Raw genomic sequence first — 115,343 nt, forward strand, 5'->3', positions numbered from 1 at the left:
GGAATTCACCATGACGATGATCTTCGGGGTTCCTTTCGCCCTGGTCGTCGCGGTGCTGTACTTCGTGATGCGCAAGCGCATGGTCCCGGCCGATGGTGTTGAAGAGGTCGACGCATCGGAGGCCACCGAGTCGCTTCCCGCGGGCGACCGGGCGTAGCGACTCGGCAGGCTCCTGACCGGTTGGATCCGGCGATGCCCGGTGTCGGGAAAGTCCTTGAACGGGCTTCCCGGCACCGGGCATTTCCGTGCCCGCAGGCGTTTGCCGGGAAACCTGCCCGGGCGCCAGCGCATAGAATCGTGCACGATGCCCAACACGAAAGGAACGATGTGGCGAAGCTGTATTTCCGCTATGGTGCAATGAATTCGGGCAAGTCGACCGGCTTGTTGCAGACCGCGTTCAACTACGAGGAGCGCGGCCAGCGGGTGCTGCTGGCCAAGCCTGGCATCGACACCAAGGGCGACTCCGGCATCGTTTCGCGTCTGGGCATGGACAGGGACGTCGATTTCCTGATCCCGCCGGAGGCCGATGCCCGGGAGCTTTTCGCCGCCCACGCAGCGGGCGACGATCCCGATGCGATCCTGCAACACGTCGACGCCCCGCCGGTGGCCTGTCTGCTTGTCGACGAGGCGCAGTTCCTGACGGCAAGCCAGGTCGATGACCTGTTCCGCATCGCGGTGCTCGACAACGTCCCGGTGCTTGCCTACGGCATCCGCTCCGACTTCCGCACCCACGCGTTCCCCGGATCGCGGCGCCTGCTGGAAATCGCTCACTCGCTCGAGGAGCTCAAGACCATTTGCCGTTGTGGTCGCAAGGCGGTGTTCAACACGCGCCGAGTCGGCGACAAGATCATCTTCGACGGCGACCAGGTCGCGATCGACGGAGACGACGTTTGGTACGAGTCGCTGTGCGGGGCCTGCTACCTGGAAGCGTCAGGGGGGCGTCTGGGCGACTAGGTCCCGACTGCCGCGTGCTCGAGGGAAAGCCCCTGTAGGATCACGCGGACGCCGTATTCGAAGGCCTCCTGGCCCAATTCCGCGGTGTTTCCCTCCGCTTCCGGCATGCCGGCCAGCGCTTGGGCTTCCTGGTGCGCGGCAATGGATCCGAGCAGGTGGTTGAGCAGCAGGTGCCTGGCGAAGGGCGCCTGTTCCCGGGGGATCCCGGCCAACTGCAGGAATTCCAGCAGCCAACCCAGCGGGGCCAGCGCATCCGGGCGCATGGACTGCGCCAACTGGATGACCTCGGCGGAGTCCGGAACCGTGATCAACGCGGTGCGCAATTGCTGCAGCAACGACGCGATGGCCATCGGCGCCGTCGCCGGCGCCGGGGTCGCCGGCCGCGGCACGGAACCGAGCAATTTTGCCGCCACATCCACCAGCAGCTCCTGCTTGGATTTCACGTGCCAGTACAGGGCCCCGACCTGCACCTCGAGTTCCCGTGCGAGCCTGCGCATCGAGAGGTCGGCCAGGCCGAATTTCGAAAGCACGTCCACTGCGGTGTCGATGAGTTGTTCACGGGTCAGGGCCATGGGATCCAGTCTAGGGCGGCATCGGAAATAACTTGTCCCTGTGCTACTGCCCCATGTCACAGCGCTGGCCGTACACTCATTTCCATGATTCGTTTCCTGATTCGACTGGCCATTTTCGTAGTCTCGTCGGCCTTGGGCCTGCTGGTGACGAGCTGGATCCTGGACGGCTTCACCATTCATGCTTCCGGGTTCATTGTTGCGGTCCTGGTTTTCACGGTGGTGCAGTCGGTCATTGCGCCCTTCGTGGCGACCATGGCCAGACGCTACGCCTCGGCATTCCTGGGCGGGGTCGGGCTGATCGCCACGGCATTGGCGCTGTTCATCGCCCAGCTTTTCCCGGGAGGCCTGACCCTGTCGGGCGTGAGCACGTGGGTGCTGGGCACGCTGCTGGTTTGGCTGATCAGCGCCCTTGGAACGTTCCTGCTGCCGTTTTGGTGGCTGCGGGAGAAACGCAGGTCGCGCACTGCCTCACCCGAAGCGTAGGGAAAACCACTGGCAAAACACCGTCGAGGAAAAGACCCGGTCTTGATCCCTCGACGAAACGACCAAAGCGGGGTTTGATGGGGTCATGAGTATGCAATTTCCAACACCCGAGGCCATGGCCGAGTACCAGCGGATTGGCCGCACCCTGCTCGGCGAAGGGGTGACGCCGGGAAAGATGTTCGGCAAGGAAGCCCTGAAGTTCGAGTCCAAGGCCATTGCATGCCTGCTTGAGGACCGGATGGCGTTCAAGGTCGGCCGCGACAGCAAAGCCATGTCACAGGGGATGGAGTGCCCCGGGGCGGAGCTTTTCGACCCCTCGGGCCAGGGCCGGCCGTTCCGTGATTGGGTGGCGGTTCCCGAAAGTTCGATGGAAAGATGGGAGCAGCTGGCCCAGGCCGCATTATCTGCGGCGATCGAGCCGGAAACCGACTCCTAGGCGCCATAAATCCACTCGACGTTCGTTCTTCGGGTAAACTCGTGACGTAAGAGCCCCTTACTGTTCTTCCTGATCCATGCGTGGACAGTGGAAGAGCGAGGGGCATTTCTGCGCCCGGCACCGCCGGGACCCGGCATTATGTGCCGGCCGCGCTGAATCGAGCAAGGGGGAGGATCCCATGCCAGCAATCGTGATCGTCGGAGCCCAGTGGGGCGACGAGGGCAAGGGTAAAGCCACAGACCTTTTGGGTGGCCAGGTTGACTACGTTGTGAAGCCAAACGGTGGCAACAACGCCGGCCATACGGTCGTCGTCGGCGGTGAAAAGTATGAGCTCAAGCTCCTGCCCGCCGGCATTCTTTCGCCAAACGCCATCCCGATTATCGGAAACGGCTGTGTTGTAAACCTCGAAGCGCTCTTCGAGGAGATCGAGGGACTGCAGGCCCGCGGGGCCGACACCTCGAAGCTGCGTGTTTCCGCAAACGCACACCTGGTGGCCCCGTACCACCAGACCATGGACAAGGTCACCGAACGCTTCCTGGGCAAGCGTGCCATCGGCACCACCGGTCGCGGCATCGGCCCGGCCTACATGGACAAGATCGGACGCCTGGGCATCCGCGTGCAGGACGTCTTCGACGAGTCCATCCTGCGCCAGAAGGTCGAGGGGTCGCTGCTTCAGAAGAACCAGCTGCTGGTCAAGGTCTACAACCGCCGCGGCGTCGAGGTCGACGAAATCGTCGAGTACTTCCTGTCCTTCGCCGAGCGCCTGCGCCCGATGGTCATCGACGCCACGCTTGAACTGAACAACGCCCTGGACGCCGGCAAGGTGGTCCTCATGGAGGGCGGCCAGGCCACGTTCCTGGACGTCGACCACGGCACCTACCCGTTCGTCACCTCGTCGAACCCGACCGCCGGCGGCGCGTCGGTGGGCTCGGGCATCGGCCCGACCCGCATCACGCGTTCGGTGGGCATCATCAAGGCCTACACCACCCGCGTGGGCGCAGGTCCGTTCCCGACCGAGCTCTTTGACGAGATGGGCATGTACCTGCAGAAGACCGGCGGCGAATTCGGTGTCAACACCGGCCGTCCGCGCCGCTGCGGCTGGTACGACGCGGTCCTGGCCCGCCACGCCTCGCGCGTGAACGGCTTCACCGACTACTTCGTCACCAAGCTCGACGTGCTCACCAACATCGAGAAGATCCCGGTGTGCGTGGCCTACGAGGTCGACGGCGTGCGCCACGACGAAATGCCGATGACGCAGACCGACTTCCACCACGCGAAGCCGATCTTCGAGTACTTCGACGGCTGGACCGAGGACATCTCCACGGCACGCACCATGGAGGACCTTCCGGAAAATGCTCGCAACTACGTGCTGGCGCTTGAAGGCATGAGCGGGACCCGTTTCTCCGCCATTGGCGTTGGACCGGATCGCGAGCAGACCATCGTCCGCCACGATCTGATCAACGACTAACAGTCGAACCATCACGCAAGGGCGTGGCACGGGAATGGATGAAGACCATGAATGAACAACTTCTGACCAGCCTGCGCCACGCCCTTGCGGCGTCTCCGGGTGACAGCGCGCTGCGCCTGCACGTGGCCGAGATGCTGCATGCCGCGGGGCGCAACCCCGAGGCGCTTGCCGAGGTCAACACCGTGATCCAGGCCGAGCCGTCCAACGTGGCGGCCCTGGGCCTGCTGGGGAAGATCGTCAGCGGGCTTTCGGCCCCGGCGGCGCCACCTGCCGCCGAGCCCGTTGCCGTGCCGGTTGCCGTGCCCCCGGCGGCACCCGAGGCCGTGGCTTCGGCGCCGGACCCGGAACGCGCACCGTCAGACGACGGTTTTGACTGGGACAAGGCCAGCCGCGAACTCGGCGAGCAGCTGCCCGCACCGTTCGCCATCGGCATGGACCCGGAGGAATCGGGGATCGCCCCGATCGAACCCGAAGCCCCGGCCATTACGCTGGCCGATGTCGGAGGGTTGGAAAGCGTCAAGGCGCGGCTGAACGAATCGTTCCTGGCGCCCATGCGCCACAGCGAGATCGCCAAGGCCTTCGGGAAATCCCTGCGCGGCGGCCTGCTGCTGTACGGGCCCCCGGGCTGTGGCAAGACTTTCCTCGCCCGCGCGGTGGCCGGCGAGCTCGGCGCACGGTTCATGTCCGTGGTCATGACGGATGTGCTCTCCTCCTACATGGGGCAAACCGAGAAGAACCTCAAGGCGGTCTTTGACTCCGCGCGTGCCGAAACCCCCACGGTGCTCTTCCTCGACGAGGTCGACGCCCTGGGCATGCGCCGCGGATCGCTCACCGGATCCGCCTCCTGGCTGCGCCAGATGGTCAACCAGCTGCTGCTGGAAATGGACTCGATGGCAGGGGACAACGACGGCCTCTACATCCTGGCCGCGACGAACCACCCCTGGGACCTGGACGAGGCACTGTTGCGCCCCGGCCGGCTGGACCGCACGGTGCTTGTCACTCCGCCGGATGCGGCGGCGCGCACGGCGATCCTGCACTACCACCTGAAGAAGCGGCCGATCGCCGGAATCGACCTGCACGCGCTGACCCGCCGCACCGAAAATCTTTCCGGGGCGGACCTGGAACACCTGTGTGTCACGGCGGCGGAGAAGGCCATGATCGAATCCATTGCGGCCAACGAGATCATCCCGCTGAACATGGGGCACATGGAACTTGCCCTGGCCGAGGTCAAGGCCTCGACCCTGCCGTGGCTCGAATCGGCGCGCAACGTGGTGCGTTTCAGCAACGACCACGGGCGCTACGACGAGCTCGCCAGCTACCTGCGCTCGCGCAAGATGCTCTGACGGCGCCGTCATCCATGCCCAACCCCATTGACGTCGATCTTCTGCAGGCCAGAGCCCAAGCACTGGCGGCATCGAAGCGGTTGGACGAGGCGCTGAAGCTGGTCTCCGGTCAGCTGGAACACCACGGCGAGGACCCGCGTTTTTGGGTGCTCTACGGCATGGTGCTGCTCGCCAACGACCGGCAGGAACCGGCCGAGGCCGCGGGGCACCGTGCCCTGGAACTGGAGCACGACTCCCTGGGGGCGCTGGACCTGCTGATCATGTGCGCCCACCAAGCGGGGCAGCGCCAGAAGGCGCTGGCCCTGGCCCGGGTCATGGTCCAGGGTGCGCCGAACCTGGCCAAGGGACACTTCTGGGTCGGCTTGCTGCTGGTCGGCACCTCGACAAACCGCACCGAACTCGACGAGGCGTCGGCGGCCATGGACCGGGCGCTGGAGATCGATCCCGAGGACCCCGACCACTTCCGGGTGGCCGCGCTCATCGCCGACCTGGGCGGGAACACCCCCAGGGCGCTGGAATACCTTCGCGCCGGGCTGAACGTCGCCCCCAACGACCACGGCCTGCTGCTCGCCTCCGGCGTCATCGACGGCGCGGGCGCCGTGGTGGGCGATCGCGGCACGCTGCTGCGTGGAATGCTCGCGGTCAACCCGCTCGATGACACGGTCCAGGCGGACTTTGCCCAGCTTTTCCTGGAGAGGCTGCGGCCGCTGGGCAGGCTGCCCTGGGTACATGGCATGCTGGGGGCGCTGATCGTCCAACGGGGGAGCGGGCTGCCCGGGATCCTTGCCGCGGTGCTGCTGCTCGGCCTGCTGGCCGGGGCCGGTTGGTTGCGGTATCGGCGGGCCGCCAAGCCGCTGCCCGCCGGGTACGTGGAAGACATCTTTGGCAGGTTCCCCTCTGCACGTACCGGCATGCGGCTGCTCGCGGCCGCCGGGGCGACGGGCCTGGCCGGAGCCGTGCTGGGAATCCTCGCCCCCGACCAACGCCCGGGGTTGCTTCTGGTGGGAGCCGGAGCAGTGCTGGGTTTCATCGGCGGAACGCTGCTGGACAAGGCATCCTGCGCACCGCCGGAAGCCGGGGCGGAGCGCCCGGCGCTCATTGCCCATTGGCACCGGCGGATCGGGGCGCTGCTCGAGGCCCACTGGGCCCGCTTCCGCTGGGGATGCCTAGGCGTGCTCGCCGTCGTGCTCACCTTGCCGGAGCTGGGTCCCGCGGCAGGCATGATCGTGCTGGTCGGTGCCGGATGGCTGCTGGCGGTCGGAGCGCAGCTGGCGATCCTCGTCGCGCGGCTGGGACCGGGCGAGAACCCGTGGGTGAAGGGCCAGAGGCTGCGCTCAAGCGCCAGGCGCGCGGGGCTTGCCGGGGTCGGCGGCCGGATGCAGTCGGTCTTCTACATCGGCTACCACCTGTTCCTGCCGCTGATGTTCCTGTCCCTTGGAATCGGCCTGTTTGCCGGGGCAACAAGACCGACCGGCGGCACCGGGGCCCCTGCCGGGGAAGACGGGAACAAGCCGCCGGCCATCTCGCCCTACCTGGTGCCGACCCCGATTCCGGCGCCCTCGATCACCATTGAGGTGCCGAGCTTTACCCCGGTTCAGATCCCGGACTTCCCCCTGGAAACGGGGCGGGACTAGCCCCGTTCGGCCTCCGGTTCCGGAGTGAGCACCTGCGCGTCGTCCGGGACCGAGACGGCCCGGGCCGCGCGGCTGACCTGCAGCGAGCCGACCCAGCCGATGGCCAGGCAGACCACGGCGGCAACCATGGCCGCCTGGACGCCTCTGGTGAAGGCGTCGCCCATCACCCCGGCGACCTGCGCCGCATGTTCGCCGAAGGCCGCCCCCGCGTTGCCGTGCAACACCTGCGGGATGAGGCCTCCAGCCGAATCGCTGAGCCGCTGGGCCCAGGCCGCCGCGTCGAGCCCCGGAATCTCCAGCGCGGCCAGGGAAACGGCGGCCGCGTGGGTTGTCGCCACGGCCAGCACGCTGCCAGCGATGGCCGTGCCGAACCCGGATCCCAGCTGGCGCAGGGTGCTTTGCGTTGCCGAGCCCTGGCCGGAGGCCTCCGGGGGGATATCGCGCAGGACCGTGCTGGTCAGCTGCGCCGAGGCCAGTCCAAGACCCAGCCCGTAGAGAACCAGCAGCAGGACCAGCGGAAACAGCGGGGCGCCGGCACCGATGACCCAGACCAGGGCCGCTACGCCAGCGACCTCCAGCCCCAGGCCCAGGACCACCACCCGGTCCGCGCCCATGGATGCGGCCAGGTGCCTGGCCATGGCCCCGGACAGGAACGCGCCGGCCGCCATCGCCGTCAGGATGAGCCCGGCGCCCATGGCGTCGGTGGCCAGGACGTTGATCAGGTACAGCGGCAGCACCAGGAGCAGCCCGAACTCGCCCATGGCCACCATCGTGGCGGTGGCGTTGCCCCAGGAAAACGTTGCGTGGGAGAAGAGCGAGACATCCAGCAGCGTGCTCTTGAGTTGCCGTCCCCGCCGCAGCTCCCACCGGATGAAGGCGATCAGCGCGCCCACGGAGATCGCCCCGAGGATCGGTATCGGCGAGACCGGTGCATCCGCGTCCCACGTCAGCGGCCCCAGCTCGACGGCCGTCTTCGGGGCCAGCCAGCCCCAGCTGGGGCCCTCGATCAGGACGAAGACCAGCAGGCCGAATCCGAGCGCGCTGAGCAGGACGCCGACGATGTCCGCGCCGTGCTCCCGGTGTTCGACGGTGGTTTCGGGGACAAGGCGCCAGATCCCGACGAGCACCAATAGTCCCAGCGGCAGGTTGACCCAGAAGATCCACCGCCAGTCCAGGTACGTGGTGAAGGCGCCGCCCAACAGCGGGCCCAGAGCCGCGGCGCCGGACATGACGGCTCCCCAAATGCCGAAGGCGGCGGCGCGCTCCTTGCCCCGGAAGATGGAATTGACGCTGGACAGCGTCGAGGGCAGGACCGCGGCCCCGCCGACACCCTGGAGGGCGCGCGCCGCGATGAGCGCGGTCGCGTCGGTGGCGAGCGCCGCGGCGAGGCTGCCGAGCACGAAGATTCCCACGCCGATGGCCAGGAGTCTGCGCCGTCCGACCCTGTCGCCGAGTCGCCCCGCGGTCATCAGCAGTGCGGCAAGCACCACCGAGTAGAGCGAATTGACCCATTGCGCGGAGGTCAGGTCCATGTCGAGGGACTGGATCATGCTGGGCAGCGAGACCCCGACGATCGTGCCGTCGAGCACGATCATGGCCAACGCGCCGGCCAATACGAGCAGCGCCAACCACTTGTTCTCGCGTTTTGTCGTCATATTCCATACCGTACGGCTGACAAGGCCGATCCGGAATCCACCAAACGGACGATCGTCGCTAGGCTGGATTCCGGAACGTTGGCAATGAAGGGAATCGTCATGAAGGTCAGTGTTGGACAGTTTGCTCCCACGGGGTCGATCACCGAGAATTTGGGGACCATGGCGCGGCTTGCCGCGCGGGCCAAGGGCGAGGGCGCGAGCCTGGTCCTTTTCCCCGAGGAAGCGATGCTTGCCGTGTCCAAGGTCGAGGGTGGCTTGGCCGAGGCCATCGCCGGACACTGGACCGCGTTCGTGCAGCAGCTGTCCTTCATCGCTGCAGAGCACAAGATTGCCATCGTGGCCGGCGGGTACGAGGAAAGCGGCGATGCGCGCCCCTTCAACACCCTTGCCGCGGTCGCCGAGGACGGGTCGATCCTTGGCACCTACCGCAAGATCCACCTTTACGACGCCTTCTCCTACCAGGAATCCACCGCCATCACCGCGGGCCCGGTCGATGTGCTGCCGATCTTTGAGATTGGCGGGCTCAAGGTCGGGATGCTGACCTGCTACGACCTCCGCTTCCCGGAATTGTCCCGCCGCCTGGCCGTCAACGGCGTCGACGTCTTGCTGGTCGCGGCCGCCTGGTTCAAGGGCGACCACAAGATCGAGCATTGGGAAACCCTGCTCAAGGCCCGTGCCATCGAAAACACCGTGTGGGTCGCCGCAGCGGGTACCAGCTCAAGCCACACGATCGGGCACTCGGCGATCCTGGATCCGATGGGCGTGCCCGTCGTTTTCCTGGATGACGACGTCGAGGGATTGGTAACGACCGAGGTCACCCGCCGCCGCATCGACGAGGTGCGTGAGTTCCTTCCGGTGTTGGCCAACCGCCGCCTGTAGGAAGCCAAGATTCCAGGGTCGGTCGTCGGGGGTGTGTCCCGGCGGCCGGCCCTTGTCGTCTCCCGGGGGGGAACCGGGTGCGCCCGGTCCAAATTCACATCCGTGGGAGATGTACGGTTTGGGCAGTTCACCATATTATTGATGCGCGAAGAGTCGTCAAACAGGCAAGGTAGAGAAGTGGGCAATTCCGAAACGCAAATGAGCGAAGAGATCATCGAAGAATGGGCAGAGGTGACCAGTCGCGCGTACAACGACGCGCTCACCGGGCTGGAGCTGTCCCGGGTTCCTGCAGTTGTTGAGGCCTTTATTGACCTGTACGAGCAGAGCAAGGACTTGACGTTCAACGCCGATTACTCGCCGGCCGACTACTTCGAGGAGCATCCGGCCAGGGCCATCGCCAGCATCCTGGACTCGAGCGATGCGCTGGAGCTCCTGGACGATGACCACGAGGAAGCGCTCGAGGACATCCTCGAATTCACCGAGGCCTGGGCCCAGTTCGACGGGAACCAGCAGCCCGATCTTGGCGTTTCCGAAGCCGACGACGATGACGATGAGCCCGTTTGGTAGGCCGTTCCGTTCGATCCAGCTAGACGGACGAAGTCTGCTTGTAGGCCGCTGCGCGTGCCGCCCACCCCTCGGGGCCGGGGAGTGTGCGCAGCGGCTTGTTTGCAAGTGCAATGATCCCCGCCAGTGCCGCGATGGCCGCGCAGAATGACAGCAGCCCGGTCCAGCCCAGGCGCGGGAAACCGAATCCCGCGATCAGCGGGGCCAACGGCAGGGCTGCCATGCCCATCAGGGCAGAGGCGCTGGTGGCCCGGCCCAAAAGCCCGCTGGGAACGGCCGTCATGAAATAGCCGCCAATGCCGGCGTTGATTGCCGGCGCCCCGAAAAGTGCAACGGCCAGGATCACGCAAAGTGCCGCGACCTGTTCAACGAACGGCAAGACCCAGAGAGCTGCAATCGCCAGGAGCAGCCCGCCGCAGGTGAGAACACCGCTGGGAACCCGCTTGATCAGTGCGGGTGCGGTCATGCTGCCCAGGAGCATGCCGGCACCGATCGCCGCCGACACCAGGCCGATGGTCGCGGCCGATTCTCCGCGGCGTTGAAGCGCGAAAATGACCGACGTGATGGAGGCGTTGGTTCCAAGATTGATGATGACGGAAACCAGAAGGACCACACGCAGGTCCTTGCGCCGCCACAACCACTTGAGGCCTTCGCCGCTCTCCTTGGCGAAGCCGCGCACCCATCCGGTGCGGCCGGCCGGTTCCTGCCGCTTTGCTGCGGCCGCATCCGCTTCCCGGCCGGGTGCCGGCAGGACCATGAATTTGGCGAGAAGCGTTGCCGCTGCGTGAATCGCTGCGACGGCGGCCAGGGCCACGGTGTGCGAGACCGCGAGCAGAATGCCGCCGAGCGGTCCACCTGCCAAGGAAACCACTGCATCGCGCCCCTGGTTTGCGGCAAGGGCCGAACCGAGCTGCGTTTCCGGCAGCAGGTCCTTGAGCACCGCATCCGAGGCTGAGCCGAACAGTCCGTTGCGCACGGACATCAGCAGGTGAAGGGCGAGCAGGCTCCAAAAGGTCAGGTTTCCGGTGGCCGCGGCGGCAACAAGACCGAGACCGATCACCGTGCCGGACATGCCGCCGATCATCATGAGCCGGCGGCGGTTGTGCCGGTCCGCCAGGACGCCGCCGGGCAACGTGGCGAGCATCCGTCCGAGCATCCCGGCTGCGCCGATGATGCCGGCCTGTGCCGGGGAATCGGTTGCGACCAAGGCGATGAGGGGGACCGCGAAGGAATGCAAGGCGATTCCGAGGGCCGAACCGGTGTCCGAGCCGAGCCAGAGCAGGTAGTTCCGGTTGCGCCACAGCGCTGGGGTCGGGGTAGCGGCCTTCGCGCTGGTTTCAGCACTGGTTTTGGTCGTCATGCACCCCAGATTAGACCCGCACATATTATTGCGCAATAGAGTTTGCGCAACTATATTTGTGGAATCGCTACACTGGTGACATGGCTCCAAAGGAACGGAATTCCCCGGACGACGCAACCATCACCATGACCTCCTCAATGCTCAAGGCCATGGCAAATCCGCTGCGCCGCCGCATTGTCTCGATGCTCTCGGCGATGGACTCCGCCCGCGCCACCGACTTGGCCGAACGACTGGATGTCCCGGCCAATTCACTGAGTTTCCACCTCCGGGTGCTGGCTTCGGCGGGAATCGTCGAAGAGGCTCCCGAGCTGGCGCGGGATCGGCGGGATCGGGTCTGGCGGGCGGTGCATGGGCGGTTCAGTGTTGGAACCCCGGAGGCCCCCAGCGCGGCCGATGACGCCCTCGTATTGAAGTCGTACCTGGGGCAGCAGGGCCAGGAGCTGGTGCGCCAACTTCAGGCTGTCCTGGACTGGGGCAATGGGTATGCAACCGGGAACGAGCCGGACATGCGGGGCGTGCTCGACCTTTCCAACCTGATGCTCAATGCCGACGAGGTGAAGCTCCTCGAAAACCGGATCATCGACGTCGTCGGCGAAATCAAGCGGGAAAGCCTTCGCAACTCCAACGACGGCAGCGACCGCAAGCTGTGGCACCTCACCACGATGATGGCCCGCGAGGACCTTCCGGGGCTGACCGAGACATAAAAAACCCTCGGGTGTTCACCGCGAACGGTGAACGCCCGAGGGCAAAGCCAAGTAGGCCTAGGCGAGAAGCTGGCGCTTGGAGGAAATGACTCCGGTGTTGAAGCCGGCCAGGCGCAGGCCGCCGTGGAAGCGGGCGTGCTCGATCTTCACGCAGCGGTCCATGACAACCTCCAAGCCGTTGGCCTCGGCCTTGGCCGCGACCTCCTCGTGCCAGGAGCCGAGCTGCAGCCACAGGGTCTTCGCGCCGACGGCGATCGACTCGTCAAGCACGGATGGCAGGTCGTCGTGCTTGCGGAAGACCTCGACCATGTCCGGGGTCTCCGGCAGGTCGGCGAGCGACTTGTACACCGGCTGGCCCAGGATCTCGTCGAGCACCGGGTTCACGAAGTAGACCTTGTACTTGGAGGAGGACAGCAGGTAGGTCGCCACGAAGTAGGAGGCGCGCGACGGCTTGTTGGAGGCTCCGACCAGCGCAATCGACTTGGTGTTCCGCAGGATCTCCAGGCGTTCGGCGGCGTTCGGGCCGACCCAGGTGCGGGTTTCGGTGGCGCTCATTACTTGGCTCCCGTCGTGGCGGCGGCGCGTGCCGCGTCGATGGAGCAGGCGGCCCCGTCGTAGACTTCCTCGGCCGGCGCGGCAAGCACCTGCTGCGAGGCGGTCAGGGCCTGGTCCAGGTCCCAGAGGATGTCTTCGAGGTCCTCGAGTCCCACGGAGAAACGGATCAGGTCCTCCGGGACGCCGGCCGCGACCAGCTGGTCGGCGGTGAGCTGCTGGTGGGTGGTGGAGGCCGGGTGCAGCACCAGGGTGCGCACGTCGCCGATGTTGGCCAGGTGGCTGGCCAGCTGCAGCGCCTCGATGAAGGCGGTGCCGGCGGCGCGGCCGCCGTTGATGCCGAAGCTGAAGACCGAACCGACGCCCAGCGGGAGCAGTTCCTTGGCGCGCTCGTGGTGCGGGTGGGACGGCAGGCCGGCGTAGTTCACGTAGGAGATGCGCGGGTCGGCTTCCAGCCATTCGGCCACGGCCTTGGCGTTGGAAAGGTGCGAATCCATGCGCTGCGGCAGGGTCTCGACGCCCTGCAGGAGCTGGAACGCGGACTGGGCCGGAAGCGCCGGTCCGATGTCGCGCAGCTGCTCGCTGCGCAGCTTGGTCAGGAAGCCGTACTCACCGAAGTTGTCCCACCAGGAAACGTTGCCGTAGGAGGCCACGGGCTCGGTCATGGACGGGAACTTGCCGTTGCCCCAGTTGAAGGTGCCGGCCTCCACGACGACGCCGCCGAGGGTGGTGCCGTGCCCGCCGAGGAACTTGGTGGCCGAGTGGATCACGATGTCGGCGCCGTGCTCGATGGGGCGCAACAGGTACGGGGGAGTCAGCGTGGAGTCAACGACCAGCGGCAGGCCGGCGGCGTGCGCCACCTCGGCCAGGCCCTTGAGGTCGGCGATGTCGCCGGACGGGTTCGCGACGACCTCGGTGTAGACGGCCTTGGTGTTCTCGCGGATGGCCGCGGCGAATTCGGCCGGATCGGTGGAATCGACAAACGTGGTCTCAACGCCGAAGCGGCGCAGGGTCACGTCGAGCTGGGTGATGGTTCCGCCGTAGAGCTTGGAGGAGGCAACAATGTGGTCGCCCGCGCCGGCCAGGGCCGCGAAGGTGATGAACTCGGCCGCCATGCCGGAGCCGGTGGCCACGGCGCCGATGCCGCCCTCGAGCGAGGCGATGCGTTCCTCGAAGGCCGCAACCGTCGGGTTGCCGATGCGCGAGTAGATGTTTCCGTACTTCTGCAGCGCGAAGAGGTTCGCGGCATCGTCGGAGTCCTTGAAGACAAACGAGGTGGTCTGGTAGATCGGGACGGCGCGTGAACCGTGCTCGGCATCCGGGGTGCCGCCGGCATGCAGTGCGCGCGTGCGGAATCCAAATTGATGTTCGGCCATGAGGGTGGCTGACTCCTTGCGTATGTGGCAACGGCCATCCGGGGTGCGGACGGCCCTCGCCTGTGGGGCTGGGGGGTGCTTCTCCCGGGTCAATGCGGTGCCGACTCGCCCCGGAGGGGCCGCTAGGGGTCCCGCAGGGGTTCGGCACCGAAGATTGCTTACGCGCTCTCCATCGTTTCTGGCGGTAGCACCTTGTTCACCGGAGTGTGAAAGGTTGCTGCGGCGTCATGGAACCAGATCTCTCGGCCGCTCGGGATGGGGTGTTGATCCATTGTGGCAAGAAATCGACCGACAGCCAAAGATTGTGAGCTTAGGTTGCGAATGCTGAGACGAAAATCGAAGAATCTGCGCCCCCTGCATGGCCGGAATTTTGCCGGGCTAGGCTTGTGGGTATGAGTGCAACGTTGGTTTTGGTCCGTCACGGTGAAACAGCCTGGAATGCCGAGGGCCGTCTCCAGGGTCAAACGGATATCCCGTTGAACGATGTTGGCCGCGAGCAGGCCTATGTCGCAGGGCAGGAACTGGCGGGCTCGCGCTGGGACGTCCTGGCGTCGTCGACGCTGGGTCGCGCCGTCGAAACCGCGGAACTCATCGGGCAGAACCTGGGCCTGGTCCTGACCGAAAAAATCGGCGGGCTCCAGGAGCGCCACTACGGAAACGCCGAGGGCCGCGTGGCCTCCGGCCTGCCGCGCGAGGAAATCGACGTGCTGCTGCGATCGGCCGAACCCGAGGAAGCCGTGGCCGCGCGCGGCATCAGGTCGCTCTGCGAACTGCTGGAGCGCCACGAGGGCAAGCGCATCGTCGTCGTTGCCCATGGAACGCTGATCAGGCTGACCGTCGATGCGCTGGTTCCGGGTCGCAAGACGCCGATCATGCGCAACGGGCAGATGCTCGAAGTCGACATTGCCTCGCTGCGGCGCCATGCCGGCGCCCCCACGCACTAGCGAGGCCACCGCACCCGGACGCACGATGGTGGGGTGAGCGAAAACTTCTTTGGCGACCGCGGTTTCTATGCGCGCCGGGCGCGGGCCTACGACGCAATGCTGGGTTCCCCGACCTACAACAGGATCTGCTGGGGAACCCGCCCCGACCAGTACGCGGCCTTCGCGGCGCGGGCCATCGGCTCGGGCGACGGACCGCTGCTCGAGGTGGCCGTGGGGACGGCCAGAGCCACGGCGCTGCTGCATGTTGCCGGCCGCCGCCCCACGACGCTGGTGGACCTGAGCGCGCCGATGCTTGAGGTGGCCCGCGAATCGATTCGCCGGGCCGCCGGCGGGGAAGTGCCGGGGCGCATCGCCCTCGAATGCCGGGACATGCTTTCGCCGCCCGACGGACGACGCTACGAAACCATTTTGGGCCTGGGTCTGCTCCACCTGGTCCCGGACGTGGGGGCCGTGATTTCCGGGCTGGGCGACCAGCTCCAGGAACACGGGTCGCTGCGCCTGGCCTCGCTCGTTCGGGGCTCGGCCCGGTCCAACGCCTACCTGAAGCTGCTCAAGGCACACGGCGACATCGCCGGCATCCGCACGGCCGCGGAGCTCCGCGACCTGGCGGTGGCGGCAGGCGTCGGAAACGTCTCCGTGGATCGCGAAGGCGCCATGGCCTACGTGACCATTTCGCGCTAGGAATCCCCGCGCTTCAGGTCGATTGCGACGCGCTTGCTTTCGCGCTCGAAGCGGTCCAGGAGGCGCAGCAGGTCGCTGCGGTCCTCGGTACTCCACTGCCCGATCAGCTCGGTGACCAGCGATGTCCCCGAACGGGTCAGGGCCTCCGCCATGTCCCTTCCGGCGGCGGTGAGCTCGACGAGCGAAGCCCTGGAGTCCCGGGGGTCGGCCAGCTTCTGGATGGCTCCCGCTTCCTGCAGCCGGGCGACGATCTTGGAGATGTTCGAGGCCCCCGTGACCATGCGGGCGGCCAGGGCCGAAGGGCGCTGGGGCCCGGCGGAACCCAGGATCGTCACCATCGTGATCGCACCGGGGTCCAGGTGCACGCCCTCGCGTGCTGCCACGGCGGTTATGAATTCGGGGGAGGTCCATTGGGCCAGGATGCCGTTCAGGGCGTGGACGAGTGCCGGGTTCCCGGATTCCGGATGCATGGATCTAGGCCTCGGTTCCGCCGTCGACCGGCAGCACGACGCCGGTGATGAAGCTGGCCTGGTCCGAGAGCAGGAATGCTGTGGCGTTGGCGATCTCCGCGGGCCGGCCCAGACGCTTCATGGGGATTTCCGCGGCGTACCCGGCCTTGGCGTCGGCCGGCAACGAGGCCAGGGCCGCGGTTTCGATCGCTCCGGGGGCCACGGCGTTGATGCGGATCCCCAGGGCGGCGTTTTCCTTCGCGACGCTGCGGGTGAGCGAGACGACGCCGTGCTTGGCCGCGCCGTATGGCGTGAGCTGCGGGGTGGCGCTGATGCCCGCGAGCGAGGCGATGTTGACGATCGACCCGCTGCCCTGGGCCGTGAAGTGCGAAAGCTGCGACTGCAGGGCCAGGAAGGTGCCGCGCAGGGTCACGTCGATGACGCGGTCCCATTCGGCATGGGTGATGTCCTGGATCGGCTTGGGCATGGCGCCGACGCCGGCGTTGTTGACCGCCATGTCCAGGCGGCCGAACGACTCGACGGCGAAGGGAACCAGTTCCCCGACCTCGGCCGCGTCGGCGACGTTGGCGTGCTTGTAGGCGGCGCGCCCGCCGGCCGCCTCGATGAGGGCTACGGTGTGCGCGCCGGCCTCGTCGTTGACGTCGGAGACGACGACGGCGGCACCGTCGGCCGCGAGGCGCAGGGCGATGGCGCGGCCGATTCCCGCGCCGGCGGCCGTCACGAGCGCGACCTGGTTCTCAAAAGTCATGGCTGTCCTCCCTGGAAGCAATATGCTGTCGTTTGGACAGTATATGCGCGCGGGGCCGGAAAGAGCCAGAGGCCGGGCGGGGTGCCGGGGGCGGTGCGCCCCCGGTACCGGGAGGTCAGCCCTCGCAGATCTCCTTGATCTGCGCGATGCACGGTTCGTTCTGCAGGCTGGTGGTGTCCCCGAGCGTGCTTCCCTCGAAGAGCTGGGTCAGGAGCCGCCGCATGATCTTGCCCGATCGGGTCTTGGGCACGTCGGGCACGAAGACGATGTCGCGCGGCTTGGCGATCGGGCCGATCTGCCGGGCAACGTGGTTGCGCAGCTCTGCCAGGAGCGACTGCTGCCGGGCCAGCGCCTCGTAGGACAACGAGGTCCCCACGAGGCTCTTGTCGAAGGGCACCACGAAGGCGGTGGCCGCGTGCCCGGTCTTGGCGTCGGCGGTCGGGCAGACCCCGGCCTCGACGACGGCCGGGTGGGTGACAAGCGCGGACTCGATCTCGATGGTGGAGAGCCGGTGCCCGGAAATGTTGATCACGTCGTCGGTGCGCCCGAGGATCCAGATGTCCCCGTCGTCGTCGAAGCGTGCTCCGTCCCCGGCGAGGAACCAGCCCTGCTCCGCGTACTTTTCCCAGTAGGACGTGTAGTAGCGCTCCGGGTTGCCCCAGACGGTGCGGGCCATCGACGGGCCGGTCTTGGTCAGCACGATGTTGCCCTGCACGTTCGGCTCCACCTCGGTGCCTTGCTCGTCGACGATGTCCACGGAAACCCCGGGCAGCGCGCGGGTGCCGCAACCGGGCTTGAACGCGGTGTCGTCCTGCCGAGGGGAAAGGATCGTCGAGCCGGTTTCGGACTGCCACCAGGTGTCGACCATCGGGATGCCGGCGGGGGTGTCGCGGCCGACCTGGCCGCGCAGCCAGCGCCAGGCCTCCGGGTTCACGGCCTCGCCCACGGTTCCGGCCAGCCGGATGGAGGAGAGGTCGTAGTCGGCGGGGATGCCGTCCGGGAACCAGCCCATCAGCGAGCGCACCAGCGTGGGCGCCGTGTAGTAGCTGGTGACCCCGTAGCGCTGGATGATCTCGAAGTGGCGCCCGGGGTGCGGGGCGTTGGGCACGCCCTCGTAGATCACTTGGGTGACGCCGTTGGACAGCGGCCCGTAGATCTCGTAGGTGTGCGCGGTGACCCAGGCCAGGTCCGCGGTGCACCAGTGGACGTCGGAGTCGCGCTGCTTCGGGTCCGGGTGGGAGAAAAGGAATTCGTGGCTCCAGGAGGCCTGGGCCAGGTATCCGCCGGTGGTGTGGACCAGGCCCTTGGGCTGTCCGGTGGTGCCGGAGGTGTACATGATGAACAGCGGGGTTTCGGCATCGAAGGCCTCGGGGGAGTGCTCGGTGCTCGCGGTGTCGACGGTCTCGTGCCACCACACGTCCCGGCCCTCCGTCCAGGCGATCCCGGACCCCGTGCGGCGCAGCACCAGCACGTGCTCGATGCTGTCCACCCCGGCCACCGCGGCGTCGGCATTGCCCTTCACTGGAACCGCCTTGCCGCGGCGGAACTGCCCGTCGGTGGTGACCAGCAGCTTCGCGCCGGTGTCCTCCACCCGGAACCGCAACGCCTCGGAGGAGAACCCGCCGAAGACCAGGGAGTGCACGGCGCCGATGCGGGCGCAGGCCAGGGTGATGACGACGGTCTCGACCAGGACCGGCAGGTAGATGACCACGCGGTCGCCCTTGCCGATGCCCAGCGCGACCAGCGCGTTGGCCGCCTGCGAGACCCGGTCCTGCAGGTCCTTGTAGGTGATTGTCGCGGTGTCGCCCGGCTCGCCCTCGAAATGCAGGGCCACCTTGTCGCCGCGCCCGGCCTCTACGTGGCGGTCCACGCAGTTGTAGGCCGCGTTGAGCCTGCCGCCGTCGAACCACCGGAGCTTGGGGCCGCGCCGGGCGTCCCTGTCAACACCGGTGCTGCTGTGGACGGTGTGCCATTCCTCGGTCCAGGTCAGGCGCCGGGCCGCGGCGTCCCAGAAGGCCAGGCGCTCGTCTTCGGTCCACCCGTTTTCGCCGGGCAGGTCGGGATCGAGCAGGTCGGTGGTTGCGTGGGAAAGCGTTGCAGTCATTTTCTTCTCCATTGATTCTGGCTGTAGCACCGGCCCCGCAGGGGGTGGTTGCTGCGGCGTCACGGAGCCAGGTCTCTCGGCCGCTCGAAATGGGTGGGTGGTTTGTGCGGGAACCGGCGGCTGCCTAGGCTGCGTGCTGGGGAGCGCGCTTGGCCTTCGGCTGCCCCGCGGCTGTTTCCGGGTCGGTGGCGTCCGAGCCAATGGCGTCGGACTCGGTGGTGTCCGGGGCAGGATCGCGGGATTCGGTGCCGAAGAACACGGTCAGTGCGGAGCACAGGACGACGATGAACAGGGCCATGCCAATGAGTCCGTAGCCTGCCAGCCAGCCGGCGCCGAGCGCGAGGGCCGCAAGCGCCGCAAGTGCGCCGAGGCCGAACTTGACCGCCCGGCGCAGCCGCACCGGGTCGGTGCTCATGCGCCAACGCGAGGTCGCCAGGGTGACCAGGACCAGGGTCGTCACGTTCACGAGCATGCCCACCCATACCGGGTGCGTGCCGAGGAAGAACGCCGTGTGGGACCAGCCGGCCAGCTGGTTCCACACGATGCCCGCGCCGAATCCGGCGACCATCGAGGAGTACGCCGCGGAGCGGGTTGCCAGCGGCCAGAAGAAGACGGCGAGGACCGGGGCCAAGGTTGCGCCGTTGCGCAGCGTCCAGGCGAGGATGTTCCACCAGGCGGACTGCTCGGTGCGCAGGATGCTGAAGAGGATCATCAATCCGGTCAACGCGACCAGCGACCACTGGGTGTAGCGGACCAATTGCGTCTCGGTCGCCTTGGGGTTGATGGCGCTGCCGACGTCGCGGCCCAGGGACGTGGAGCCGGAGAACTGGCACGGACCGGCCCAGCCCATGGCGCATGCCCAGACGCCCAGGAAGAAGACGCCGACCAGCGGGGCCGGAAGGACCTGCTCGATGTAGTGCGGGATCGCGACCAGGGCCAGCTTCTGCGACGGCACGACAACCGCGGCGGAGGTGCCGATCAGGGCGCCGATGATGATGAACGGAATGCCGAAGGCGGCCGCCGTGTAGAGACCCTTCTGCCCGTCCGCGGGGGTGCGGCAGGACATGGTCATCTGGAATGCGGCTTGGGCCAGCGGGACATTGACGATGAAGGTGCCGAACCAGGCGACGATCAGCGAGATCCCGGCATTTCCCGGGTCGAACATCTGCGGGTTCGTCTCGGCGAAGTTCTGCAGCCCGGAGAGCCCCGGCTTGGCCAGGACCGCGTAGGCCCCCACCGCCAGCATGCCGACGAAAACGATGCAGTTCATGGTCTGGTTGAAGGCAACCGATCGCATGCCGCCGCTCCACAGGAAGACGAGCAGCAGCAACGCCGTGACGATGACCGCCAGGTGCAGGCTCAGCCCGGTGAAGGCGGTGAGCGCCGAGGCGAAGGCGATCGTCGTGGCCACCGACCACATCGGGAAGGTGAACGCCGTGATGACGCCGGCGATGCCCTTGGCAAGGCGGCCGAACCTGTCGCCGATGATGCCGGTGACCGTCACGACCAGCTTCTCGCGCAGCGGCTTGACCAGCAGCAGTGCGATGAGCAGGACTTGCACGGTTTCCGCAACGCCGTACCAGAGCGCCGAAATGCCGGTGCGGTAGCTCAGCTCCATGATGGCGATGTAGGAGGAGCCGGAGAACAGCCCGGTAATGCAGAAGGCAACGGTCCACGGGCTGAAGGTGCGCCCGCCGACAAAGAAGCCGCTGGTCTTGCCCACGGCGCTGCGCCGTTGGGACAGGCGTCCTCCGACGATCAGCAGAACCGTGTAGGACAAGGCGAGTCCGACGGTCCAGTATCCTGCGGCGCTCATGCGGAGACTCCTTCAAATGTCCTGGTGGTGGACGTGCGCGGGGTGTACCCCAGCGCGATGTTGCAGGCGTTTTCGGCGGCATCGGGAGAAACCAGGCTCGAGAAGACCCAGTTGATGTCGAGGTTTACTCCGGCCGCCTGGACCAGGTTGATGGCCGGGCAGCGGCGGTGGACCTGGGCGGTCAGCTCCTCTTGCCTGGCCGTGTCGTCCAGCGCCGTTTCGACGTGGATCTCCAGTCGGTAGGAGTGGAAGAAGGGGGAAACGTCGGCGGTGCCCGCGAAGCCGCGGGTGTCCTGGGTGGCGATCGAGTAGGTCTCCAGGGCGGTGAACTCGATGCCCAGTTCCTTGGCGACCTGCTCGACGACCACGCTCACGCAGCCGTTGACCGCACCGGCCACGAATTCCATGGGGGTGGGTGCGGTGTCGGTGCCGCCGATGCGGACCGGTTCGTCGATGTCGAATGAGAATTCGCGGATATCGACGGTGGTGCGCATGCTTCCTTGCCAGGATCCCTTGGCGCGAATTCGTTTGTCGTGTGTCCCGTTGTTTTCGGGCACGGTTGTTAAGGCGGGGATTGACGTCATGATCTCTCCATCGGTCCTGGCGGTAGCACCGGGCCTCAACGAGGTGGTTGCTGCGGCGTCATGGAGCCAGATCTCTCAGCCGCTCGGGATGGTTACTGATTCAATGAAAGACGATCGGATGTCACATGGCCAAACCGGGCGTAACGTGACGGAATGTTCGAAGTAACCTGCCAAGTGGGAGGCTGGGTCGAATAATCTTCGTCAAGTTGTCGATTTTCGTGCAATGCTCAAGGGCGCCAGCGGGACAGCGCAGGCGCCCTTGAGCATCCGTGGAACGGACGGACCGGTTTACTTGTTTTCGGCCCTGGGTGCTCCCATCCCCGGGTTGATCTGGTGCGGGCCGCTCGCGGACGGCCGGATGTCGAAGTCGAACATTGCCGTGGGCAGGTAGACCGTCGAGCAGGAGTTCGGGATGTCAACGACGCCCGAGAGCCGGCCCTCGATAGGGGCCGCACCCAGGAGCAGGTAGGCCTGTTCGCGGGAGTACCCGAACTTCGTGAGGTAGTCGATCGCGTGGAGGCACGCGCGCTGGTAGGACAGGTGCGAATCCAGGTAGCGCTGCTCTCCCTCGAGGGTTACCGAGGTGCCGGAGAACGCGATCCATTCGCTGAACTGCGGATCGACGCGGCCCGGCATGAAGATGGCGTTCTCCGAAACCCCGTAGGTGTCCATGCCGCCGCGGATGATGTCCACCCGCAGGTCGATGAAGCCGCCCATTTCGATCGCACCGCAGAACGTGATTTCGCCGTCGCCCTGGGAGAAGTGCAGGTCGCCCAGGGACAGGTTCGCGCCGTCGACGAACACCGGATAGAAGATCCGCGAACCCTTGGAGAGGTTCTTGATGTCCTGGTTTCCGCCGTTCTCGCGCGGCGGTGCGGTGCGTGCCGCCTCTGAGCCGACCCGTCCCCACTCGCTGGCCGGAACCCCGCCCAGCACGGCGTGCTCGGCCTCCGGCGGAAGTGCCAGCGGCGGGACGCGGAGGGGATCGGTGGCAATGAGGTCGCCCTCCCGCTTGTTCCACTTGGCCAACAGCGCGGCCGACGGGGCGGTGCCCATCAGGCCCGGGTGGATCAGGCCCTCGAAGGACACTTCCGGTACGTGCCGGGACGTGGCGACCTGGCCCGTGAAGTCCCAAATTGCCTTGTAGGCGTCGGGGAACTGGTCGGTCAGGAAGCCGCCGCCGTTGTTCTTGGAGAAGATGCCGGTGTATCCCCAACCTTGGCCGGCCAGCGGCCCGCTGTCCTCCTGCGGAATCGGGCCCACGTCAAGGATGTCGACGATCAGGAGGTCGCCCGGCTTGGCACCCTCCACGGCGAACGGACCGGAAAGCTTGTGGACGGTCAGCAGCGGTGCATCGAGGATGTCCTGGGCCGAGTCGTCGTTCTTGATGGCTCCGTCGAACCATTCGCGGCAATCGACGCGGAAAACGTCGCCGGCCTTGACCGTGGCCACCGGCGGAATTTCCGGGTGCCAACGGTTGTGGCCGAGTTTTTCCTGATCCTCGAACTTCTTGGTCGAATCGAGCGGAAATATCACTTCTGGCATGGTGCTTCTCCTTAAACGATGTCGTACTTGGGCGGGGATCCGGCGTCCGGTCAGGGGCGCGGAAGCTTTTGGTGCAGGGGGTTGTGGGTGTATCGGGTTGCCTGTTTTGTTGCACCGGTGCGGCCCGTGACCACTTCCGGTACGTGGGCGCTGCGTTTCGCTGAATCAATGAGCTTGAACTCGGTGGTGTTGGCGATTGAAAGGCGAGGCGAACTCATCTGGCGCCGGGCCTGCTGCCGGCACTCGGGACAGGTTGTGGAATCCGGCACCGTTGCCATGGGGAACGCCGATTCAAAGACTGTTCCCTCGGGGCATCGGAAGTCGTACAGCGGCATGTAATGTCCTCTCGATTGGGGCTGAAAACCGGATGTTTTGGGTTGTTCCTGAGAAGGCGGATCCCGCGTGGACGGCAACGGATGTGCGACAGAAAGGCGCGTGGACGGCAACGGAGCACGCAAGGCGGGAACGTCGGCCCGATCTCTCGCCGGAAAGGCCAGGGATCGGGCCGGCGAGGCGGACCGGCGAGGCCGAAGTGGGCGTCGGGGATTCAGTCGAAACCGCCCGATCGTCGCTTCTGGAGGACAATCGGCTGTGGGAAACGCGCGCAGTATGGCCCTGGCCAAGAAAATCATGATTGCGGCCGTCTGGCGGGTGGATTTTCACGCAGGCACGGAGGCCCTGTATGACGAGAGCTGCAGCAACGTGGAGTAACCAACAAGACCGACCGGGTGTCCTTTCGGCGCTGATGAAGCGTGACGGATCAGGATTGCCAACCGGACAAGATTAGGCGTTCTCACCTGCCCGTTTCGCTCAGGCTAGCTTTGAATCCCGGTCGGTACAAGGGGTTCAATGGGGTGATCGCAAGTACAAATGTGACGCCGATCATTTGCGCGGTGCCACGTAACCTTGTAGAAATATGAACAACAACCATCCAGAGCGGCCGAGAGATCTGGCTCAATGACGCCGCAGCAACCCCTCCCCTTAATTGGGCGGTAGGTGCTCACGCCAGACTCGATGGAGAACCAATCATGGCCGCTGAGTCCCCCCTTCACACCTTCGATGTCGAAACCGACCCCAATATTTTTGGGTCCGTCTCGTTGGAGGCGCTGGCAAGCAATGCGCCGGCTCGACACCTGCTCAAGCTGACTCCGGGTGTTCCGAACAACGGGCACTACGACGAACTTGCCGCGATTTTCCGACCGGTGTTTGCCCGGATTGCGGAAGGTGCCAGCGAGCGCGATGCCAATCGGACGCTCCCTTACGAGCAGGTCGGCTGGCTCAACCGCGAGCGCTTCGGCGCCCTGCGGATCCCGGTCAGCGAGGGCGGGTACGGTGCAAGCCTGAGCGACCTCTTCCGCCTCCTCATTGAACTTGCCGAGGCGGACTCGCAGGTGGCGCACCTGTGGCGTGCACACATCGCCTTCGTCGAATCGGCGCTCACGCTGCGGGACCCGGCCGTGCGCAGCCGCTGGACCGAACGAATCGCCGCCGGCCAGATCGTCGGCAACGCCTACACCGAACGCGGCGGAAACACCCTTGGCTCTCTCAACACCACCCTGGAGCAGCGCGGGGAACACTGGTTCGTGACCGGCGAAAAATACTATTGCACCGGCACCATCTACGCGGACTGGGTTGCCGTGGCAGCCTCCCACCCGAAGCTTCCCGGCCGCCAGATCGCCGTGGTCTCCACGCAGCGCTCCGGCGTCAAGATCTACGACGACTGGGATGGCTTCGGCCAACAGCTCACCGGGACGGGGTCCACGACGTTCCAGGATGTTCCGGTCGACACCCTGTTGCCGGAGGAACAGCAAACCAACGACCCGGAATCCGCGATCTTCCAGCTGGTGCTGCTTGCCGTGCAGGCAGGGATCACCCGCGCGTCGCTGAACGACGTGCGCTCGGCGGTGCAGGCCCGAACCCGCACCTTCAGCACCGGAACGGGTGTCCCGATCCGAAACGAGCCCCAGGTCCTGCAGCTGGTCGGTGAAATTTCGGCCACCGCCTTCGCCACGGATTCCATTGTGTTGTCCGCTGTCGCAGAGGTAGAAGTCGCACTTGCCGATGATTCGCTCAGCCCGGCCGAACGCTTTGCGGTGTGTGAACTCGCCGCAGACCGGGCGCAAACGATCGTCCAGCCGCTGGTTCTTTCGGCCGCGACCAAGCTCTTTGACGGGCTGGGGGCCTCGGCAACAGCCAAGGGCTGCAACTTGGACAGGCACTGGCGCAACGCGCGTACCGTCGCCACCCACAATCCCGCAATATACAAGGCCCGCATCGTCGGCGACTACGAGGTAAACGGAACCGCTCCCAAACGCCTCAACGCCGTCGGCGACCTCGGCTCAACCACCGGAACAGCCGGCTACTAAGGCCTTTCGGTACAGACAACTTTCCCTGACAGGGTTTGCTTCTGCGACCCGCGATTTCCCATACCCCCGCAAAGGAACATCATGAGCACGACTCCCGCACAACGCCAGATCCGTTTCAATGCCTTCGACATGAACTGCGTTGGTCACCAGTCGCCTGGACTGTGGAAGCACCCGAAGGACCAGTCCGCACGTTACAAGGACCTGTCCTACTGGACCGACCTTGCCAAGACCCTTGAAAAGGGAAAGTTCGACGGCATCTTCATCGCCGACGTGCTGGGCACCTACGACGTTTTCGGCGGCTCCAACGAGGTGCCGTTGCGCGCCGGAACCCAGGTTCCCGTCAACGATCCGATGATGCTCGTCTCCGCCATGGCCGCAGTGACCGAACACCTGGGATTCGGCGTCACGGCCGGCACCGCCTACGAGCACCCCTACCCGTTTGCCCGTCGTCTGGCCACTCTCGACCACCTGACCAAGGGACGCGTCGGATGGAACGTGGTGACCGGGTACCTGCCCTCCGCGGCACGCAACATGGGCCAGGAAGACCAGCTGGAACACGACGAGCGCTACAACCACGCCGACGAGTACATGGAAGTCGTCTACAAGCTTCTCGAGGGCTCGTGGGAAGAGGACGCGGTGGTGCGCGATGTCGAACGCGGCATTTTCACCGACCCGACCAAGGTCCACGAGATCAAGCACGAGGGCAAGTACTTCAAGGTTCCCGGCATCGCGATCACCGAGCCGAGCCCGCAGCGCACTCCCGTGGTCTTCCAGGCGGGCGCCTCTCCGCGCGGCCTGAAATTCGCCTCGGAAAACGCCGAAGCCGTGTTCGTGACCTCGCCGACCAAGGAAATCCTCAAGGAAACCGTCACCAAGATCCGCGATGCCGCGGAGGCCGCTGGCCGTGACCGCTACGACGTGCGCATCTACGCCATGCAGACCATCGTCACCGGCCCCGACACTGCCAGCGCCGAGGCAAAGTTCGAGGACTACAAGTCCTACGCCGACATTGACGGCGCCCTGGCGCTGATTTCCGGCTGGATGGGCGTCGACCTGTCCACGTACGGTCCGGACGACGTCATCGGCGACAACGTGAAGTCGAACGCCATCCAGTCCTCCGTCGCCACGTTCCAGAAGGCCAGCGGCGATGACGGCAACCCCTGGACGATTCGCCAGCTTGCCGAATGGGTCGGCGTTGGCGGCTTCGGCCCGATCACCGTCGGTTCCGGGGCCGAGGTCGCGGAAAAGCTCATCGACTGGGTTGCGGAAACCGACGTCGACGGCTTCAACCTCGCCTATGCCATCACTCCCGGCACGTTCGAAGACATCGTCGAGTTCGTGGTTCCGGAGCTGCAGGCCCGCGGCGCATACCAAAGCGAGTACGTCGAGGGCACGCTGCGCAACAAGCTCTTCGGCAAGGGCGACCGCGTGCAGGATTCGCACAAGGCAGCAAACTACCGGCTTTCCGACGCAAAAGTAGGCTAAGGGGCCCCTGCCGGTTGGCCGAGGCCGGGAGTGCTCCCGCGACCAACTGCTTTCCCGACGGGGATCCCGGCGTTGCCGGGGTCCCCGTCCCTCCAACCCAATCCGGGACTTGCCATGCCTGGACGTCCGGCCTTGGCACTGGTCAGGGGGCCAGACTGACGACCAAGTTGATGGTGGTGGCCAGGATTCCCGTGCCAAACACAAACGCCAGCAGGCTGTGGCGCAGCGCCGTCGAACGCATCTCACGTGTGGTGATGTTTGTGTCCGACACCTGATAGGTCATGCCCATGCTGAACGCCATGTAGGCGAAATCGGTGTACTGCGGCGGTTCCTCCTGGTTGAAGTCGATGCCGCCGGGGGACCTGTCGTAATAGATCACCGCATAGCGCAGCGTGAACAACGTGTGTACGAGTAGCCACGACATTCCCGTGCAGGTCAACGCCAGTAATGCCAGCAGGAACCGCGAGCTTCCTTCGACTTCCTTGCTGCCCAGCATTACCAGGGCGACCGCGACCAACGACCCCACCGCGGCCAAAAGGATAAGCAGATCCGAGGTGCTGCGGCCGGGGTCCTCTTCCTGGGCGTGGGCGGCGGTGCGGGCATGGTCCATGGGGGCGATGGTCGACCAAACCGTGAGGTTGTAGACCAGCGCGGCGACTCCCCATCCCACTGCCGGCGCATACAGCCAAGCGCCAAGAAGCCCTGTCAGCACGGCTGCGAGGCCACCGCCGAGAACCATGCCGATGATGCGCAGCTGGCGGTGCCGTGTGCGTCGTGTGCGTGTGGTCTCCATGTGGCGATCATGCCACGGTCCGCCATTGCGACGCAGCAGGTTCGAACGAAACGTTGCCCCTTGTCAGCGTCCCCTTCGAGGCCGAATTCTTGCCCGACGGGTTTTCGGCGGATTGTCAACATGACGCGAGCAAGACGCAAGACGGCGTGAAGCGCCGGCGTCACAATCGGATTTATGACTTTTCTTGAAGGGAAAACGGGTCAAGGTCGGGGTTTTTGGGCCATTCATTTCATGAGGTGGTCATATTTGTTGGTGGTGTCGAAGAATCTGCGACACACTTGAGTAGTTCCTTCCTGGTGAAATGCCTGGAACGGTACGACACCATCCAGAGCGGCTGAGAGACCTGGCTCGTTGACGCCGCAGCAACCACCCCTATGCGTAGAGGCCGGTGCTACCGCCAGGACCGATGGAGATAGCCAAACTCTGTTCCGGTCCACCGGTCGACCCTTAACGGGCGGCTGGCCGATCGGTCGTGCTGTTGGCGTCCCTCGGGTAAACCGAGAGGAGTTGGACATGATCAACATCAAGAACGTGTCAACAGTTTTCCCGTCAGCGGGCAAGCCCTTTACTGCCGTGGACAACGTTTCGCTGGAGATCCCGCGAGGCTCAATCCAGGGAATCATTGGTTTTTCCGGTGCAGGCAAGTCGACCCTGCTGCGCAACATCAACCTGCTTGAGCGTCCGACCAGCGGGCAAATCATTGTCGACGGCACGGATCTCACCGCGCTCAACGACGAGGAATTGCGCCAGGCGCGCCACCACATCGGCATGATCTTCCAGCACTTCAACCTCTTGAACAACCGCAATGCCGTTGAGAATGTCGAACTCAGCCTCAAGTTTGCCGGCGTCCCCAAGAAGAACCGGCGGCGCAGGGCATTGGAAGCCCTGGCGATCGTTGACCTGGCAGACAAGACGACCGCCTACCCGGGCCAGCTTTCCGGAGGCCAAAAGCAGCGCGTCGCGATTGCCCGAGCACTGGCCACCGAGCCGAAGGTGTTGCTGTGCGACGAGCCGACTTCCGCCGTCGACCCGCGGACCACTGCCTCGGTGCTCCAGTACCTCTCTGACATCAACGCCCAATTGGGTATCACCACGGTCATCGTGACCCATGAAATGAATGTCGTAAAGGCCATTGCGGACAACGTCGCCGTCATGGAAGACGGGGCAGTCGTGGAGCAATTCGACATTGCCTCGCTGAAGAATCCCGCATTCACCCCCGCGACGGCCATCGGACGCTACCTGATCTCCGACGACATCTCACTGGATCGCAAGCGACAGGCCCACGCCGAGCCTGCTTCGGCCGAAGCAATTGCCTTGAAGGAGACATCCCTTGTCTAGCATTCCATCCGCCGTCAACATCCTGGCGGCCGCCACCAATGGCAGCGGTGCCGCGGCCTTCGACCTCAACCGCATCATTGAACTGTGGCCGGAAATAGCCCTGGCCATCGGCCAGACCCTGGCCATGCTCCTGGTATCGATTCCGATCGCCATCCTCCTTGGAACCCCGCTGGGCATCTGGCTTTACTCGATGTCGCCAAACGGCCTGCGTCCGCGTCCGCGCGTTCACCGGATCGTCGACGGGCTGGTGAACACCATGCGTTCGTTCCCGTTCCTGATCCTGTTGATTGCCATCATTCCGTTCACGCGGTTCGTTGTGGGAACGACCATCGGCACGGCCGCGGTGATCGTCCCGCTGACGATCAATGCCATCCCCTACTTCGCCCGATTCGTTGAGCAGAACCTGACCCAGCTGGGCAGCGGCGTGGTCGAGGCCGCCCGCGCCATGGGCGCCACCCGCGGACAAATCGTCAGGGACGTGCTGCTGGTCGAGGGACGGCCGGCGCTCATCGGGTCGATCACCATCATGACGGTGAGCTTCATCAGCTACTCGGCCATGGCCGGGTTGGTCGGTGGCGGCGGAATCGGCGACTTCGCCATCCGCTATGGCTACTACAGGTACGAAACGGGAATGATGATCGTCGCCATCGTCCTGATGATCCTGATGGTTCAACTGGTCCAGATCTCCGGCACCCGGCTTGCCGCTCGCCTGGACAAGCGCCACTAGTCCTTCCCACCCCGGATACCCACTGGAGCCCCTCATGAGCAATTCCAAACGTCCGCGCCTGCTGTTGAGCGCCTTCCTGATGAACACCACGAGCCACATCCTTGGCGGGCAATGGCGTCATCCCGAGGCCCAGCAGCACCGCTTCAACGAGCTCAAGCTCTGGACCGACCTGGCCAAGGAGCTTGAAGCAGCACGCTTCGACACGATCTTCCTGGCCGATGTCGTGGGACTCTACGGGGACCACAACGGGGGATGGGCATCGCACATCAAGCGCGGCCTGCAGGTTCCGTCGAACGACCCTCTGGTGCTTGCCTCGGCGCTCGCCGCGGTGACCGAGGAGATCGGGCTGGCGTTCACCTCCTCGGTGATCCAGTCCGACCCGTTCCAGCTGGCACGCCAGCTCTCCACGCTCGACCACCTGAGCAACGGGCGCGTGGCCTGGAACATCGTCACCAGCATCCTGGAAAATTCGCACCGCAACTTCGGCGCCTCCGGGCTGGCCGCGCACGGCGACCGCTATGACTGGGCCGAGGAATACGTCGAGGCGGCGTTCAAGCTCTGGGAGGGTTCCTGGGAAGACGGGGCCCTGCTGGCCGACAAGATCCGCGGCATCCATGCCGATCCGGCGCTGGTGAACAAGATCTACCACCGCGGGGAACGCTACTCGATCGACGGTCCGCACCTGTCTTCGCCCAGCCCGCAACGCACGCCGTTCCTCTTCCAGGCCGGAAGCTCCCCGCGGGGCAAGGCGTTTGCCGCTGCCAACGCGGAAGCCACCTTCCTGTTTGCTCCCAACCCGGAAAACGTCCGGAAGAACTCGGGCATCATCCGGCAGCTGGCCGTGGATGCCGGTCGCGAGGCCGGCGACGTGAAGATCTTTGCAGGGCTTTCCTTCGTGGTGGGCAGCACCGAGGCCGAGGTCGCCCGCAAGCAGGCCGAGTACGACGAGTACCTCGACCTGGATGCCGTGGTCGCGCACATCGGCGGCGGGCTGGGAATCGACCTGGGCGGGGTACCGCTGGACACCAAGCTGGGCGACGTCGACACCGAGGGCGGCAAGGGAGTCCTCGAGGCGATCCGGGCCTCGGTCCCGGGCGGCGATCCGACCATCGGCGACCTGGCCCGCTACCGCGCCAAGTCGATGCAAATCGCCGGAACCCCGGAACAGATCGTTGACCAGCTTGAGCTCTGGCAAGACGCCGGAACCGACGGCATCAACATCATCAACCAGATCCTTCCGGGCTCCTACACCGACTTCATCCAGGGCGTGATTCCCGAGCTGCGGGCCCGCGGCCTCGCCCAGAGCGAGTACGCCCCGGGGACGCTGCGCGAAAAGGTCTTCGGTCGTTCGGCGACCCTGGAACCGTCGCACCCCGCGGCTGCCTTCCGCGGGGCCTTCGCCGAGTACTCGGCCGCCAACGAAAACCGCTCAGTCATCTCCACGCTTTCCTGAAAGACAAGAACCATGACGCTGATCCAAGACACTCCCTCGACGGTTGCCGCCGACTACGCGAGCCAGCGCGAGCGCTTCGCCGAAATCTTCGCACGCATCGCGGAGGGCTCCCGTGAACGCGATTTCTCCAGGATTCTCCCCTTCGAACAGGTTGCCTGGCTCAACGAGGCAGGGTTCAGTGCCCTGCGCGTTCCGGTGGCGTTTGGCGGCGCGGGCGTCAGCGTCGAGACCTTCACCCGGTTGCTCATCGACCTGGCGGCGGCGGATTCCAACGTAGCCCACCTGTACCGCTCCCACTTCGGGTTCATCGAATCCCTCCAGTGGCAGGAAGAGCCGGTCGCCCTGCGCTGGTATGAGCTTGCGGCCGCGGGAAAGACCGTCGGAAACGCCTCGACCGAACGCGGGGGCAACGCCCTGGGCCGGCTGAACACTGTCCTGGCCAGGAACGGCGAGGGCTGGGTGCTCAACGGCGAAAAGTACTACACCACCGGCACCATCTTCTCCGACTACACCCGCGTTTCGGCTGGCCTGGCCGGCGAGGACGGACGCTTCTTTGCCGTCGTTGACACCAAGGCCGCGGGAGTGAGCATCGTCGATGACTGGGACGGGTTCGGGCAGCGCCTGACCGGCACCGGGACCACCACCTTCGAGAACGTGCGCGTCTCCAACGAGGACATCTTCGACCGCGTCGCCGGCGGGGCCGAGGCCACCCACGAGGCTGCCTTCTTCCAGCTGGTGCTGCTCTCCGTGCTGGCAGGCATCGCGCGGGCCGCCCGCGACGACGCGGCGCAGTCCGTGGCCAAGCGTGCGCGCACCTTCAACACGGGTTCCGGCCTGCCGTTCCGCGAGGATCCGCTGATCCAGGAAACCGTCGGCCGGATCGCGACCAAGGCATTTTCCGCCGAGGCGATCGTCCTTGCCGCGGCCCGTGCGTTGGATCTCGCCCTTGACGTGAGCCTGGCGCAGGAACCCGATGAAGCCGGGAACCGCGCGACCACGCTTGAAGGCCACCTGGCCGAACTCGCAGTGGAGCAGGCCCAGGTGGCCGTGCCGGAACTGGCCATCGGTGCGGCGCAACAGCTGTTTGAAACCGGCGGAGCTTCGGCCACGAGCACAGCCAAGGGGCTCGACCGCCACTGGCGCAACGCACAAACGGTAGCCACCCACAACCCCATTTCGTTCCGTGCGCGGTCCATCGGCGACTACTTCATCAACGGCACGCTTCCCGAAGGATTGAACGCCATCGGGAACGCCACCGCAACGTCGCCAACCCGCTAACCGACATCCGGCGGTCTCCAAGACCGCTGCCCCGATTTACTACGCCATGCCCGGCGCACCGTTTTTGCGCCCTTTTCCAGGAGAACAACATGCAACGCCGCACCTTCCTTGCCGGAGCCCTTGGCCTCGGAACCCTTGCCTCGCTAACCGCCTGCGGTCTCACCGGCGGAGCCTCAAACGCCGGCGGTGCGAACGACAAGACAATCAAGCTGATCGTCACGGAGTCGGCGCCGACGCAGGAACCCACCAAGATCGCACAGAAGATTCTTGAATCCCAGGGCTGGAAAGTCGAAGCAAAGTACGTCACCGACATCGTGCAGCCGAACTTTGCCGTTGCAAACGGTGAATTCGACGCCAACTACTTCCAGCACGCCGCGTACCTTGAGCAGTTCACCACCGACAAGAACCTGGACGTCGAGGCGGCGTTCTACATGTACGGTTCGCCGGCAGGCGTCTACTCCGCGAAGTACAAGAACATCAGCGAACTTCCGGATGGCGCGAAGATCGCGATTCCCGTGGATCCTTCCAACAACGGGCGCGCCTTGGCACTTCTGCAGACGGCAGGGCTCCTGAAGCTCACCGAAGGCAAGAGCCTGATCCACTTGTCGCAGGCCGACATCCTGGAGAACCCGAAGAAGTTCAGCTTTGTCGAGGTCGACCAGCAGTCGCTGTCCAAGACGCTCCCGGACGTTGACGCGGGATTCCTGTTCATCCGCCTCGGTGCCGAAATCGGTTTGAAGCCGTCCGACGCACTGCTTTTCGAGAAGGAAGAAGATGCGCTGCCCTTCATCAACCTCGTTGCCGCCAAGCCGGGATTTGCCGCAACCGAGAAGGGCAAGGCACTCGAGGCCGCTTACCACTCCGACGAGGTGCGGACTTGGTTCAAGGGATACCTCGACGGCGCCTTGCCGACGCCGTGGGACCGCGACCCGGCCGCGGATCTGAAGGCCTGGAACATCTGAGTCGCTGCGCTCAACTTCAACACACCACAATAGGGGCGTACTCGGTCCCGACTTAACTAGGGAGAACAAGTATGGAACGTCGCGCATTTCTCAAGGGTTCGCTGGGGCTTGGTGCGGTGGCCGGTTTGGCTGCGTTGACAGGTTGCGGCCTCACCGGCAACGGGGCCGCCAGCGGTGACGACAAGACCATCAAGCTCATCGTCACCGAATCGGCCCCCTACCAGGAGCCGACAAAGCTCGCGCAGAAAGCCCTGGAAGCCGACGGCTGGAAGGTTGAGGTCAAGTACGTCACCGACATCGTGCAGCCAAACTTTGCCGTGGCCAACGGTGAGTTCGACGCCAACTACTTCCAGCACGCATCCTACCTGGCCCAGTTCACCAAGGACAAGAACCTTGCCGTCGAGCCGGCCTTCTACATGTACGGTTCCCCGGGTGGCGTCTACTCGCAGAAGCACAAGTCCATCGGTGATTTGCCGACGGGTGCCAAGATCGCGATTCCGGTCGACCCGTCAAACAACGGACGGGCCTTGGCAATGCTGGCCAAAGCGGGTGTTTTGAAGGTCGCGGAGGGCAAGAGCGTTATCCACCTTTCGCAAAACGACATCTTGGAGAACCCCAAGAAGCTCACCTTCGTTGAGGTCGACCAGCAGTCGTTGTCCAAGACGCTGCCCGATGTCGATGCCGGATTCCTCTTCGCGCGTCTGGGAGCCGAGCTTGGGCTGACGCCTGAAGACGCCCTGCTTTTTGAAAAAGACGCAGAAGCGCTGCCGTTCATCTGCCTGGTGGCCGCCAAGCCTGGCTTCAGCGAAACCGAGAAGGGGAAGGCGCTGGAGAAGGCCTACCATTCGGACGAGGTAAGCGACTGGTTCAAGAACTACATCGGAGGCGTGCTGCCGACACCATGGGACCGCGATCCCGCCGCCGACCGCAAGGTCTGGGATATCTAGGCCCCGTTGCCGCCGAAATTGATTTCCAGCTGTCCGAGGCGAGTCCTGTACTCGTCTCGGACAGCTGTTTAAGCTGTCAGGCGGTTTCGCGGCCTAGCCCAAGATCGCAGTTGTAAGGTATCCGGTATGGGCAGTATCAACAGTGAACGGCATAAGAACGACCCCGATGTAATCCGTCGGCTGTTGACCACGCCTGCACGCTGGGCCGTGGTCGGTTTGAGTAACAATCCGTTGCGTGTGGCGCCGCGAGTTGCGCACTTCCTGCAAGCACGACTCGGCATGGAAATCGTCCCGGTTTCACTGCGTGGAGAAAACGTTTTGGGGGCAACCGGGTACAAAACCTTGGGGGAAATTCCGGGCCACATTGACGTGGTGGATTGCTTCGTGAATTCCCAGAAAGTCGGGGCCGTTGTCGACCAGGCCATTGCTATTGGTGCGTCGGCGGTTTGGCTGCAGTTGGGTGTTATCGATGAGAAAGCTCTGGCCAGAGCCAAAACGGCAGGACTGGACGTCGTCATGGACACTTGTCCCATCATTGAATACCAAAACTTTTAGGCGCGCACTTAAACCCGGGTTCACAAAAGCATTTCAGTGCGCTGGAATCAATTTTTTCCGGTTATGCTGTCCTCTGCACATGCAACATTAATTGGGTGCTGGGGACCAAATGAATACTGGGGGACGTCCGGACTTGGGGTTTGGACGAAACTATGCGGGCTGGATGGGACCGGTCCGCCTAAAACGGTGCTTGTTGAGTGTTTGCCGCGCCCCTTGGGGTAATTGGGGTATAAATCGTGTTCGCCAAATCTGGGGATCAAGCCACACGTAAGCAAAGAGACCGCCGTGTTTCGCTCTTGGGCACCATGTGGAGGAACGGCTTCGTCCGTTCAACCGTGGGAGCCACCGCAACGACTGCGCTCGTTGCGACCATGATGTTCGGCGGCGGTGGATTCAATCCCGCTGTCGCGGCCACGGTCGACAACCAGGACTCCGGCGTTGAGCAGCAGCTGCGCGATGCCGTCGAGGAATCGGACGTGACCGCAGGAACCGGCGAGGCAAAGAAAGACGCCAAAACCGAAACCCCGGCCGAAAGCATGAAGCAGGCTCCCGAGGCGAAGCCTGTGGAAGAACCTGCTGCGACTCCTGAATTGGAAGCGCCGGCGGAAGCACCGAAGCCAACCCCGTCAGTTTCGAAAAAGGCTGCAGAGCCGTCCGAAGCTCCGAAGCCTGCCGACAAGCAGGCAACTTCTTCGCCCGCTGCAGCAGCTCCGAAGAGCTCGGAAGCGTCTGCTGCCCCCGTCGAAGAGAAGAATGCAAAGACTGTAGCTCGTACCGCTGACAAGCCTGACGCAAGCGAAGCTCCCGCGGCAGGCGACCGAGGGGTCTGCAAGGCCAAAGCCGGAACATTCGCGCAGGGCACCGATGGGGTGAACTACAACCCTGGCCAGCTAACTGTTAATGCGGGCTCCAATGTATATCAGCGTGTGCCATTGAGCGGCTTGAAGATTGGCAAAAACGATTTCGCATTCAGCTACACGGCTCGTGTTGGTGGGGTTGACGCCATTGAATCTATCGGCAGTTACAGCTTGTCCGGTGGAACCGTCGCCGTAAGCAGTATCTCTTCTGTCGGCCAAACGTCCACAGTCAAGCTGACCTTGACTGCCGCTTCCACCGATGCAACGCTCTCGTTTATCGCACGAATTTCCCTCGAAGCTGGAAAGATCGCTGCATCCAACAACGGTGTGGACATCCAAGTGCAGCTGTCGTCCTTGGGTTGCAATACAGATCTCGGCAACAAAACCCTCAACATCAAGGTCCAGGCTTCAACCGTGGAGCCACCCAAGACCACTTCTGTGAAGATCCAGAAGATCCTCAACGGAGAGTCCAAAGTCGTTGACCGTGGCCGCAAGTACTCCGGAACGGTGACGTGCTCCTACGACGGAAAAAACATCACCGGCACGTGGGAAAAGCAGGCCGGAGAAGCCGCAACCGAGGTTGCCTTTGCCGATGGCGCCAAGGTCACGGTTGGTAGCGATTGCAAGGCAACCGAAAACGAATTGGCCGCTCCGTCGACCGACCCGTCCTACGTCTTCGAGACGCCGGTTATCACCGAGCTCAAGAACATAGGTGAAAAAGGCGGAACGATTGTTGTAACCAACGCGATCAAGCGAAACCTTGGCAACCTTAAGGTCACCAAGACCGTGATCGACCCACACAACGGATTCTTCGACTGGGGCTTCCGTGAATTTGAAGTCAATTACGTCTGCAGCAATCCGTCGGATGCCAAGGCCCAGACGGTTGACGGTAGTTCCTGGCTCTCCGCCGGCGAAACTCGGACGATTCGGGAGATTCCGTTCGGTTGGACCTGCGAATTCAACGAGACCGCTCCCCGCCAGTACCTCCTGTGGAATAGCTCCTTCGCATGGGGCACCCCGGCGATCGATCGACCCAAAGTTACGATGGGCGCGGATACCAATGGTTCCAACGTCACCGTGACCAACACGGTTGGCCGCGGAGCCGGTTCGCTGGAAATCAGCAAGAGCATTGCGGGCGAGCTCGCCGGGGCTGCAGATGAGGGAATCACCTTCACCGGCACCTGGGCCTGCACCTACGGCGAGGCAACTCGGACCGGTCAGTGGGCCCTGAAAGCCGGCGGATCCAAGACTGTTGCTACCGGCCTGTTGTCCGGAAGCGATTGCACGGTGGCGGAAAACGCGACCGAGCAGGGCCCGAACGCCAAGGATGCTTCCTACGGATGGCTGCCTGCGTCCTTCACGGGAAACCACGCAACGATTACTGCCAACAAGACTGCAAAGGTCGGAGTGGTCAACTCGATCGAGCGCAAGCTGGGCACACTGAACGTCACCAAGACGCTCAGCGGTGAAACCGCCGGCTTCACCGGCGGCGAGAAGGAAGCATTCACCGTCAGCTACACCTGCGTGAACCCGTTGGATGAAAAGGCAACGTCGATTTCCGGCAGCGTTCTGCTTGCCGCAAACGGCACCAAGACCGTTGGGCCGGTTCCGTTTGGTTGGGATTGCGAGTTCTCCGAGACTGCCCCCGGTGTGGACCTCTTGAAGGATGGTTCCTTCGGTTGGAACGCTCCGGAGATTGATCGTGCCAAGGTTTCGATGGGCGCGGGCACCAACGGTTCCACCGTCACCGTGATCAACACGATCGGCCGAGAATACGGCGGTCTGGAAATCGGCAAGAGCATTGCGGGCGATCTCGCGGGGAATGTTGATGAGGGAATCACCTTCACCGGCACTTGGACCTGCACCTACGGCGAGACAACCCAGGGCGGCAACTGGTCCCTGGGAGCAGACGAATTTGAGGTTGTCGCTAGCGACCTGTTGGCCGGAAGCAAATGCACGGTGGCGGAAAACGCGACCGAGCAGGCGCCGAATACCAAGGACGCTTCCTACAAGTGGATGCCTGCGGCTTTCGAGGGAAACAACGCAACGATTGATGCCAATTCGACTGCACACGTCGACGTGGTCAACTCGGTCGAACGCAAGCTGGGCTCTCTGGAGATCACCAAGAAGCTCAGCGGTGAAATCGCCGGGTTCGCCGGTAGCGACAGTGAATCCTTCAAAGTCAGCTACACCTGCGTGAATCCGTTGGATGAAAAGGCAATGTCGATTTCCGACAGCGTTCTGCTTGCCGCGGGCGGTGCCAAGACCGTTGGATCGGTTCCGTTCGGTTGGGATTGCGAGTTCTCCGAGACCGCCCCGAGCGCGAACCTCTTGAAGGATGCTTCCTTCGTTTGGGGCGCACCGGTGATCGACCGTGCCAAGGTTTCAATGGGTGCGGAAACGAACGGTTCCACCGTCACGGTCACCAACGCGATTGGCCGAGGATACGGCGCTCTGGAAATCAGCAAGCGCATCGTGGGCGCTCACGCAGAGGCTGCCGATGAGGGAATCGCCTTCACCGGAACTTGGACCTGTATTTACGACGGGGCAACGAGCCGCGGCGAGTGGTCCATGGAGGCTGGCGAGTCCAAGACCGTAGCTGCTGACCTGTTGGTCGGAAGCGATTGCACGGTGGCGGAAAACACGACCGAGCAGGCGCCGAACACCAACGACCGTTCCTACGTTTGGCTGCCTGCGGCCTTCGAGGGAAACAACGCAACGATCACTGCCAACAAGACGGCACACGTCGGCGTGGTCAACTCGATCGAACGCAAGCTGGGCACCCTGAACGTCGCCAAGACGCTCAGCGGTGAAACCGCCGGCTTCACCGGCGGCGAGAAGGAAGGGTTCGAGGTCACCTACACCTGCCTAAACCCGTTGGAAATTGAGCCGAAGTCCGTAAAGGCGAGCTCGGTTTCCGGCAGCGTTCTGCTTGCCGCAGACGGCACCAAGACCGTTGGGTCGGTTCCGTTCGGTTGGGATTGCGAATTCAACGAGACCGCACCCGGTGCGGACCTTCTGGAGGACGCTTCCTTCGTCTGGGGCACCCCGGTGATCGATCGTGCCGAGGTTTCGATGGGCGAGGATACCAACGGTTCCATCGTCATCGTGACCAACCCGATTGAGCGCAATCTGGGTGCAGTCGATGTCGACAAGTCCGTTCGCGCAACCGATTACCTCGGTGGCGGCAAGTGGAAGATCACCTACGACATCACGGTGAAAAACCCGTTGGATTCCCAGAGCATCTACACGCTGAATGACACGCTCACCTTCGGCGAAGGCATGGTCGTGGACTCGGCCCGTTACCAGGAGTTGGGTGGAGAGTGGACCGCTTGGGAACGGACCGACCAGGAAGCAGTGCTCGCCACCGATCGAAAGATCGAGCGTAGCCAGGGCGAACAGGTTGCCCAACACACCTACCAGGTTGAGGTCACGGCTTCGGTTCCGGCCGAAATCATCGGTTCGGATGCGGCAACCTGCGATGTAGAGAACGAATCCGCCGGTGGCGGTTTCCTCAATACCGTCACGGTAACCGCAGGCGAGCACTCTGCCTCGGATACTGCTTGTGCAACCCCGATGCCGACCGCGCGCAGCTACTCGATGGAGAAGGCCTCCGATCCGGCCAGCGGCAAGACCGTGTGGCCGGGCGAGGAGATCGCCTACGCCGTCACGGTGAAGAACACCGGCGAGTTCGTCTACACCGGCGCAATCGTCACCGATGAGATGTCCGGCTGGCAGGAGACGGCGACCCTCAACGAGGGGAGCCTGAAGGCCTCCGGCGGCGAAATCGCCACCGAGGGCAGCAAGCTGGTGTGGACCGTGGGCGACCTGGCCGTGGGCGAGAGCAAGACCCTCACCTACACCGTCACCGTCAACGCCGAGATGTGGGACCGGATCCTGGTTAACGTGGCCAGCGGCAACGGAGACGTGCCGCCGTCGACCACCACGCACCCGACCCCGGAGTACCACAAGCTGCCGGAACCGCCGGTAGTCGAGCCTCCCGTAGTCGAACCGCCGGTCGTCGAGAAGCCGACCCCGGAACTGCCGGGCAAGGAAACCGAAGTTCCGCTGCCGCCGGCCGTAGTAGAGCCGCCGGCGGATGAGGATCCGGTAGCTGAAGAGCCGGCCCCGGAACTGCCGGGTAAGGAAACCCAGCTCCCGACAACTCCGAAGCATGAAGAGGTCGCACCGAAGTTGCAGGGCAAGGAAACGCAGGTTTCGGCTCCCGAACAGAAAGCGCCGCTTGCGGCCACCGGTGCATCCGAAGGCGCACTGTGGGTTGTTGGAAGCGCTGCACTGATCATGCTTCTCGGTGCAGGACTCGTGGTTGCTTCCCGTCGCCGCAAGGGCAGCGAGAGCTAACCACAGCCGTAACCACCCGAGGCCGGCGCGCCCCAAATCGCCGGCCCCGGCCTAGCGCCAACCGGCCGGGAATTCTCGATTACCCCTCGAGGAATCCCGGCCGGTTGCTGCGTTAATCCGACGATTCGACGGCTTGGAATGGTGCGTTTGAGAGTCCAAAATGGTGACCATCGGCGACAGCGACATTGCCTTTGGAATGTCGACAGTGGTTCTTTCCAGATCGCCAAAATAGAAATTGCAGGTTCATATTGTTTCGGGCCCTGCCGCTGGAAGTAACGCATTGAAAGGTATTCGGATTTCCCAGTTATGCTGTTAGCTGCACATGCAATATTGATTGGGTGCTGGGGACCAAATGAATACTGGGGGACGTCCGGACTTGGGGTTTGGGCGAAACTATGCGGGCTGGATGGGACCGGTCCGCCTAAAACGGTGCTTGTTGAGTGTTTGCCGCGCCCCTTGGGGTAATTGGGGTTTAATTCGTGTTCGCCAAATCTGGGGATCAAGCCACACGTAAGCAAAGAGACCGCCGCGTTTCGCAGCGCGTTTCGTTCTTGGGCACCATGTGGAGGAACGGCTTCGTCCGTTCAACCGTGGGAGCCACCGCAACGACTGCGCTTGTTGCGACCATGATGTTCGGCGGCGGTGGATTCAATCCCGCTGTCGCGGCCACGGTCGACAAGCAGGACTCCGGCGTTGAGCAGCAGCTGCGCGATGCCGTCGAGGAATCCGACGTGACCCCAGGAACCGGCGAGGCCAAGAAGGACGCCAGGACGGTTGAACCGGAATCGAAGCCCGCAAAAGCACCGAAGCAGAACGTGTCCAAGTCCGCCGACGGTCCGGTCACATTGGCTGTTCCCACGGCGACCGGCGAAACCGCTGTCATCAACGTAAAGGTTCGAGCTGTACGAGGCGCAAATGGCACACCAGTAAAGCCGGCAGCCAACAGCGTCAAGCTTGAATTGCGCAACGGTACAAGCGCCTCCACGGATAGCCCCGGTACCCCAGTGAGTGCACCTTGGGCCACCTGTACCGTCGATGCCGATGGCGACTGCTCTTTCACAGTTCCGAAAGATGGATTGACCAAAAGTTATTGGGTAGTTCCTGGTTGGACGACTGACGACTACTACATCAATGACACGTTGATTACAGGCAACAACACCAATTCGGGAAGCGACGGATTCGCCCAAACTCCCTATGCGTTCCGCACTCCCCAGCTAAAGAAGAACCAGACATACCAGTTGCCTTCAAAAGACGGGCTGCCTGCAAACTCCAATGTAGGCAACCCGACCATGAGCAACGCCGTGAACCGATCTACAACCAATCGTTGGGCGACGAACGGCTTCTTCCCCGTATCAATCAAGAACCAGCGCTTCGCGCCGACCTGTAGACCGGGACTATCCGTGGCCCTGGTGATCGACCTTTCAACCTCGATGACGACTTCCGGGTCTGCCGGACTCAACGGCGCCAAGAATGCCGCCAACGCGATGTTCAAGGCTTTGGCCAATTCCGGATCCAACGCGAACGTCAACCTCTTCACTTTCGGCAACGATGCTCCTGCAACTGGGCAAGGCTCCCCAAAAACGAACTCGTTCGTAGCAACGCCTGGCAACATCAAGGCGTTTGAAAACAGGGTCAAGGCTCTTGCGGTGAGCGGGACGCAATACACGAACTGGGATGCCGGCCTCGACTACGTAGCCAAGAATGCAGTAGGAGCGGATGTTGCCATCGTTTTGACCGATGGAAACCCCACGCGCAGCCGTTCAGGCAGCAACAGTGCCTGGACGTATTTCGGCCAGTTGGAAGAAGCGATGTTCTCCGCCAACGCGATCAAGGGCAACGGCACACAGATTCTTGCCTTCGGTGTCGGCAACGGTATTTCTGACACCGTTGGCGGTGACAACCTGGCTGCCGTTTCGGGACAGAAGCAGTGGACCGGCAAGGGCAAGATTGGCGATTCCGACTACGCGATCACCAGCGATTGGGATCTGGTTTCCCAACAGCTGGCCGCCATGGCCAACGGGTTGGGCTGCGCCGCGTCGATCACCGTGGAAAAGACTGAAATCGACGCCGATGGAAACCAGAGCGTAGGCAACGGCTGGGAGTTCCGTGCCACCAAGAGCACGTCCGCTGGAACACTGGCGCCCACCGAAAAGCAGTCGACCGTCAACGGCAAGGCCACCTGGAAGGTTTCCTTCGCCGAACCCGGGAACGACGCGAACATCACCATCAAGGAGACCGCCAAGCCCGACTGGAACATGAAGAGCGCAAGCTGCACCATCAACAATGTCCCGATGAACGCCGGGGTCGACCTGGCCACCGGTCAACTCGAGCTCTCCGGCATCGGCATCGGCGACGATGTGCTCTGCAAGGTCGTCAACCGGATCGAGCCCACTTCGTTGACCCTGGTCAAGAAGGTCGACAACAAGGGCGGCAACGGCGCCAACGCCTCCGACTGGAAGCTTTCCGCCATCAAGGCCGGCGGAACCACCAACCTGGAGAACGTAGCGACCGGAACATCCAAGTCGGTTGTTTCGGGCACCTACAATCTCTCCGAGTCCGCGGGTCCGGCCGGTTATGACCTGACCAACCTCACCTGTGTCAACGGCTCGACCCCGGTTCCCGGAGTTGACCTGAACAACCCGAGCATCGGGTTGAAGCTTGGCGACAACGTCACTTGCACGTTCACCAACACCAAGACCGCATACCAGGACCTGTCGGTCTCCAAGACCGTGGATGCCACGTTCGACCGAGACTACAACTGGACCATCGACAAGACCGTTGATCCAGCACGGAAAACGGTTAATTCCGCGACCGGCAACGTCGAGTTCAACTACGGCGTGGAGGTCAAGGCAGGGAAGCCCGTTGACAGCAAATTCAAGGTCTCCGGTTCCATCACGGTAGAGAACCCAAACACGATTGCCATCAACGGCGTAACGCTTTCCGACAACCTGCCGGGTGCAGTGTGTGCCATCAAGACCGCTGGCGGTTCGGCAGTTACAGGCCCGGTCACGATTCCTTCCGGCGCGACGACGTTCAACTACACGTGTGTCATGCCTTCGACGACCACGGCCGCCACAGCGGGAACCAACACCGCAACCGCTACCTGGACGCCGGCAAACTACTTCGGCACCACGGGCAAGGCCACTGGTTCCAAGGCGTTCGACTTCGCCAAGGTTTCGCCGAAGGTGACCGACGGGTCGGTAACCGTCACCGACGATCACTTCGACCTGGCCGGCATTGAGGGCGGAAACGTCGTCACCGCCGATCAGGCGCCGAAGAAGTTCGAATACACCAAGACCTGGCCTGGCGAAGCAGGAAAGTGCACCGACTACGCGAACACTGCGCAGTTCACCTCCACCCATGGCGAAACCGGTCGGGACAGCGAAACCGTCGCGCTTTGTGTCGAGAAGCCGCTGACCCTCGACCTGGACGCCAAGGCTGCCTTCGACAGGGACTACGACTGGTCGATCGAAAAGGAAGCCGACAAGTCTTCCTTCAACGTCGACGGTGAAGGCAAGGTCGCCGCAGGTTACAAGGTGATCGCCACCCAGGCCGGACACACCGATTCCAACTGGAAGCTCGGTGGAAAGATCACCGTGGCCAACCCCAACGAGTTCGGCGTGATCCATGCAACCGTCGGCAAGGCGCTGAGCCTTGAAGGCGTGGCCTGCACGATCGCGGGAACGGACTCCGACGAGGCTGAAGGCTTCCAAGTCCTGATTCCGGCCGGTACGAGCAAGGTCCTTGCCTACGAGTGCGATGTGGCATCGGGTGTTGCCGAGGCCGACTACAACGACCAGACCAACATGGCGAGCGCCACGTGGGGCAACGGGCGCACAGCAAACAGCGACGTGAAGTCGTTTGACTTCGCGCTGGCCGCCGAGACCGACACCGAGATCACGGTGGCCGATGACAAGTACACGGACAACAACCACGTACTTGGCACCGTGACCCTGGACGAATCGCCAAAGACCTTCACCTATGACGTTGGGTGGGCGGGTGTCGCAGGAAAATGCACCACTTTCACCAACACGGCAACGATCGACGGGGACAAGAACCAGGTCGAGGGCAACGAATCCTCGGCCGACATCGAGGTTTGCGTCGAAAAGGGCCTGACCGTGGTCAAGACCGTCGACGCACAGTTCACCCGCGACTACGACTGGAAGGTTGCCAAGGAAGCCGACAAGACTTCCTTCACCGTTGACGAAAACGGCAAGGCCCTTGCCGGCTACGCGGTGACCGCCACCCAGGAAAGCCACAAGGACCAGGACTGGACCATGTCCGGCTCGATCGACGTGTTCAACCCGAACCAGCAGGGCGGCATGAAGGTCGACGTTGCAGACGTTGCCGATCTCACCGGCGCCGTGTGCACCGTGGCCGGCGGCGGAGAGGACGTTCTCGTTCCGGCAGCCACTGTGGTCGACGGCAACGTCGTTCCTGGCAAGTCCACGGTCGCCTACGACTGCGAACTGCCGGAGGGTGTCGACGCCGCCGATTACGAAGGCAGGAAGAACACCGCCACCATCACGTGGACCGGCGTGGACGGCAAGAACCGCACCGCGGACTTCGCAGCCGACATCGAGTTCAAGCAGGCCAAGAGCATCGATGGCACCGTAACGGTCGTCGATGACAAGACGGTTCCGGGCACCGAAAAGGTACTCGGCACCGCGACCGTGGGCGAATCCGCAAAGAAGTTCACCTACCAGGCAGAGCTTTCGGGCGTCGCCGGCAAGTGCACCACCTTCACCAACACCGCGGTGCTTAACGAAGAGGCCGGCGCCGATGACAACAACACGGCCACGGCCGACGTAGAGGTCTGCGCCAAGACGGGTCTGGGCATCGTCAAGACCGCCAACGCATCCTTCGACCGCGAATACCTGTGGAAGCTGGACAAGAAGGCCAACGATCCCACAAAGGTCGACATCGACCTGGCCGGTGAAGCCACCTTCGACTACGCGGTTGCCGCGACCCCCGACGGCTACGAGGACTCCAACCACTCGTTGACCGGCGGCATCACGCTGACCAACCCGAACGAGTTCGCCGCCGGCGACATCACCGCGACCGTCGCTGACGATGTCGACATCAAGGGGCTGGCCTGCGAAATCGACGCCAAGGATGTCGACCCTGACACCAAGGGCCTGCAGGTCCTGGTTCCGGCCGGCTCCGTCGGCGAAAATGCAGTCGTCCTGCCCTACGTCTGTGCCGGAATCCCGGAGAACGAGGACTACGAAGGCCTGAACACGGCGACCGCCAGCTGGAAGAACATCGCCGGCACCAAGGTCGACGCCGTGGCAACCGCCGCAGTCACCTACGAACAGACGGGTTCGAAGAACCACGACGTCCAGGTCCTTGACGACAAGGCCGGAACGGTTGGGGAACCCGAGCTGTTGGGTGCCGCGGTCTGGAACGCGGAGGGCACTGCCACCGAGTTCACTTATTCGTTGGCGTTCAAGAACGACGACGAGTTGGCGGAGAACGGAACCTGCAACACGTACACCAACACCGCGACGATCCCGGATGCCGGCAAGTCGGCCTCCGAAGCCGTCAAGGCCTGCATCCAGGTCGGTGCCCCCACGGTTGAAAAGACCGTGACGGGAACCTCCCAGGACGCCGACGGCAACTGGAACGTCACCTACAACGTCGTCGTGACGGGCGATGCCTCGCTGCTGGGCCGCTACTCCCTGGAAGACACCCTGCGCTTCGGCGAAGGGATCACGGTCAACTCCGCCTCATGGACCGGTCCGGCCGACGCCGCCGGGGGTGCATGGGATCTTGAAACCCCGAGCCTCACCGAGGAACTGGCTGCCGACAGGCTGATCGGTGCCAAGGCCGTCGACACCTACACGGTGAACGTCAATGCGACCGTTGCCACGGATGTCCCCGGCTCGGAAGCCGGCGACTGCAAGCTGGCCGAGGGCGAGGAAGGCACCGGGTTCCTGAACTCGGCACGCATCACCGCCAACGGCGAGAAGGCCTCCGACAAGGCCTGCGCAACCCCGGTTGCGCCGACCTTCGACAAGCAGGCCAAGGAATTGGTCCAGCACAACGCCGCCGACGGAACCTGGGACGGCACCTGGGATGCAAGCTACGATCTGGTCGTAACCAACCCGGGCACCGAGGGCCAGGTCGTGAACTACTCGCTGACGGACGCCCTGCAGTTCGCCGACGGTGTGACGGTCAACGACCGCGTCGTCACCTCCGAAACCGGAACGGCCAACACCGGCTGGAACGGCAAGGATCAGGAGACCGACCGGGTCGCCAACCAGGTCGCACTCGCAGCCGGGGCAACCCACACCTACACGGTGATTCTCAACGTGTCCCTCGGCGCCGACATCGCCCAAGACGAGCGCACGTGCTCGGCCGAAGGCGCCGAAGGCGGCCAGGGACTGTTGAACTCGGGCACGCTGACCAGCGGCAACGAATCCAGCACCGATGAGGACTGCCTGGACATCCCTGTGCCCGAGGCCAACGTGGTCAAGACGGCGACCGGCGCCACTGAGAACCCGGACGGCACCTGGGCCGTTGGATACACCGTCGTGGTGAACAACGACTCGGACGTGGCAACCCGCTACGACCTCACCGACACCCTGCGCTTCGGCAAGGGCCTGAACGTCACGGAGGCTTCCTGGGAGCTGAAGGACACCGACGTGAATGGCACCTGGGAAACCCCGGGCAGCGAGAAGTCCGAGGCCATGGCCGAAGCGCGCGTCCTCGAGGCACGCTCCAGCGAGACCTACTCGGTCACCGTGAAGGTCGCACCGGAGGACGGCGCCATCGGCTCGGCCGCAGCCACCTGCGAGTCCGAGGAAACCCCGCACGACCGCGGGTTCCTCAACGAGGCGACGCTGAGGCACCACGGTTCGACCACCGCGTCGCGCGACTGCACGACCCCGGTGAAGAACCCGCGCAGCTACTCGATGGTGAAGACCTCCGATCCGGCCAGCGGCGAGACCGTGTGGCCGGGCGAGGAGATCGCCTACGCCGTCACGGTGAAGAACACCGGCGAGTTCGTCTACACCGGCGCAATCGTCACCGATGAGATGTCCGGCTGGCAGGAGGCGGCGACCCTCAACGAGGGGAGCCTGAAGGCCTCCGGCGGCGAAATCGCCACCGAGGGCAGCAAGCTGGTGTGGACCGTGGGCGACCTGGCCGTGGGCGAGAGCAAGACCCTCACCTACACCGTCACCATCAACGCCGAGATGTGGGACCGGATCCTGGTTAACGTGGCCAGCGGCAACGGAGACGTGCCGCCGTCGGTCACCACGCACCCGACCCCGGAGTACCACAAGCTGCCGGAACCGCCGGTTGTCATTGAACCTCCAGTGGTCGACCCTCCGGTGGTTGTACCTCCGGGCCAGGAACTGCCGGGCACGGAAACCGAGAACCCGGAGAACCCGGAGAACCCGGGCACTGCGAACGAGGATCCGAAGCTTCCGGGCACGGAGACGCAGATTCCGCCACGCAAGGCGGCGGTTCCGCTGGCCACGACCGGTGCCTCCAACGCCACGCTGTGGATTGTCGGAAGCGGTTCGCTGGTCATGCTCCTCGGTGCGGGCCTCATGGTTGTGGCCCGTCGACGCAAGGGCGAAGGGAACTAGCCGCCAACAAAGCCCGTCCGCGGCCGGCACCCCCCCATAAAAGTCCGGCCGCGGACTTCCACCCAACCGGCATGTGCCTCACCCCCCTCGAGGCTCATACCGGTTGTCGGTTTAACGCCCGGGTTCGGTGCCAACGGCCCGGTCGCGTGGCTAGGATGGAAACGTGGAATACGAACTGTGGCGCACCCTGTGCCTGGACATGCCCGGCGCCTACGAGGACTTCCCCTTCGGCGAGGAAGCGGCGGTCTACAAGGTCGCGGGCAGGGACCGTTCCAAGGCCAAGATGTTTGGACTGCTCATGCTTCGCTCGGGTGTCGTGTCGTTGAACCTCAAATGCGATCCGGCGTTGGCCGAGCAGTTGCGCGCAGCAAACCCGCAGATCACCCCGGGTTACCATATGAACAAAAAGCACTGGAACACCATCACCCCCGGACTGGACGCGGAGATGATGCGCGACTTGATCGAGGACTCCTACGACCTGGTGGTCGCCTCGCTGCCGCGCAGCGAACGTGAGGTTCTTAACTGGAAAGGCCTGATCGAGCGCGGGTAATACGCCGTGTGGGTAGGGTGGAAGACATGTACTTCATCGTCGTAAAATTCAAGACCAAGCCTGAATACACGGAGCGGTTCATCGAGCTGACCACCCCGTTCACCCAAGCCACCCGCGCCGAGGCCGGCAATCTCTGGTTCGACTGGTCCCGCAGCGTCGAGGACCCCAGCGAGTTCGTCCTCGTCGAGGCGTTCCTGGACGACGAGGCCGCCGGAACCCACGTGAACTCCGACCACTTCAAGGCCGGACTGGAAGCCATGCGCCCCGCACTCGTGTCCACCCCGAAGATCGTCTCCCGCAAGGTCGACGGCGATTCCTGGGGCGACATGGGCGAATTGCAGATCGACTAGTACCGGCATGTTCGAGCCACTCCGGCACAGGCTGCACCAGACCTTTTCCGCGCAGGAAACCTACGATCCCGCCTGGGAACGTGAGCTCGACCGCGGGGACGACGCGGGCTACTTTGCCCATGATTCGGCGGTCTGGGTGGTCCACGGCGGCATGAGCCCCATGGCCGCGGGCATCCGCGCCCTGCTGACCCAGGCGCTACACCCCGGGGCGCTGGCCGGAGTGGCCGAACACTCGAACTACCAACGCGATCCGCTGGCCAGGCTGGCCGGCACCATCCGCTGGATCTTCACGCTCACCTACGGCGACACCCAGGCCGCCCGGGCCGCCTGCCGATGGGTGCAGCGGCGCCACGTCCCAGTGGCCGGCAGGTACACCACCGGTGCCGGCGAGGAGAAGGCCTATTCGGCCAACGACGCCGACCTCGCCGCCTGGGTCCACATCGCCTTCGCCGACGCCTTCCTGCGCAGCCACGAGGCGTTTTCCGGGCCGGTGCCGCAGGGCGCCGATGCGTACGTGCGCGAGTGGGCGATCGCCGGCGAACTCATGGGCGTGAAAAACCCTCCGCGGAGCGAGGCCGAACTCAAGGCGGCCATTGCCGGGTACGAGGCGCGCGGCGAGCTTGCCGGCGGACCCCGGGTGGCCGAGGTCGTCTCGTTCCTGAAAAACCCGCCGCTGGACCCGGTGATCCTGCCCGGATACAAACTGCTTTTTGCCGCGGTCGCCGACACCCTGCCGGAAAACCACCGCAGGATGCTGGGGCTCGAACGCGCAGCGATCGGCCCCGTCCCGCTGCCCAGCCGGCTGGGCGGCAAGGCGGCCCTGGGCCTGGCTGGATTCGCGCTGGCCAAGAAGGGCCCCGCCGAGCTTGCCGCACGGCGCCGCCTGTTCAGGCTGGGCGTGCTGAGCGACCTGAGCTATCCCGAGGTCGGCATGACCGAGCGCGACGAGTTTCCCGAGGGCTACAGCCACCTGCACCTGCGCGAACGTGTGGGGGAGGGACAGGATGCCTTCGACGCGCTGGCCGAGGGCATCCTGACCTGGCAACTGCAGGGGCGCTCGGGCCTGCGCACGCGTCCCGACACCCCGCGCGTCCAGCTCGGGAGCCGCGTCGAGCTGGGCTTCGGGTTGGGTCCGGCACGCATCACCGCGCCCTGCCGCGTGGTTCGGCTGATCGACGAGGCCACCCGGTCCGGGTTTGCCTACGGAACCCTGGCCGGGCACCCCGAAACGGGGGAGGAGTCCTTTGCGGCCGTGCTGAACGAGGACGGGTCCGTGTACCTGGAAATCAAGGCAGCCTCCAAGCACGCCAACAGGTTCTATCGGCTGGTCTCCCCGGTCGCGGAAGCCGCCCAACGGTTCGCCACCAACAGGTACGTGGCCGCCGCGCGCGAGCTGGCCCGTTCATAGGGGCAGGAGCCTTTCCCTTGAGCACGGTTCCGGGGTCGGGTAGCTTTGCCGCAGGACGCGGCAACCCCACGAGGAAGAGCAGACACCCATGAAGCTGACATTGACGGAGTTCGTGAGCCTTGACGGCGTATCGCAGGGCCCAGGATCCCCGGAGGAGGACACCAGCGACGGTTTCACCCAGGGCGGCTGGCTGGTTCCGCACATGGACGAGGCCTTCATTGACCAGGCCGCACAGTGGCTGAGGCAGGCCGACGGGCTGCTGCTCGGCCGCCGCACCTACGAGGCCTTCGCGCGGGACTGGCCGCAGATCACCGATGCCGACGATCCCTTCACCGCGCTGATGAACAGCCTTCCGAAGTACGTCGCCTCGCACACGCTGGAGGAGGGCAGCTGGAATCCGACGACCATCCTCTCCGGGGACGTTGCCGCGCAAGTCGCCGAACTCAAGGCGATGCCCGGCCGGGAACTCCAGATCCACGGGAGTGCAAGGCTCGCCGGTTCGTTGCTGGCCGCCGGGCTGATCGACGAAATGCGGCTCGTGGTCGCGCTCGTCGTGTTGGGCCACGGCCGCAGGCTCTTCCCGGAGGGCGGATCAGCCGCCGGGCTGCGGCTGACGGGCAGCACCACCACCCCGGGCGGACTGGCCCTGCTGATCTATGAGCGGACCGGGGACGCCAGCTACGCCACCTACACGGGCGTCTCCGACGTCCGCTGAACCGGTTGCGCACGTTGGCCATGTCGTTGAAACGAACCTTTTCGGAATGCGAGGCTTCGAGGAAGTGCCGGTCGGCTGGACTTTGCGTATTTACTGTCCCGGCTCGGTGATCAGCGGTACCGATGTGCTCGAGATTGAATGGGTCTAGCTGCTTGGTCTGGCGAAATTGGTGTTGGTTCGCCGAACTCCAAATTTGCTCCAAATCCAAATTTGGACTTGGAGCAAATTTGGAGTTCGCAAAGCAGGGGATCGTCGATGGAGTGGCCAACGGACGTATCGATGCTTAACGAAAAGCGGGGCGCCGGAGGAAAACCTCCGACGCCCCGCTTCTTCAGGCTGACTTAGCCGAAGTACTTCGGCAGGGTTGCCTCGTGCGCTTCGCGCAGCTCGGCGAGGTCCAGGTCGAACTGACCCTGGATTTCCAACGAGGTGGACGAGGCATCAACGACACCGAGGCGGACCACGGGGAAGTTGCGTGCGGTGGCCATGTCGTTGAAGCGAACCTCTTCGGAGCGCGGAACCGCGACGATGGCGCGGGCCTGCGACTCGGAGAACATGGCGGTGAAGGCGTCGAGGCCGTCACGTGCGCACAGGTCGTCCAGGGCCACACGGGCGCCGACGTTGTAGCGCAGTGCCATTTCGGCCAGTGCCGCGCCGATGCCACCCTCGGAGACGTCGTGGGCGGAGTCGATCATGCCGTCGCGCGAGGCGTTGATCAGGATCGCACCCAGGGTCTTCTCGGCTGCGAGGTCGACCTTCGGCGGCAGGCCGCCGAGGTGTCCGCGGATGTTCGCGAATTCCGAACCGTCGAGCTCGTCGAACGTGGTGCCCAGCAGGTAGATGGCCTGGCCGTCGGCATCCGCGCGCCATCCCGAAGGGGTGCGGCGGGCGACGTCGTCCAGCTTGCCGAGCATCGCGACCACGGGGGTCGGGTGGATCGGGGTGTCGCCGGTCTGGTTGTACAGGGACACGTTGCCGCCGGTGACCGGGACGCCGAGTTCCATGCAGGCGTCGGAGAGGCCGCGAATGGACTCCGCCAGCTGCCACATGACGTCGGAATCCTCGGGGGAACCGAAGTTCAGGCAGTCGGAGACGGCCATCGGCACGGCGCCGGAGGTTGCCACGTTGCGGTAGGCCTCGGAGAGTGCCAGCTGCGCGCCGTGGTACGGATCCAGGAAGGTGTAGCGGCCGTTGGCGTCGGTGGCCAGGGCAACGCCCAGGCCGGTCTTCTCGTCCACGCGGATCACGCCGGCGTCGTCCGGGGCGGCCAGCGCGGTGTTGCCGCCGACGTAGCGGTCGTACTGGTTGGTGATCCAGGACTTGTCGCACATGTTCGGGGAAGCCATCAGCTCAACCAGGGCGGCCTTCAGCTCGTCGCCGGTGGTCGGCAGGTTGGCGCCGGCCTCCGAGGACTTGAAGGTGTCGGCCTGCAGGGCGTCCTGCCATTCCGGGCGGGCGTACGGACGGTCGTAGAGCGGTCCGTCGTGTGCCACGGTGCGCGGGTCGACGTCGACGATGACTTCGCCGTCCCACTTGATGATCAGGCGGCCGGTGTCGGTGACCTCGCCGAGCCAGGAGTACTCTACGGCCCACTTGTCCATGACGGCCTCGAAGGCTTCGATGTTCTCCGGGGAGACAACGGCCATCATGCGTTCCTGCGACTCGGACATCAGGATTTCGCCCGGGGTCAGCGAGGGGTCGCGCAGCAGGACGGAGGTCAGTTCGACTTCCATGCCGCCGTCGCCGTTGGAGGCAAGCTCCGAGGTGGCGCAGGAGATGCCGGCGGCACCGAGGTCCTGGATGCCCTCGACGAGGGAACCCTTGAACAGCTCGAGGCAGCACTCGATGAGCACCTTTTCCGCGAACGGGTCGCCCACCTGGACGGCCGGGCGCTTGGAAGGCTTGGTGTCGTCGAAGGTCTCCGAGGAAAGGATGGAGGCGCCGCCGATGCCGTCGCCGCCGGTGCGTGCGCCGAAGAGCACGACCTTGTTGCCCTTGCCCGACGCGTTGGCCAGGCGGATGTCCTCGTGGCGCATGACGCCCACGGCCAGTGCGTTCACCAGCGGGTTGCCCTGGTAGACGGAATCGAAGACCATTTCGCCGCCGATGTTCGGCAGGCCCAGCGAGTTGCCGTAGCCGCCGATGCCGGCAACGGCACCGTGGATGACGCGTGCGGTGTCCGGGTGGTCGATCGCGCCGAAGCGCAACGGGTCCATCACGGCGACCGGGCGTGCGCCCATGGAGATGATGTCACGCACGATGCCGCCGATGCCGGTGGCCGCACCCTGGTAGGGCTCGATCATCGTGGGGGAGTTGTGCGATTCGATCTTGAAGGTGACGGCCCAGCCGTCGCCCAGGTTGGTCACGCCGGCGTTTTCGCCGATGCCAACGAGCATGTCCTTCTTCATTTCCTCGGTCACCTTGTCGCCGAACTGGCGCAGGTGGTTCTTCGAGGACTTGTAGGAGCAGTGCTCGGACCACATGACCGAGTACATCGCCAATTCGGCCGCGGTCGGGCGGCGGCCCAGGACCTTGACGACCTCTTCGAACTCGTTCTGCTTCAGGCCGAGCTCGGCCCACGGAAGTTCGGTGTCAGGGGTCGCGGCGGCGTTGGCCACGGTGTCCATGTTGAACTTCTTCTGCTCTTCGACGCTCACTTCTGGCCTCCAACAAGGTGGGTCAGGACGGAGGTGAAGAACCCAAGTCCGTCGGTTCCGGTGTGGTCGGGGCCGAATCCGGCCTCCACTGCGTGCTCCGGGTGCGGCATGAGGCCCACCACGTTGCCCGCGGCATTGGTGATGCCGGCGATGTTGCGGCGGGACCCGTTCGGGTTCCAGCCGACGTAGCTGAAGGCCACGCGGCCCTCGGCCTCGAGGGCGTCGAGGGTCTTCTCGTCGGCGACGTACTGGCCGTCCTGGTTCTTCAGCACGATGGTGATTTCCTCACCCCTGGCGTACTGGTTGGTCCAGGCGGTGGTGTTGTTTTCCACGCGCAGGACCTGGTCGCGGCAGAGGAACTTCAGGTGGTCGTTCTTCACCATGGAGCCTGGCAGCAAGTGCGATTCGGTCAGGATCTGGAAGCCGTTGCAAATGCCCAGAACGGGCAGCTTGGCATCGGAGTTCGCGGCGTCGATGATGTTGCTCATCATCGGTGCGAAGCGTGCGATGGCGCCGGCGCGCAGGTAGTCCCCGTAGGAGAAGCCACCCGGAATGACGACGGCGTCGACGTTCTGCAGGTCGTGGTCGGCGTGCCACAGTGACACGGCCTCGGCCCCGGTCAACCGGATGGCGCGAGCTGCGTCGCGGTCATCAAGGGTTCCGGGGAACGTGATGACGCCGATGCGGGCGCCGTTCAGCTCGGTGCTCGGCGTCGAGTAGTCGCCGATCAAGGGGAGTTCGGTTGCACTCATTAGTCTGCGACAACCTCGACGTTGACAACGTCTTCGATGACCGGGTTCGAGAGAAGGGTTTCGGCGGCCGTGCGGGCCTGGGCCAAGATTTCCTCGGTCACCTCGCCGTCGACGGTCAGTTCGAACCGCTTGCCCTGACGTACTTCGCTAAAGGCGGTGAAACCAAGACGGGGCAGTGCTCCGACGATGGCCTTGCCCTGCGGGTCAAGAATCTCGGGCTTGGGCATAACATCAACAACGATCCGGGGCATCCGGGTTCTCCTGTGCGCGAAGGGTGGTTATACGCTTGCGGAGGTGCCGTCTCACGCCAAGGTGTCGGCGCTCCGCGAGCTTGCTCACTAAGTCTACCGGCAAGCCTTGGGTCCGCTGATTCGGGCAGTTGGCGGCGTGATGTTTCCCCGTGATAGCTACCGGCGGGTATCTGCGGATCGGTGTGCGCTTAAGCTGTTTAAATGGATAAAGATGAACGCTGCCCATGCAATACGGGAGAAATCTACGGTTCCTGCTGTGGCCGATATCACCTTGGCTATTCGGATCCGCAGGCGCCGGCGTGGCCCGCAACCGCAGTTGAGCTGATGCGTTCGCGCTACAGCGCCTTCGCCCTGATGCTCCCGGACTACCTGCTTGCCACTTGGCATCCGAGCACCCGCCCCGCAGAGCTGGATCTTGACGAGGCGATCGTGTGGAAGAACCTGGAAATCGTGCGCACCGAGGCCGGAGGCCCCTTCGACCAGACTGGCGTCGTGGAGTTCGTTGCCCGCTACGGGCTGCTTGGCCAGCGCGAATACCAGCACGAGGTCAGCGACTTCGTGCGCGAGGGCGGCTGCTGGTACTACCTGGACGCTGTGGAGTAGGGCACATTCGCGAATAAATCGGGTTCTGTACTGGTTGGTACAAATGAAGCAGGCGCTGCTTCGCCCAAAACTTCCGCCCCGAAAGAGGTCGCCACGATGAGTGAACAGACGATGAAAGCCATGGCCTACGCGAGCTATGGAGGTCTCGACAAGCTGGAACAGCTCGAGCTTCCCCGCCCCAAGGTAGGACCCGGCAGCGTGCTGATCCGCGTCAAGGCCGCGGGCGTGAACCCGGTCGACTGGAAGGTCATGGGTGGTTATCTCGATGCGATCATGGACGTCACCTTCCCGGTCATTCCCGGATGGGACGTTGCGGGCGTCGTCGAGGCCGTCGGCTTCGACACTCCCGAGTTCAAGGTCGGCGACGAGGTCTACGCCTACGGTCGACGCGACAGTGTGCACTTCGGCTCGTTCGCCGAATACATGGTGCTTCCCGCTTCGACCGTGGCGCACAAGCCCGCCGCTTTGTCCTGGGAAGAGGCCGCGGCACTTCCGCTGACCGGAGGCACCGCCCAGCGCGCCCTGGATGCCTTGGACCTCAAGCCGGGCCAGACCCTGCTGATCCACAACGGCTCCGGCGGCGTGGGCCAAACGGCCATCCAGCTTGCCGTGGTGGCAGGGGTTCGCGTCCTGGCCACCGGTTCCGAGAAGAACCACGAGATCCTGGCCGCCCTCGGCGCCGAGCCGGTGACCTACGGCGAGGGAGTGGTCGAGCGTGTTCGTGCACTGGCGCCCGAGGGCGTCGACGCCGTCGCGGACTTCCACGGCGGAGCGCTCGAAGCCACCCTCGCGGTGCTCAAGGAATCAGGTTCCCACGCCTCCATCGCCGATGGCTCGGTCATGGGCCACGGCGGGCACTTCATTTGGGTGCGCCCCGACGGCAAGGAACTTGACCGCCTCGGCGCGCTGGTGAATGACGGCAAGCTCAAGATCAACGTCGTCTCCACGTACCCGATGCAGGAAGCCGCCGCGGCATTCGGCGAAAGCATGGCGGGACATGCCGGCGGCAAGATCGTGCTGACGGAGTTCACCAACTAGTCTCCGGTGTTGGGTTTGCCTGCTTCGTAATTGACGAGCGCAGGACAATACAGATTGGTTCGGCGCAAGGCCCGCGACGGTGTGCGGGCCCTGGGTCGAACTTTTCTTTGCCGGTTGTTCGGCAATTCGTGTTGTTTCCAGGGGTTGAACCTGCCCTCTGGCCGGTTGGGCCGGCTTTCGAGGTCGGGACCCCGTGAGAGCATGCGGTCGCTTAGTGCGGGCAGGACTGCTCACCGGCGATCGGCTGACCAGTTCTCCCTATCTGATGATGGACGCATCACCTGGAGGGCGTCGATCTTGACCAATGCCCGGTATGTGGCCCCGATGAGCAAGATTATTCCTACGATGCCAAGCAATCCTCCGAGGATGCCTATGCCCATGAACAATACGGTTAGATCAGTGGAGGGATTGCTGATGGCGGCTCTAGTGCCGAACGTCATTGCAATGAAAACAATTAACGGGCTAGCGAGAGTAAAGCTAATGCCGCCTACGTAAAGACCTGCTGCGTTTTTGTACTTCATGTTTCCCCCTTGAATGAAACTAATAATTGAAGATTACATGGCGATGTGGGCCGCTCGAACTGTCGTCAGAGGAACCGTCGTGTGGATTTCAGCTATTGCTTCGAAGCTTGTAGCTATCTGCTGTTGAGGCCCCCAAAGCTGACGAGCCAGTGCGCGAACATAACCAATACGTAGTTCCCGCCACGCAACAAATCCTGCTATTTCTCAACCGCGGTACCTTGGCGAAGAAAGAGTCCCAGGCCTTTTCTCGGCACTGCGCGGATCCGCCGTTCAGTTTGATCATCAAATCACTTAGGGAACGTTCATTTAGCGATTTTTGGACATAAAGATGACTGTTGCATACGTAATTGTTGGTGCAATCGCTCACCGGATCCGATTACACCCCGAAGTCGAAGTCTTGACATTAAATGCACTCCCGCTTTGATAGCATTCCTTGTTTCAGGCTGCGACGGAGTGCGCCGGTGAGTCTCTTTAGGTCATCCAGCTTGTCCATACCGGTGGTGCATATTTTCTTCTAGAAGATGTCCGAGGAAATGTTGGCCTCGGCGCAGACACACACCGGACATCTGTCCTACGGTGGTTGGATGCGAGGCACGCTACGCAATGGCCCGGGTCGTCTGGCAACATTCGACCGCTTCCTTGTCCGCGCTGTCTCGCGGCAGCCGTCCGGTCCGCAGGATATGTTTTTCAGCGACCTCTCCGCGGCGGCCACGAAGGGCAAGCTCTGGTTCGCCATCGCAGGGGGCTTCGCACTGGTTCCCGGCAATCCGCGCCGGGCAGCCGTGCACGGGCTCCTGGCGCTAGGAACCGCCTCGGCCGTCACCAATCTGGTCTTCAAGACCCTGCTCCCACGGGCCCGACCCCTGCCCGAGGATCTCCCGATCTTCCGTTTCGTGCATCCACAGCCCACCAGTTCGTCCCTGCCCTCGGGGCATTCGGCCTCCGCCGTGGCGTTCACCCTGGGTGTCGGGTTGGTGTCGCCGGCACTGGGTGTCGTTCTTGCCCCGGTTGCAGCGGGAGTCGCCTACTCCAGGATCCATACGGGGGCCCATTGGCCCTCGGACGTATTGTTCGGCTCCGTGATCGGAGTCGGGGCGGCCATACTGACGCGGAACTGGTGGCCGGAGCGGCAGACGGCCCCATCCAATGGCCGTACGCCGGCCGAGGCGCCCGCCATCGACGACGGCGAGGGACTGAGTATCGCGGTCAACGTGCGGGGCGGCTCCTACTCGCCGGATACGGTTGTGCTGCTTCGGGAGACATTTCCCCAGGCGCACATCCACGAACTCGAGGAGGGCGGGGACGTTGCTGCCGCCATCCAAGCGGCCGCCGCCCGGCCCGGGACCAGGGCCCTGGGCGTGTGGGGCGGCGACGGCACAGTGGGGTCCGCTGCCGCTGCCGCCGTCGGGCACTCCCTGCCACTGCTGGTCCTGCCCGGTGGCACGTTGAACCACTTTGCCCGCGACGCCGGTGTGGCCACCCTCGCGCAGGCAGCGGCGGCAGCCGCGGCGGGGACAGCCGTCTCTTCGGATTTCGGGCTGGTGACGGTGGGGCGCGGCATCGAGGGTGCCGACGAAACACTCGAGCTGACCATGCTCAACACGGCGAGCATCGGGGTCTACCCCAACCTGGTCCGGCGCCGCGAACGGCTCCAGTCGGCGCTGGGGAAACCACTGGCCGGGCTCGTGGCTGGCCTGCGCACCTTCGCCCTGGAATCGCCCACCACCCTGAAAATCGACGGAGTGCGGCACAAACTGTGGATCCTCTATCTGGGCCGGGGCCGATACTACCCGCGGGACGTGGCGCCCTTGGCGCGGCCGGTGCTCGATGACGGCGTGCTGGACATCCGCATGGTCACCGCCGACGGTTCTTTCGCACGGCTCCGCCTGCTCTGGGCCGTGCTCACCGGGACGGTTGCCTCCACCAAAGTCACGCACCTGAGCGAGGCGTCCCGGCTAAGCATCGAAGCGGTCGGCGAGCCGCTGGTCCTGGCCGTGGATGGCGAACCGCTGCCGGGCGTCCGGACGGCGGAATTCACCGTGCAGCGCGGGCAGCTGCGCGTGTACTCGCCGTTGGGCGGCGGGAAGAACCAGTGAGTGTCCCCTGAGGGAACCGACCCGTTGCCACCCCGGTTCAGGGCACCGGCCTGGGCGGGAGAGCCACGACGGCTGGTCCTTGGATGACGCTGCCGTCGGTGGCGAAGCGGGAACCGTGGCAGGGGCAGTCCCAGGTGGTGTCGGCGGGGTTGAAATCCACGATGCAGCCCAGGTGCGTGCAGACGGCCGAGACGGCGTGGACGTTTCCTTCGATGTCCTTGTAGACGGCGGTGCTCTCGCCACCTACCTCAAAGACCGTCCCCTCGTCGGGGGCCAGTTCCGTGCGCTTGGTGGTGGCCGTCGCGGCCTCGGGATTCTCTGCTGCCGACGGTTTCACGCTGTCCGCCGGGGCGGCGCGGTTGCTGTCGAACACCGCGGCCCACGGGTTTTCCCTGCCGGTGAGGGTGTCGGCAAGGATCAAGGCGGCGGCGGTTCCGTTGGTCAACCCCCATTTGCGCAGGCCGGTGATCACGTACACGTGCTTGGCCGTGGGGGACATGAGCCCGACGTAGGGCAGGCCGTCGAGAGGGATGCCGTCCTGCGTCGACCACCGGTACGCGACCTCAGTGATGCCGAGGTGGTCGCGGGCGAAGGCGGCCAGCCTGCGGTACCGAACGGCGGTGTCGCCGGCCTCGGAAGCGGGGTGGCCTTCGCCGCCGGCGAGAATGTAGCTCTTTCCGTCAATTCCGACTGTCAGGATGGAGCGCATCGGTTCATCGACACTGATGAACGTTGCGTCCAGCGGAGGGTTGTCCACCAGGCCCGCGACGAGGTAGGAACGGTGCGCACGGGACCGGGCGTCGTACCGGCCGTGGTCGCCGAACGGCACGTTCGTGGCGACGATGACATCGCGCGCCCGGACGCTGCCGTTCTCGAGAGTGACAACGCAGGGGGAGCCCTCCCGGATGCCCAGTGCACGCGCCCCCTCGAAGACGAAGCTGCCCTGACCGTCGACAGCCAGGGCAAGACCCTGGAGATACTTCACGGCATGCACCTGCGCCTGGTCGTCGAACCGGACCGCGCCCTTGACCGGGAACGGCAGCGGCACCTCGGTGGTGAACGTGGCCGGAAGGCCGAGGTCCGCGGCAAGGTCCGCTTCGGCGCGCACACGCGCAAGGGCCTCGTCGGTTTCGGCGTAGGTGTAGTTCGCGACGCGGCGGAAGTCGCAGTCGATGCCTTCGGTGGCCACCATGTCCGCGATGTGGCCGAGCGCGGCCTCGTTGGCCTGCCCATAGGCGCGGGCGGTGTCGATGCCGTGGCTGTCGCGGAGTTCCGTGTAGGCGAGCCGCTGCAGGGAGGTGACCTTGCCGGTGGTGTGGCCGGTGACGCCGGTTCCCACGTGGGCGGTTTCGATCACCGCGACGGTCCGGCCGGCGCGCTTCAGCGCCAACGCGGCGGTCAGCCCGGCGATGCCGCCGCCGATCACCGCGACATCCACCTCCACCTCCCCACGCAGGCCGGGGTATTCGGTGGTTCCGCCGGTGGCAACCCAGAGGGACATCGGTTCGCCCTCGAGCCTTTCATTGTTGGATGCGGCACTCATTGCTTCTCCTCCGGATTGCCCAGCGCTTTACGAAACTTTTCTGGCTGCGCCGGGAACCGCCGGCTGCGGTGACTAGCCAGGGCTCGAGCGTGACCATGTCTCGATCATGGCGTTTCGTTCGGGGTATATCAATGGGCGTCCGGTTCAGGCTGCGTAGATGGTGACGGCGGTGGCCTTGACCACGAAGTATGCCTTGGTGCCCGGTTCGAGTGCGAGGTCGGCCATAGCCGCCGGCGTGATGTCGGCGGACAGCTCGCCGGCCCGGACACGGATGTGGCCGCCGTGCGGTTCGAGGTCGGTGATGGTTGCCTCGAAGGTGTTTCGGGGGCTGCCGTGCGGGGCAGAGAGGAACACGGAGACCGCCGACGGCGGGAACGCGGCGGTTGCCGTTGCCCCGCGGACAAGTGGCACCTCGCTGGTGCCAGAGACATCTCCGTAGGGAGTGCTGATTCCCTCAGCGGTGACGGATCCCGTGACCAGGTTCAACCCGGCGAGCCCGGCGGCAAACCGGCTGCGGGGCCGGTTGAGGACTTCCCTGGTGGGACCAGCCTCGGTGACCCGGCCATTTTCCATGATGGCAACATGGTCGGCGAGCATGAGGGCGTCCAGGATGTCGTGGGTGATGATGATGGCGTTGCGGCCATCCAGCACGTGCTTGAGCAGTCGGCGCATCTGCGGTGCTGCGTGGATGTCCAAGGCCGCCATGGGCTCGTCCAACAGCAGCAGATCCGGTCCCGCGGCAAGGGCCCTCGCGACGGCAACCCGCTGCGCCTGTCCGCCGGAGAGCTCGCCGGGACGCCGCTTCGCGAGGGAATCGGTGTTTGTCGCAGCCAGCCAGATGGATGCCGTTCTTCTGGATTTCGCGGGCGATTCGCCCTTGCTGCGCGGGCCGAAGGCCACGTTGTCGAGGACGCTCAGGTGCGGAAACAAGAGGGGTTCCTGTGCCAGAAGCGCGGTTCCCCGGGAATGCGGTGGTTCCCAATGCGGCTTGTGCGCGGTGAGATCGAACAGGGTCCGGTCCCCGATGGCCGCCCTTCCGGAGTCCGGGCGGAGCAGGCCGGCAATGATGGACAGGAGCGTCGACTTGCCGGCGCCGTTGGGCCCCAAGACCGCCAGGGTCTCCCCGGGACCGAGCGCCAGCGAGACCTTGAAGTTTCGGGCCTCGAGCGTGGCTTCGAAGTGGAAAGTCACTGTGCCGCCTGCATCAATGCCACGTTCTTTCGCGGGCTCCGGTAGGCAAGGCCGACGACCGCGGCCGCCACCGCAACCAGGACCAGGGACAGTGCCACGGCGGCGTCGGCATCGGTCTCGCGCTGAAGGTAGATTTCCAGCGGCAGGGTCCGGGTGACTCCCTGCAGGCTGCCCGCGAAGGTCAGCGTCGCCCCGAATTCGCCCAGGCTGCGGGCGAAGGAGAGCACCGCGCCGGAGGCAAGCCCGGGGAGGACCAGCGGGAGCGTCACCCGGCGCAGGACCGTCGTGGGTCGTGCGCCCAACGTGGCGGCAACGGCCTCGTATTGGCTGCCCGCGGTGCGCAGGGCGCCTTCGAGGCTTACGACAAGAAAGGGCAGGGCGACGAAGGTCTGGGCCATGATCACGGCAGTTGTGGAAAAGGCGATCTGTATTCCGGCCAGTTCAAGGCTTTTGCCGAGCAGCCCCTGGCGACCGAAGGTGTAAAGCAGCGCGATGCCGCCTACCACGGGCGGCAGGACCAGTGGAAGCAGGATGAAGGCGCGCAGCAACCGCTGGCCCGGGAAGTTCCCGCGGGCAAGCACCAGGGCCAAAGGAACACCGAGGATGATGCACAGGGCGGTGCTGGCCGTCGATGTGCGCAGGCTCAGCCCGAGTGCCGTCAGCGACGACTCCGAGGTGATCAACGGGATGAACTGGGACCAATTGACCTTGGCCACCATCGCGACGAGCGGGAGCATGACAAACACGGCCCCCGCCGTCGCGATGGCATAGACCCATGGCGGTACCGCGGTGTATCCGGTGCCGCCGCGTCGGTGGGTAAGGCCCTTACGGAGTGCCGAATCCGGCATTGGTCAGGACCTTCTTTCCTTCGCTGCCCGTCACCGTGTCGATGAAGGCCGCGGCGAGTTCCTTGTTCTTGCTGGTCTCAACGGTGGCGATCGGGTATGTGTTCACGGCCTTGGCCGATTCCGGGAACGTGATTCCCTTGACCTTGTCCCCGGCGCCCTTGACGTCGGTGACGTAGACGAGGCCGGCATCGGCCTCGCCGGAAGTCACCTTGCCCAGCACATCGGTGACGGACGCTTCCTCGCTGACCGGCTTCAACGTCGTGCCGGAGGCTTCCTCGACGGTTTTTGTCGCCGCACCGCAGGGAACCTGCGGGGCGCAGATGACGACCTTGATGCCCGGCTTGGCCAGGTCGGCGAAGGCGGCGATCGAGGCGGGGTTGGATGGAGGAACCGCGATCTCGAGGACGTTGGTCGCGAAGTCGACCGGGGTGCCGCCGACCAGTTTCGCGTCGGCGAGCTTGGCCATGTTCTTCGTGTCTGCCGAGGCAAAGACGTCGGCCGGGGCGCCCTGGGTGATTTGGGTGACCAGATCCGAGGACCCGGCGAAGCTCAGGGTGATCTTGGTGCCCGGGTGCTTGGCTTCGAAGTCGGTGGCCAACTCGGTGAACGTCGACTTCAGTGAAGCCGCCGCGAACACCGTGATCGATCCGGACAAGCCGGTGGACGCGATTGCTCCCGAGCTGCTGGGCGAGGGACTTCCCGCGCTGGTCGTTGAGCAGCCCGCGAGCCCGGCAGCCAAGGAGCCCGCAACGAAGACGGCCGCGATGTTCTTGCGAAGATTTCTCACACGATGCTCTTTCCCTGAGGGGTTTCGATGATCACGGTGGTTGCCTTCACGACGGCCGTGGCGATGGATCCGAGTTCAAGACCCAGCTCCCTGACGGCTTCGCTGCTCATCAGCGAAACGACCCGGAACGGGCCGCACTGAAGCTCCACCTGGGCCATGACGGTGTCTGCGGTGATGCCCGTGACCAGGCCGACGAAGCGGTTGCGCGCCGACGAGACCACCTGGGCAGGGTCGTCCGGGTGCTGGGCTTGCTTGCGTGCAAGGTGCGCCAGCTCCAACCCGTCAACGGCAAGCCGGCCGGAGCTGTCTTTGTGGGGTTCAAGGGTTCCGTTCTCCGTCCAACGACGGACGGTGTCGTCACTGACACCCAGGAAGCGTGCTGCTTCGGAAACTCGAATTTTCGGCATAGCCCCATACTCTCCTAAATGCGGAGTTTTCTGGTATCAAATTCCGCAAATCGGGACGAATGTTTCTTTCGTCAGTGCACCTACGAGCGCTCGCGGGCCTCCGGACCGTGGAGTTCCAACGCACGGAAAAGCTGTCCGGACCGAAGGGGGGTGCCCCTATCTTTGAAATGCTCCCCGGAACTTGGACTGAATAATTCGTTGGCTTTTGTCTCGGTGAGGGCGTTCTCGGCGTTGACCCGTGAGTCGACTGCCTGGGCAATGTCGTTTGCGGCCTGCATGCGCAGATCGTTTTGCGCTTGAAGCTGTTCAAGGATTCGGGTTGCTGCGTCGCTCATATGATCATCTCCGGTGGTGTCGGAAGCCAGCGGCGTGAAGTGCGGCCGGCTGCAATGTTGTTTCAATTGGCGTTGCACTGGTCGGAGGTGTCGCCCTCGGAAATTTCTGCTCATGGCCGCCCCGACGTCTGACTGGCACTGTCCGAATCGCTCCGCCTTCGGGCTACCCTTCGTCGTCGAAGCCTACGTGTGCCAGACGGTGCAGCATGAGCGCGACATCAAGCCGGGTGCGGCCGGCCGAGGTGGACGGGTCGTAGCCCAGGGCCGCGGGCAGCTTCTGCAATCGGGCACCCATCGTCGAATGGTGCACCCCGGCCTCGGCCGCAAGGGCGCGTTGGCTGGCGCCGTCGACGAGGGCGCGCAGCATCCTCCCGGTCCACGGGCCGGTGGTCAGCTCGTCGATCGCCCGGGCATCGGGGTGTGCCGTGGCCCGCTGGTCCTCCGTCTCGGCGAGGGACAAAAGTGCGCCGAGGTCGGCTGCCCGCACGACGGGGCGTTCACCATCGGTGAGCCGCAACGCGATGAGCGCGGAACGCCACGACTCGCGCAGGTCGCCGGCGGACCGGGCCGCGATGCCGATGCCGGCCCGCGAGGCTGGGGCACCGTCATTCGGTGCGAGTACGGCGCGGACTATCCCGAACCGCGTCCCGATCGTCGCATGCGGGAGTGCTCGGCCCAGGGGGACCGCGGCGGGAACCGCGATGGCGTGGGTGGTTGCGTGGGCGCCGAGGGACAGGCGGGCGGCTGCCTCGGCACGCTGTTCGTCGGTGGCATCGCCGGCCAGCAGCACTTCGATCGCGCGCCGAGTGGGAGCCAAGGTGTCGAGCCGCCGCGAGAGGATCGACAGCGCAATCGCGACCCGCTCGAGCACCATCGCGTCGTTCGCGTGCGGCGCGTCCATGCGTTCAAGCCACACCACGGATCCCTCGCCGGCCGGGGCGGAAGGCCAAGTCTCGGGCGACCCGGCAGGCAGCTCGGTGCCGTCCGCGGCGAAGCGCCGGCCCGACTGCTGGCCGTCCCCGCGATGGCCGATCGGCGCCCCGCAGAGCACTGCGGCTCCGCGCAGCATGCCCTCGGCCCCGACGCGGCCGTCGATGAGTTTGTCGAAGTAGGTGATGACCTTGAGCGACTCGCTCGCCTCCGGGTCCAGGGCGTTGAGCCTGCCCGAAAGTTCCTTCATCGCCCATTCCCCTTGCGTCGCCGGTGCACCCCATCCTATGTGGACGGGGTGCACCTGATGGTGATTCGGGGAGTGTGTCAGGCCTCGAGCATGCGCGTGAGCCAGCGGTTGCGGGTGTCGACCATCGCGATCGACACCTGGGCCTGCGGAGCGAGGCCGTCGAACCCGTGGAACCCGCCGGGCCAGACGTGCAATTCAGCGGTGCCTCCCGCCGCCCAGATCTGCGAGGCGTACGCGACGCACTCGTCGCGGAACACCTCCGCGCTGCCCACGTCGATGAAGGTCGGGGGCAACCCGGAAAGGTCCTCGGCACGCGCCGGGGCGGCGTAGACCGACACGTCGTTCGTGCCACGGCGGTCGCCGAGGAGCGCGTTCCACCCGGTGAAGTTGCTGGTGCGGTCCCAGACGCCGATGCCCTGGAACTGGTGGGAGGAGACGGTTTCGTTGCGGTCGTCGAGCATCGGGTAGATGAGCAGCGAGGCGCGCAGGGCCGGCCCCTGCCGGTCGCGGGCCAGCAGGGTGACGCCCGCGGACAGGCCGCCTCCGGCGGAGGCGCCTCCGACGATGATCCGGGCCGGATCGATGCCCAGCCCCGCGGCGTTCTCCGCGGTCCAGACGAGTCCCGCGTAGCAGTCCTCGACCGGTACTGGGTCGGGGAACTCGGGGGCGAGCCGGTACTCGACGCTCACGATCACTGCGCCGTGGCTGGCGACGAAGGGGAGGAAGGACTGCACGCCTGCGAACCGGTTGCCGATCACCATGCCGCCTCCGTGGATGTGGTAGATCCCGGGGCCCATGGTGTCCTGGCCGGGGCGGCGGTAGATCGAGACGACGATCTCGTCGCCGTCACAGCCGGGGATCGTGCGCTCCTCGTGGACGGCCCCGACGCTGGCGACCAGCTCGTCGAACGCGGGGTCGGAGGGCATCTGCCGCATGAGCGGGATCATTTCCGGGGTGAAGGTGGGAGGGATGACCCCGGCGACGAGGCCGAGTGCGGCGTCGAGCTCGGGGTCGAACGGCGGGGCGGTGTAGCTGGGCATGGCGGACCTCCAGGGGTAGGGTCGCCGCGACGGTGCGGCCTTGTTTGACGATGGTTCAATGCTCGCAAAGGCGGCAGGCTGCCGCGACCGCCATCCGCGGCCGATTGCGGCCCCGGCGCCCGCCACGTGGCGGGTCGCTGCGTCGGGGGAAGGTGGAGACGACCGGTCGTGCGCCGCAAGTGATCGAATGTGGGCTGTCTTTCATGGCTCGCGCGGGAGAACCGACGTACCGGTTAAATTCCCAACCGAAATCGTCCACCGAAATCCCAGAGCGTCATCCTGGGAGTCTTCACCGGTTCCTGCCATCGACAGAAGGACTTGGAATACAAGCGATGCTTGTATTCCAAGTCCTTCTTAACGAATCTTTCCAACTATGGCCGATCCTCTTCGCAACTGATCGGAGATGACGTCCTAGATTGCTGAAACGATCCAGATCACCAAGGCAATTGCCACAAGAACGCCCACGATCGTCCATACAAGGTTGCTTCCACGCATGTCACTTACTTCCGTTCTCTTCGTAGTTACTTTTCATCATCGGCTTACTGGACCTGCACTACAAGACAAACTGCGCCTATCCAGGGGGCCGATCTGTACGGGCCAGCGGGGGGACGGCTCATTGAACCAAGATTTGCAACGCCCGAAGTGACTATTCGTAGACTCTTTGAACCGAAGGCCAGCGGTCTTCGACTTCCAAGGAAGTAGACGTTCAGGCCTTCTTGCCCGATGCGGTTGCCGGACACATGCGTGAATCCTGATCCCCGGAATACGCTTAGCTATGGACGCGCAACGGAAGACATTGCACGCCGAACACAAGGCCTCACTTACCAAGGGCCAGCGGGCGGCAGACTACATGCGCAATAGCATGGGCAGCTGGCCGTTCGTGGTGGGATTCCTCGTTTTCATACTTGTCTGGGCCGCTACCAACACCTGGGTGCTGGCGTCCCGCTCATGGGATCCGTCCCGTACATCCTGCTCAACCTTTTCTTGTCCACGCTGGCGGGCCTGCAGGGGGCCATCCTGCTGACCGCGGCCAAGCGCCAGGACGCGATCGCGGCTGCCATGGCGCAGCATGACGACGGCACGAACTTGGAGGCCAAGGCCGAGATCGAGCAGCTGATGGCCATCAACGATCAGCAGCTGAAAATCCTGAGGGAGTTGCAGGCACTGACTTCGACGGGACGAACCGGCGTCACGGCCACGGAAGGGATGTGAGGCTGAGAGACACCTTCGTGCGGTCAGCGGGATAGGCTGCAGCGCCCCAGGAATCCCCGGCTACCCGGCGAGCACCCGGTCAAGCGCGTCGACCACGAAGTCGGCGCTTTCACGCGTCAGGCACAGAGGCGGCTTGATCTTCAGGACGTTGCGCCGTTCGGAGGTGGGCTGCGTGATGATGCCCAGGCCGAGCAGTTGCTCGCAGACCAGTTGTGTTTCCTCGACCGCGGGCTCGCTGGCGGTTCCCGGCTTGATCAGTTCGACGCCGAGGAACAACCCGGTGCCGTGCACGTGGCCGATGACCGGGTGGCGCGTTGCCAGCTCGGTGAACCTTTGGAGCAGGTAGTCGCCCAGCTCGGCCGCGTTTTCCATGAGTTTTTCGTCGCGCATCACGTCAAGCACGGCGAGGCCCGCCCGGCACGCCACGGGGGAGCCGCCGGTGGAGGAGAAGAACTGCCCCTCGTTCACCAGGGATTCGGCGATCTTCCGTGTGGTGAGCACTCCGCCGATCGGGAACCCGTTGCCCATGGGCTTGGCGATGGTGACGATGTCCGGAACCACGCCCTGCAACTCGAACGCCCACTGCCGTCCCATGCGGCCGAACCCGACCTGCACCTCGTCGGCGATGCAAACCCCGCCGGCCGCGCGCACGGCGCGGTAAACTCCGGCCAGGTAGGCCCCGGGTAGCAGCACGCCGCCTGCGTTGCCCAGTACCGGTTCGGCGATGAACGCCCCGACGGGGGTGCCGTTCGCGCCAAGTTCGGCGATGCGTTCAGCGGCATCGGCCGCGTACGCGGGGCCGGCACCGGTTCCTGTGTGGCTGCCGCGCAGCGGGTGCGGGACCTCCAGCAGCTCGACCCAGTCGGGGCGGCTGTCGCCGGCGTGCGGGTTGTCGAACGCGCTGGTGGTCACCGCATCCGCGGCCATGGACCAGCCGTGGTAGGCCTCGCGCAGCGCGACAACCGTGTTTCGGCCCGTGGCGGCGCGGGCAAGTTTCAGCCCGAGCTCCACGGCCTCCGAGCCGCTGTTGACCAGCAGCACCGTGTCCAGCCCGGAGCCCGCGGGGGCCAGGTCGACCAGCCGCTGCGAGTAGTCGGCCAGGGCCCGGTAGAGGAAGCGCGAGTTGGTGTTCAGCAGCCGCAGTTGGGCGGACGCGGCATCGGCAACCGCGGGGTGCCCGTGACCGATGGAGGTGACGTTGTTGACCAGGTCCACGTAGGAGCGGCCCATGGTGTCCACCAGGTGGTGGCGCCAGCCGCGCTCGAACTGCGGCGGGTCGTCGAAGAAGCGCTCCTGGGCGGGGGAGAGCAGGGCGTTGCGGCGGTCCTGTTCGGCGTGCGGACCAGCGGCGGAGTTTTCCGTTTCCAGCCCGAGCAGCGCCGACGGGTCAAGGGCCAGCCGCAGCCATGCGCCGGCCAGCTCCGGGGTCGTGAAGAGGGGAACTTCGGCCGGTGCCCCGGCGCCGACCCGTTGGAGGGACAGCGGGGCGGGCAGTTCCCGCGAATCGAACGACTCCGCAGGAACCCGGGCAATGAACTCGCCGCGGGCCACTGCCCGGGATTCGCCCTCCAGCAGTGCCCCGGTGAGGATCACGCGCTCGCCGGAGTCCGAAACCACTTCCACCCGGTCGGTGCCGGCCAATAATTGGCCTTCCCAGGGTGCTGTGAACCCGAGCGGTTCGCGCGTGTAAAGCTGGACGGCCAGCGGGATGGTTGCCCCGGGTTCCGCGGCATCCCGCACGTTCCGGGTCAGCCGGGCCCGACCGTGGGGCAGCAGGACAACCGGATGCCGTTCCAGCGCCGCGGTGAGCAGTTCCCCCTCGATGCCCGGAACCGTCCAGCGACCGGCATCAAGCAACGGGGACTCCACACCCAGGTCCAGCACGGCGTGGCCGTCCAGCGCAACGATCGGCGTTGCCGCGGCTGCCGGGACAGCCGGGTCGTGGCGGTGGAAGCCGAGCGCGGCTAGCACCGCCTCGGTGCCGACCTCCAAAGGCATGGCCGTGGCCGACTCGAAGATCGTCCACTCGTGGTCCATGCGTTCGGCCGCGTATTCGTTGTCGGCCTCCAATCCGACCTGTTCCCACCCGGAGGCGATGAGCACTGCGGCCCTCAGCACCACCAGGGGCCAGAGCGCCCGGGCCTCGGCCTCGGACAGTGGGCTCTCGCGGTGGAACGCCGCGGCGGTCGCCAAGATCGACAGCGGTCGGGCGGCACGGTGGTGCAGCAGGGACGAGCAGAGCACCGCCAGCTCGGCCACGCGCCATCCGTGGCCCAGGTCGCCGAAGTCGATTACGGTTCCCTGCGGCCGTCCCGATTCCGGGTCGATGACGAACGCGACGATGTTGTCATCCGTCAGGTCGCCGTGGAGGGGCTGGACGGGAAGCGAACCCTCGAGCGGGGCCAGCAGCCGGTGGGCCGCGTCCGCCGCCGCGGCAACCGCCGTGGCCTTGGAGACATCCGCGATGGCCGGGAGCAGCCGTTGCACCACCTCGAACCCGCGGCGCATGTCCCACTGCAGCTCGCGTTCGAGCCCCGGGTGCTTGAAGTCTGCCAGCGTGCGCGAGACGGACGCGGCAAGGGAACCCAGCCCGGAAAGCGTCGCATCGCCCAGGTAGCCGGCGTCGACCAGCGTGCCGCCGGAGACGAATTCGAAGAGCCGCAGGTGCCGCACGGTGTCCCCGGCGTCCGCGACCCGCTGCAAGGTTTGCCCGTCGAGGCCGGGCAGGACCATGGCCGCCGAAACACCGTCGCCCGCGGCGCCGGAAGCGAACAGTGCGACGGCCTCGTTCTGGGCCAGCAGCTCCTTCTCGCCAAAGACTGCGTTGTCCACCTTCAGGACCCGGCTCCGGCCGTCCGCCGAGGTGAGCAGGAAGTTCCTGTCCTGGTTGCTGCCCAGCTCGACCGCCTCGGCCTCCAATCCGAAGAAGCGCAGCGCCAGCACGGACGCCTGCCGCTCGTCGATCATCGGCCGCGCCATCGGAATGGCGTCGACCGTGGGCTCTGAAACTGCGGATTCGTTGGTGCTGCTTGGGGTTTGCAACGGATTTCTCCAAAAACGAGGGGCGGCAATGTGGCTTGCACCACACTATCGCCCCGTTGGCGTCCCCTCCAATGTTCCCTACGGCGTTCCCGGCTCGCGTGGCTGAAAGCTCCCCGGGGCCCTGCCGTCTGCAGTCTCGCCCCTATCGACTGACGCTGCTGTCGAGCTGTCTCTGGACCGCCGGCGGCATGCTCAGGGACCCCCGAGCTTCACTTTGTAGGAAGGGACTAGCTCCAGGTCGATGTTGGAGGGGTCGATTCCGGCGTCAATGAGCAGCTTCTTGAGCGATTCGGCATCGGGAAGTGGCAGTGGGCCGGCGGCCCGCACGACCACGCCGTCGTGGGTGGTGTTTACCTGAAGCAGGACCCAGCCACCTGCCTTGGTCCATGCTTCGGCCACCGAGCGAACGCTGCTTTCCCGCAGCGCATTGCGGCTGCTGCTGATGCTTGAAATCGTGAGCGGGATTCCGACGATCAACAACATGGAGACGATGGCAAGGGTCGCGTGTCGCCGGTTGACGGGCTTTCTGCCGGCTTGTTCTCCCCCTGCGTGGCCGTCGGCCGGAGGAACCCGGCCAACACCGTAGAAAGCCATCACGGCAATGCCCGTTACAAGGATCGCGGCGACGTTGGTGGTGAACAGCAGCAGTGCCCCGAGCGATTGGGAGTAGGCCCCCGATTCGAGGGTGAGTCCCGCGACGGCCAGGGGCGGGACAAGGGAGATTGCTATGGCGACGCCCGGGAGCGTGTCGGAAATGTCGCGGCGGATGAGCGCGATTGACCCGACGACACCTGTTCCCAGTGCCGCGAGCAGATCCATCAGTCCGGGGTTTACCCGGCCGGCGACTTGCGTGTTGGTGGCGGCCACGACCTCGTTCGCCACGCTCAGGCCGATCAGGTAGCCGATGGCGACCGATGCGGAGGCTCCCGCGATGACAAGCGCGATCGACCGAACAAGGTTTGTTCGGTCGCCCAACACCGTCGAAAGCACGGTCCCTTGGATGGGCAGCAGCATGGGCGCGACAATCATCGCTCCGATCACGGTCGCCGTTGAGTCCGCGACGACACCTGCGGAAGCGATGATCGTGGAAAGGATGAGCAGGATCCAGAACCGGTTGAGCCGTTGCCGGCGCTCGGGTGCCTCGAACAGGACGGCATCGCGCATGCTTGCGACCGTGTTCCGGATTGATGTGGTGCCGTTGTCCATCGGGCCTCCTCGGAACCTTGGTGGGGTCGCGGATCCGCAACATCGGGTTCGGGCCCGGCGTGCTTAGTGAGTACCCTAGTACGGGTTCGCGGTCATCCGGTAGCGTCCGGACCCATGGGTTCCCCGAGGTAGGTCGATGCGGTCGCAGTGCCGCGGTGCGGGCATTCGGCGTGCTTTCGGACTGAGGTTTAGCCTGTCGGGTTTGTTGTTTTGGCCGATGGCCGATGGCACTCCGCCGGCGCCCAATCGGCCGCTGGCGGAGTGTCGGGGGTCGGCGCTCCGACCATCCCGAATCGGGAATGGCCGGCCTCAGTGGTCCAGGGTGACGGTGCGCAGGTCGAGTCGGCGCAACACGCGGTCCACCAGCTCGGGGTCGTTGCCGGGCTCGTTGCGCGCTTTGAGCATTTCCTCGCGGGCGGCGTCCAGCGCCTCGCGCTGCACGTCGTCCATGATGGTGAGGACCTGCTTCAGGCGCAGCATCTTTTCCGGGTCGTGCTCGAAGTCGGCCTCCAGGATGGTGTGCAGCGAGGACATGCGGCGGGCCAGCGCGTCGCGCCGTTTCTGAGGCAGCGCGGCCGCGGCCTGCGAGCGTTTCATGGTTTCCAGCGCGACCTTTTCCGCGCGGCGGGCCAGCGAGCGCTGCTTGCGTTCCTCCGCGGCGTGGTCGTTGGGCAGCTTGAGCGCACGCATCAGGGCAGGCAGCGTCAGTCCCGGGACCACCAGGGTGGCGACCAGCACGGCGGCGGCCGTGGCGACCACGAAGTTGCGGCCCTCCAGCGGCTCGCCGTTGGCCATCGTGGTCGGGAGCGCGAGCGCCAGGGCCAGCGTCGCCAGCCCGCGCATGCCGCACCAGGTGAGGACCAAGACCTCCTTGAGCGAGCCCGGCGTGTGGTTCTTGCGCTCGGTCCCGCCCATCTTGAACATCGCCATCATCCACAGGAACCGCACCAGGATGACGGCGATGCAGATCGCCGCGATGCCGGGGATGAACGTGAACAGGTTCCGGCCCTCGTCCTCGATGATGTAACGCATCTCGATGCCCACCAGGCCGAAGGCAACGCCGGTGGTCAGCAGCTCCACGACCTCCCAGAAGGCGGTGCGGGTCAGGCGTTCCTCGGAGTCCTGCGGCCGCGCGCGGCGCCCCAGTTCCAGGGCCGTGACAACCACCGCGACAACGCCGGAGAAGTGGACCTCTTCGGCCAGAAGGTAGACGGCGTAGGGCGCCACCAGCGTGGCGGCCGAACGGGCCACCAGGTTGGGCACAAAGCGGTTGAGCGTGCCGACGACCCAGGCCATGGCAAGGCCCAGCACCACGGCGCCCGCGGCGCCGATCAGGAACTTCGGAACGACTTCCCAGCCGACCTCGCCGCCGCTGACGGCCGCGGCGACCGCGGCCTGGAAGATCACGATCGCCATCGCGTCGTTGAACAGGCCCTCGGTCTGCAGCACGGTGATGAGCCTGCGCCGCATCTTGACCTTGGTGGCGATGGCCTCGACGGCCACCGGGTCGGGTGGGGCAACGATCGCACCCAGCGCGATGGCCATCGGGAGGCTCAGTGCCGGGGCGATGAACCAGGCCACGCCGGCTGCCACGGCGGTTGTCACAACCACCAACAGGACCGCAAGCAACACCAGCGAACGCCAGCGCAGGCGGAAGATCGACCAGGAGCTTCGCTGGGCGGCCGCGTAAAGCAGGGGCGGCAGGAAGAGCGGCAGGATGAGCTCGGGATTGATGTGGACTTCCGGAATGAAGGGCAGGAACGCCGCCCCGGCGGAAAACACGAGCATCAGGATCGGGTAGGGCAACCGTATTCGCTCGCCAAGTCCCGCGACGAGCACCGTTCCGAACAGCAGGCCAACCAACAACAGCAAGAATTCCACGTTTTAGCCCCTTTCCCGAGTCTCGATTTTTTCACACCCACGTGTCGGCCGTGTTAACGGGGACTCCGCGTGACGCGAACGATCTGGACCCATAAAATTACGTGCAAACTGGTACTTTTACGGACGTGGAAAGGTCTGGCATAGTGACTTCCACCACATGGAAACATGAAACGAGAGTATAGTTCTCAAAATGCAATGCCTTGGGTTTCCGGCGAAGTACGCGTCAAGCGTGCCCGCCCCGGCGGTGTGGCGGCGCTTGGCCTGCGGGCGGGGGATTCCCGAACGTGGACCTTGCACCAGCGATATATGTGAACACGCAATTTCCACCCAATGACAACCATGGCGTCATGGCCGGTGTCGGCTCCCCCGGGAGTCCTGCGGCCCGATTCGCCCCCACAGTGCCCGAGCGGTGTGGGAAAGCCCAGGGAGAAATCTATGCCTCGCACCACGTCCCCCAACGTACGGGTGGCCCCCGGAATCCCGCTGAAAATGAGTGCCATCGTTGGATTCCTGATTTTCGTGGAGTTCACCAGCGGTTTCGTCCAGGGTTTCTATATCCCCCTGTATGGCTCCCTGACCAATAGGCTGGACATCACCGACGCCGACGTCACCTGGTTCGTGACGCTGTGGACGCTTTCCGCCGCCGTCTGCATCCCGGTGCTGGCCAAGCTCGGCGACATCTTCGGCCACCGGAAAATGCTCAGGATCGCCGTGGTCGCGGTGCTGGTCGGCGTATGTTTTGTGGCGTTCTCGCAGAACTACGCGCTGGTGCTCATCGGACGCATCCTGACCGGCCCGCTTTCGGTCTGGCTGCCGCTGGAAATCGCCATGGTCCATGACCGTATCTCCGGGGAGGGCGCCCGCAAGTCGGTCGGCCTGCTGATTTCCTTCCTGACCATCGGCGTGATCGTGGGCATGCTGGCCTCCGGCGCCATCGCGGGCCTGAACTGGAACTTCACGGCGGTGCTGCTGGTTCCGGCGGCCGTCACGGCGCTCTGCGTGCTGGTGGTGTTCTTCCTGGTTCCCGAATCGACGGTCAGGTCCGCCTCGACCGTCGACTACCTGGGCTTCCTGGGACTCGGTGCCTCGATGGTGACGCTGCTGCTGGGCCTGAGCGGGATCCAGAAGTACGGGATTTCCTCGCCGCAGGTGATCCTGCTTCTGCTGCTGTGCGTGGCCATCACCGTGGCTTGGGTGTTCTGGGAATCCAGGACCGCCTGCCCGGCCATCGACCTCAAGCTGGTCTGTTCGCGGCTGATGTGGCCGCCGTACCTGACGGCCTTCCTCTTCGGCATGGTGATGCTCGGAACCCAGACGATCGGCACGACCTTCCTGGCCGCGAAGCCCGAGGTGGTGGGCTTTGGTTTCGGCCTGGGGCCCGGCATGATTTCCCTCCTGAGCGCGGGAATCACGCTGATGAGTTGCATCGCCGCCGGAATCTTCGCCTACGTCGCCCGGGGAATCGGCATGCGTGGAGTGCTGCTGCTGGGCGTGTCGATGGGGGCGACGGCGAACCTGCTGCTGGTCCTCTTCCACGACGTCTTTGCCATGGTGCTGGCCTACCAGTGCCTCACAGGCCTGGGCTTCGGCATGCTGCTGGGCGCGCTCCCGTCGCTGGTTGCCGAGCTGTCCCCTGCGGACCAGACCGGAATCGCCGCGGGCATCTACAACTCGCTCAAGACCCTGGGCGGTGCCGTTGGCGGCGCGGTCTTCGGCGTCATCCTCGCGTCCGCGATCGGGCCGGGCGGCGGCGCATCGATCTCCTCCTACCAAACGGTCTGGGTCATTTGCATCGCGGCGCTGGGCCTGTGCATCGTCTCGCTGCTGTTCATGCGCACGGAAAAGGCCCCGGAGTCGGCCAAGTCGCGCCCGGCCATGCCGCTGGCCGAGGAAGAACTCAGCACGTCGGTGCGCTAAGCCCGGCCGCTGTCGCGCTACCGTTCAGGTGTGGGCCTTGGCCCGCACCCGAACGGCTGCGCGGGAGCATCACCCATTTTTGACGACGAACCAGGAGAGCCCATGAACAACCGAACCGTCATCTACCCGGCCAGGATCGTGCGGACCATGGACCCTTCGCGGCCCGTGGCCACGGCGTTCGCCGTGCGGGACGGGCTCATCCGCGCCGTCGGAACCGTCGAGGAGCTCAGCGTCTATCCGCATGCCGTGATCGACGAACGCTACGCAGAGGCGGTCATCGTTCCGGGGTTCGTCGAGGCGCATGCCCATGCCGGCTCCGGCGGCATGTGGGACGGCCAGGTCTATGTCGGCTACTTCGACCGCACCGACCCCGACGGGAACCACTGGCCCGGATGCACCAGCACCGGGGCGATCCTGGAACGCCTGCGCGAGGCCGAGTCCGCCCTCGAGGACCCGCTGGAACCGCTGCGGGCCTGGGGGATGGACAACATCTACTTCCCCGAGTCCAGCATCCTGGTCCGCGAACTCGACACCGTCTCCGGCGCCCGGCCGATCCAGGTCAACCACGCCAACGGGCATGTGGCCGTCGTCAATTCCGCGGTGCTCCGCATGGCCGGAATCGACGCCTCCACCGTCACCAAGGGGGTGGAAAAGTACGCCGACGGCACGCCGAACGGCGAACTGCGCGAATTCGCGGCCATGGGACTCGTCCACGAACTCTTCGGCGGCGGGCTGCTCTCGCTCTCGCCGCGCACCCTGAGGAACTTTGCGCAGGACGCGGTGAACCAGGGCGTCACCACCATCACCGACCTCGGCTCCATGGGGCTGCTCACCGAGGAGGGGCGGGCAACCTACACCGACACCGTGGACGAGGACTTCCCGGTCCGGCTGAACGTCTTCCAGTTCGGCATGGGCCTGGGCACCGGCTCGCTTCCCGAGGCGACAGCCCAGGCGCTGGCCGCGGTGAAGCAGCTGGGCCACTCGAAGCTGCGCTTCGGGAACGTCAAGCTCATGCTGGACGGCTCGATTCAGGGCTTCACCGCGCGGCTGCTTGCCCCCGGATACCTGGGCGACCAGCCCAACGGCATCTGGAACACCACGCCCGAGGAATTCGAGGCGGCCTTTGCCGCGTTCCACCGGGCCGGCCTGCTCATCCATGTGCACTGCAACGGCGACCAAGCCAGCGATCTCTTCCTGGACACGCTCGAATCGGTGCTCACCAAGTACCCGCGGCCGGACCACCGGCACACCATGACCCACTCCCAGCTCACCACCCAGGCGCAGTACCGCCGCGCCGCCGCCCTGGGCGCCTGCGCGAACATCTTCTCCAACCACCTTTGGTACTGGGGAGACCAGCACGCCGACAGGATCCTGGGCTGGGACCGCGCCTCGCGGATGAACGCGACCCGCTCCGCGCTCAACGCCGGGGTGCCGATCTCGCTGCATTGCGACACCCCGGTCACCGAACTCAGTCCGCTGAAAACGATGAAGCATGCCATCACCAGGCTGACCCCGTCGGGGCGGATCCTTGGCGAGCTCGAGCGCCTCGACGTGGAGGAGGCACTGCATGCGGTGACCCTGGGCGCTGCGTACATGCTGAAGATGGACGGCGAGGTCGGGTCGATTGAAGCCGGCAAGCGGGCGGATGTGGCAATTCTGGACCAAGACCCCTACGAAACGGCGCCGGAGGAGATCGGCACGATCCGCGTGCTGGGCACCATGCTCGGCGGCCGCCACCAGAATGCCAAGAGCGGCGCCCTGGCATCGGCGGACTGATGTCCGTACCCCTGACCATCGTCGGCGGCTACCTGGGAGCCGGAAAGACCACGCTCATCAACGACCTGCTCGCCCAGACCGGCCAAAGGATCGCTGTCGTCGTCAACGACTTCGGCGAGGTGAACATCGACGCCAAGCTCATTCGTTCGGCGGACGGGGACACCATCGAGCTGGTCAACGGGTGCATCTGCTGCAGCCTGAGTGACGGGCTGGGGGAGCTGTTGCCGAGGCTGGCGCGCCGGGACGACATCGACGCGGTGGTGGTCGAGGTCAGCGGCGTGGGTGAACCGGGCAAGCTTGCCGGCTGGATGGGGTACCCGGGATTCAGCGCCGGGGGAGTTCTGGTCTGCGCCGATGCCGGCGCCTTGGGCAGGCTCGCCGGGGACCGCTATGTCGGGGACACCGTCACCGCGCAGCTCAAGGTGGCCGACCTGGTCTTGCTCATCAAGGGCGATGCGGCAAGCCCCGCGCAGTCGGCCGCGGCACGCCAGGTGCTTGAAGAGACCAATCCCGGTGCCGCCGTTTTGCCCACCCGACGCGGCCCCGGGCGCTGGGAAGAGATCAACGTTGCGCTGGCCTGCGCGCTCGAATCCCGACGCGGGATCGGCGGCGGCCACCGAGCGTCCGAGGGCCAAGGTCCGTCCGCGGGGCTCCCCGCCGCCGAGGCGCTGCACCGCAGCGCCCGGTTGCACGGAAGCGCCCCGATCGACCGGGCCAGCCTGCTGCGGTCGCTGGAAGCCGTCGTGCCACTGCTCGTCCGGGCCAAGGGGATCGTGCGACTGGACTCGGCACCGGAGCAGGCCACGGTGCTGCAGCTGAGCTCGTCCGGCATCGAGCTCGTCCCCGGCGGCCCGTGGGATGCCGGGGACGAGTCGGAACTCGTGCTCATTGCCGCGGGCGCGGATGCCGAGGAAGACCTGGCCCGGGCGGCGGCCGCGCTGGCCCCGTGGTTTGAACCCCCGGTGCCGACGGAGCCCCTCGGCACCTAGCTGTACCGACCGGAGAGGTTGGTTGGGTGGCTCACTCGCCACGACCGTGTACCGGTCTGGCGTTCGCTGGGGGTTCTCCAACTTCGTGGATGGTGTGGCCGCTGCAGGCCGCCTTGGTTACGGTGGCCTGCTCGATGCGCGACACGGTAAACCATCGCATTGCGTCGCGCATTCGGCACCATCCAATCAAGTACCACTGGCCGTTCGTGGAGGCGAACAGCACGGGCTCGACGTCACGGGTGGTCGTGGTCCCGTCTCTCGATGTGTATCGAATGCGGATGACGCGCTGCTCGGCCATCGCCTCCTCCAGTGCCGACTTGATCGCGCGCGAGGACGAGGGAAGCGCGTTGACCCACACACGGCGGGCCAGCTCGTCGGCTCTTGCTCGGGTTCTGGGATCGAGGACGTCCAGGATCTTCTGGATACCGGCTGCGGCCAGATCGGCGTAGGGGGCATCAGGCGCAGCGGACACGGCCGCCATGAGCGCCACAGCCTGCGCCGGAGACAAGCTGACGGGTGGCATGGACGCGCCGATAGCCAACCCGTAGCCACCACCCGGACCTGGGCGCGACCACAGGGGCGCACCGCTGTTCTCCAGCGCATCGAGGTCTCTCTTGATGGTCCGCACGGACACCTCGAACTTACTCGCCAACCGTTCGGCGGAGACCCCCCGCGCGCCGCTGCGGCGCAACATCTCTGATAGGGCATGGAGCCGTTCTGCTCGCTTCACTGCTCAGACCCAGGCAAATTCATGACACAAATAGTGACACACTATTGTCCGTGGGGCCTGCGAGAGTTGTGACATGACAACCACTGTGAGCAGTCCGACCATCATTCTCATCGCCGGCCACTGGCTGGGCGCTTGGGCCTGGGATGAAGTTCTTGAACACCTGAAAACCGACCACCCTCGTGCCATCGCGATGACACTGCCCGGTCTCGACGCGCACGATCCTGAGCGTGCGACTAAAACCCTCGACGCCCAGGTTGAAGCAATCCTGGGCGTCATTACTCAACACGGTAATCAGCCTGCAATTCTCGTCGCCCACAGTGGGGCTAACGCTCCCGTCAGCCTCGTCATGGACCGATACCCTGAGCTTGTCCACCGGGTAGTGTGGGTCGACTCCGGCCCTGTGGCGACGGGAACTGTCTTCGCCCCAGACCTCCCGGAGGAATTGGAGGAGCTTCCGCTGCCGCCCTTCGACGTCCTTGCACAGCAGGCGAGCCTCGAAGGCCTGAGCGCAGAGGTCCTCGAGCGGTTTCGGGCCCGAGCCGTCCCTGAGCCCGGCCCCGTGCTTCGTCAGCCCATCGAGCTCACCAACGACGCCCGCCGCAAGGTCCGGACGACCTTGGTCTGTTGCTCAATCCCTAGTGCGCAGGTGCTAGAGCTGGCCCAATCCGGTCATCCCATGTTCGCCGAAGTCGCGAACCTTGAACACCTCGACGTCATTGACCTCCCGACGGGCCATTGGCCTATGTGGAGCAGCCCCCGCGACCTCGCCAAGGCCATTCGGTCAGAGGCTTCTCGAACCAACTGAACTGCACGCTCAACCTGAAGGGGTCGGCCGAATCCGGCTGGCCCCTTTCCGTCTCCGAGGGAACTCATGACCCACCCAAACGCTGCTCTCACACCGCTCCACCGGCTAAAGGTCGCCCGCCTCGCCGTCGATGATGGTTGGCCGATCAGCGGAGTTGCCGCCCGATTCCAGGTCTTGTGGCCCACGGTCAAGAGATGGTCGAGCGGTACCGAGTGGGCCAGTCGATGCGTTGTGGGGAGCTACGTGGCCGGCTGCACTACTACAACCATCGCCGACCCCACGCCGCATGCGGAGGCCAGCCGCCCTTTTTCACGATTGATCAACGCGTCCGATCAGTACGCCTAGCCGAAGCCACACCCAACGAAACCGCGCCCGCATCCGCGGGCGCCCTGTTCCAGGAAAGGAACGGGCGGCCGTGGATGCAGGCGTGGCGAACGTTGATGCGTGGTGCGGTGGTTAGCTGATGCCGATGGCTCCGGTCACCACGCCCACGGTGAGCATGACCAGCGAGACGACCAGCGCGCGCCAGAGAACCTTCTTGTGGTGCTCGCCCAGATCGACCTTGGCCAGCGAAACCAGCAGCAGGATGGCCGGGACCAGCGGGGACTGCATGTGGACCGGCTGGCCGGTGATCGACGCGCGGGCCATGTCCACGGCCGGGATGCCGTAGTGGGCGCCGGCCTCGGTGAGCACCGGCAAGATGCCGAAGTAGAACGCGTCGTTGCTCATGAAGAACGTGGCAGGGATGGAGATCAGGCCGGTGAGGACCGCCAGCATCGGGCCCATCGAGGCGGGGATGACGTCGACCAGCCAGGCGCTCATGGCCTCGACCATGCCGGTGCCGGAGAGCACCCCGGTGAGCACGGCGGCGGCAAGCACCATGGACACCACGGCGATGACCGAGGACGCGTGGGAGGCGATCATCTTGGCCTGGTCGGAGATCTTCGGGAAGTTCACCAGCAGGGCCACGGCGGTGCCGACCATGAACAGGTAGGACAGCGGGACCAGGTCCAGGATCAGCAGCACCATGATGGTCACGGTCATCGCCAGGTTGAAGATGAACAGCTTGGGGCGCAGGGTCTCGCGGTTCGGGTCCAGCACGGTGCCGTTCATGGTGGCGGTTTCGGTGCCGTCGCCCAGCACGGCAACCTGCTCCATCAGCGCGGTGCCGCGGCCGCCGACGGTCGGGGTGCCGTTTGCGATGCGCGATGCCGGGGACTTGGGAGTGCCGCCGGAGATGTTCAGGGTGGAGCCGACGCCCCAGCGCAGCGGATCCTCGCGCTGCAGGCGCTTGCGCTCGGCAATGCCCATGGCCCAGGCGAAGGCGAAGACCGCGACGAGGCCGGCACCCAGCGCCGGAAGCATCGGGACGAAAACCTCGGAGGCGTCGACGTGCAGCGCGGCGGCGGCGCGGGCGGTCGGGCCGCCCCACGGGACGATGTTCAGCGTGCCGTTGGTCAGGCCGGCCACACAGGTCAGCACCACCGGGCTCATGCCCAGGCGCTGGTAGATCGGCAGCAAGGCCGCGGTGACCACGATGAACGTGGTCGACCCGTCGCCGTCCAGGGAGATCAGGCCGGTGAGCAGCGCGGTGCCGATGACGACCTTGGCCGGGTCGTTGCCGACCAGCTTCAGGATGCCGTCGACCAGCTTGTCGAACAGGCCCACGTCGATCATGATGCCGAAGTACATGATGGCGAACATGAGCAGCGCCGCGGTTCCGGACATCGACTTCACCGCGTCCATCACCATGTCGCCGATGCCGAGGCCGGCCCCGGCGAAGAGTCCGAAGATGGTTGGCACGATGATCAGCGCCAGCAACGGGGTCATGCGCTTGGTCATGATGAGCGCCATGAAGGTGGCGACCATCAGGAACCCGAGTGCTACCAGCATGGGGATCTCCTTAGGGTGAAGTGTTGGTGGGAGCCATGCCGGGTGCAGTGCTGCGAACGGTGACAGGCTGTGACCCACAACGCTACGTGTGCCAGATCACGTTGGTTCTGTTGTGCGCACAAAGCGGTCTTCTTCCCCTAAAAACCTTTTTGCTCATAAAACTCACCACTGGTTCTAGACTTGGTGCATGTCCCCAGCAACAAAGCCGGGCCGCGGTTTTGCCGCCCGCATCATGACCCTGCAGTTCGCGGTGCTCGGCCTGCTGATCGCGGTGGTCACGATCGCAACGATCGTCGTGAGCTACAACAGGGTGTTCGAGCGGGCGGAGAACGCCTCGCTGGCCATCGCCCGCACCGTCGCGGCAAGCGGGCAGGTGCGCGAGGAGGTCGCCCGCTACTCGGCGCTGGAGACCCTCGACCTCAACGAACTGCGCACCGGGCCGCTGCAGCAACTCGCCGACGACGTGCGCGGCCGCGCCGGGGCGGACTTCGTGGCGATCCTCGAGGACCGCGGGCTGCGCCTGGCCCACCCGAACCCCGATGAAATCGGCAAGCCGGCGTCGACCGACCCGGTGGCGCTGCGGGGCGTCGAGACCGTCTTGCGTGAACGCGGCTCGCTGGGCGACTCGGTGCGCGCCAAGGTCCCGGTCTACGCCCCCGGTTCCGGCCTGGTCGTCGGCCAGGTCACGGTGGGGGTGGTCACCGACTCGCTGACCGGCGCGCTCTTGTCCTCCGTCTCCTGGATCCTGCTCTTTGCCGCGCTGGCCGCCGCAGCGGCGATCGTTGCCGGCCGGGTGACGGTGCGCCGACTCAAGGCCCAGACCCTGGGACTGGAACCTGCGGAAATGGCGCAACTGCTCCGGGACCAGGACGCGGTGCTCTACGGCGTGGAGGACGGGGTGATCGGCATCGGCACCGACGGGCGCATCAGCGTGCGCAACAAGGCGGCCCGCCTCATGCTGGACCTTCCGCACCGCCACGAGTCCGCGGACATCGTGGGCCAGCCCTACGCCGAGGCCGGATTGCCGCCGGCATTGGTCCGTGCCATCGACGCGGGGGAGCCCGGCACACTCCGCCTGGAAACCGACAAGTCGGCGCTGGTGGCCACCGTGCACTCGGTGCTCCGCGAAAACCGCGACCTGGGCAAGGTGGTGCTGCTGCGCGATGTCACCACCATCGAAACCCTTGGTTCCCGGCTGGACGCCGTGGAAACCATGGCCGGCGCGCTGCGCGCCCAGCGCCACGAGTTCGCCAACCGGCTGCACACCATTTCCGGCCTGCTGCGCAACGGCAACACCGCGGAGGCCCAGGAGTACCTGGGCGAGGTGATCGAATCGGGCCCGGTGCGCGAACCCGTGCAGAACCTCGAGGCTGTCAACGACACCTACCTGCGGGCGTTCCTCGGCGCCAAGGGGGTCAGCGCCCACGAACGCGGCGTGGTGCTGCGCGTCGGCGAGGAGAGCGCGCTGTACGGGAAACTCAACGATGCACAGGATGCCACCGCCGTGCTGGGAAACCTCATCGACAACGCGCTGGGCGCCGCGGTGGAGGGACCCGCCCCGCGCTGGGTGGAGGTCGACCTGCTCGGCGAGGGAAACACCCTGCACATCGCGGTTGCCGACTCGGGCGCGGGGGTGCCGGCCGGGATCGACGTCTTTGCCGAGGGCGTGAGCACCAGGCCCGGCACCCCGGACCAGGAGCACGGCCACGGCGTGGGCCTGCCGCTGATCCGCCGGCTGGCCAGGACCCGCGGCGGCGATGTCTGGATCGCCGACCCGGGCGGAACGCACCCGGCCGACGGTGGCCAACCACTCTCCGGGGACGCCGCCCCGACCACCGGCGCGGTGTTTGCCGCCCGCCTGCCCGGGGTGCTCACCCCCGAATCCACGACCACCGAAAGGCCATGATCCCCATGAACCAGACCAACGACCTGCGGGTCCTGGTGGTTGACGACGACTTCAGGGTCGCGGCCCTGCACGCCAGCTATGTGGACGAGGTCCCGGGTTTCACCGCACTGCCGCCGGTCCACGATGCCCGCATGGTTCCCCGCGCCGTGGCCGAGGAGAAGCCCGACCTGCTGCTCCTGGATGTCTACCTGCCGCAGGGCTCGGGCCTGGACCTGCTGGCGACGCTGGACGTCGACGCGTTCGTGCTGTCCGCGGCCACCGAGGTCGACGCCGTGCGCACCGCCATCCGGCGCGGCGCACTGGGCTACCTGGTCAAGCCGTTCGACCCCAAGCTGCTGGCCGCACGGCTGCGCTCCTACGCCCGCTACCGCAGGCAACTGGAATCGGCGACCGTGCTGGACCAAGGGGCGATCGACCGGGCGCAACGCACCCTGCTGGCCGGGGACGACGCGGGAACCGCCGCGCCGACACCCACCGAACAGGCGGTGCTTGCCGCGGTGGCCGCCACCGGCGAGCCGGCAACCGTCATGCAGGTGGCCTCCGCCGTGGGCATTTCCCGGGCCACGGCCCAGCGCTACCTGGCGACGCTGGTCCAGGCGGGCTCGCTGCGCCTGGAACTGACCTACGGCAGCCGCGGGCGGCCCGAACACCGCTACCTCGTCCAGGGCTAGATCCTCCGGACGGGCCCCGGACCAGGGCCCGGGGCGGGGTGTCAGTTTGCGGAGGGCTGGTCCACCAGCAGGGGCAGCGCGTCGTTCCACGCGGAAATGCCGCAGCCGTTTTTCAGGTCGAATTCCCGGCCCACGGCCTTGCCGTCAACGGTTCCGGTGACGCTTGCGGTGGCCGGACCGCCGTACTGCTCGGTGCACATCTGGTTGGCCGGCGCTGGATCAAGGATCTGCGGGTGCTTGGCCAGCAGCTCGCAGGCCTCGGCCGCGCGCGGGTGCTTGCTGGCTTCCAGCGCCGTCGCCCCCGCGCACTGCAGGGAGTATTCGGCACTGGTTGTCTTGCCGTCGGCGCGGATGACGATGTCCAGGTCGACGGTGGCGACCTGGCCGGTCGGAGGGGCGGAGGTCTGGGTGGCCGGCGGAGTGGACGATTGGCCGGGGCCGCCGTTTCCGCCGCAACCGGCCAACAGCACCAGGGCAGCGAACAGCGTTGCCGCGACGGGGATCCGCATGCGGGGACTCATTCTGGTTTCTCGCTCTCCTGAGGTCACCGGGACGTTGGGCCCCGTGTACCCAGTCTGTTACAGGGGCAGTGCCTGGGCAAGGGCCAGCAGCCTGAGCCGCAACTCCTGCGCCCGTTCCGCGAACTCCTTCTGCCGGCGCACGTACTCGGCCTTGCCCGCGGGGGTCTCGATGCGGATCGGCTCGTGCTCCCATTCCAGGAGGTCGTACGGGGAGGCCTGCATGTCCATGGTGCGGATGTCCCACGCGAGCTCGAAGCAATCCATCACCAGCTCGCTCGGCACCGCCGGGGTCAGCTTGTACGCCCACTTGTACAGGTCCATGTTGGCGTGCAGGCAGCCGGGCTGTTCCAGGTTGCGCTGGGTCTCGCGGGTCGGCTGCAACTCGTTGCGCGGCACGGCCTCGGGGGTGTAGAAGCGGAACGCATCGAAGTGCGTGCAGCGGATCTTGTGTTCCTCCACCACCGCATCGGTGCCCCCGGCGCCCAGTCGCAGCGGCAGGTATTCGTGCCGGATGCCGTTCTGTTCGGACTTGTAGGCCATGGCCCACTCGTGCAGGCCGAAGCAGGCAAAGTTCCCGGGACGCTGCACGGTGCCGGCAAGGATGATCCGCGCAAACCGGATCGCCTCCAGGCGCGCCTCGGCAAACGCCTCGACGTCGACGGTGTACCCGCGCTCGCCGCTGCCCTCGTCGAGCACCTCGCGGTAGAACTTCCACCCGGCACGCTCCCGCGCCGGCTCGCCGCCGAGCACCACGCCTGGACCCGGGTGCCAGCGGTAGAGCTGCCCGGGCTTCTGCGTGTAGTAGGTGAAGAGGAAGTCCTCGATGGGGTGCTTCTCGCGCTTCATGCGCCGCGCGGTGAACGGTTCCCCGAATCGCTTGGAACGTTCCGCGTGGGCGGTCGCCAAGGGCAGCCACTGCTCTTCGGACAGCCAAGCCAAGGTGGGGGAATGCATCCTCCCATTATCGCCGGGCGGGACCCAAAGCCTTAAATGCAGTGGTCGGCGGCTTGCGAACCATGGGTCCACAAGCCGCCGACCACTGCGGCGATCCCGGTCGGCCTAGCGGCCGGTGCCGCCGTACACGGTTGCCTCGTCGTCGGAGTCCAGGTCGAATGCCGCGTGGATGGCGCGCACCGCGGCGTCCAGCTTGTTGGCATCGGTGACGATGGAGATGCGGATTTCCGAGGTGGAGATCATGTCGACGTTAACGCCGGCCTGGTGCAGGGCCTCGAAGAAGGTGTAGGAAACGCCCGGGTTCGAGCGCATGCCGGCGCCGATCAGCGACAGCTTGCCGACGTTCTCGTTGTAGGAGATGTCCTCGAAGCCGATGTCTTCCTGTGCGCCGCGCAGGGCATCCAGCGCGTCCTTGCCGTCGACCATGGGCAGCGTGAAGGAAATGTCGGTGCGCCCCGAGCCGGAGGTCGAGACGTTCTGCACGATCATGTCGATGTTGGCATGGGCGCCGGCGATCACACCGAAAATCTGGGCCGCCTTGCCCGGAATGTCCGGAACGCCAACAATGGTGACCTTTGCTTCGGAGCGGTCGTGGGCGACACCGGAGATGATGGGCTGTTCCAAGGGTTCTCCTTCTTGAATCTTGATCTGGTCGTCGGGGCTGGGCAGGACCCAGGTTCCTTCGTTGCTGCTGAAGGATGAGCGTACATGCAATGGAACCCCAAAGCGGCGTGCATATTCAACGCAACGCAGGTGCAGGATCTTGGCGCCGGAGGCCGCCATCTCCAACATTTCCTCGCTGGAAATCGTGTCGATCTTGCGGGCGGTCGACACCACGCGCGGATCCGCGGTGTAGATGCCGTCGACGTCCGTGTAGATTTCGCAGACATCGGCACCCAGCGCAGCGGCCAGCGCCACCGCGGTGGTGTCGGATCCGCCGCGGCCCATGGTGGTGACGTCGTTGGATTCCTTGTTCATGCCCTGGAAACCGGCGACGATCGCCACGTAGCCGCGGTCGATTGCGCGTCGCACCCGCTGCGGGGAAACCTCGATGACGCGGGCCTTGCCGTGGATGGAATCGGTCATCACGCCCGCCTGGGAGCCGGTGAACGATGCGGCCTTGGCGCCCAGTCCGTCGATGGCCATCGCCAGCAGGGCCATGGAAATGCGTTCCCCGGCGGAGAGCAGCATGTCCATTTCTCGTGCGGGGGCCTCGTCGGTCAGCTGGTTGGCAAGGTCGAGCAGCTCATCGGTGGTGTCACCCATGGCGGAGACGACGACGACGACTTCGTGGCCGGCGGACTTGGTGTCAATAATCCGACGGGCAACACGTTTGATGCCTTCGGCATCGGAAACGGACGATCCGCCGAATTTCTGGACAATCAGGCTCATGCGTCAGCACACTCCATGGTGGGGTTTCTCAAATCTGGGAAGAACGCCGCAAGGGCGGCATTGGATTCATTTTAGCCATTGTGGCGCACGGCCACGGCATTAGATGACCACGATGGGTCATATTCGACCAGCTCGCTGGTCTGATTGCTTGGTCGAATGTCGCGCGGGTCACCTTTTTGGCATCGCGGGGACCCGGCTGGAGCCAATACGTCAATTCGATAACGAAAACCCGTCAAACGGGACGTGACTGGGCCAAGTGCGTAGGGTTGGGGGCAATGTTCGCGTTTTGAATCGGGGAAGTAGCAGCCCATGGAATCCGAAGTCCCAAGTCCAGGCCGAGTGCTGGAACGCAAGAACGCCCGCGGAGGCGGCATCGTGGTCACGGGTCTGGCCCGCTCGTTCGGTTCGGTGCATGCCGTCGAGAACATCGATTTCCGGGCAATGCCCGGCGAGGTCACGGCGCTGATCGGCCCCAACGGGTCCGGCAAGACCACCCTCCTGCTGATGCTCGCTTCACTGCTGCGCCCCGACAGCGGTTCAATCTCCGTGGCCGGTCTTGGTCCGACAACGAACCCGCGCGAGGTGCGCGCGATGCTCGGCTGGATGCCGGACACCCTGGGCGTCTGGGAATCACTGACCGGCCGGGAAATCCTCACCACCGTTGCGGCGCTCTACGGCATGGACAAGAAGCGTGCTGCGGTGCGTGTCGCGGAATTGCTTGAACTGGTGAGCCTGGGCGACCTGGCCGACACCCCCGCCCGGGTGTTCTCGCGGGGCCAGGCGCAAAGGCTTTCGCTGGCCCGCGCGCTGATCAATGACCCCGCCGTGTTGCTGCTTGACGAACCGGCCAGCGGCCTGGACCCGGGAGCCCGGGTCCAGCTGAGGTTGTTGCTCAGGCAGCTGGCCGACAGCGGGAAGACCGTGGTGATCAGTTCCCACGTGTTGGCGGAGCTTGATGAAATGGCGGACGCCGCGGTGTTCATCTCCAAGGGGCACACCGTGCGCAGCCAAACCCTGGCAGAGGCCGGGGCCCAGACCCGCAGCTACACCATTGCAACGCTTGATGTCCCGGCGCTGCGCAAGCTCCTCGAGGAAAACCTGGTCGAGGCCTCCTACCAACAGGACTACGACTCGCCCCGGGGCAATGCCAAGACCCGACTCGCCGGAGAAGCGGAAGCGGCGGCACTGCTGAACGCGCTGGTCTCGGCCGGTGTTCCGGTCACCGCCTTCGCCCCGTCCTCCGGACTCCTTGAAGAGACCTACCTGAGCCTTGAGGAAGGATCGCCATGAGCGCCCCCGTCACGCAGCGCCCGCCCGAAACGTCCTCCACCCTGGGCTACCTTCCCGGGATCGGAACGATCTTCAAGCTGGAGATCCTCCAGCGCGTGAGAAGCCGCGGTTGGTTCATCATGCTCGCCATCTGGTTCCTGGTGATCGCCGGCGTCGTGGCCCTTGCGGCGGTCGCCGTCGGGTCCGAGGAATTCGGTGCCGGCCAGGTGATGTTCGAGCTGGTCATCGCGTTTGTCCTGTTCTTCGGAATGCTCATCGCCCCGGCCCTGAGCTCGAACTCCATCACCGGCGACCGGGCCAACGGCACCCTGGCCATCCTGCAAAACACCCTGCTCACGCCGGGGCAATTGCTGATCGGCAAGTGGCTTGCCGCGTGGGTCGCCTCCCTGGGGTTCCTGGTGGTGACGATTCCGCTGATCGGATGGGCCATGACCTACGGGGACGTGTACCTGCCCGGGGTTCCCGTGCTGTTGGGCATGCTGGCCCTGGAACTGGCCATTGTCTGCGCGATCGGCGTCGGGGTCTCGGCCGTGGCCAACCGGACCCTTTTCGCGGTGCTCATCTCCTACCTCTTGGTGGCCATGCTGGGCCTTGGCACGCTGATCGCCTACGGACTGAGCATGGAACTGGTCAAGACCGAGGTCATGGTGTCCGAACAAATCTGGCCCGACGAGTACATGAACGGCGACGGAACCCTCGAATGGGACCAGAACAACTACACCTGCGGGACGGCGCTCTACCAGCAAACGACCTACGCCACCGAGCGCAACACCTGGCTGCTGGCGGCCAACCCGTTTGTGGTGGTGGCCGACGCGGTGCCGCGCCCGGCTCCGGACCCGAGCAGCCAGTCCTTCGACACGATGGGACCGATGGGCGGAATCAGCGAGGGCGTGCGCATGTCGCAGGCCGGGCAGCTGAATTCCACCCCGTGCATCAACGGGGTCAAGAGTCCCGAACCGGCGCCCGCGAACGCGACGCCGTTGTGGCCGCTGGGCCTGGGCCTGCAGCTGCTGTTGGCCGGCGGGCTGCTGGCGGCCGGGCGGCGCAAGCTGCATACCCCTGCCGGGAAGCTGGCGTCGGGAACCCGCATCGCCTAGCTTCCCAAGGCCCGGGGCCCCGGCGATCGCCTAACCGGCGGAGACGGGGTCCTGGGCCTGGCTTGCGGCGGCAGCCGTCTCGGCAGCAGGTGCCGGCGCGGGGGCCGACCGAACCAGGGGAGCGGCCGGTGCCTTGACCGCGGTGGAGCGGCGTCCCTCGATGGCCCGGGCGAGGGTGACCTCGTCCGCGTATTCCAGGTCCCCGCCGACAGGCAGGCCCGAGGCCAGACGGGTGATCTCGATGCCCAGCGGGCGCAGCGTGCGGGTCAGGAACGTGGCCGTGGCTTCGCCCTCGAGGTTCGGGTCCGTCGCCAGGATGATCTCGGTGATGCGCTCGTCGCCCAGCCGGGCGATGAGTTCGCGGATGTGCAGCTGTTCGGGTCCAATCCCGTTGATCGGATTGATGGCGCCGCCGAGCACGTGGTAGCGCCCGGTGAAGGCGCGTGAACGCTCGATCGCCATGACGTCCTTGGACTCCTCGACCACGCAGATCACGGAATCGTTGCGGCGTTCGTCGCGGCAGATCCCGCAGGTATCGGATTCGGAGACGTTGAAGCAGATGCTGCAGAACTTCACGCGTTCCTTGACCACGCGGATGGACTCGGAGAGCCGCTTCATGTCCTCCGGGTCCGCCTCAAGGATGTGGAAGGCGATGCGTTGGGCCGACTTCGGGCCGATCCCCGGAAGCCTGCCCAACTCATCGATGAGTTCCTGGACTGCACCTTCGTACACTTGCGTTCACACTGCCTAATTTTGCTGTTCCCGATAACTGACCGTGGGTGAGACTACACGTCCGACGCGACACTTTATCGAAAGCGCCGGTGAAGCCTAGCGGATCCTGTCCGGGCGTTCGATCACATTGCCCTGGGGATCGCGTTCCTCGATGACACGGCCCTTGAGAATGCGCTCGATGGCCGGCACTCCAAGCAGGGACGAGTCCTCGATGGCGATGTCGTCGTCGCTGGGAACGAATTCCGTATCATCCGATTCTACCGGCGTCGACTGTGCGGGGGCCTGTTGGTTCGGCTCCGGTGTTGGCCGCGGGCGCGCGAAATCGGGTGCATCCGCGGGGTTGCCCCAGGCTCCCGCCGCCGGATCCGTGGGAACCTGCTGCGCGGCGACCCTGGCGCTTCCGCCGTCGGCCACGCCCGCGGCGCGGTTCATCAGCCGCTGGTAGCGGCTGAGCTTTCCGTCCGATGCCGGGGCGCTGGAAGCCTGGGCCGGGCCGGCGCTTGGTGCGGGCGCGGCAGGCGCGGGCACCGGCATGCCCCATGTTGCGGCCGAGGCGCCGGGTGGCGGGGCGACCGGACGATCGGCAGCACCCAGCGAGGGCGCGGGCGCGACATAGCCCTTGGGGGTTGCCGGAGGCGGAATCGGGGGGAGCGATGCGGCTGCCGCACGGGGTGCGGGAGCCGCGGAATCCATTCCCCAGGCGGGTTCGGCCGAGCCTGTTGGCGTGCCGGGATCCGCATCCCAATCGGGCACGGGAACGGAAGCTGCATCCCAGTCCCCGCCCGCGTCGTCCCACGGTTCGGAATCGAAGGTGGGTTCCGGTCCGAACCCCGGGTCGTCATCGCCGAAAGGTGGCGAGGCTTGCTCGGGTGCGGACGCGGGCGACGGCGCCGATGTTGCCGGACGGGGTGCCGGCGCTGCCGCCACTGGTGCTGGTGCGGCAGGTGCCGGCGCGACTGGCGCCGGCGCTGCCGGCGCTGCCGGGCCCTGCGCGAACGCCGGGGCTCCCGGGGCTGCAACCTGGGACTGGGCCGCTTGCTGCACAGGCTGGGCCTGGGCAGGCCGAGGTGCGGCGGGCTGAACAGGCGCAGGCACAGCTGCCTGAGCTGCTGCCTGCGCCGCAGGCTGCGGGGTTCCCCATCCCGTTGAAGCGGGTGCGGGTGCACCGGGGGAGGGCATGGCGGTGTGCTGCTGTGGTGCGGATTCAGCTGGACTCGAGGTCACCGCCGGCTCGGGCCGGCGATCAACTTTTGGGCCAGAACCACCCGCCGGTGCGGAACCTCCCGCGACGATGGCCAACTCGACCTGAACGCCCAGGACCTTCTGGATGCTCTGGCCAAGGATTGCAATGTGCTCCGGGCGCGAGGTGAATGCGGTAAGCGCACCCGGGTTGGCGAAGCTGACGGCCAGCGTGCGGCCGTCAAAGCCCGTGATTGCCGCATGCGGTGCAACCGTCATCCAGAGGAACCGCTTGGTGCCCTTCAGCTCCTCGAGGATGTCCGGCCATGCGCGGCGGAACATCTCCACCGATCCCGCGCCTCCCGCGTGCGCGGGTGCGCCCTGTGCCGGGGGTGCCTGCGTTGCGGGAGGCTGCTGGGCCTGTCCCTGGTGCTGCTGGGAAGGCACTGCCTGCTGCGTAGGAGCCTGCTGTCCCGGGCGCTGTTGCGACGGCGCGGCCTGGTGGGTTGGCGCCTGCTGCTGGAACTGCGGGGCTTGCTGTTGCTGGACAGGCGCCTGCTGCTGGCGTTGCTGCTGCTGCTGCGCGGCGCGCTGCTGGGCTGCTCGTTCCTGTTCGGCTGCCTGCTGGGCTGCACGCTGTTCCCGGGCCGCTGCTTCCTGGGCAGCGCGTTCCTGGGCGGCGCGCTGTTCGGCGGCGGCCTTTTCGCGGGCGGCTTGCTCCTGGTGCGCTCGTTCCTGGGCTTCGCGTTCCTTTGCGGCCTTTTCCTCCATGGCGCGCTTGGTGAAGTCGGCCATCGCCTGGTTCTGCTGCATCGGTGCGGGCGCCGCGGCAGGTGCGGGCGCCCCTTCCTCGGGCTCCGGGTCGCGATCGGGCAGGATGCTGAACGGCGGTACGTCCGCAGGCGGGTTCACCGGGGTGCTCCGGGCGGGCGCCACCGGCTGGGTCACGGGGTTTGCCGGCGCGTCGGGAACGGGTCCCCAAGTGCCTCCCCAGTCGGCCGAGTTTTCCGAATCGTTTGCAGGTGCCGGTGCGGCCGGAGCCGAAGCCGCGGGTGCAGCGGAATCCGGCGCCGGGGTCACGGATGCAACCGGGGCCGGGGCTTCGGCGGAATCCGGGGTTGCTTGGGGTGCAGGCTGCTGCACGGGCTCGGGGGTCGTCGCTGCGGCCGGAGCCGGAGCTGCGGCGGGGCCGCCCTCCTTTTGGGCCCGCGCGGCGCGGAGTGCTTCGCGCACCGCGGCCGCACCCTGGCCCTGGTTTTCCGACTCGTAGCCGGCCGAGGATTCGGATGGGTGGCCGGCGTATCCGGCATCTCCCGCCGGGGCCTGCGGAAGTTCGTCCCCGGCGTAGGCCAGACGGCGTTCGACCCGGTCCATGCGCGCGTTGAAGCCGCGCTCGGTGGCATCGGAGGCCGGCAACAGCAGGCGGGCGCACAGCAGCTCAAGGTGCAGTCGCGGCGAGGTGGCGCCGGACATCTCGGTCAGCCCGGCGTTCGTGACGTCGGCCCAGCGGCTGAGCTCTGACTGGCCGAGTCCCGCGGCCTGGGTCTGCATGCGGTGCAGCTGGTCCTCGGGTAGCCCGCGGATGATCTGCGAGGCATTCTCGGGGACGGCGCGCACGATGATCAGGTCGCGGAAGCGTTCCAGCAGGTCCTCGACGAATCGTCGCGGGTCGTGCCCGGTCTGCACCACGCGGTCCACGGCGCCGAACACGGTGGCAGCGTCCCCGGCGCCCAGGGCGTCGACGACGTCGTCAAGCAGCGAGGCGTGCGTGTAGCCAAGCAGCGACACCGCCAGCTCGTAGTCAAGGCCGTCCGGTCCGGCGCCCGCGATCAGCTGGTCGAGCACGGACAGCGAGTCGCGGACCGAGCCGCCGCCGGCGCGGATGACCAGCGAGAGCACGCCCGGGGCCACGGCAACGCCCTCGGCGGTGCACAGGTACTCGAGGTACTTGATCAGCGGCTCGGGCGGCACCAGGCGGAACGGGTAGTGATGGGTGCGCGAACGGATCGTGCCGATGACCTTGTCCGGTTCGGTCGTCGCGAAGATGAACTTGATGTGCTCCGGCGGCTCCTCGACGATCTTCAGCAGGGCGTTGAAGCCGGCCGAGGTGACCATGTGGGCCTCGTCGATGATGAAGATCTTGTAGCGGTCGCGCACCGGGGCGAACGTTGCGCGTTCGCGCAGGTCGCGGGCGTCGTCGACGCCGCCGTGGGACGCCGCGTCGATCTCGATGACGTCAAGGGAACCCGGGCCGCCGCTGGCCAGCTCGATGCAGCTGGGGCAGGTGCCGCACGGGGTCGGCGTTGGGCCCTGGGCGCAGTTAAGGCAGCGGGCCAGGATGCGGGCGGACGTGGTCTTGCCACAACCGCGCGGACCGGAGAAGAGGTAGGCATGATTGACCCGGTTCTTTTCCAGGGCCGTCATTAGCGGTGTGGTGACATGTTCCTGCCCGATCACGTCCGCGAAATTGTCGGGACGGTAGCGACGGTAAAGAGCTGTACTCACGATGGCCACCCTATCGGTTTTCCGGTGCCAAGCGCATCCTGCGCTTCTCACCCGGATCGGTTGTGAAGACCCACGGTTCCGTGGGCAGAAGTGTTGGGTCGAAGACCGCCAACGCGGCATCAAGCGACGTGGTCGGCAGATCCAAGGAGCAAAGCATCATGGATCTTGCTTCCTCCGGGCCGACGCCGTGCTCGGCGAGCTGGCCCAGTGTGACGGACCCGTCGCGTTTGGCCAGCCGTTTGCCCTCCGCGTTCAATGCCAGCGGGACGTGTGCATAGCCCGGCACGGTGTACCCCAGCAGCTCCGCCAGGTACGCCTGCCGGGGTGCCGAGGAGAGCAAATCGTCCCCGCGCACCACCTGGTCAATGCCTTGAGCGCCGTCGTCGACCACGACCGCCAGGTTGTAGGCAGGGACTCCGTCGTTGCGCAGCACCACAAAGTCGTCGACGACCCCGGTGAACTGCCCGTGCAGTACATCCGTGACTGTGAAATCGGTGGTTTCGCTGCGCAGACGCAGGGCCGCGGGACGCATCGTCCGCTTCGCCTCCCGCTCGGATTCCGTGAGATCACGGCAGGTGCCAGGGTAGGTTCCGGGTGCGGCATGTGGTGCGCTACCGGCTTCGGCAATGTCGCGCCGGGTGCAGTAGCACTCGAAGAGAAGGTTGCGGGAACGCAGGTCGTCGATTGCCTCGCTGTATAGGGGCATGCGATCGCTTTGGCGGACGGTCGGACCGTCCCAGTCGAGGCCGATGGCACGCAGGTCTGCGAGTTGGAGTTCTTCGGCGCCGGCCCGGGCGCGATCCAGGTCCTCGACGCGCATCAGGAATTCGCGTTGCGTGGAACGGGCGAAAAGCCATGCCAGGATGGCGGTGCGGAGGTTGCCGAGGTGTAGTTCCCCTGAAGGGCTGGGAGCGAATCGTCCGGCACCCATGACTACTCCTTTTCAATCCCTCGAGCAGCAAACGCAACTACGGGCAGACAGTAAAGGCCCCTCATGCACCTGCCAGAGCCCATCTACCCTTGCTACCTTCCGGTCCTGGGGGAGTTCAACAGGATGACACCACATGAGGGGCCGTTAAAAAGTCTACCCGAGGATTGCCCGTGGCCGTAAATCGACTCAGGAATCCGGCTCATTTTCAGGGAAACCGGGGATCGGTTCGGATTCGTCCCAGCCCAGGAGGCGCCGGGTCTGCTGGTCAATGAGCACCATGGGAAGCATGGGTTGCTGTGGCTCGGGGTCTGGATTCAACGGGCGCGGGTGGATCAGGCCGTCGGGCAATTCCAGCTGGGTGATTCCGTGCGGCGTCCGCCATTGGATCGAGCCGTTGCCAAGGTGTACGGCTTCCCATCCCAGGACGTGCTTGTAGATTTGGTGCCGCTTGCAGAGGTATTCGGCGTTTTGTTCGGAAGTTTCGCCTCCCTTGGCCCAGGCTTCGATGTGGTCGACCTCCGAAATCAACGGCGCCCGGCGGCATCCGGGAAAACGGCAATGCCCGTCGCGGATCCGCAGGAAATCCCGCAGCGCCTTGGACGGCTTGTAGCGCTTGCGCCCCAAATCCAGGATGGAACCAGTCCATGGATCGGTCAGGATCGGCTTCAGCGAGGGGGCCTTTGCCGCAAGTTTCAGCGCGACGCCCAGCGGGATGGGGCCGTAGCCTTCAAGGTCGGCTATGCCTCGTTCGGGGTTCGTCAGCAGTTCAAGGGCCGGAATCGTCAGGCCCACAAACAGTCCCGACTTCCTTTGCTTGTTCCCCGGCCAGCCATCGATCAGGCTGTCACGGAACACATCGGCACGCAGCTGCCCGACGTGCCGCTCTTCCTCGCCGTCCATGAGCCGGCCGGCGTGGGTGTTTACGGTGTTGTAGATCGCAAGGACGTCTTCGGCAGGCAGGTACGCCTGGAGAACCGCCATTCCGTCGGATTCCGGCCACCACATCAATGAGCGGCCGCCTTCTGCCCGGGAGCGCCGGTGGGATGCGGGTTCGGGGTGCAGGCGTTCCCGCTGGCGTTTGATGCGCAGTGCCATGGAGGAATCCGATGCGGTCAATGCCGTGGGCAGTACCGAAGTTTCAATTTGCCTGGCGGTGCTCGCAGGGATTCCCTGGGTTTGCCTGACGAGGGTGCTGGCCGTGCGGCCGGTGATGCTTCCGCGGCACAGCTCGAAGAGGGATTGATCGTGGATGTAGCGCAGGCCCTCGGCCGTGGCGAGGCGGTTGAAGGTGGACCTTTCGGAGGTCCTGGTGACCATGGCGGCCTCGGCCACAAAGGATGAGCGGTTCAGGTCCTGGTCCATCCGGGTCATGGGATAGCCGTGGTCTTCAATTTCACGTTTGTAGTCAAAGAGCGTCGGATTTTCTTCCGACAGGGGAGTGGCCAGTCCGCGCTGGACCAATTCACTGGTGTCTGCCAGCAGCATCGCTTCGAGGCCATCGAGCATGGAACGTATCCGACTGATTTGCCGCAGCTGTTCCAGGCCTTCGGCGGGCGTGTTCGGGCAAGGCTTGCATGTGACCTTGGTAACTGCGGTTTGCAGCGGTTCCGTGGCGAGGAACCGCTCGACACCTGCGATCCATGTGCCATCACTGCCGCAGAATAGGCGCGACCCGGCCGGCGGTATTCCGACCCTCTCCGGCTCCATGTTCATCTGATGAGCGGCGAGTTTTCCCATGTTTCATTGCATCACGGCGCATGGGTCTCGGGTCGCTGATTGCGGGGGTTGTGGAAAACCTTGGCGATCTTGTCCGAGGGGTGCCCGGGGCGTGGATCCTGCCCCGGATTCGACGCCTGCGAGGCGGTCGGAGAATCTCGATTCGTCGTCTCCGGAAATGTCCGCTATGCTGGAACCTGCCCGAATAGGGCAAGCTGGAGGATTCGCCTAGCGGCCTATGGCGCACGCCTGGAACGCGTGTTGGGTTCACGCCCTCGGGGGTTCAAATCCCCCATCCTCCGCGGATACGGTATCGGTCTTGACTTGAGAAATCAGGTCAAGACCGATTTCGTTTTAACCTCGGGAAACCGAAATCGGGGACTCGGATTTTTGGATCAGGGCTACCCGGCCCGACCTCCTTGCTCTTCTCTTTTCTTCGTGCCCCTCAAATGGTTGCCGGGTTGCTGCGTTCAATGTAGATGTCGCCCCAAGTGGTGCGCGCATGGATCCTGAGAGGATCGGTTGCGGAGCTTGCATCCGGCGATTCGGACAGGGCGCTCCTGACTCGACCGTGCTGGGAATTCAGGTCGATCCACGCGGCAGTGCCCGCAGGTACCCCCACGCTGATGCCTCCGGTGGCCGTTTGCAGGGTGAGCGTTCCGGAAAATGCCTCTTCGACGCGGATGCCGCCGTGCGAGTTCTTGACCGTGACGTCATCCCTGCATTTCTTGATGTTGACATCGCCGTTGGCGGTCTTGACGCGCAATGGCCCGTCGGCTCGATCGATCGAAATATTTCCGTTGGAACAGGAGATCTCGCTCTGGGCCCCCAGACTGCCTAGCCGGATGGTGCCCGAGCTGCTGGCGATGGAGGTGGCTCCCGCCACCGATGCTGCTGTGATGTCACCGAAGGAGGTCTTGAGGTTGGCTTGACGGGCTGATTCAAGCCGGATGGATCCCATGGCGATCTTGACGCTGCAATTTCCGACGGGGCCGGAGACCAAGACTTCGCCGAGCGGGGAAGTGGATTCAAGATGGGAACCGGAGGGAACCAGGATTTCAACTTCTGCCGCACCCGAGGTGCCGAACAGCGACATGGAGCGGCGGCGGCTTGGTGATGACAACGTCAGTTTCCCTTCTTCAAAGTCGACGGTGATGGCCTCGGCTGTTTTCTGGTCGCCGGATTTGGCTGCATCGCGCGGGCGGATTGTCACGACTGTGTCTGTTCGTTCGCTGGCAACCAAGTGGACATCGGAGATGACACTCAGGCCGCTGCGTACGGTGATGGCTGTGGGGGTGGGAAAGGTAGGCATTGGATGTCCTTGAATATGAAGTGCTGCGGGTTTCGGGCAAAGATCCGGAGGCTTCGGTTTTATTGCACCCAGCCGGTCAGGCTTTGTCCGGCAGGCGAGTCGCGGCGCGGGCTTCGCCGTGGTTGGGTTTCGAGCGCAGAGGAGACGGCCTTGATGAGCCACGAGTTGACTGACACGCCTTCGCGGTTTGCAGCCGCCTCCATGCGGAGCTTCAACGGCTCCGGCAGGCGCAGGGTTGTCCGGGTGACCCCGCCTTCATCTGAAGTCGCCGGCGGGGGCACGTCGTAGCCCGGCGCCGGTCGCTTGTCGTGTGCTGCAGAGTCGGTGAACAGTGTTTCTTGCTCGGGCATCGTCACAACGAATTCGGGGTCTTGTCCGCGCAACCTGATGTCGACGCCACCGGGAGCCATCTCGCGGGTGATTTCGTTGGCCGCCGCGGACAGAGACTCGAGGAGTACCAGCCGTGTTGCCGCATTTAGGGGCGCCAGGAGACGAGAGGCGAGCTCTTGGGCCTCGGGACCGCCGGCCGCGGCGGCGATTTCGAGATGTTCCTGTAGATCGTTCACAAATCGAGTCAAATCCATGACACCAGAATGACGTCATTGTGATGTCAGGTCAATGGTTTTGATGTCATATGTTGCGCAAGCTTTCCCGAAATTGACGGATCTTCGGCATTTTGCACGATCCGGCGAGCGGAAAAGGTTGAAGATCGATGTTCGTGCATCGTCTTGCTCGCATCAAACGCCTTGTGGGGAAGCGGTTTCATGTAGCTGCCAGTGAGATCTATGACTCACTATTGTTCGGTTTTGTGATCCCGGGGACTATTTTCAATAGACTTGCGGGAAGCTTGCACCGTACACGTATGGCGCATCGACTCCGGGAAAGGTGCATTTGATGAACGATCACCGTGTTGCAGTCGTCATTGAGGATGACGAAGACATTCGAGGGCTGCTCGAAGCGGTCCTGCTGCAATCGGGATTTGACGTTCACGCCACGGACTCTGGAGTCAAGGGTGTCGAACTGGTGGAATCCCGCCGCCCCGATCTGGTGACCTTGGACTTGGGCCTTCCTGATATCGATGGGTTCGAAACGGCACGCAGGATTCGGACGATTTCCGACGCCCACATAGTCATGCTGACCGCCCGATCCGACGAGATCGATACGATCCTCGGGCTGGAATCAGGCGCAGACGAATACGTAACCAAGCCGTTTAAGCCACGCGAGCTCCGTGCACGCGTCGATGCCATCATGCGTCGGCGCAATAGCCAGGCGCAGGCCAAGAACGAAGCTCCTGCGGTTCCGGCAGAAGCCCAAGCAAAAACGCAGCTGGGCCAAGCCGAGGGCGATCTTGTCCGTTCGCTGAACGGACTGATGCTCAATTCATCGACCTACACGGTTGAAGTGGATGGCGAAGCAAAAAACATTACGCCCACGGAGTTCACGCTGCTGGATGTGCTCTTGGGTTCCAACGGTCACATCCGCACCAAGACGGAGCTGGTTCGTCGGTTGCGCGACGAAGAATCGGATTCAGGAACCTATGTGTCGTCGGCCGACGAACGATCCGTTGAGGTCCACATGGGAAATCTGCGTCGTAAATTGGGCGACTCGACCCAGGATCCACGTTGGATTGAAACGGTTCGAGGCGTTGGCTACCGATCGGCCGCGAAGCGCTAACCGCACCTGCGGCTTCCGTGGTTTGGTGTGCTAGCTAATTTTCATAGTCGAAAGCTCTTGAACTGAGCGGCGACCGACTTCGCGAATCATGGCTATCAGTTTGCGCTGCACGTCCACAAGCTTGTCCTGAAACGCGCCATGCAACCATTCTGCAAGCTCCGCCAGTTCCCTGGCGCCTACCATTGAGGCGCCTGATTTCAGCGACAATGCTGCATCTTGCCCGGCCTCGCTGTTGCAGCTGCACAGGGCCTCTTCAAGGCGATTGAGCCGCGTCGGCCACATGGAACAGAACTGCACAACAAATCTCGATGTGTATTCGTGGCCCAGATCTTCAGAGAGCTTATCTAGGGTCTGTGTACACACCACAGAATCTAGTGAACTCAATGGCATTGTCATGCTGTCCATCATGAATGCCCAAGCTCATGATCCTCCCATGGAATCACTCAAGACAACCTCAAGAATTGCCTAAACGAACCTGCGTCATCATTGCGGAAAAGTTGTCCTCACTCTGGTGGAGAACTTGATGCTTACACGGAATAGTCATAGCTAAGCCAGTACGGCGGGAAACCGACTGCATGGGGGAGTCGGGCACATTGAGTGAACCGAAGTGATCCGAAAAATGTTCGCTAGCGTCTTGGGGGCGAGAGCGAACGACGGTTCATAGCGAAGCGGGTTAGTGATCTTGGGGATCAATGACCCGCCTCGCTAGTTAACTTCGGTTTTCGGTTGCCGGCTGGCCTACGAAGGCAGAGGGAAGGGAATCGGATTTCACGGACTTGCGTGGCATCCGCACGGTCATCGTTGTCCCCCTGCCGATTTCGCTTTCCGCGCTGATGGTTCCGCCGTGGGCCATCACCAGTTCGCGTGTGATGGCCAAGCCCAATCCGACTCCGGGCAAACCGGACAGCTGTGCGTCGTTGCTTCGGAAGAACCTGACGAATAGTTGCTTGAGGTCCGCCTCGGAGATTCCACGCCCGGTATCGATGACGCGGAGACAAATTTCATCCTCGGTGCAATCCATTTCCACTGTCACCGACCCGCCCCGGTCGGTGTACTTGATTGAATTGGAAACAAGGTTGTCCACAACCTGCCCCAGACGCAACGCGTCGCCGAGAACCTGTTCATGGCACAACGTCCCTTGGTTCAGCTCGATTCCGGCTGCGGAGGCACGCGGTGCCATAGATTCAAGGCGGGCCTGGACAACAGCTCCGAAATCCATTGCCGAAACGCTGATCTGATGGCGCCCGGCCGCCACGGTAAGTAGGTCATTCACCAAGCTCAGGAGCCGATTAGTGTTCCTTGAAATGACATCCAGCGATTTCTTGGTCCCGGAGGTCATCTGTACCTCGTCCTCTAGCAGCTCGAGGTAACCCAGGATTGACGTCAATGGCGTACGCAGCTCATGGCTGACATTGGCCAAGAACCGGTCCTTGGTTTTCGACGCCGTGATCATGGGCGTGACGTTCTTGAACATGATCACGGCACCGTCATAGACGCCAGAATCGTCAAAAAGTGCCCGTGCCGAGGTGGAGCTGTAAATCGGATCATGAAGCGGCCCCAGCGCAATCAATTCATCGACGAATTCTTCTTGGCGAATGGCCCGCAGTACCGGGCGCTGATCACTAGGCATGAGCTCGGGGCACACTTCAAAATTCGGGGAAACCGCCCGCACGAGGAGCTTGTCCTCGGTGGGGTCTGGATGCTCTGGGGGAATTGCATGGCGATGCTGGAACCGTTGAATGTCGTTCATCAACACGTCGTTTCCGTCGCGGTCGACGACCACGACGCCCACATTCGCGGCGTTGAGGACGGCGTTCAGCAGGTTTGCCTGGCGCCGGCTAGTGGCCAAGGACTCGCGAAGCATACGATTCTTGAGCGATGTGTTGTATTCGACGATCACGGTGGTACTGGCAAGCGCCAAAATCACCAACGGTATGAGCAACGGCCGAACTACATTGATCAGTGTGAACGGTATGTCGTTGTGCCATAGCTGCAGCAATGTTGTTGCCAGCGGAAGCACAAAGGAAAGCATCAATGTCAACCGTGGCGCGACGCCGGACCAGGCAAACCAAAAAACGGGAAAGGCGATGAGCAGCGTCATCCCGCTGAGCCAATAGTAGGCGCCCATTGACATGAGGCATGCTGCGATCATTCCTGCCGCGGGGATGACCAGGTAGGTGAATTCCGAGCGGAACTTCTCCCATGGCACAGCAAATGAAGCGACGGTGTTCAGCAGTACAAGGACGACGCCGGCAGTGAATAGGGTGTCGCCATAGATTTCCTTTGCATTGGAGAGCAATGCAAAGGTGCACGCGAAGAGCACTGCAAAGAACATCGGCAACTGCGAAAGGACAACCTTCCGCCGTATGGGTAGGTCTGAGAAGGGCTTGCCGCCAGTGACCTTCAGTCCGATGCGGGTAAGCAATCCGGTTGATTCCTGGCTCGGTCGATCGACTGGTTGCGTAGCGGTCATGCTCTAAATCATAGTGACTGAAATTGGGGGCGTTTGGCCACGGGCAGCGCAAGATGCCTCATGATGTCTTGGTTCTTGAAATGCGGGACACCTTTTGTGCTCTATCCGTCCCTTGGATCCTTGGGAATCGCGTTTGGGGATTTTCCGTGTTTGAGCATCTGCCTTGGCTAACCGGAGCATGCTGACCGAAGCGCACCGTCAAGAGGTACGGTCCGGGTAGGCAGCGTCCTGTTCAGCGGCCGGAATGCCGGTCATGAGGGCTTGGGTGCCCCGATGAATCTATGCGGCACCCAAGCCATATGCCGAGGCTACTTCACCAGATTCGGGTAGTGGGCCTTCGCTGTCTGTGGATGCGCGCGTAGCCAGCCCTTGAGCACGTTGGCACCGTATGAAGCCAGCATCGGATTTTCCGGGTCGTCAGAGACTCCGCGGGCCTGTGCCGCGAGTCCGGGCGGCAACGGAACGGTGTCGATGACCGAATCCAGGCGCGGGGAGTAGAAGAAGGGCACGGAATAACGATCGACTCCGGCCGGTGGAGCAGTGACACGATGAATGGTGGCCATCAAATAGCCGTTGGTTGCGACCTCCAGCATCTCGCCCAGATTCACCACAAGCGCTCCGTCGATCGGCTTGACGGAGATCCATTCCTCGTGGCCGTATGGCTGGACCGCAAGGCCGCCCACCGAGTCTTGAAGCAGCAGCGTGATGAATCCGTAGTCTGCGTGGGCTCCGACCCCCTGGTTGCCTGCAGCGGGAACGATGCCGCCACCGACGTAGTGCACAAGCTTGCCCATCCATGCGGGGTCGGGGGTAAAAGCCTGTGCAAAGTAATCTTCGGGCAGACCCAACCCCACTGAGAGGGCGGCCAGCAGTTCGGCGCCCACCTTCTGCATCAGTTCAGACCATTCCATTGCCACGGTCTTGAGCTGGGGGAATGCGGCAGGCCACTGGTTTGGGCCCTGCAAATTCAGGTAGGGCTTGTCTGCAGGTACCTCAGTCAACGGTTCCAGCTCTGGCCCGAAATCGATTTGTTCCCGTGAATCCGCGCGACCGCGGGTGATTTCTGCACCCAGCCGCGTGTAGCCTCGGAATTGTGCCGAAGAACGGTTGTCCAACTCCAGTTTTTCTTCGACCGGTCGCGCAAAGAATTCAGCAATCGTGTCAAGCAACCTTTGGGAAGTTCCCGGTGCCGCACCATACCCGGTGATCTGGAAGAAGCCGACATTGTGTGCGGCGTCGCGTAAAGCTTCAATGAAATCTTCATTGAAGGTCCCGTCGGTGTGACGGGCAGATGACATATCCAGGACCGGAACCGAAGTAAGAACTGTGCTCATGACACAAGAATGCACCCGGTTTGCTTGAATGTGACAGCTTGCGTTACCTCAGGTTCCGTAGTGTGAATCCATGCGTCGGAACCCTTGACGGGGGCTTCGAATTTGCGTAGAAAACAAACGACTCGAATTATTATTGGCCGAAGCTAGCCACATATCTGCAGAAGTTTCCTAAGCTGGTCAAGTGATCTTCAAATCTGTCGGCGATTCTCGCCCGTACCCGGACCATGGCTACGTGACGCCCAAGGATTGGGCAGTCGTGCCTCCCATGCAAGTCCGCCTGGATGAATTGGTGACTACCAAGAGCACCTTGGATTTGGCTGCGCTGTTGGCCGAGGATTCAACGTTCTTTGGTGACCTCTTTCCTCATGTTGTTCAATGGCGGGGCACCAGGTATCTCGAGGACGGGCTCCACCGTGCGGTGCGAACTGCGCTGCACCAGCGTTCAATCCTGCATGCCCGTGTACTGGTGATCGAGGACTAAACGGCAATGGCGCGTGATTCGAATCCGAATGAATGGCATGGGCACCACATCGTCTCAGAAGACGAGTTGGCAAGTCCGGAGTTCAGCGCCGATCCCAATACAAAACGGCATCGAAACATACGTCACGGCATTATTCTCTCCGTGGCGGTCTTGCTGCTGGTCGCAGCATTGGTTCTTGCCTACTTGGTGAATACCCGGGCCATAGTCATCGATGCCCTTGAACCCAAACCAGTGGCTGAAGCCCCGGTAGCACCCCACACCGCATGTCCACGCGATCAATTCGACTATGTCGACCCTTCCAAAATGACGATCAACGTCATGAACGGAACACAGATTGCGGGGCTTGCCGGCGCTTCCGCCAAGAAACTTGAGCGGCGGGGTTTCAAGGTAGGCGAAGTGGGCAACGCCCGGATGTCCAAGGCCAATGTTGTCGGCGCGGTGATTTCTGGCCCCGACGGGTATGCGCAGGCGATGACGGTGCAGCGCCATGTTGCCGGCTTGACCTATGTGTTCGATCCGAAGCGGCAGGGCAAGACGGTTGACGTGGTTATCGGCACCAAATACAAAAAGCTGGTCAAGGAAGCGAAGGTAAACACCCAGCCCGGAAAGCTTCAATGCGGCAGCAAAAAGAAAACGACGGCTCCGGCCAAGCCGGAACCGTCGAAGTCGGATAAAGATTAGAGGTTAGTTGCAGCCTTCGGGGCCGCAGACCTCTCCGTCGGCCGATGGCGTGGCCATCATTTGCAACTCGTTGCCTCCGATTTCCTTCCAAACCTGGCTCAGCGCCTGTTCGAATACCTCGGAAGGCTGGGCACCGGAAATTCCGTACTTGTTGTCCAGTACAAAGAACGGAACACCGCTGACGCCCATTTCGCGTGCTCGGGTTCCGTCGGCGCGGACTTCGGTTGCGTATTTGTCGCTGGCCAGGACTTCTTCCGTTTCCGCTGAATCGAGGCCTACCTGATCGGCGATGCGCTGAAGGGTTTCCTTGTCGCCGGTATCCAGACCCTTTTCAAAGTGGGCCGAGAGCAGAGCTTCTTTCATGGCGTCACCCATATTGCGGTCCTTGGCCAAGGCGAGCAGGCGAAGTGCCGTGAAGGAGTTGGCAGGGCGAAGGGCATCGAAGTCGTATTTCAAACCTTCCGCCGCGGCCTGACCGGTCACGTGCTGAATCATGCCTGCGACCTGATCTGCGGGCATTCCCTTGGCCTTGACCAGGTAGTCGAGTTCGCTTCCCTCGTAGTGGTCCGGCAGGGAAGGGTCCAGTTGGAAGGCATGCCACTTCACATCGATCTTCTCGCCGAAGGGCAGTGCTTCAACGGCTTTTTCAAAGCGGCGCTTGCCAATGAAGCACCATGGGCAGGCGATATCGGAAAAAATGTCAACGCTGAGGCGGGTTTCAGTCATAATCTCGTCAACAGCCCTCGGTCGAAGTGTATTCCCACGTGTGTGAAGGGCAACAAACCTTTGGCGCCGGCCCACGAGACGCGGTCGAAACCATATATTCCCCTGCGGGATTATTTGAGGGAAACCCGAGAAATTCTCGCAAGCTAGCGATGCCGCCACCGCCGATAGGCGGTGGCGGCATCGTCGTCGTGGCGCGGTGTTTAGCGCAACTCGCTGGGGACGTACTCGCGACCTGTTTCATCAACCAGCTCGGCGCGTTCGTGGCCCTTGCCTCGGACCCACAGTTTGTAGGCGACGAAGAGTAGCCCGATCCAGACCGTGCCCACAACCAGGGCGACCCGGGTTTCCGGGATGACGCCGAGCAGTACGATCACAAAGCCCATGAAGGCCAGCGCTGCGTAGGAAGCCGCAGGCCACAGGGGGGAAGGGAACTCGGAGGCCTGCAAGTTTTCCCGGGCAATGGTTCGTTTCATCGCAATGTGCGAAAGCAGGATCATGACCCATACCCACACGGTTGCGAAGGTGGCGATCGAGGCGATGATCAGGAAGAGCGACTCGGGCATAACGGCATTGAGCAATACGCCAACCAGCAACACGATGCCCATGACCAACACCGTCATCCAGGGCACACCGTTGCGGGAGATCTTCGCGAAGGATGCCGGGGCGTGGCCCTGCTGGGCCAGGCCGAACATCATGCGGCCGGCGCCAAAGATGTCGGAGTTGATCGCGGAGATCGCGGCCGTGATGACGACGGCATTGAGGATATGTGCCGCTGCCGGAATACCCAGGTTGTCGAAGATCTGCACGAATGGACTTCCCTCGGTGCCGATCTCGTTCCACGGATAGATCATCATGAGGATGCCCAACGTGCACACGTAGAAGAGCAGGATGCGTACCGGAACGGTGTTGATTGCCGCGGGAACGACCTTTTTCGGGTTCTCTGCCTCGCCCGCGGTGATGCCGATGGTCTCGATGCCGCCGAAGGCGAACATCACGATCGAGAAGGACGCCAGCAGCCCCCAGAAGCCGTTGGGGAAGAACCCGCCGGCCGCAAGCATCGTGCCGATGCCCGGATTGGCTTCGGCGGGCAGGCCGAAGCCGAAGACCACGATCAGGATGCCGCCCGCGATCATGGCAATGATTGCCGAAACCTTGATGAGGGAAAGCCAGAATTCGGTTTCGCCGAACACCCTGACCTTCATGGTGTTCAACGCGGCGATGAAGAAGATGATCGCCAAGATCCAGATCCACCGGGGCACGTCGGGGAACCAGAACCCCATGTAGATGCCGAACGCGGTGACGTCTGCGATGGCTACGATTGCCATTTCGAAGGCGAAGGTCCAGCCGGTGATGAATCCCGCAAACGGGCCGAGGTACTTTGAGGCGTACTGGCCGAATGAGCCGGAAACCGGATGGCGCACGGCCATCTCGCCCAGGGCGCGCATCACCATGAAGACGGCTGCGCCACCGATCATGTAGGCCAAGAGTACGGCTGGTCCGGCGGCCTGGATGGCAGATGCGGAACCGTAGAACAGGCCGGTTCCGATGGCCGAACCTAGGGCCATGAACCGGACGTGGCGGACATTGAGTCCGCGGGCTAGCGCCTGGGCAAATTGGGGCACGAAAATAAACCTTTGGGTGGAAGGGGCTTATCCCATGGTAAGTCTGTGGCCCGACTCAAACATTATTCGGTGTCGCGGATCACTTTTCGCATCATTGTTGGGTTCTGGAGCGTTTGCGCGTGGAATCGGTGTGGTCTTGGGTGAAGCGCGCAATCCAGTCGTTTCGCCGCATATCGATCCGCCGGCCGTGGTCCGGGGCGGCCTGGACAGCCGTCGTTCGGGTCGTCCGTCGGTGCCGGTCCGTTGGTCCTGATCGGGGCCGTTAGGCGGAAGCCGCGGTTGCGCCGGAGTGCCGCCGGCCGTGGACCAGAAAGTACAGACCGATCCCGAGTGCGGCAAGTGCGGCAAGGATGCCGAACATTCCGGTGTATCCCAGGTTGGGAATGGCCAGGCCCAGGGCAACAGGGCCGAAGCCGACGCCCAGATCAAGCATGAGGAAGAAGGTCGAGGTGGCCACGCCCATGTCGGCCGGGGATACGGCGGAGACCGCGATTGCCTGGGCGCAGGGCATCAGCGCGCCGAAGCCCAGCCCGGTGAGCAAGGCCGCGAGGGCCACGGTGAGGGTGCTGGGTTCGAACGCCAACATGGCCATGCCCAGGGCAAAGACCGCCAACAGCGGATACATAATCGCGTTGTCACCGCGTCGGTCCTGGATCCGCCCGGCGAAGAGCCGGGAGAGCAGCACCGTGACAGCATAGAGAAGGAAGAACCAGCTGGCGGCGGCCGGCATCGAACGGGAAAGCAGAAACGGGGCCAGAAACGAGATGATGCCCGAATAGGCCAAGCCGCACACCAGGATCACCAGCGAGATGGGCAGTGCGGCAGGGCTGATGATTGAACGCAGGAAACTTCCGCGGCGCGAGCCAACGTGCGGGTGCCCCGCGACCTTGACGGGTTCCGGCAGGCGCAGCAGGATCCCGATCAGCAGTGCGACCGACGAGGAAACCGCGCAGAAGAAGAAAACGGCGGTGTAATTTCCGCTGGATGCCAAGACCACTGCAAGCAACGGGCCCACGGCCGTTGACAGCGTGCTGGAAAGACTGAAGTATCCGGTGCCTTCGCTGCGCCGTGCCGGAGGTATGAGCGCCTGGACGGCGGTGGCCAGGGCCGTATTGCCAGCGCCGAAGGCCATGCCGTGGACAAATCGCAGGATCAGCAGCAGCCAGAGCGAATCGGCCGGTATGTACAGCACGGAAACCAGGACGAACACGACAAGGGATGCGATCAGCAGCGGCTTGCGCCCGCAGAGAGCCAGCAGCTTTCCGGCGATGAGCCGTGCCGCGACGGAACCGATGATGAAGGCGCTCGATGCAAGCCCCGCCGCGCTGTCGGAGGCCTGGAACCGCTCAACGGCATAGAGCGCCATCGAGGTCATCAGCATGTAGAAGACCATGGAGATGAAGAGGTTGACGACGGAGGCGAGCACAAAATCCCGGCTGAAAAGCTTTGTTGGCGGGTTGTGTTGAATGCTCACCTGGCTCCTTGCGTTTCTTCGGTACGTGCGGGGCGCCCCGGTGGAGAGCCTGCTTTCCATTATTGACCTGCGCGGCAGGAGGGCTACCGAAAACGGGACCGAAGGGGCTGTGCGATTGGCGACAGCATCGCGAGAACTTCCTCTCAGCGGTTGCAGTTGGCGGCCGGGACGCCAACTGCGGGTGGATCGATGCCGTTTGATCCCGGGGACGGATCCATGGACTGATAACGGACGAGGACGCCCCAACGCCGGTGTCAGGAGCCAAGAACCTGATTGCCAGCAATCGCCGGTGCTGAATCAGCGAAGTTCAGGCTGCCGTTGGTGCTGCAGTTGCCTCGCTGCTCCCGGGCCGGAGCCCGGGAGCAGCGAGGCATTCGTTGAGAGCCCGGTTTTAGGGTTCCGGCGATGGTGCTGCACCTTGCGTCCGTCGACCATCACCGGTCCGGTCTGGCTGTGTCAACCCATTTCGTAGCACGGAGGGCGAAAGTGAAGGACCGGTCAACCTTGAGTTGACCGGCCCTTCACTTGTTTATCGCGTCAGCGGATCGTCCCTAGAGACGGGCGCTCCACTTCTGCGTGCCGGTCAACACGTAAGCACCCGAGGATGCCTTCGTGGTCACCGTGGTGGTTCCCTTGTAGCGGTGGGTACCGGCCGACTTCTTCGCTCCGTTGACGTAGTAGATGACGCCCGTCTTCGACGGGATCTTCACCGTGTCCTTGGATGCGCTGAACACCGGCTTCGTCGGCGTCACAGTGTTCCGGTTGTCGAACTTCCACGACGTCGTTCCGGCCAGTTTGTACGAGCCGCTGGACACCTGGGTGGTGACGGTGCCCCTAGCGGTGTACTTGTGGGTACCGGCCGACTTCTTCGCACCGTCGATGTAGTAGACGACGCCCGTCTTCGACGGAATCTTAACCGAGTTGCCCGAGGCGCTGAACACCGGCTTCGTCGGTGTCACCACATCCCGGTTGTCGAACTTCCACGACGTCGTTCCGGTCAGTGCCTCGGCCCCGAGAGCGACCTTGGCTGTCACGGTGCCCGTGCCGGCATTGGTGTGGGTTCCTGCCTTCTTCGCCGCGCCATTGATGAAGTAGTTCACACCCGCCTGCGTCGGGATGGTTACCGTGTTCTTGGATGCATCGAATACCGGCTTCGTCGGGGTTACCGCATTCCGGTTGTCGAACTTCCAGGAGGCATCGGCGTCCTCGAGCAGCTTGTACGAGCCGTTGGCGGCCTTGGCCGTCACGGTTCCCGAACCGCTGTAGCTGTATGTGCCGGAAGCCTTCGCCGCGCCGTCGATGAAGTAGCTGACGCCGGCCATGGCCGGAATCTTCACCGAGTTCGCCGCGGCGTCGAAGGCCGGAGCCGCCGGAGCTACGCCGGTCCGAAGATCGATCTTCCAGGTGCGTGCCTCGACGATGTAGTCCTCCGAGGCCGCCTCTGCCTTGACCGTCACCAGCGTGGTTGCCGGGTAGGTGCCGGCTGGCTTGCCGGCCCCGTCGATGGAGTAGGCAACACCGGTGACCTTCGGGATCGTCACGGTCTTCTTGGCATCGTCGTGGTCCGGTGCCTGTGCCGTGACCAGCTGCTGCAGAGTGCTGAGTGTGCCCTGCGTGGTTTCGGAGATGTACTGCGAAGGTGCGCCGTCGACCCCGGTCACCGTGGCGATCACCTGGACCGGGAATCCGGCCTCGGCGTCGGTGAAGGTGAACTTGCCCGTGGTGTTCGACTGCGTGGTGGTGGCGAACGGTGTCTTGTCCGGCGTCAGCCGGATGACCTGGAGCTCGAAGGCCACTTCGGTGCCGCTCGTGATCGGTCCGACCACGTTGGCCGTAAGCTGGCCGCCCGTTGCCGGGACCGCGTTGCTGGACAGTGCCACCGAGCGCGCGACGCCGGGATCGGGATCGGGATCGCCGAGGCCCAGGCTGATGTCGACGAAACCGTCGTTGAACTGCAGCTGCTCGATGTTGCGAAGCACGTCCGTGCTGGCGTTATTGCCAACGGTCTCGACCTTGACCATGCCGTCGGGCAGTGCCGTCATCGTTGCATCAGCGCTGTCCATCGGGTACACCACGGTGTCCTGTCCGCCCGTTGCCGTTTGGATCCGCCGCTCGATCTTCAGGTCCGCCGGGTTGATGGTCCTGTCGAAGATGCGGTCGATGAACGGCTCGAGCTTGTCCGAGCGTTCATCGCCGAGGACGATGTTCACGTCGAGCCAGGCGTCGCCGTCGATGAAGTTCTCGCCTGCGCGGGGTTCGATCAGGTCGCTGCCCCCGCCGCCGAGGATGAGGTTGTTGTTCATGTCGGCGGCTTCGAATGGCTGTCCCTCGAGGAACGGCAAGGCGTAGACCGGTTGTTCGCCGCCGCCCAGCAGGTCGCGAAGACCTGTGACGCGGTCCAGATGCGCCTGGGTCAGCCGGTGGCCGTATCCGATCTTGTCTTCCTCGGGGTTGTCGAACACGTCGCGGCTGCGGACGCCGCGGACGACGTCGTCCCCGTCGAATCCGGAGAACGCCTCCACCTCGTCGTAGCGATCGATGATGGAGCTTTCGGAGCCGGGAACGATCTGGATGGGGTCCAAGTCGGCCCGAACCGGGTGCGTGGTCTTGTCATAGGTGACCCAGTCGAAGCCGAGCATGCCCGCGAAGCGGTCGGTGCCCGGGCCGCCGACCATGATGTCGTCGCCACCCTCGGCATCGTGGTCGTTGTTGCCGGTCCTGCCCACCAGGACGTCGTGTCCGCCGTGGTACAGCCCCGGGTCGTTTTGCGCGGTGTTGCTCAGGTCGCCGACCAGGAGGTCGGCGTTCGTTCCGCCGTCGATCCAGTCGTCGCCCTCGTCGCCGCGGACATTGTCGCGCCCGGTGCTGCCGAGGATGAAGTCGTTCCCGAGCCCGCCGAAGCTGGTAGAGAAGTCCTGGCCGCCGACGATGAAGTCCTGTCCGGAACCGCCGAAGAGCAGGTCGCCGATGCCGGGTCCGCCGTTGATGGCGTCGTTGCCCGCCTCGCCCTGAATGCGGTCGTCGCCGAAGATGTCGGTCAGGACATCGTCGCCGGCGCCGCCCATGATGGCGTCGGCACCGTCGTCACCCTCGATGGTGTCGTTGCCGCCCTTGCCCCAGATGGAGTCGTCGCCGATTCCTCCGCGGATGGTGCTGCCCTGGTCGGCATCCTGGGCATCCTTGCCGTCCTGGACGACGATGTGTTCGCCTCCGGTGAACCGCCAGCCGTCTGCCTGTGATCCGGTGAGGCCAGCTGTATTGAGTTCGCCCTGGCGGTTTGCACCGTCGTCCAGGTTGAACGTCAGCTGCGGCGCCGCGAAGACATCGTGAGGGACGCGGTCGGCGCTGGTGTTGCGCTGCACGATCTGCGACAGCGAGTTCCCTTCCAGCGTGTGGAAGAGCGAGTTGCCCAGGTTGCGGGAGAGGTAGTAGAACCTGTCGCCGTTCTGCAGGTCCTCGAGTTGCTTTTCGAACACGTGGTTGAACGTAGCGCCGAGCATGCCGCCGAAGACGAATGGCTTCTCTGCCAGTCCGCCCATCCACAGGTCGATCTCGTCGAGGCCGGCTTCGGCCGCGGGCAGGTTCATGAACGCAGTGTCGGCCGCGAGTACCGTTGCGGCATCCCTCTTGCCCGCCAGGGTGGTGGCGTCGGTGAGGGACTGGTCCTTGCCGTAGGCGGCGATGAAGTTGCCGATGGACTCCGGGTGCTTCATCGAGAGCCGGAAGTCCTCCCAGCTCGAGTAGGGCTGCAACTGCGGGTCGCGCGTCTCGGCGTAGAAGGCCTTGCGCGCCGCCTGGAGCCCCGGGGTGCCGGTTTCCCGAGCCCTTGCCATGTTGATCGTGGCGAGATCGAGCGGGAGACCGAGCAGCTTGTTGCGGAGGGTGTCGGTGACGAACTCGTCGACGCCATTGGCGGTCTGGTTGGCCAGGCCCTTGAGGATGTTGCCTGCGGCATCGGCGGAGTCGGTGCCGGAAGCAGCAAACATTGCCGGGTTGAGGAACGCTTCCAGCAGCGGCTTCTCGTCGAACGTGCCGTCGGCTCGCTCGACCGGGATCGTTTCCCGCAGCATGGAATGTCCAAACCGGTACACGGAGTGGGCGAACTCGGCCCTGATCGATGAATTGACGTCGGGCTGGTAGGAGTTCTCATTCAACACGGTGGTGTCGATTTCCGGTTGGATTCTGCGTGCGAACTCCTCAAAGACAAGGTGTTGGTACTGCATTTCGGTCAGGAAGCGTGCGGCCTGGAACAGGCGCTCGCCCTCGTTCCAGAAGCCGTCGGCGGCGAAGCGTTCCTGCAAGGCCGCGGGCATGGTTGCCAGTTCCTCCTTGATTTGCGCTTGGAGCCGGTTGTGCTCGGAGTGGAACACGTGGTGAATGCTGGTCAGACCAATGTTTTCGTTGCCGCGTCCGTCACCGGTGATGTAGTGCTTGCCCAGCAGGGCGCTGTTATATCCGGGGACATCCGGTGCCGCGGTGTGGGCGATGTCGTCCAGGAACGATGCGTTTGCGGTTAGCCCATCCGTGGGGATCGGCGAGCCGGTGTTTCCTTCGCGGAACCCATCGGTGTAGGCCAACTGGGCCTTGCCGTTGGGGCCGAGGACCAAGCCGCCGTATGGGTCCGTGTTCAGCAGCGGGATATTCAGGACATCCAAGTCATCGAGTGAGATGCCCAGCTTCTCGGCAGCCTGCGCCTGGACATCGTCCCAAGTGGGCAATCCGCCGTCGGCGCCTTCGAGGATTAGGCCCGTGGGAACCGGTGAACCGCCAACGATCTCGTATTCACGCATGAAGGCCTGCTGGGATGCGTGGGAACCGTAGGTCTGGTTCTGGTCCACGAACGGCGTAGTGCGGTTGATGTGCTCACGCGCGGTACCGTCGTCGCCAGTGTCGATGGTGGCGCGGGTCAGGGTCAAGAAATTCTTGGATCCACCCGGGACATATAGCGGGTCGTCCTCGTTCAGGGGAATGATGACTGTGCCGTTTCCGCCCTTGGACACCAGGTCCAGACCATGGTCGAAGAACTGGCCGAAGATCGTGAACAGGCTCGTGGCGGAGGCCGAGAGACCCTCGTCCGTGGCGATGTCGGGAATGAACGTGTTGGTGGTTCCCTCGAGACCGGCACCTTCGACGCGTGCCGCAACCTCGCCGGCGGCTGGATTTTCAGTCGTCTGGTCGACGATCAGATTGCTGATCGTTCGTGGATTGCTGTCGAAAACCATCCCTGAGGTTTGCTCGTAGCTGGTCGCCGTGCCCGGCGTCCCGAACGGGTTGCCGGGGATGCCGTCCGGCACGGGATCGGCCTCCTTGTACACCGCGTCGACGAGCCGGGGGAATGTTTCCTGAGCTGTGCCGAAACCGTCCTGGCCCGGCATGAGGTTGTTCCACCGGCCATCTACGGTCCGCAGACCGTGCGGCAGCTGAGGGTTTCCAACGCAGGGATCGTTGTTGGCGTCAAAGAATGTCTGTGACGCGACGTCGAACCGCTTTCCGTTTCCACAAAGTGGCGATGCGTTATGGTTCGCGAGCGACTTCTCTGCGTGGGCTTCGGAAATATCGATCTGTTTGATGATATATTCCAAATCGCCTTGGGTGACGTTGAAGTCTTGACCTGGCGGAGGGGCGGCGAAGGCCGCCGGAATTGGTGCGACTGCAACTGTGGCAGCCAGTGCGGTCCCAATCGCGAGGGCCCCAAATTTGATGCCCGGGCGCTTGCTTACATACCCATTTTTCTTCACTTTTACTCCCAAGTTAATGACGGAGCGGCGGAAAAACCGATGGCCGTAATTGTCCAGGGAAATTGGTGCTACCCAAAAATGCATCTGTGATTGAACCGACTCCCCCAAGTGGGGTCTACTATGTCTCTGCCTCAAGGCTTTGTAAAGGGTGGTTTTGGCATTTCTTTTTCGACGCTTTTGTCTTTTTTGCGGTCGCTTGAACGCTTGTGGTGTTGGCATGACGCCCCGGGATGGAATGTGACAAGCCGCCGAGTTGCTGGCGTGACTTTGGGCGTTTTTGAGCACTGGGAATTCGGGCGAGATTCGAGTTTCGGGTCTGACTTTGGTGTTCATTGATTCAATCCATCAATTGGATATTAGGTGATCGATGGAAGGCGGGTTGTTATTGCTTGCCGTTCGGTAGCGCCGTGCTTAGCGCCCAAGTTATTCCCAAGGTCAGCGTGATCGACTAGCCACGTGCGCAGTGTGAGCCAAGCAAGGCGCGGGGGAAGCCCGGGTGCCTTTTTACTCCGAAATTTTTTTCGAGAGGCCGGCCTGACGATAGAGATCGACCTGTGGCCAGGTTTGTACATGTGCGCCGGGGACGTGGTCCATCTCACCAGGAAGAGAAAGCAGGCAGTGAGCGGCACCCGTGTTAGTTCAAGGTGCAGAGGGCTGGCGGACGGGGGGAATTGCGAGTCACCGGGGCCCGCGGTTGGGTTCCCTGGCCGCAGCGACGGAATTTTTCGCGGCGTTCGCGACGTGTGGCCTGAGCAAAGCGCTGGTGGCCAGTGCGAGGCTTTGGCTGCGGGCCATGCGCTAACGTGCCCGGGCCTGCCCGTCGGGCGGGACGTTCGTTCGAGACAGCGTGGCGTCCCTGACGTTTCATGGTCCCGGGGTCGGAGCGGTACGAATTTCGCCCCACGAAGCGGGCAAGGCCGGGAATCTGTTCATCGACGGCAACGGCATGTCACCCGAAGCGTGTTCCACAGCCGGGGATCCTGAAGCCACTTTTCGGTGTCACCCATTGAGCGAAGTTGGATTCGAAGCTTGGCGGTACGAATTCCGGAGCTCAAGGGCCATGAAACGGCAAGTGACTTAAAAACGAAAGTCCCCGCAATAAGCAGCTCTGCCAGTGGGGACCATCGAAGTTTGTGAAGTTTAGTCTTGGTGGCGGGATCGGAGGGGTGGTCGCGTCGTTGCGCTTGCCCCTCCACCCCGCCACCAAAGATCTGGTTAGGCGCTTACTTTCTCAAATGCCTTGGCTTCGCGCAGGTAGCGGTTGTAGGCCTGGACGGTGAGGAATGTCGGGAAGTCCTCACGCAGGGCGCATGCCTCGAAGATTTCGCGTGCATCCTCGAAACGGTCGCCCTCGAAGCGTGCGAGCTTGTCGAATTCCTCCTCGGTCAGGTCTTCCACCCAGCTGCGGGAGATCAGTTCGCCCTCGTCGGTGATGGCTGCCTGCTGGATCCACTGCCAGATCTGCGAACGCGAGATCTCCGCGGTGGCGGCGTCCTCCATGAGGTTGTGGATGGCAACGGCGCCGTTGCCGCGCAGCCAGGCCTCCATGTAGCGGATGCCTACCTCGATGTTGTTGCGGATGCCGGCCTCGGTGATCTTGCCTTCGGTGCCTGCAACG

At 64.5% G+C, this 115,343-nt stretch carries 87 protein-coding genes, 1 tRNA gene, 1 other RNA gene, 2 pseudogenes and 5 riboswitches (1 of these 96 running past the window's edge); of the genes and pseudogenes, 43 read left to right on the forward strand and 48 right to left on the reverse strand.

What is annotated here, in order from left to right; all coding sequences use genetic code 11:
• The first annotated feature begins 327 nt into the window (after nucleotides 1-327).
• Entirely contained in the window at nucleotides 328-954 is a 627-nt protein-coding gene (locus tag ACIQLF_RS07675; RefSeq protein WP_400296415.1) for a thymidine kinase, read from the forward strand.
• Here ACIQLF_RS07675 and ACIQLF_RS07680 read toward each other — a convergent pair.
• The gene (locus ACIQLF_RS07680) at nucleotides 951-1,526 is read right to left on the reverse strand and encodes a TetR/AcrR family transcriptional regulator (protein WP_400296417.1); all 576 of its coding nucleotides are present in this window, start codon (nucleotides 1,524-1,526) and stop codon (nucleotides 951-953) included. The genes ACIQLF_RS07675 and ACIQLF_RS07680 overlap by 4 nt on opposite strands.
• An 84-nt stretch (nucleotides 1,527-1,610) precedes the next feature.
• On the opposite strand from ACIQLF_RS07680, the gene ACIQLF_RS07685 reads away from it, so the two are divergent.
• The 5 genes from ACIQLF_RS07685 to ACIQLF_RS07705 all read left to right on the forward strand — a co-directional run bounded on the left by ACIQLF_RS07685 (nucleotide 1,611) and on the right by ACIQLF_RS07705 (nucleotide 6,890).
• Nucleotides 1,611-2,009, forward strand: coding sequence for a phage holin family protein (locus tag ACIQLF_RS07685; protein ID WP_400296420.1), 399 nt, complete (start codon nucleotides 1,611-1,613; stop codon nucleotides 2,007-2,009).
• Nucleotides 2,010-2,124: 115 nt separating this feature from the next.
• Nucleotides 2,125-2,445, forward strand: a complete 321-nt coding sequence (locus ACIQLF_RS07690) for a hypothetical protein (RefSeq protein ID WP_400296423.1) — start codon at nucleotides 2,125-2,127, stop codon at nucleotides 2,443-2,445.
• A 178-nt stretch (nucleotides 2,446-2,623) separates the two neighbouring features.
• Nucleotides 2,624-3,913 carry an adenylosuccinate synthase gene (locus ACIQLF_RS07695; protein WP_400296425.1) on the forward strand — a complete coding sequence of 430 codons (1,290 nt, stop codon included), beginning with the start codon at nucleotides 2,624-2,626 and terminating at the stop codon, nucleotides 3,911-3,913.
• A 47-nt stretch (nucleotides 3,914-3,960) separates the two neighbouring features.
• Nucleotides 3,961-5,256 (forward strand): AAA family ATPase, encoded by a 1,296-nt coding sequence (locus ACIQLF_RS07700; RefSeq protein ID WP_400296428.1) that lies wholly within the window; start codon nucleotides 3,961-3,963, stop codon nucleotides 5,254-5,256.
• Nucleotides 5,257-5,270: 14 nt separating this feature from the next.
• The gene (locus ACIQLF_RS07705) at nucleotides 5,271-6,890 is read left to right on the forward strand and encodes a hypothetical protein (protein WP_400296430.1); all 1,620 of its coding nucleotides are present in this window, start codon (nucleotides 5,271-5,273) and stop codon (nucleotides 6,888-6,890) included.
• On the opposite strand, the gene ACIQLF_RS07710 is transcribed toward ACIQLF_RS07705, so the two are convergent.
• A complete protein-coding gene (locus ACIQLF_RS07710; RefSeq protein ID WP_400296432.1) occupies nucleotides 6,887-8,545 on the reverse strand; it encodes an MFS transporter in 1,659 nt (552 codons plus the stop codon). The genes ACIQLF_RS07705 and ACIQLF_RS07710 overlap by 4 nt on opposite strands.
• Before the next feature lie 99 nt (nucleotides 8,546-8,644).
• On the opposite strand from ACIQLF_RS07710, the gene ACIQLF_RS07715 reads away from it, so the two are divergent.
• Nucleotides 8,645-9,424 carry a carbon-nitrogen hydrolase family protein gene (locus tag ACIQLF_RS07715; protein ID WP_400296435.1) on the forward strand — a complete coding sequence of 260 codons (780 nt, stop codon included), beginning with the start codon at nucleotides 8,645-8,647 and terminating at the stop codon, nucleotides 9,422-9,424.
• Nucleotides 9,425-9,601: 177 nt separating this feature from the next.
• Complete coding sequence (locus ACIQLF_RS07720; protein ID WP_400296438.1) at nucleotides 9,602-9,991, forward strand: hypothetical protein; 390 nt, start codon at nucleotides 9,602-9,604, stop codon at nucleotides 9,989-9,991.
• 19 nt (nucleotides 9,992-10,010) lie between these two features.
• Here the strand turns inward: ACIQLF_RS07720 and ACIQLF_RS07725 are convergent, their stop codons facing one another.
• Nucleotides 10,011-11,348, reverse strand: coding sequence for an MFS transporter (locus tag ACIQLF_RS07725; RefSeq protein ID WP_400296441.1), 1,338 nt, complete (start codon nucleotides 11,346-11,348; stop codon nucleotides 10,011-10,013).
• Between the two features lie 80 nt (nucleotides 11,349-11,428).
• On the opposite strand from ACIQLF_RS07725, the gene ACIQLF_RS07730 reads away from it, so the two are divergent.
• Nucleotides 11,429-12,052 (forward strand): ArsR/SmtB family transcription factor, encoded by a 624-nt coding sequence (locus tag ACIQLF_RS07730; RefSeq protein WP_400296443.1) that lies wholly within the window; start codon nucleotides 11,429-11,431, stop codon nucleotides 12,050-12,052.
• A gap of 57 nt (nucleotides 12,053-12,109) precedes the next feature.
• Here the strand turns inward: ACIQLF_RS07730 and ACIQLF_RS07735 are convergent, their stop codons facing one another.
• Together ACIQLF_RS07735 and ACIQLF_RS07740 are read right to left on the reverse strand one after the other, a co-directional pair.
• Entirely contained in the window at nucleotides 12,110-12,607 is a 498-nt protein-coding gene (locus ACIQLF_RS07735; RefSeq protein ID WP_400296445.1) for a CoA-binding protein, read from the reverse strand.
• The gene (locus ACIQLF_RS07740) at nucleotides 12,607-13,980 is read right to left on the reverse strand and encodes an O-acetylhomoserine aminocarboxypropyltransferase/cysteine synthase family protein (protein WP_400296447.1); all 1,374 of its coding nucleotides are present in this window, start codon (nucleotides 13,978-13,980) and stop codon (nucleotides 12,607-12,609) included. Before ACIQLF_RS07740 ends, ACIQLF_RS07735 begins: the two co-directional genes overlap by 1 nt.
• Before the next feature lie 166 nt (nucleotides 13,981-14,146).
• Nucleotides 14,147-14,242, reverse strand: a riboswitch (SAM riboswitch).
• Nucleotides 14,243-14,372: 130 nt separating this feature from the next.
• Between ACIQLF_RS07740 and ACIQLF_RS07745 the strand changes: the two genes are divergently transcribed.
• Together ACIQLF_RS07745 and ACIQLF_RS07750 are read left to right on the forward strand one after the other, a co-directional pair.
• A complete protein-coding gene (locus tag ACIQLF_RS07745; protein ID WP_400296449.1) occupies nucleotides 14,373-14,924 on the forward strand; it encodes a histidine phosphatase family protein in 552 nt (183 codons plus the stop codon).
• A gap of 33 nt (nucleotides 14,925-14,957) precedes the next feature.
• On the forward strand, nucleotides 14,958-15,605 hold the full coding sequence (locus tag ACIQLF_RS07750; RefSeq protein WP_400296451.1) for a methyltransferase domain-containing protein: 648 nt from the start codon (nucleotides 14,958-14,960) through the stop codon (nucleotides 15,603-15,605).
• On the opposite strand, the gene ACIQLF_RS07755 is transcribed toward ACIQLF_RS07750, so the two are convergent.
• The 7 genes from ACIQLF_RS07755 to ACIQLF_RS07785 all read right to left on the reverse strand — a co-directional run bounded on the left by ACIQLF_RS07755 (nucleotide 15,602) and on the right by ACIQLF_RS07785 (nucleotide 23,504).
• Nucleotides 15,602-16,075, reverse strand: coding sequence for a MarR family winged helix-turn-helix transcriptional regulator (locus ACIQLF_RS07755; RefSeq protein WP_400296453.1), 474 nt, complete (start codon nucleotides 16,073-16,075; stop codon nucleotides 15,602-15,604). The genes ACIQLF_RS07750 and ACIQLF_RS07755 overlap by 4 nt on opposite strands.
• Nucleotides 16,076-16,079: 4 nt before the next feature.
• Complete coding sequence (locus ACIQLF_RS07760) at nucleotides 16,080-16,823, reverse strand: SDR family oxidoreductase (RefSeq protein WP_400296456.1); 744 nt, start codon at nucleotides 16,821-16,823, stop codon at nucleotides 16,080-16,082.
• Between the two features lie 115 nt (nucleotides 16,824-16,938).
• Complete coding sequence (gene acs, locus ACIQLF_RS07765) at nucleotides 16,939-18,927, reverse strand: acetate--CoA ligase (protein WP_400296459.1); 1,989 nt, start codon at nucleotides 18,925-18,927, stop codon at nucleotides 16,939-16,941.
• Between the two features lie 5 nt (nucleotides 18,928-18,932).
• Nucleotides 18,933-19,023, reverse strand: a riboswitch (SAM riboswitch).
• Between the two features lie 28 nt (nucleotides 19,024-19,051).
• Nucleotides 19,052-20,743, reverse strand: a complete 1,692-nt coding sequence (locus ACIQLF_RS07770; protein WP_400296461.1) for a sodium:solute symporter — start codon at nucleotides 20,741-20,743, stop codon at nucleotides 19,052-19,054.
• A complete protein-coding gene (locus ACIQLF_RS07775) occupies nucleotides 20,740-21,237 on the reverse strand; it encodes an OsmC family protein (protein WP_400296464.1) in 498 nt (165 codons plus the stop codon). Before ACIQLF_RS07775 ends, ACIQLF_RS07770 begins: the two co-directional genes overlap by 4 nt.
• Nucleotides 21,238-21,331: 94 nt before the next feature.
• Nucleotides 21,332-21,422: riboswitch (SAM riboswitch) on the reverse strand.
• Between the two features lie 193 nt (nucleotides 21,423-21,615).
• The gene (gene fmdA, locus ACIQLF_RS07780; RefSeq protein ID WP_400296467.1) at nucleotides 21,616-22,872 is read right to left on the reverse strand and encodes a formamidase; all 1,257 of its coding nucleotides are present in this window, start codon (nucleotides 22,870-22,872) and stop codon (nucleotides 21,616-21,618) included.
• 50 nt (nucleotides 22,873-22,922) lie between these two features.
• A complete protein-coding gene (locus tag ACIQLF_RS07785) occupies nucleotides 22,923-23,504 on the reverse strand; it encodes a zinc ribbon domain-containing protein (RefSeq protein ID WP_400296470.1) in 582 nt (193 codons plus the stop codon).
• A gap of 292 nt (nucleotides 23,505-23,796) precedes the next feature.
• Nucleotides 23,797-23,893, forward strand: a riboswitch (SAM riboswitch).
• Between the two features lie 7 nt (nucleotides 23,894-23,900).
• On the opposite strand from ACIQLF_RS07785, the gene ACIQLF_RS07790 reads away from it, so the two are divergent.
• Together ACIQLF_RS07790 and ACIQLF_RS07795 are read left to right on the forward strand one after the other, a co-directional pair.
• Nucleotides 23,901-25,238 carry an acyl-CoA dehydrogenase family protein gene (locus tag ACIQLF_RS07790; protein ID WP_400296473.1) on the forward strand — a complete coding sequence of 446 codons (1,338 nt, stop codon included), beginning with the start codon at nucleotides 23,901-23,903 and terminating at the stop codon, nucleotides 25,236-25,238.
• Between the two features lie 81 nt (nucleotides 25,239-25,319).
• On the forward strand, nucleotides 25,320-26,723 hold the full coding sequence (locus ACIQLF_RS07795; RefSeq protein WP_400296476.1) for an LLM class flavin-dependent oxidoreductase: 1,404 nt from the start codon (nucleotides 25,320-25,322) through the stop codon (nucleotides 26,721-26,723).
• A gap of 142 nt (nucleotides 26,724-26,865) precedes the next feature.
• Here the strand turns inward: ACIQLF_RS07795 and ACIQLF_RS07800 are convergent, their stop codons facing one another.
• Complete coding sequence (locus tag ACIQLF_RS07800) at nucleotides 26,866-27,516, reverse strand: DUF1345 domain-containing protein (RefSeq protein ID WP_400296479.1); 651 nt, start codon at nucleotides 27,514-27,516, stop codon at nucleotides 26,866-26,868.
• A 318-nt stretch (nucleotides 27,517-27,834) separates the two neighbouring features.
• Nucleotides 27,835-27,929: riboswitch (SAM riboswitch) on the forward strand.
• A 100-nt stretch (nucleotides 27,930-28,029) separates the two neighbouring features.
• Here ACIQLF_RS07800 and ACIQLF_RS07805 point away from each other — a divergent pair.
• The 13 genes from ACIQLF_RS07805 (at nucleotide 28,030) to ACIQLF_RS07865 (ending at nucleotide 50,616) form a co-directional block, all read left to right on the forward strand.
• A complete protein-coding gene (locus ACIQLF_RS07805) occupies nucleotides 28,030-28,854 on the forward strand; it encodes a methionine ABC transporter ATP-binding protein (RefSeq protein ID WP_400296482.1) in 825 nt (274 codons plus the stop codon).
• Nucleotides 28,847-29,581 (forward strand): methionine ABC transporter permease, encoded by a 735-nt coding sequence (locus tag ACIQLF_RS07810; RefSeq protein WP_400296485.1) that lies wholly within the window; start codon nucleotides 28,847-28,849, stop codon nucleotides 29,579-29,581. Before ACIQLF_RS07805 ends, ACIQLF_RS07810 begins: the two co-directional genes overlap by 8 nt.
• 34 nt (nucleotides 29,582-29,615) lie before the next feature.
• A complete protein-coding gene (locus ACIQLF_RS07815; protein WP_400296488.1) occupies nucleotides 29,616-31,034 on the forward strand; it encodes an NtaA/DmoA family FMN-dependent monooxygenase in 1,419 nt (472 codons plus the stop codon).
• 12 nt (nucleotides 31,035-31,046) lie between these two features.
• On the forward strand, nucleotides 31,047-32,312 hold the full coding sequence (locus ACIQLF_RS07820; protein ID WP_400296491.1) for an acyl-CoA dehydrogenase family protein: 1,266 nt from the start codon (nucleotides 31,047-31,049) through the stop codon (nucleotides 32,310-32,312).
• A gap of 89 nt (nucleotides 32,313-32,401) precedes the next feature.
• Nucleotides 32,402-33,274 carry a MetQ/NlpA family ABC transporter substrate-binding protein gene (locus ACIQLF_RS07825; RefSeq protein WP_400296493.1) on the forward strand — a complete coding sequence of 291 codons (873 nt, stop codon included), beginning with the start codon at nucleotides 32,402-32,404 and terminating at the stop codon, nucleotides 33,272-33,274.
• A 71-nt stretch (nucleotides 33,275-33,345) separates the two neighbouring features.
• Nucleotides 33,346-34,221, forward strand: coding sequence for a MetQ/NlpA family ABC transporter substrate-binding protein (locus ACIQLF_RS07830; RefSeq protein WP_400296496.1), 876 nt, complete (start codon nucleotides 33,346-33,348; stop codon nucleotides 34,219-34,221).
• A 126-nt stretch (nucleotides 34,222-34,347) separates the two neighbouring features.
• Nucleotides 34,348-34,776 (forward strand): CoA-binding protein, encoded by a 429-nt coding sequence (locus ACIQLF_RS07835; RefSeq protein ID WP_400296499.1) that lies wholly within the window; start codon nucleotides 34,348-34,350, stop codon nucleotides 34,774-34,776.
• Nucleotides 34,777-35,111: 335 nt separating this feature from the next.
• Nucleotides 35,112-39,995, forward strand: a complete 4,884-nt coding sequence (locus ACIQLF_RS07840; RefSeq protein ID WP_400296502.1) for a DUF5979 domain-containing protein — start codon at nucleotides 35,112-35,114, stop codon at nucleotides 39,993-39,995.
• A 590-nt stretch (nucleotides 39,996-40,585) separates the two neighbouring features.
• Nucleotides 40,586-47,593, forward strand: a complete 7,008-nt coding sequence (locus tag ACIQLF_RS07845; protein WP_400296504.1) for a VWA domain-containing protein — start codon at nucleotides 40,586-40,588, stop codon at nucleotides 47,591-47,593.
• Between the two features lie 163 nt (nucleotides 47,594-47,756).
• Nucleotides 47,757-48,143, forward strand: a complete 387-nt coding sequence (locus tag ACIQLF_RS07850; RefSeq protein ID WP_400296507.1) for an MmcQ/YjbR family DNA-binding protein — start codon at nucleotides 47,757-47,759, stop codon at nucleotides 48,141-48,143.
• A gap of 26 nt (nucleotides 48,144-48,169) precedes the next feature.
• Nucleotides 48,170-48,493, forward strand: coding sequence for a putative quinol monooxygenase (locus ACIQLF_RS07855; protein ID WP_400296509.1), 324 nt, complete (start codon nucleotides 48,170-48,172; stop codon nucleotides 48,491-48,493).
• Between the two features lie 7 nt (nucleotides 48,494-48,500).
• A complete protein-coding gene (locus ACIQLF_RS07860) occupies nucleotides 48,501-49,901 on the forward strand; it encodes a DUF1990 family protein (RefSeq protein WP_400296512.1) in 1,401 nt (466 codons plus the stop codon).
• A gap of 88 nt (nucleotides 49,902-49,989) precedes the next feature.
• Entirely contained in the window at nucleotides 49,990-50,616 is a 627-nt protein-coding gene (locus ACIQLF_RS07865) for a dihydrofolate reductase family protein (protein ID WP_400296514.1), read from the forward strand.
• A gap of 341 nt (nucleotides 50,617-50,957) precedes the next feature.
• On the opposite strand, the gene purL is transcribed toward ACIQLF_RS07865, so the two are convergent.
• The 3 genes from purL to purS are packed head-to-tail and all read right to left on the reverse strand — an operon-like array spanning nucleotide 50,958 to nucleotide 54,276.
• Nucleotides 50,958-53,243: a phosphoribosylformylglycinamidine synthase subunit PurL gene (gene purL / locus ACIQLF_RS07870; protein WP_400297068.1), complete on the reverse strand. Its 2,286-nt coding sequence runs from the start codon at nucleotides 53,241-53,243 to the stop codon at nucleotides 50,958-50,960.
• 26 nt (nucleotides 53,244-53,269) lie between these two features.
• Complete coding sequence (gene purQ, locus ACIQLF_RS07875; RefSeq protein WP_400296517.1) at nucleotides 53,270-54,025, reverse strand: phosphoribosylformylglycinamidine synthase subunit PurQ; 756 nt, start codon at nucleotides 54,023-54,025, stop codon at nucleotides 53,270-53,272.
• Nucleotides 54,025-54,276 carry a phosphoribosylformylglycinamidine synthase subunit PurS gene (gene purS / locus ACIQLF_RS07880; protein WP_210002491.1) on the reverse strand — a complete coding sequence of 84 codons (252 nt, stop codon included), beginning with the start codon at nucleotides 54,274-54,276 and terminating at the stop codon, nucleotides 54,025-54,027. Before purS ends, purQ begins: the two co-directional genes overlap by 1 nt.
• A 201-nt stretch (nucleotides 54,277-54,477) precedes the next feature.
• On the opposite strand from purS, the gene ACIQLF_RS07885 reads away from it, so the two are divergent.
• Together ACIQLF_RS07885 and ACIQLF_RS07890 are read left to right on the forward strand one after the other, a co-directional pair.
• Nucleotides 54,478-54,879, forward strand: a complete 402-nt coding sequence (locus tag ACIQLF_RS07885) for a YchJ family protein (protein ID WP_400296521.1) — start codon at nucleotides 54,478-54,480, stop codon at nucleotides 54,877-54,879.
• A 111-nt stretch (nucleotides 54,880-54,990) separates the two neighbouring features.
• Nucleotides 54,991-55,917, forward strand: coding sequence for an NADP-dependent oxidoreductase (locus ACIQLF_RS07890; protein WP_400297071.1), 927 nt, complete (start codon nucleotides 54,991-54,993; stop codon nucleotides 55,915-55,917).
• Nucleotides 55,918-56,147: 230 nt separating this feature from the next.
• On the opposite strand, the gene ACIQLF_RS07895 is transcribed toward ACIQLF_RS07890, so the two are convergent.
• Nucleotides 56,148-56,438 (reverse strand): hypothetical protein, encoded by a 291-nt coding sequence (locus ACIQLF_RS07895; protein ID WP_400296524.1) that lies wholly within the window; start codon nucleotides 56,436-56,438, stop codon nucleotides 56,148-56,150.
• Nucleotides 56,439-57,022: 584 nt separating this feature from the next.
• On the opposite strand from ACIQLF_RS07895, the gene ACIQLF_RS07900 reads away from it, so the two are divergent.
• The gene (locus tag ACIQLF_RS07900; protein ID WP_400296526.1) at nucleotides 57,023-58,534 is read left to right on the forward strand and encodes a bifunctional phosphatase PAP2/diacylglycerol kinase family protein; all 1,512 of its coding nucleotides are present in this window, start codon (nucleotides 57,023-57,025) and stop codon (nucleotides 58,532-58,534) included.
• Nucleotides 58,535-58,571: 37 nt separating this feature from the next.
• Here ACIQLF_RS07900 and ACIQLF_RS07905 read toward each other — a convergent pair whose 3' ends face one another.
• The 8 genes from ACIQLF_RS07905 to ACIQLF_RS07940 all read right to left on the reverse strand — a co-directional run bounded on the left by ACIQLF_RS07905 (nucleotide 58,572) and on the right by ACIQLF_RS07940 (nucleotide 65,865).
• Nucleotides 58,572-60,077 carry an FAD-dependent oxidoreductase gene (locus ACIQLF_RS07905; RefSeq protein WP_400296529.1) on the reverse strand — a complete coding sequence of 502 codons (1,506 nt, stop codon included), beginning with the start codon at nucleotides 60,075-60,077 and terminating at the stop codon, nucleotides 58,572-58,574.
• Between the two features lie 144 nt (nucleotides 60,078-60,221).
• Nucleotides 60,222-61,268, reverse strand: coding sequence for a sulfate/molybdate ABC transporter ATP-binding protein (locus ACIQLF_RS07910; RefSeq protein ID WP_400296532.1), 1,047 nt, complete (start codon nucleotides 61,266-61,268; stop codon nucleotides 60,222-60,224).
• Entirely contained in the window at nucleotides 61,265-62,116 is an 852-nt protein-coding gene (locus tag ACIQLF_RS07915) for an ABC transporter permease (protein ID WP_400296534.1), read from the reverse strand. The genes ACIQLF_RS07910 and ACIQLF_RS07915 overlap by 4 nt, the downstream gene beginning before the upstream one ends.
• Nucleotides 62,094-62,903, reverse strand: coding sequence for a molybdate ABC transporter substrate-binding protein (modA, locus tag ACIQLF_RS07920; RefSeq protein WP_400296536.1), 810 nt, complete (start codon nucleotides 62,901-62,903; stop codon nucleotides 62,094-62,096). Before modA ends, ACIQLF_RS07915 begins: the two co-directional genes overlap by 23 nt.
• Nucleotides 62,900-63,310, reverse strand: a complete 411-nt coding sequence (locus tag ACIQLF_RS07925; RefSeq protein ID WP_400296538.1) for a molybdopterin-binding protein — start codon at nucleotides 63,308-63,310, stop codon at nucleotides 62,900-62,902. The genes modA and ACIQLF_RS07925 overlap by 4 nt, the downstream gene beginning before the upstream one ends.
• 80 nt (nucleotides 63,311-63,390) lie before the next feature.
• Nucleotides 63,391-63,723, reverse strand: coding sequence for a hypothetical protein (locus ACIQLF_RS07930; RefSeq protein ID WP_400296541.1), 333 nt, complete (start codon nucleotides 63,721-63,723; stop codon nucleotides 63,391-63,393).
• An 85-nt stretch (nucleotides 63,724-63,808) separates the two neighbouring features.
• Entirely contained in the window at nucleotides 63,809-64,825 is a 1,017-nt protein-coding gene (locus ACIQLF_RS07935; protein WP_400296544.1) for a helix-turn-helix domain-containing protein, read from the reverse strand.
• A gap of 77 nt (nucleotides 64,826-64,902) precedes the next feature.
• Complete coding sequence (locus ACIQLF_RS07940; RefSeq protein WP_400296546.1) at nucleotides 64,903-65,865, reverse strand: alpha/beta hydrolase; 963 nt, start codon at nucleotides 65,863-65,865, stop codon at nucleotides 64,903-64,905.
• Nucleotides 65,866-66,727: 862 nt separating this feature from the next.
• Here ACIQLF_RS07940 and ACIQLF_RS07945 point away from each other — a divergent pair.
• Nucleotides 66,728-67,077 (forward strand): annotated as a pseudogene (locus ACIQLF_RS07945) (DUF1003 domain-containing protein).
• A gap of 60 nt (nucleotides 67,078-67,137) precedes the next feature.
• On the opposite strand, the gene ACIQLF_RS07950 reads toward ACIQLF_RS07945, so the two are convergent.
• The 3 genes from ACIQLF_RS07950 to ACIQLF_RS07960 form a co-directional block, all read right to left on the reverse strand.
• The gene (locus tag ACIQLF_RS07950) at nucleotides 67,138-70,119 is read right to left on the reverse strand and encodes an aminotransferase (RefSeq protein WP_400296548.1); all 2,982 of its coding nucleotides are present in this window, start codon (nucleotides 70,117-70,119) and stop codon (nucleotides 67,138-67,140) included.
• 192 nt (nucleotides 70,120-70,311) lie between these two features.
• Nucleotides 70,312-71,325, reverse strand: a complete 1,014-nt coding sequence (locus ACIQLF_RS07955; RefSeq protein WP_400296551.1) for a DUF389 domain-containing protein — start codon at nucleotides 71,323-71,325, stop codon at nucleotides 70,312-70,314.
• 309 nt (nucleotides 71,326-71,634) lie between these two features.
• A complete protein-coding gene (locus ACIQLF_RS07960; RefSeq protein WP_400296554.1) occupies nucleotides 71,635-73,206 on the reverse strand; it encodes a cation:proton antiporter in 1,572 nt (523 codons plus the stop codon).
• Nucleotides 73,207-73,641: 435 nt separating this feature from the next.
• Between ACIQLF_RS07960 and ACIQLF_RS07965 the strand changes: the two genes are divergently transcribed.
• From ACIQLF_RS07965 to ACIQLF_RS07975, 3 genes are all read left to right on the forward strand, one after another.
• Nucleotides 73,642-75,123 (forward strand): MFS transporter, encoded by a 1,482-nt coding sequence (locus ACIQLF_RS07965; RefSeq protein WP_400296556.1) that lies wholly within the window; start codon nucleotides 73,642-73,644, stop codon nucleotides 75,121-75,123.
• A gap of 102 nt (nucleotides 75,124-75,225) precedes the next feature.
• The gene (locus tag ACIQLF_RS07970) at nucleotides 75,226-76,899 is read left to right on the forward strand and encodes an amidohydrolase (protein WP_400296558.1); all 1,674 of its coding nucleotides are present in this window, start codon (nucleotides 75,226-75,228) and stop codon (nucleotides 76,897-76,899) included.
• A complete protein-coding gene (locus ACIQLF_RS07975) occupies nucleotides 76,899-77,888 on the forward strand; it encodes a CobW family GTP-binding protein (protein WP_400296560.1) in 990 nt (329 codons plus the stop codon). The genes ACIQLF_RS07970 and ACIQLF_RS07975 overlap by 1 nt, the downstream gene beginning before the upstream one ends.
• A gap of 31 nt (nucleotides 77,889-77,919) precedes the next feature.
• On the opposite strand, the gene ACIQLF_RS07980 is transcribed toward ACIQLF_RS07975, so the two are convergent.
• On the reverse strand, nucleotides 77,920-78,618 hold the full coding sequence (locus ACIQLF_RS07980; protein ID WP_400296563.1) for a helix-turn-helix transcriptional regulator: 699 nt from the start codon (nucleotides 78,616-78,618) through the stop codon (nucleotides 77,920-77,922).
• 73 nt (nucleotides 78,619-78,691) lie between these two features.
• Between ACIQLF_RS07980 and ACIQLF_RS07985 the strand changes: the two genes are divergently transcribed.
• Complete coding sequence (locus ACIQLF_RS07985) at nucleotides 78,692-79,423, forward strand: alpha/beta fold hydrolase (protein ID WP_400296566.1); 732 nt, start codon at nucleotides 78,692-78,694, stop codon at nucleotides 79,421-79,423.
• Nucleotides 79,424-79,489: 66 nt separating this feature from the next.
• Nucleotides 79,490-79,674: pseudogene (locus ACIQLF_RS07990) on the forward strand (helix-turn-helix domain-containing protein); the annotation flags it as partial.
• 205 nt (nucleotides 79,675-79,879) lie between these two features.
• Here ACIQLF_RS07990 and ACIQLF_RS07995 read toward each other — a convergent pair.
• Complete coding sequence (locus ACIQLF_RS07995; RefSeq protein ID WP_400296568.1) at nucleotides 79,880-81,316, reverse strand: CitMHS family transporter; 1,437 nt, start codon at nucleotides 81,314-81,316, stop codon at nucleotides 79,880-79,882.
• A 187-nt stretch (nucleotides 81,317-81,503) separates the two neighbouring features.
• On the opposite strand from ACIQLF_RS07995, the gene ACIQLF_RS08000 reads away from it, so the two are divergent.
• Together ACIQLF_RS08000 and ACIQLF_RS08005 are read left to right on the forward strand one after the other, a co-directional pair.
• The gene (locus ACIQLF_RS08000) at nucleotides 81,504-83,222 is read left to right on the forward strand and encodes an ATP-binding protein (RefSeq protein WP_400296570.1); all 1,719 of its coding nucleotides are present in this window, start codon (nucleotides 81,504-81,506) and stop codon (nucleotides 83,220-83,222) included.
• A 5-nt stretch (nucleotides 83,223-83,227) separates the two neighbouring features.
• Nucleotides 83,228-83,893: a response regulator gene (locus ACIQLF_RS08005; protein ID WP_400296573.1), complete on the forward strand. Its 666-nt coding sequence runs from the start codon at nucleotides 83,228-83,230 to the stop codon at nucleotides 83,891-83,893.
• A 41-nt stretch (nucleotides 83,894-83,934) separates the two neighbouring features.
• Here the strand turns inward: ACIQLF_RS08005 and ACIQLF_RS08010 are convergent, their stop codons facing one another.
• From ACIQLF_RS08010 to ACIQLF_RS08020, 3 genes are all read right to left on the reverse strand, one after another.
• Nucleotides 83,935-84,414, reverse strand: coding sequence for a hypothetical protein (locus ACIQLF_RS08010; protein ID WP_400296575.1), 480 nt, complete (start codon nucleotides 84,412-84,414; stop codon nucleotides 83,935-83,937).
• 57 nt (nucleotides 84,415-84,471) lie between these two features.
• A complete protein-coding gene (locus tag ACIQLF_RS08015; RefSeq protein ID WP_400296578.1) occupies nucleotides 84,472-85,368 on the reverse strand; it encodes a 3-methyladenine DNA glycosylase in 897 nt (298 codons plus the stop codon).
• A 105-nt stretch (nucleotides 85,369-85,473) separates the two neighbouring features.
• Nucleotides 85,474-86,760, reverse strand: a complete 1,287-nt coding sequence (locus ACIQLF_RS08020) for an aspartate kinase (protein ID WP_400296581.1) — start codon at nucleotides 86,758-86,760, stop codon at nucleotides 85,474-85,476.
• 309 nt (nucleotides 86,761-87,069) lie between these two features.
• Between ACIQLF_RS08020 and ACIQLF_RS08025 the strand changes: the two genes are divergently transcribed.
• Entirely contained in the window at nucleotides 87,070-88,050 is a 981-nt protein-coding gene (locus ACIQLF_RS08025) for an ABC transporter ATP-binding protein (RefSeq protein WP_400296583.1), read from the forward strand.
• Nucleotides 88,047-89,147, forward strand: a complete 1,101-nt coding sequence (locus ACIQLF_RS08030) for an ABC transporter permease (RefSeq protein ID WP_400296586.1) — start codon at nucleotides 88,047-88,049, stop codon at nucleotides 89,145-89,147. The genes ACIQLF_RS08025 and ACIQLF_RS08030 overlap by 4 nt, the downstream gene beginning before the upstream one ends.
• 30 nt (nucleotides 89,148-89,177) lie before the next feature.
• Here the strand turns inward: ACIQLF_RS08030 and recR are convergent, their stop codons facing one another.
• From recR to ACIQLF_RS08055, 5 genes are all read right to left on the reverse strand, one after another.
• Nucleotides 89,178-89,879, reverse strand: a complete 702-nt coding sequence (gene recR / locus ACIQLF_RS08035) for a recombination mediator RecR (RefSeq protein WP_400296588.1) — start codon at nucleotides 89,877-89,879, stop codon at nucleotides 89,178-89,180.
• 96 nt (nucleotides 89,880-89,975) lie between these two features.
• Nucleotides 89,976-93,563, reverse strand: coding sequence for a DNA polymerase III subunit gamma and tau (locus ACIQLF_RS08040; RefSeq protein ID WP_400296591.1), 3,588 nt, complete (start codon nucleotides 93,561-93,563; stop codon nucleotides 89,976-89,978).
• 10 nt (nucleotides 93,564-93,573) lie between these two features.
• Nucleotides 93,574-94,494 carry a tRNA glutamyl-Q(34) synthetase GluQRS gene (gluQRS, locus tag ACIQLF_RS08045; RefSeq protein WP_400296594.1) on the reverse strand — a complete coding sequence of 307 codons (921 nt, stop codon included), beginning with the start codon at nucleotides 94,492-94,494 and terminating at the stop codon, nucleotides 93,574-93,576.
• A gap of 49 nt (nucleotides 94,495-94,543) precedes the next feature.
• Nucleotides 94,544-94,640: signal recognition particle sRNA small type (gene ffs, locus ACIQLF_RS08050), an RNA gene on the reverse strand.
• 40 nt (nucleotides 94,641-94,680) lie between these two features.
• Entirely contained in the window at nucleotides 94,681-96,000 is a 1,320-nt protein-coding gene (locus tag ACIQLF_RS08055; protein ID WP_400296596.1) for a DUF222 domain-containing protein, read from the reverse strand.
• Nucleotides 96,001-96,427: 427 nt separating this feature from the next.
• Between ACIQLF_RS08055 and ACIQLF_RS08060 the strand changes: the two genes are divergently transcribed.
• A tRNA-Ser gene (locus tag ACIQLF_RS08060) sits at nucleotides 96,428-96,512 on the forward strand.
• A 143-nt stretch (nucleotides 96,513-96,655) separates the two neighbouring features.
• On the opposite strand, the gene ACIQLF_RS08065 is transcribed toward ACIQLF_RS08060, so the two are convergent.
• Nucleotides 96,656-97,522: a DUF4097 family beta strand repeat-containing protein gene (locus tag ACIQLF_RS08065; RefSeq protein ID WP_400296598.1), complete on the reverse strand. Its 867-nt coding sequence runs from the start codon at nucleotides 97,520-97,522 to the stop codon at nucleotides 96,656-96,658.
• A 59-nt stretch (nucleotides 97,523-97,581) separates the two neighbouring features.
• The gene (locus ACIQLF_RS08070) at nucleotides 97,582-98,088 is read right to left on the reverse strand and encodes a histidine kinase (protein ID WP_400296600.1); all 507 of its coding nucleotides are present in this window, start codon (nucleotides 98,086-98,088) and stop codon (nucleotides 97,582-97,584) included.
• A gap of 328 nt (nucleotides 98,089-98,416) precedes the next feature.
• Here ACIQLF_RS08070 and ACIQLF_RS08075 point away from each other — a divergent pair, with 328 nt between their 5' ends.
• Entirely contained in the window at nucleotides 98,417-99,196 is a 780-nt protein-coding gene (locus ACIQLF_RS08075; protein WP_400296602.1) for a response regulator transcription factor, read from the forward strand.
• Between the two features lie 30 nt (nucleotides 99,197-99,226).
• On the opposite strand, the gene ACIQLF_RS08080 is transcribed toward ACIQLF_RS08075, so the two are convergent.
• The 3 genes from ACIQLF_RS08080 to ACIQLF_RS08090 form a co-directional block, all read right to left on the reverse strand.
• On the reverse strand, nucleotides 99,227-99,604 hold the full coding sequence (locus ACIQLF_RS08080; protein ID WP_400296605.1) for an Hpt domain-containing protein: 378 nt from the start codon (nucleotides 99,602-99,604) through the stop codon (nucleotides 99,227-99,229).
• A gap of 301 nt (nucleotides 99,605-99,905) precedes the next feature.
• A complete protein-coding gene (locus ACIQLF_RS08085; protein ID WP_400296608.1) occupies nucleotides 99,906-101,669 on the reverse strand; it encodes a sensor histidine kinase in 1,764 nt (587 codons plus the stop codon).
• 308 nt (nucleotides 101,670-101,977) lie between these two features.
• Nucleotides 101,978-103,003, reverse strand: a complete 1,026-nt coding sequence (locus ACIQLF_RS08090; RefSeq protein WP_400296611.1) for an isopenicillin N synthase family dioxygenase — start codon at nucleotides 103,001-103,003, stop codon at nucleotides 101,978-101,980.
• A 181-nt stretch (nucleotides 103,004-103,184) separates the two neighbouring features.
• Between ACIQLF_RS08090 and ACIQLF_RS08095 the strand changes: the two genes are divergently transcribed.
• Nucleotides 103,185-103,484 carry a type II toxin-antitoxin system VapB family antitoxin gene (locus tag ACIQLF_RS08095; RefSeq protein ID WP_210002387.1) on the forward strand — a complete coding sequence of 100 codons (300 nt, stop codon included), beginning with the start codon at nucleotides 103,185-103,187 and terminating at the stop codon, nucleotides 103,482-103,484.
• A gap of 6 nt (nucleotides 103,485-103,490) precedes the next feature.
• Entirely contained in the window at nucleotides 103,491-104,165 is a 675-nt protein-coding gene (locus ACIQLF_RS08100; RefSeq protein ID WP_400296613.1) for a LytR C-terminal domain-containing protein, read from the forward strand.
• A gap of 3 nt (nucleotides 104,166-104,168) precedes the next feature.
• Here ACIQLF_RS08100 and ACIQLF_RS08105 read toward each other — a convergent pair whose 3' ends face one another.
• From ACIQLF_RS08105 to aceB, 5 genes are all read right to left on the reverse strand, one after another.
• Entirely contained in the window at nucleotides 104,169-104,966 is a 798-nt protein-coding gene (locus ACIQLF_RS08105; protein WP_400296615.1) for a DsbA family protein, read from the reverse strand.
• A 125-nt stretch (nucleotides 104,967-105,091) separates the two neighbouring features.
• A complete protein-coding gene (locus ACIQLF_RS08110; protein WP_400297073.1) occupies nucleotides 105,092-106,456 on the reverse strand; it encodes an amino acid permease in 1,365 nt (454 codons plus the stop codon).
• 319 nt (nucleotides 106,457-106,775) lie between these two features.
• The gene (locus tag ACIQLF_RS08115; protein WP_400296618.1) at nucleotides 106,776-107,987 is read right to left on the reverse strand and encodes an MFS transporter; all 1,212 of its coding nucleotides are present in this window, start codon (nucleotides 107,985-107,987) and stop codon (nucleotides 106,776-106,778) included.
• A gap of 551 nt (nucleotides 107,988-108,538) precedes the next feature.
• Entirely contained in the window at nucleotides 108,539-113,362 is a 4,824-nt protein-coding gene (locus ACIQLF_RS08120; protein WP_400296619.1) for a peroxidase family protein, read from the reverse strand.
• A 1,578-nt stretch (nucleotides 113,363-114,940) separates the two neighbouring features.
• Nucleotides 114,941-115,343, reverse strand: partial view of a malate synthase A gene (gene aceB, locus ACIQLF_RS08125; RefSeq protein ID WP_400296622.1) — the 3' portion only. Its footprint extends 1,235 nt past the window's final position; 403 of the gene's 1,638 nt are visible here — the last part of the coding sequence; its start codon lies beyond the right edge, outside the window — the gene reads right to left on this strand; its stop codon occupies nucleotides 114,941-114,943.

Source organism: Paeniglutamicibacter sp. NPDC091659 (assembly GCF_044756805.1).
GTDB lineage: Bacteria > Actinomycetota > Actinomycetes > Actinomycetales > Micrococcaceae > Paeniglutamicibacter.

Bases quoted from the DNA above. Each gene is read 5' to 3' on its own strand.
- ACIQLF_RS07680 (WP_400296417.1), bottom strand. From the start codon at position 1,526: ATGGCCCTGACCCGTGAACAACTCATCGACACCGCAGTGGACGTGCTT.
- ACIQLF_RS07685 (WP_400296420.1), top strand. From the start codon at position 1,611: ATGATTCGTTTCCTGATTCGACTGGCCATTTTCGTAGTCTCGTCGGCC.
- ACIQLF_RS07690 (WP_400296423.1), top strand. From the start codon at position 2,125: ATGGCCGAGTACCAGCGGATTGGCCGCACCCTGCTCGGCGAAGGGGTG.
- ACIQLF_RS07695 (WP_400296425.1), top strand. From the start codon at position 2,624: ATGCCAGCAATCGTGATCGTCGGAGCCCAGTGGGGCGACGAGGGCAAG.
- ACIQLF_RS07700 (WP_400296428.1), top strand. From the start codon at position 3,961: ATGAATGAACAACTTCTGACCAGCCTGCGCCACGCCCTTGCGGCGTCT.
- ACIQLF_RS07705 (WP_400296430.1), top strand. From the start codon at position 5,271: ATGCCCAACCCCATTGACGTCGATCTTCTGCAGGCCAGAGCCCAAGCA.
- ACIQLF_RS07710 (WP_400296432.1), bottom strand. From the start codon at position 8,545: ATGACGACAAAACGCGAGAACAAGTGGTTGGCGCTGCTCGTATTGGCC.
- ACIQLF_RS07715 (WP_400296435.1), top strand. From the start codon at position 8,645: ATGAAGGTCAGTGTTGGACAGTTTGCTCCCACGGGGTCGATCACCGAG.
- ACIQLF_RS07725 (WP_400296441.1), bottom strand. From the start codon at position 11,348: ATGACGACCAAAACCAGTGCTGAAACCAGCGCGAAGGCCGCTACCCCG.
- ACIQLF_RS07730 (WP_400296443.1), top strand. From the start codon at position 11,429: ATGGCTCCAAAGGAACGGAATTCCCCGGACGACGCAACCATCACCATG.
- ACIQLF_RS07735 (WP_400296445.1), bottom strand. From the start codon at position 12,607: ATGAGCGCCACCGAAACCCGCACCTGGGTCGGCCCGAACGCCGCCGAA.
- ACIQLF_RS07740 (WP_400296447.1), bottom strand. From the start codon at position 13,980: ATGGCCGAACATCAATTTGGATTCCGCACGCGCGCACTGCATGCCGGC.
- ACIQLF_RS07745 (WP_400296449.1), top strand. From the start codon at position 14,373: ATGAGTGCAACGTTGGTTTTGGTCCGTCACGGTGAAACAGCCTGGAAT.
- ACIQLF_RS07755 (WP_400296453.1), bottom strand. From the start codon at position 16,075: ATGCATCCGGAATCCGGGAACCCGGCACTCGTCCACGCCCTGAACGGC.
- ACIQLF_RS07760 (WP_400296456.1), bottom strand. From the start codon at position 16,823: ATGACTTTTGAGAACCAGGTCGCGCTCGTGACGGCCGCCGGCGCGGGA.
- acs (WP_400296459.1), bottom strand. From the start codon at position 18,927: ATGACTGCAACGCTTTCCCACGCAACCACCGACCTGCTCGATCCCGAC.
- ACIQLF_RS07770 (WP_400296461.1), bottom strand. From the start codon at position 20,743: ATGAGCGCCGCAGGATACTGGACCGTCGGACTCGCCTTGTCCTACACG.
- ACIQLF_RS07775 (WP_400296464.1), bottom strand. From the start codon at position 21,237: ATGCGCACCACCGTCGATATCCGCGAATTCTCATTCGACATCGACGAA.
- fmdA (WP_400296467.1), bottom strand. From the start codon at position 22,872: ATGCCAGAAGTGATATTTCCGCTCGATTCGACCAAGAAGTTCGAGGAT.
- ACIQLF_RS07785 (WP_400296470.1), bottom strand. From the start codon at position 23,504: ATGATTTTCTTGGCCAGGGCCATACTGCGCGCGTTTCCCACAGCCGAT.
- ACIQLF_RS07790 (WP_400296473.1), top strand. From the start codon at position 23,901: ATGGCCGCTGAGTCCCCCCTTCACACCTTCGATGTCGAAACCGACCCC.
- ACIQLF_RS07795 (WP_400296476.1), top strand. From the start codon at position 25,320: ATGAGCACGACTCCCGCACAACGCCAGATCCGTTTCAATGCCTTCGAC.
- ACIQLF_RS07800 (WP_400296479.1), bottom strand. From the start codon at position 27,516: ATGGAGACCACACGCACACGACGCACACGGCACCGCCAGCTGCGCATC.
- ACIQLF_RS07805 (WP_400296482.1), top strand. From the start codon at position 28,030: ATGATCAACATCAAGAACGTGTCAACAGTTTTCCCGTCAGCGGGCAAG.
- ACIQLF_RS07815 (WP_400296488.1), top strand. From the start codon at position 29,616: ATGAGCAATTCCAAACGTCCGCGCCTGCTGTTGAGCGCCTTCCTGATG.
- ACIQLF_RS07820 (WP_400296491.1), top strand. From the start codon at position 31,047: ATGACGCTGATCCAAGACACTCCCTCGACGGTTGCCGCCGACTACGCG.
- ACIQLF_RS07825 (WP_400296493.1), top strand. From the start codon at position 32,402: ATGCAACGCCGCACCTTCCTTGCCGGAGCCCTTGGCCTCGGAACCCTT.
- ACIQLF_RS07830 (WP_400296496.1), top strand. From the start codon at position 33,346: ATGGAACGTCGCGCATTTCTCAAGGGTTCGCTGGGGCTTGGTGCGGTG.
- ACIQLF_RS07835 (WP_400296499.1), top strand. From the start codon at position 34,348: ATGGGCAGTATCAACAGTGAACGGCATAAGAACGACCCCGATGTAATC.
- ACIQLF_RS07855 (WP_400296509.1), top strand. From the start codon at position 48,170: ATGTACTTCATCGTCGTAAAATTCAAGACCAAGCCTGAATACACGGAG.
- ACIQLF_RS07860 (WP_400296512.1), top strand. From the start codon at position 48,501: ATGTTCGAGCCACTCCGGCACAGGCTGCACCAGACCTTTTCCGCGCAG.
- ACIQLF_RS07865 (WP_400296514.1), top strand. From the start codon at position 49,990: ATGAAGCTGACATTGACGGAGTTCGTGAGCCTTGACGGCGTATCGCAG.
- purL (WP_400297068.1), bottom strand. From the start codon at position 53,243: ATGGACACCGTGGCCAACGCCGCCGCGACCCCTGACACCGAACTTCCG.
- purQ (WP_400296517.1), bottom strand. From the start codon at position 54,025: ATGAGTGCAACCGAACTCCCCTTGATCGGCGACTACTCGACGCCGAGC.
- purS (WP_210002491.1), bottom strand. From the start codon at position 54,276: ATGCCCCGGATCGTTGTTGATGTTATGCCCAAGCCCGAGATTCTTGAC.
- ACIQLF_RS07885 (WP_400296521.1), top strand. From the start codon at position 54,478: ATGGATAAAGATGAACGCTGCCCATGCAATACGGGAGAAATCTACGGT.
- ACIQLF_RS07890 (WP_400297071.1), top strand. From the start codon at position 54,991: ATGAAAGCCATGGCCTACGCGAGCTATGGAGGTCTCGACAAGCTGGAA.
- ACIQLF_RS07895 (WP_400296524.1), bottom strand. From the start codon at position 56,438: ATGAAGTACAAAAACGCAGCAGGTCTTTACGTAGGCGGCATTAGCTTT.
- ACIQLF_RS07900 (WP_400296526.1), top strand. From the start codon at position 57,023: ATGCGAGGCACGCTACGCAATGGCCCGGGTCGTCTGGCAACATTCGAC.
- ACIQLF_RS07905 (WP_400296529.1), bottom strand. From the start codon at position 60,077: ATGAGTGCCGCATCCAACAATGAAAGGCTCGAGGGCGAACCGATGTCC.
- ACIQLF_RS07915 (WP_400296534.1), bottom strand. From the start codon at position 62,116: ATGCCGGATTCGGCACTCCGTAAGGGCCTTACCCACCGACGCGGCGGC.
- ACIQLF_RS07925 (WP_400296538.1), bottom strand. From the start codon at position 63,310: ATGCCGAAAATTCGAGTTTCCGAAGCAGCACGCTTCCTGGGTGTCAGT.
- ACIQLF_RS07935 (WP_400296544.1), bottom strand. From the start codon at position 64,825: ATGAAGGAACTTTCGGGCAGGCTCAACGCCCTGGACCCGGAGGCGAGC.
- ACIQLF_RS07940 (WP_400296546.1), bottom strand. From the start codon at position 65,865: ATGCCCAGCTACACCGCCCCGCCGTTCGACCCCGAGCTCGACGCCGCA.
- ACIQLF_RS07955 (WP_400296551.1), bottom strand. From the start codon at position 71,325: ATGGACAACGGCACCACATCAATCCGGAACACGGTCGCAAGCATGCGC.
- ACIQLF_RS07965 (WP_400296556.1), top strand. From the start codon at position 73,642: ATGCCTCGCACCACGTCCCCCAACGTACGGGTGGCCCCCGGAATCCCG.
- ACIQLF_RS07970 (WP_400296558.1), top strand. From the start codon at position 75,226: ATGAACAACCGAACCGTCATCTACCCGGCCAGGATCGTGCGGACCATG.
- ACIQLF_RS07975 (WP_400296560.1), top strand. From the start codon at position 76,899: ATGTCCGTACCCCTGACCATCGTCGGCGGCTACCTGGGAGCCGGAAAG.
- ACIQLF_RS07985 (WP_400296566.1), top strand. From the start codon at position 78,692: ATGACAACCACTGTGAGCAGTCCGACCATCATTCTCATCGCCGGCCAC.
- ACIQLF_RS07995 (WP_400296568.1), bottom strand. From the start codon at position 81,316: ATGCTGGTAGCACTCGGGTTCCTGATGGTCGCCACCTTCATGGCGCTC.
- ACIQLF_RS08000 (WP_400296570.1), top strand. From the start codon at position 81,504: ATGTCCCCAGCAACAAAGCCGGGCCGCGGTTTTGCCGCCCGCATCATG.
- ACIQLF_RS08005 (WP_400296573.1), top strand. From the start codon at position 83,228: ATGAACCAGACCAACGACCTGCGGGTCCTGGTGGTTGACGACGACTTC.
- ACIQLF_RS08010 (WP_400296575.1), bottom strand. From the start codon at position 84,414: ATGAGTCCCCGCATGCGGATCCCCGTCGCGGCAACGCTGTTCGCTGCC.
- ACIQLF_RS08015 (WP_400296578.1), bottom strand. From the start codon at position 85,368: ATGCATTCCCCCACCTTGGCTTGGCTGTCCGAAGAGCAGTGGCTGCCC.
- ACIQLF_RS08020 (WP_400296581.1), bottom strand. From the start codon at position 86,760: ATGAGCCTGATTGTCCAGAAATTCGGCGGATCGTCCGTTTCCGATGCC.
- ACIQLF_RS08025 (WP_400296583.1), top strand. From the start codon at position 87,070: ATGGAATCCGAAGTCCCAAGTCCAGGCCGAGTGCTGGAACGCAAGAAC.
- ACIQLF_RS08030 (WP_400296586.1), top strand. From the start codon at position 88,047: ATGAGCGCCCCCGTCACGCAGCGCCCGCCCGAAACGTCCTCCACCCTG.
- gluQRS (WP_400296594.1), bottom strand. From the start codon at position 94,494: ATGGGTGCCGGACGATTCGCTCCCAGCCCTTCAGGGGAACTACACCTC.
- ACIQLF_RS08055 (WP_400296596.1), bottom strand. From the start codon at position 96,000: ATGCTCGATGGCCTCGAAGCGATGCTGCTGGCAGACACCAGTGAATTG.
- ACIQLF_RS08065 (WP_400296598.1), bottom strand. From the start codon at position 97,522: ATGCCTACCTTTCCCACCCCCACAGCCATCACCGTACGCAGCGGCCTG.
- ACIQLF_RS08075 (WP_400296602.1), top strand. From the start codon at position 98,417: ATGAACGATCACCGTGTTGCAGTCGTCATTGAGGATGACGAAGACATT.
- ACIQLF_RS08080 (WP_400296605.1), bottom strand. From the start codon at position 99,604: ATGATGGACAGCATGACAATGCCATTGAGTTCACTAGATTCTGTGGTG.
- ACIQLF_RS08085 (WP_400296608.1), bottom strand. From the start codon at position 101,669: ATGACCGCTACGCAACCAGTCGATCGACCGAGCCAGGAATCAACCGGA.
- ACIQLF_RS08090 (WP_400296611.1), bottom strand. From the start codon at position 103,003: ATGAGCACAGTTCTTACTTCGGTTCCGGTCCTGGATATGTCATCTGCC.
- ACIQLF_RS08100 (WP_400296613.1), top strand. From the start codon at position 103,491: ATGGCGCGTGATTCGAATCCGAATGAATGGCATGGGCACCACATCGTC.
- ACIQLF_RS08110 (WP_400297073.1), bottom strand. From the start codon at position 106,456: ATGGCCCTAGGTTCGGCCATCGGAACCGGCCTGTTCTACGGTTCCGCA.
- ACIQLF_RS08120 (WP_400296619.1), bottom strand. From the start codon at position 113,362: ATGCCGGGCCAGGACGGTTTCGGCACAGCTCAGGAAACATTCCCCCGG.